This window comes from Bacillus sp. IS1 (assembly GCF_032461585.1).
GTDB classification, from domain to species: Bacteria; Bacillota; Bacilli; order Bacillales; family Bacillaceae; genus Bacillus; species Bacillus velezensis.
Genome location: NZ_JAWCWR010000001.1, coordinates 1,310,195 through 1,425,537, shown reverse-complemented (window position 1 = coordinate 1,425,537; position 115,343 = coordinate 1,310,195). Strand labels below are relative to the sequence as shown.

Sequence of the window (115,343 nt, the reverse complement as noted above, 5' to 3'; positions counted from 1 at the left end):
CATGACGGGAAAAGAAGCGGACGCCCTGACGAGGGATCACATCACCGCAAAAGGCTACGGACAGTATTTCGGCCATTCGACAGGACACGGGTTCGGAATGGAAGTCCATGAATCACCGGGGCTGTCTTTCAGGTCATCGGCCGTTCTTGAGCCGGGCATGGCGGTAACGGTTGAGCCGGGCATATACATACCGGATGTTGGGGGCGCAAGAATCGAAGATGATATCATCATCACTGAGGACGGCAACCGGACAATTACGCATTCCCCTAAAGAATTAATTATTTTGTGATCGGAATATAGGAGGACATCAAACATGATTTCAGTTAACGATTTTCGTACAGGACTAACGATTGAAGTAGACGGCGGCATTTGGCGCGTCGTTGACTTCCAGCACGTAAAGCCGGGAAAAGGAGCGGCATTTGTCCGTTCAAAATTGCGTAACCTGCGCACGGGCGCTATTCAGGAGAAAACATTCCGTGCAGGTGAAAAAGTCGCGAAAGCGCAAATCGAAACAAAAACGATGCAGTATCTTTATGCCAACGGCGATCAGCACGTGTTCATGGATACAAGCTCATATGAACAGCTTGAATTGAACGAAAACCAAATCGAAGAAGAATTGAAATACCTTCTGGAAAATATGTCTGTGCACATCATGATGTATCAGTCTGAAACGCTCGGTATTGAACTGCCGAACACAGTTGAACTGAAAGTTGTTGAAACAGAGCCGGGAATTAAAGGCGACACGGCGTCAGGCGGCACAAAACCTGCCAAAACGGAAACAGGTCTTGTCGTAAACGTACCGTTCTTCGTGAACGAAGGCGATACGCTTGTTGTAAATACATCAGACGGTTCTTACGTGTCAAGAGCGTAGTTAAAGAAATTCGGAGTCTGCTCCTTTTACGGGGCAGGCTTTTTTTGCGTTCTGCATCAAATCTTTCTTCTATATCAAAATAGTGAGACTACTTCCGTCAGCTAGAGCATATAGTGTAACAAAATGCTTGAAGTTGGGGGATTGCAATGAAATTTTTGTTTGGTTCAATCAATTCTACTGTTTTAACGATGGCCGGTTTACGAGTTTTGTCCTCGCTCATTGAATTATCGGCCGCTATTATCATGCTTTTGACAAACGACATCAGAAAAGCGGTTGTGGTGAATAGTATTTTGGCAATCGTCGGCCCGCTGATCTTTATCATCACAATGACGATCGGCATTTATCAGATTGCCGGACAGCTCTCATATGCAAAATTAATATTGATTTTTGCGGGAGTGGTGCTGATTTTGGCCGGTGTGCATAAATAGAGGGCCGGGGTGTCATAAAGTCTGTCCCGGATCATACATTTTAAAGAAGCCAATCGGTAAAAAAGGAGGAGACTCTATTGAATGAGATTACAGAGGTTCTCCCTGAATTATTGAGAGATGCCATCTCCGCCGTGCCCGAAGAAGCGAGGCGGGATACAGAAGAAATCAGAATCCGCGTCGACAGGCCGGTTGAACTGATCCAAAAAGGACAACCTTTGTATTTGTCATATGTGTGCACGGCCGGCGACGCACAGCTGATCCTCAGCCGGCTCAGCAATTACAGTATGTACACGCTGGAAGAAGAGCTGAAAAAAGGATACATCACAATCAGAGGAGGCCACCGTGTGGGGCTGGCCGGAAGAGTCATCGTCGAAAACGGAGCTGTCAAAGGACTCCGGGATATTACTTCTTTTAATATCCGAATCGCCCGGGAGAAGCTGGGGATCGCAGAACCGCTCATTCCTTTCTTATGGAAAGAAAACTGGCTGAACACGCTGATCATCGGTCCTCCGCAAACGGGGAAAACGACCTTGCTTCGTGATTTGGCCCGGCTTTCCAGCACCGGATCAAAACGCATTCCGGCGAAAAAGACAGGTATCGTAGATGAACGTTCGGAAATTGCCGGCTGCCTGCGGGGCATTCCCCAGCACAGTTTCGGCCGCAGAATCGATGTCCTTGATGCCTGTCCGAAGGCGGAAGGGCTGATGATGATGATTCGCTCTATGAGTCCTGATGTCATTATTGTTGATGAAATAGGGAGAATGGAAGACTCACAAGCGCTGCTGGAGGCGCTCCATGCGGGCGTATCCGTTATCGTATCTGCGCACGGGTGGAACATGAAAGACTTGGTCAAGAGGCCGTCGCTGAAAATGCTTTGGGAGGAAAACGTGTTTGACCGGTATGTTGAACTGTCAAGGCGCCGCGGTCCGGGAACGATCAGCAGGATGTACGGAAAGGACGGGGAACCTGTTCCGCATGCTGAAAGCGTGATGACATGCTGAAGCTTTTGGGTGCCGTGTTCATTCTGACAGCGACGACATGGACGGGATTTGAGATCGCCAAAATGTATATTGAAAGGCCGAGGCAGATCCGTCAGCTGCGCGCGGCGCTCCAATCGCTTGAAGCGGAAATCATGTTCGGGCATACACCGCTGCATACCGCCTCGGGACAAATTGCCGCACAGCTTTCCAAACCTGTATCGTTATTGTTTCAAGCTTTCAGCAGAAGGCTTGAGCAGGGAAGCGATTCCGCCAAAACGGCTTGGGAACAGAGCTTGAAACATAACTGGTCTTCCATGGCGATGAAAAAAAGCGAATATGATGTGCTGAAGCAATTCGGAGAGACGCTCGGGCTCCATGACCGTGTTTCTCAGCAGAAACATATCAAGCTTGCGCTTACACATTTGGAAGCGGCGGAAGCGGATGCCGGACGGGCGCAGACGAAAAATGAAAAAATGGTGAAAAGCTTAGGATTTTTAGCCGGACTGTTACTCATTCTTCTATTGATGTAAACATGAGGGGAGCAAACATAAAATGGGAGTCGACGTAAATGTCATTTTTCAAATCGCCGGAGTCGGTATCGTGGTTGCGTTTCTGCACACCATACTTGACCAAATGGGAAAAAAAGAATACGCCCAGTGGGTGACGCTGCTTGGCTTTATCTATATTTTATTTATGGTGGCGACGATTGTCGATGACCTGTTCAAAAAGATCAAAGCTGTGTTTCTATTCCAAGGATAGGGGGGCTTACAGATTGAGATTGTTCAAATTGTAGGTTTAGGCCTGATCGCCACATTTCTCTCCCTGATCGTAAAAGAACAGAAACCGACTTTCGCGTTTATGATTGTCGTCTTCAGCGGCTGCGTGATCTTTCTTTATCTCGTCGACCAGATTTACGACATTATCAGAATGATAGAAAAAATAGCCGTCAATGCAAATGTCAATATGGTCTATGTGGAAACCATTTTAAAAATTATCGGCATCGCCTACATCGCTGAATTCGGAGCGCAGCTTACAAAGGATGCGGGCCAGGGAGCGATTGCTTCGAAAATAGAGCTGGCCGGAAAAATTTTAATACTGGTAATGGCCGTGCCGATACTCACCGTCATTATTGAAACGATTCTAGGACTTATTCCTTCTTGATCATAAATAAAATGGAAAGGGGGGCACAAAAAATGAAGCGCTTTCGGTGGGCGGGAGCTTTTTTGTTCATCCTCTTATTTTTTCAGACTGAATGTGTACAAGCTGCCGGAACAGACGGTGCGTCGCAGGAAACCGCAGTTCACCAAGAATCCGCTGATGAAGTGGCGAAAAAGCAGGCCGAAGCGCTGAAAACAGAAGGCATCGGAAAGTTTTGGGACGACATCATGACAGAATACGGCGGTCTTCTGCCTGAAAGCCAAAAGGGAAGCATCATTGACTTTATTAACGGTGAAAAAACGTTCTCACCGGAGGCATGGCTGAAGGCTTTATTTTCATACTTGTTTCATGAAGTGCTCGCAAACGGAAAGCTTCTGGGAACTTTGATTCTTCTCACCATTTTTTGTGTCATTCTGCAGCTCTTGCAAAATGCGTTCCAGCAGAGCACCGTCAGCAAAGTGGCTTATGCAATCGTCTACATGGTGCTGATTATTCTCGCTTTAAACAGCTTTCATGTTGCCGTCAATTATGCCAGTGAAGCGATCCAGACGATGACAAGCTTCATTCTCGCGCTCATCCCGCTTTTACTTGCGCTTTTGGCGTCTTCCGGGGGAGCCGTCTCCGCAGCTTTTTTTCACCCCGTTATTTTATTTCTGATGAATACGAGCGGCCTTCTCATTCAAAACATCGTCATGCCGCTTATCTTCCTGTCAGCGATTTTAAGCATCGTCAGCACGATGACGGATCAATATAAAGTCACGCAGCTTGCCAATCTGCTCAGAAATATCGCGATCGGCGCGCTTGCCGTATTTCTCACCGTGTTTCTCGGCGTCATCTCCGTACAGGGGGCTTCGGCTGCCGTGACGGACGGGATTACGCTCAGGACTGCAAAATTTATAACAGGCAATTTTATTCCCGTACTCGGCCGGATGTTTACGGATGCGACGGATACGGTCATCAGCGCCTCGCTCCTATTAAAAAACACCGTGGGAATCCTCGGAGTCGGAATTTTGATCTGCATCTCCGCGTTTCCGGCGATCAAAGTGCTCTCGCTCGCTTTTATTTATAAGCTCGCGGCCGCTATTCTGCAGCCGCTCGGAGGCGGACCCGTCATTACGTGCCTCGGTGTCATCAGCAGAAGCGTACTGTATATTTTCGCGGCGCTCGCCATCGTCTCTCTCATGTTTTTCCTCAGCATCACAGTCATTATTACAGCAGGCAATCTCACCATGATGATGAAATAAAGGAGGCCCATTGGATATGAGCTTTTTAACAGAATGGCTGACAAGCATTATTTTATTTATCTTATTCGCCATCGTCATCGACATGCTGCTGCCCAGCTCCAGTATGCAAAAATACGCAAAGATGGTTGTCAGTCTGCTGTTAATCATTGTCATGCTCAACCCGATATTCAAACTTTTCAAAACAGACCCGGAAATCATCTTCGATTATTTGACAAAACAAGAGCAATCTCAATCCGCTGATATAAAAAATCAAATCAAATCAGAAAAAAAAGAAATACAAGCATCAAACCGCGCATATGTTTTAGAAGAAATGGCTGTCCAACTAAAAAAGAAAGCGGAGGAGATGTTCAGTCATGACGAATACAAAATAGACGACATCCGCCTTACAGCGGAAGAACAGGTTCGTTCAGAAGAAGATGTAAAAACGATCAGCGTGTATATGGCCCCATCTTCTGAAAAAACCGTGCAAACCGTCGCACCGATCGACATCCGCACAGACCGCAAATACGAACCGGAAGGCGCAGCCGACAAAAAAGAGGCCGCAGACATCAAAGAAAAACTTGCGGATATATGGGAAATCGGCAGTGAGAAAATTACGGTTTATATGGAAGGCGGGGAGAAAAACGGCCATGAATAAAAACGGACTATGGACCATACTCAAAAAACAGCTGATGATCGGACAGGCGAAAGACGGAGAAAAACCAAAACTGACAAAATATCATTACTTTCTGTTCGTGTTTGTGCTCGGGGTATCTTTTATGCTGGTCAGCCAGCTGTTCTCTTCACCGGAGAAAACCGGGAAGGACCAAACGGCGCAGACCGTCATGTCCGGCCGAACGGAAGACAAAAGCGGGCAAAAAAGCGCACCCGTTTTTAAGGCATCGAAAGACGGCAGCGCAAAAACCACAATCGATGATTACGAAAGAGACTATGAAAACCAGCTGAAAGAAATCCTTGAAACGATTATCGGCGTGGAGGATGTCTCAATTGTCGTAAACGTAGACGCAACATCTTTGAAAGTGTTTGAGAAAAATAAAACGAAAAAAGACACCACCACTGAAGAAACCGATAAAGAAGGCGGCAAAAGAAGCGTAACCGATCAAACCTCTGAAGAACAAATTGTCATGATTCGAAACGGGGACCAGGAAACCCCGGTCGTCGTCCAGACGAAAAAGCCCGATATCCGCGGTGTACTCGTTGTCGCTCAGGGAGTGGACAACGTTCAAATAAAAAAAACCATCATTGATGCCGTCACAAGGGTGCTTGATGTTCCGAGCTACCGTGTAGCGGTTGCCCCTAAAAAAATCAAGGAGGATTCATAAATCATGCTGAAAAAACAAACGGTTTGGCTTTTAACAATGCTCAGTCTCGTCGTGGTATTAAGTGTTTATTATATTATGTCGCCGGAAAGCAAAAATGCCGTGCAGATGAAAAGCGAAAAAAGCAGCGGAGAAGTCGCCACTGAAAAAACGCCGGCTCCTGAAACGAAAGATAAGAGCGGAAGCGGTACGGAAAAAGAAGACGGCACAAAAGGAACGAAAGATTCTAAAGGCACAAAAGAGGATAAAGAAACATCAGCCGAAGCATCGGACAAAGACGGATCGGTCGCCACAGAAACAGCTGATGAAAACTTATTTACCGCATACCGTATGGAACTTGAAGACGCGAGAAGCAAAGAAAGGGAACAGTTAAACAGCATTGTTTCAAGCGATGATGCGACCGCAAAGGAAAAAAGCGAAGCCTACGATAAAATGACGGCGCTGAGCAATGCTGAAGGGACGGAAAAACAGCTGGAAACGCTGATTAAAACACAAGGCTACAAAGATGCGCTCGTGGATGCTGAAGGAGACAAAATCAACATTACCGTCATGTCTGACAAACATTCAAACGCAAAAGCTTCCGCTATCATTGACCTGGTAAAAAAAGAAATCAAGACGATGAAAGACGTCGCCATTACGTTTGAACCGACAAAGTAAGAGACCTGAACCGCCCGCACCCGCTGCGGGCTTTTCTGATGTCATTTTAGATCAGTGTTGAATTTACACAAGCGCTCCTGTAAGATAAACATAGTATGTACTTTTAGTAGCAACCCATAAATTTCTATTTTTTATACATAGGAGTGGAAACTGATGTTAAAAATCAACGAAATTCATGAACTGATAAAAAGAATCGATGAATCTTCCATCGACGAATTTGTTTACGAAATTGAAGGCGTAAGCCTCAAACTGAAAAAAAATGAAGCGCCGGCAGTGAATGTAACGGGACAAGCCCAAGCCGTTCCCGCCGCTTACGCACCTGCTCCGCAGGCTGCAAAACCGGAAGCGCGTGAAGCCGCTCCTGCTCAGGAAGCGCCGAAACAAGACGAAAACCTGCACAAAATTACGTCTCCGATGGTCGGAACGTTTTATGCTTCTTCATCGCCGGAAGCCGGCCCTTACGTAAACCAAGGTTCAAAAGTGAGCGAAAATACAGTTGTTTGTATCGTAGAAGCAATGAAACTCTTTAACGAGATTGAAGCCGAAGTAAAAGGAGAAATCGTTGAAGTGTTAGTTGAAAACGGCCAGCTGGTCGAATACGGACAACCTCTATTTCTTGTAAAAGCTGAGTAAGGAGACCTGCTATTATGATTAAAAAGCTATTGATCGCCAACCGAGGAGAAATCGCCGTCAGAATCATCCGGGCCTGCAAAGAGCTGGGCATTGAAACTGTAGCCGTTTATTCTGAGGCAGATAAAGACGCCCTGCATGTCCAAATGGCCGATGAGGCTTTTTGTATCGGGCCGAAAACATCAAAAGAAAGCTATTTAAATGTAACGAACATCGTCAGCGTCGCAAAGCTGACCGGCACGGATGCGATTCATCCGGGATACGGGTTTTTAGCTGAAAACGCCGACTTTGCCGAGCTGTGCGAGGAATTAAACGTAACGTTTGTCGGCCCTACGGCTGACGCCATTTCAAAAATGGGAACAAAAGATATCGCGCGCGACACGATGCAGCTGGCGGGCGTGCCGATTGTGCCCGGTTCAAAAGGAATCATAAAAAATACGGAAGAAGCGGTTTCGCTTGCAGGTGAAATTGGGTATCCTGTCATTATAAAAGCCACTGCGGGCGGAGGCGGAAAAGGCATCCGGGTCGCACGCACAGAAGAAGAACTGATCAAAGGCATTGAGATTACCCAGCAGGAAGCCGCTACGGCATTCGGAAATCCGGGTGTGTACATCGAGAAGTACATAGAAGATTTCCGCCATGTTGAAATTCAGGTGCTTGCGGATAATTACGGAAACACGATCCATCTCGGAGAGCGTGACTGTTCTATCCAAAGACGTCTGCAAAAACTTCTTGAAGAGTCACCGTCACCTGCGCTTGATTCTGAAATCAGGGAGCAGATGGGCGAAGCAGCGGTAAAAGCAGCGAAGGCCGTCGGTTACACGGGAGCCGGCACAGTAGAATTCATTTATGACTACAGAGAACAGCGCTACTACTTCATGGAAATGAACACGCGTATTCAAGTAGAGCACCCTGTCACAGAAATGGTGACGGGAACGGATCTGATCAAAGAACAGATCAAAGTGGCATCCGGACAGGAGCTTTCGCTCAGACAGGAAGACGTTGAATTTAACGGCTGGGCGATTGAATGCCGCATCAACGCTGAAAATCCTGCGAAAAACTTCATGCCTTCACCCGGTAAAATTAACATGTATTTGCCGCCGGGCGGACTCGGTGTGCGCGTGGATTCAGCCGCATATCCCGGCTACTCGATCCCGCCGTACTATGACAGTATGATTGCTAAAGTCATCACATATGGAACAACGCGTGATGAGGCAGTCGCACGGATGAAACGCGCGCTGAGCGAATTCGTGATTGAAGGTATTGAAACGACGATTCCGTTCCATTTGAAACTGCTTGAACACGAAACATTTGTCAGCGGAGAGTTTAATACAAAGTTTTTAGAAACATATGATGTAATGGGCTCATAATTTTTGCGGGAGGTGAATTGAATGGAAGACAACAGTGTGCTTAAAATGGATCATGATGAGGCTCATTTAGGCAAGGTTGAAATTGCTCCTGAGGTCATTGAAGTCATTGCCGGCATCGCCGCTTCCGAAGTTGAAGGAGTTGCTGAAATGCGCGGCAATTTCGCCACGGGCGTCGTAGAACGCTTCGGCAAAATCAATCACGGCAAAGGCGTAAAGGTCGATTTAGCCGATGACGGGATTACCATCGACGTCTATTGCGTCGTTCAATTCGGGATCTCGATCCCGAAAGTGGCGGCAAGCGTTCAGGAGAATATCCGCCAAACCTTATTAAACATGACGTCTCTGACCATTAATGAAATCAATATTCATATCGTCGGCATTCAATTTGACACGAAAGCCCAAGAAGTCGAAATCGACGAAGAAATGTAATGAGCGTATAAAAACCAAGGGGATGGGCAGCCCTTTGGTTTTTTATACGTTTCCCGTCATTTCAGGCATGAAGAAAGCCGGCTTACAAACGGCAGCCGAGTTTCTTCATGCTGTGAAATCCGAATGAAATTAATACGGTTTGTGAAAATATTCGGCATTAGGGTGAAAAAACCTAAATTTCGACATGCGATTGAGAAAAAAATATGTTATGATCTCTTTAAGCTTAACGACAAGCGGATAAAGCGGATCTGAAGGAGAAAGAAAATGAAAAGAAGAACAGCTAGAGAAAAAGCTTTGCAGGCACTTTTTCAGATTGATGTCAGCGATATTGCACCGAACGATGCCATTGAGCACGCGCTTGATGGTGAAAAAACAGATGCCTTCTTTGAACAGCTGGTGTACGGAGTGATCGAACATCAGGTTCAGCTTGATGAAATGATTTCCGGCCATCTCGTCAATTGGAAGCTTGACCGGATTGCAAACGTAGACCGCGCGATCCTGCGTCTGGCGGTGTATGAAATGGTTTATTCTGACGACATTCCTGCTAACGTGTCATTAAACGAAGCAATCGAGCTGGCAAAACGGTTCGGCGACGATAAAGCTGCAAAATTCGTAAACGGGGTTCTTTCTAACATTAAAACTGATATCGAATCATAGGAGGAAAGAAAATGACTGCAACAATCATCGACGGAAAAGAAACGGCTAAAGAAAAACGCGAACAATTGGCAAAAGAAGTAGAAGAGCTGAAAGCACAAGGCGTAGTGCCTGGCTTGGCGGTCATTTTAATCGGAGACGATCCCGCTTCTGTTTCATATGTGACAGGCAAGAAAAAAGCCGCTGAAACAATGGGAATGAAATTTAAGCTTGACCGCTTTGACTCAAGCTTAACCGAGGCGGAGCTTTTAACAGTGATTGATCAGTATAATCAAAATCCGGAATTCCACGGCATTCTCGTCCAGCTGCCGCTCCCGGATCATATTTCTGAAAAAGCCGTAATCGAGCGGATCTCCCCTGATAAGGATGTTGACGGTTTCCACCCTCTCAACGTCGGGAAAATGCTGCTTGGCGAAGATACATTTCTTCCATGCACGCCGCACGGAATTGTCGAGTTACTGAAAAAGACGAACGTAGATCTTTCCGGCAAAGAAGTTGTTGTAGTCGGACGAAGCAATATTGTCGGTAAACCGGTCGGCCAGCTGCTGCTGAACGAAAACGCGACCGTCACATATTGCCATTCCCGCACGAAAAATATGTCTGAGCATACGAAAAAAGCAGATATTCTTGTGGTAGCGGTCGGTAAAGCGAACTTCATCAAAGCCGATCAAATCAAAGAGGGCGCCATTGTCATTGATGTCGGCGTCAACCGTCTCGAAAGCGGAAAACTCTGCGGAGACGTTCAGTTTGATGAAGCGAAAGAAAAAGCATCTTTCATTACGCCGGTGCCGGGCGGAGTAGGTCCGATGACCATCACAATGCTTGCGCATAATACTGTTAAATCTGCCAGACGTACGTTATCATAGATAACCGGAGACAGTCACAGAAAGTGTGACAATGAGCACGATACCCGCTTCTTAAGGCTCCTTTCAGCCAGAGCGGGTTTTCTTAGTTTAGGGCAAAAAGCCTTTATGAAAGGAGTGCAGGATGTGAGTGAAGCGGCATATGTCACGGTTTCCGCGCTGACCAAATACATTAAACGAAAATTCGATGTGGACCCTCATCTTGAGGACATTTGGATTAAGGGTGAGCTCTCCAATGTTAAAATCCATACGAGAGGCCACATTTATTTTACATTAAAAGATGAGCATGCCCGCATGCAGGCCGTCATGTTTCAGAGGCAAAGTTCGAGGCTTGCGTTTAAGCCCGAGGACGGAATGAAGGTCATCGTAAGAGGCGGTATCTCCGTCTATGAACCGAGCGGAAGCTATCAGCTGTACGCGAAAGAAATGCAGCCGGACGGTGTGGGGGCGCTCTACTTAGCATATGAAGAATTAAAGAAAAAACTTGCCGGCGAAGGGTTGTTTGATGACCGGCATAAGCAGGCCATCCCCGCTTTTCCGGCTACGATCGGGGTCGTCACGTCACCGACGGGAGCAGCCGTCAGAGACGTCATTACCACACTCAAAAGAAGATATCCCCTTGTGAAAGTCATTGTGCTTCCCGCGCTCGTTCAAGGTGAAAATGCCAGCAGATCGATTGTGAAGCGCATTGAAGAAGCCAATGCACAAAAAATGTGTGACGTCCTGATCGTCGGAAGGGGAGGGGGCTCGATCGAAGAATTGTGGGCATTTAACGAAGAAATCGTGGCCCGGGCGATTTTTGCTTCCGCCATTCCGATTATATCAGCCGTCGGACATGAAACAGATTTTACAATCAGTGATTTCGTCGCGGATATCCGGGCGGCAACGCCGACAGGAGCGGCAGAAATCGCCGTTCCCCACACGACGGACTTAATGGAACGGACAAAAACGGCGGAAGTCCGCCTGACAAGAGCGATGCAGCAGCATATCAGCAAGAAAAAAGAACGGGTTCAATCGCTCCAGTCATCCTACGCGTTCCGTTTTCCGAAACGATTGTATACCCAAAAAGAACAGCAGTTTGACCTTTTGTATCAGCAGTTCCAATCACAGCTCACAGGGCTTACGGACAGGAAACAAAGGCAGCTGGAGCGGAATACGTACAGATTAACGGCGCTCCACCCTGAAACCCAGCTGAAACAGGCGAAAAAACGGTACGAGGAGCGCTCAAATCAGCTCGCCCGAAGCATGAATGTCCAGCTGAAGCAGCTTCATTCGCAGTTTCAGACGGTTCTTGGTAAACTGAATGCATTAAGTCCCCTTCAGGTGATGGAGAGAGGATACAGTCTGGCCTATAAAGACAAAGAGCTGATCAAAAGCGTTGATCAAGTGGAACAAAATGATACGCTTGAAGTAAAGATGACAGACGGCGTTCTGACGTGTGAAGTATTGCAAAAGAGAGGCGAACGAAAATGACAGAAACCAAAAAAAGTGAAGAGCTGACATTTGAAGAGGCGATGAAAGGCCTTGAAGGCATTGTGGCAAAGCTTGAAGAAGGAGACGTGCCGCTGGAGCAGGCGATTAACTATTTTCAGGAAGGGATGGCTCTTTCAAAAATGTGCCATGAAAAGCTTCAGCATGTCGAAAAGCAAATGGACTTTATTTTAAAAGATAACGGAGAACTTGCACCTTTCAGCGTTCAGGAGGAAGACGAAGGTGACAAATAAACTGGACGCATTTTTAGCATCGCGCAAACAACTGATTGAACAGCAGCTTTCTTTATATACAGAACGGCTTGCGATGCCGGAAACCCTCAAAAAATCTATGCTGTATTCTTTGGAAGCGGGCGGAAAGAGGCTGCGCCCCCTCGTCGTCTTAGCCGTTCTGAATGCTTACGGAAAAGATGAAAAAGACGGGATTCCGGTCGGGTGCGCTGTCGAAATGATTCATACGTATTCTTTAATCCATGATGATCTTCCTTGCATGGACGATGATGATCTGCGCCGGGGAAAGCCCACAAACCATAAAGTCTTCGGAGAAGCGGCGGCCGTATTGGCCGGAGACGGGCTTCTGACAGAAAGCTTTAAATTGATCACATCCCACGTGTCTGAGGCGGTTTCAGCAGAAAAACGCCTCCGTCTCGTCGATGAGCTGATCAGTGCGGCAGGAACGGAAGGAATGGTCGGCGGGCAGGCTGCCGACATGGAAGCGGAACAAAAGCGGATAACGCTTGAGGAGCTGGAATCCATCCACGAGCGGAAAACGGCCAAGCTCCTCGGTTTTTCCGTGACGGCGGGCGCCATTTTGGCAGATGCACCGGAGGATGAAGTCGAAAAGCTCCGTTTGTTCAGCAGCCATATCGGCATCGGATTTCAAATCAGAGACGACATCCTTGATATTGAAGGGCATGAGGAGAGGATCGGCAAACCGGTCGGCTCAGACACGTCGAACGAAAAATCAACGTATCCGTCGCTTTTAACGCTTGAAGGCGCGAAAGAAAAGCTTGCGTATCATATCAGCGAGGCGAAACAGATCATCAGCGGCCTTTCTCTTCAGAAAGAACTGCTGCATGACCTCTGTGATTTAATCGCGGCGAGAGATCATTAAAAACGGTCCTGATTTGAAGGGGCTGCCGCTCCTATGGTAAAATGTAAGCAGTTTCGATGAAAATACAAAGGGAGTCTTTTTCTTTTTTCAAAAAGACACTGTTTAATTTGCAGAAATTCATGCTGAAAGTGAGTTGATCCGCTTTGGATCTTTTATCAATACAGGACCCGTCATTTCTTAAAAAGATGTCAATTGAAGAGCTGGAAGAGCTGAGTGAGGAGATCCGCAATTTCCTCATCACATCGCTGTCTGCCTCTGGCGGCCATATCGGGCCGAACCTCGGGGTTGTCGAGCTGACAATTGCGCTTCACAAAGAATTTGACAGTCCGAAAGATAAATTTTTATGGGATGTCGGACATCAGTCCTATGTTCATAAACTGTTAACCGGACGCGGTAAGGAGTTTGAAACCTTGCGCCAATATAAAGGGCTTTGCGGTTTCCCGAAACGCAGCGAAAGCGAACATGACGTATGGGAAACAGGCCACAGCTCAACCTCGCTCTCAGGCGCGATGGGAATGGCTGCCGCCCGTGATATTAAAGGATCGAAGGAATATATCATCCCGATTATCGGAGACGGCGCTTTAACCGGAGGAATGGCGCTTGAAGCGCTGAACCATATCGGTGATGAGAAAAAAGACATGATCGTCATCCTGAATGATAATGAGATGAGTATTGCGCCGAATGTCGGGGCGATTCATTCTATGCTGGGACGGCTTCGGACTGCCGGCAAATATCAATGGGTAAAAGACGAGCTTGAATATTTATTTAAGCGCATCCCGGCCGTCGGCGGAAAATTGGCCGCCACAGCGGAACGGATAAAAGACAGTTTGAAATATATGCTTGTGTCAGGCATGTTTTTTGAAGAGCTGGGCTTTACGTATTTAGGCCCGGTTGACGGTCATTCCTACCACGAACTGTTTGAAAACCTGCAATACGCCAAAAAAACGAAAGGCCCTGTCTTGTTACATGTCATCACGAAAAAGGGCAAAGGCTATAAACCAGCTGAGACCGACACAATCGGCACATGGCACGGAACGGGTCCGTATAAAATCAATACGGGTGATTTCGTCAAGCCGAAAGCCGCGGCGCCTTCATGGAGCGGACTTGTCAGCGGCACCGTGCAGGAGCTGGCGCGCGAGGATGACAGAATTGTCGCGATTACACCGGCCATGCCGGTCGGCTCTAAACTGGAAGGGTTTGCGAAAGAATTCCCAGAACGCATGTTTGATGTCGGAATCGCAGAACAGCATGCGGCGACGATGGCGGCTGGAATGGCGCTCCAAGGCATGAAGCCGTTTCTTGCGATTTATTCGACCTTTTTGCAGCGGGCGTATGATCAGGTCGTCCATGACATCTGCCGTCAAAACGCGAATGTATTTATCGGCATTGACCGCGCCGGTTTGGTCGGCGCTGACGGGGAGACGCATCAAGGCGTCTTTGACATCGCCTTTTTGCGGCATATACCAAACCTCGTTTTAATGATGCCGAAGGATGAAAATGAAGGCCGCCATATGGTCAATACAGCCCTTAATTATGAGGAAGGTCCGATCGCGATGCGCTTCCCGCGCGGAAACGGGCTCGGCGTAAAGATGGATAAAGAGCTGAAAACCATTCCGATCGGAACATGGGAAGTGCTCCGTCCCGGAAAAGACGCGGTCATTTTAACATTCGGTACGACCATTGAAATGGCGCTGGAAGCGGCTGAAGAACTGCAAAAAGAAGGCCTGTCCGTGCGTGTCGTGAATGCGCGGTTCATAAAACCGATTGATAAACAAATGATGAAGGCCATTCTTAATGAAGGTCTGCCGATTTTAACGATAGAAGAAGCCGTGCTTGAAGGCGGATTCGGCAGCACGATTCTTGAATTCGCTCATGACCTCGGCATGTATCATACACCGATTGACAGAATGGGCATCCCAGATCGGTTTATTGAACACGGCAGCGTAACCGCCCTGCTTGAAGAAATCGGTCTCACGAAGGCTGAGGTTATGAACCGGATAAAACTGCTGATGCCGCCGAAGACACATAAAGGAATTGGATCATGACAGCAAAAAAAGAACGATTAGATGTACTTCTTGTAGAAAAAGGCCTTGCGGAAACGCGGGAAAAAGCGAAACGCGCCATTATGGCGGGCATCGTGTACTCAAATGAAAACCGATTGGACAAACCGGGTGAAAAAATCGCCCGGGATCTTCCGTTAACGGTAAAAGGAAACCCTCTTAAATACGTCAGCAGAGGCGGATTAAAGCTTGAAAAAGCCCTGGAAGTGTTTCCCGTCTCGGTAAAAGGCAAAACGATGATTGACATCGGCTCGTCTACAGGGGGATTCACGGATTGCGCCCTTCAAAACGGAGCCGAGCGGTCCTACGCTGTGGATGTCGGCTATAATCAGCTTGCCTGGAAGCTCAGACAGGACGAGAGGGTCGTCGTCATGGAACGGACGAATTTCCGCTATTCCGAGCCTTCCGATTTCACAGAGGGTTTGCCGGAATTTGCGACAATCGATGTTTCTTTCATCTCACTCCGCCTCATTCTGCCGGTTTTAAAAACGCTGCTTGTACCGGGGAGCGATTGTATCGCACTGGTGAAGCCGCAATTTGAAGCCGGACGGGAATCCGTCGGAAAAAAAGGCATTGTCAGAGATCCAGACATTCATACTGACGTTCTCCGCCGCATGAATCAATTTGCCGCTTCTGAAGGATATACAGTGAAAGGACTGTCCTTCTCACCGATTACAGGGGGAGACGGCAATATTGAGTTTCTGCTTCATTTGGAATGGGGCGGAGAAGACGGAAACGGCGCTGAACTGCCGGAAGAAGACATTCTCCGTACAGTCCGCGAAGCACATGAAACATTAAAAGCCAAAAAGACAGATGTACCGGAATAATAGGGGGCTATTATTCCTTTTTTCTGCCATCATGTACTTTTTATCAAGAAGCGGTTAACATAATGACAAGAACAGCTTGAAAACAGAGGTGCTTACATGACAAAAGGCCAAAGGCATATAAAAATCAGAGAGCTTATTACAAGCCATGAGATTGAAACGCAGGATGACTTAGTTGACATGCTGAGAGAAGAAGGGTATAAGGTAACCCAGGCGACTGTCTCCAGAGACATTAAAGAGCTGCATCTCGTAAAGGTGCCGACGAACAACGGCTCCTACAAATACAGCCTGCCGGCGGATCAGCGGTTCAATCCGCTGTCAAAACTGAAGCGTTCATTAATGGATGCGTTCGTAAAAATTGACTCAGCAAGCCATATGATCGTATTAAAAACGATGCCGGGGAATGCTCAGGCAATCGGCGCTCTGATGGATAATCTCGAATGGGAAGAAATCATGGGAACGATCTGCGGAGATGACACGATCTTAATCATCTGCAGGACGCCTGAAGATACGGAAGGCGTACAAAGCCGTCTTTTGGAGCTGCTGTAGCGTAATTATCAGATAAAAGGTGGAATGCTGTTTGTTAGCTGAACTATCAATAAAAAACTTTGCCATTATAGAGGAACTGACGATTTCGTTTGAGCGGGGGCTCACCGTCCTGACGGGAGAAACAGGGGCCGGCAAGTCAATTATTATAGACGCCGTTTCCCTATTAGTCGGCGGCCGCGGCTCGTCTGAATTTGTCCGTTACGGTGAAACAAAGGCCGAGCTTGAAGGACTGTTTCTATTGGACAGCGGTCATCCCGTGTTTGAAGTATGCCGTGAGCAGGGAATAGACGCATCTGACGACATGATTGTCATGAGAAGGGACATCAATGCCGGAGGAAAAAGCGTCTGCCGTGTCAACGGAAAATTAGTGACGATTGCGGCTTTAAGGGAAATCGGCAGACTTTTATTAGATATTCACGGACAGCATGATAACCAGCTGTTAATGGAAGATGACAAACACTTGGAGCTTTTGGACAGGTTTGCGGGCGCTGAGGCCGAATCCGCGCTCCAGGCTTACCATGAAGGCTATGAGCGTTATATGAAGCTGCTCAAAAAAGTGAAGAAGCTGTCAGAAAGCGAGCAGGAAATGGCGCATCGGTTAGACCTGATTCAATTTCAGCTTGAAGAAATCGAGTCGGCGAAGCTTGAATTGAATGAAGACGAGCTTCTACAGGAAGAGCGGAAGCAGATATCCAACTTTGAAAAAATTTATGAATCATTGCAAAACGCCTATAATGCGCTCCGCAGCGAGCAGGGTGGGCTTGACTGGGTCGGAATGGCCTCTGCCCAGCTTGAAGATATTTCGGATATCAATGAACCGCTGCAAAAGCTGTCTGAAAGTGTGTCAAGTTCCTATTATCTGCTGGAGGATGCCACCTTTCAGATGCGCAATCTGTTAGATGATCTGGAATATGACCCGGAACGGCTGAATTTTATTGAAACCCGTTTAAACGAGATTAAACAGCTGAAGCGCAAATACGGAGCGACGGTAGAAGACATTTTGGAATACGGCTCCAAAATAGAAGAGGAAATCGATCAAATCGAGAACCGCGACAGCCACCTTGAAGCGCTGAAGAAGGAACTGGAGTCGGTCGGCAAAGATGTGGCCGTAGAAGCCGCCAATTTATCAAAAATCAGAAAAGCTTGGGCTAAGAAACTGGCGGAAGCGATTCATCAGGAATTAAAAAGTCTGTATATGGGCAAATCAACGTTTGATACGGAATTTCTCGTGAAAACCGATCCGTCAGCCAGTGAAGCACCGGTTGTCAACGGGCAGCCCGTGCAGCTTACCCAAAAGGGGATTGACCTTGTGAAGTTTTTAATTTCAACAAACACCGGTGAGCCTTTAAAACCGCTGTCAAAGGTCGCTTCCGGAGGCGAGCTTTCACGGGTGATGCTGGCGATGAAGAGTATTTTTTCTTCCCAGCAGGATGTCACCTCCATCATCTTTGACGAAGTGGACACCGGTGTAAGCGGGCGGGTTGCCCAAGCCATCGCGGAAAAAATCCATAAAGTATCGACCGGTTCACAGGTGCTCTGCATTACACACCTGCCGCAGGTTGCCGCCATGGCGGATACGCACCTTCTGATCGCAAAAGAATTCAAAGACGGCCGGACGACAACGCATGTCACGCCGCTTTCCAAACAGGACAAGGTAGCGGAAATCGGCCGCATGATTGCGGGCGTTGAAGTGACCGATCTGACAAAACGGCATGCACAAGAGCTTTTAAAACAGGCCGGACAGGTAAAAACGACAGGATAAGCTGCTGATACAGGCAGCTTATTTTTTTGTTCCATTTCTCTAACAGTGTATCCAATGTTTTTCTTCGTATGCCGGTTATAAATCAAGCGCAGGAAGGCAAAAGTATAGATGTAGCAGAAAAAGAAAGTGGTGTGGGATAGGAGCGAGGAGAGTGAAGGAATGAATGCACGATAACATGAGGAAAGCAATAGGTGTAATTCTCCTTGTTTCTTTACTAAGTGTAGGCTTTTTTAAGCCGTTTAAAGAATATTTACTGATACCGTCAGAAATGAGCGTCTTTGAAAACCAGACACAAGCCGTTCCGGTCAATGCATCAATAAGCGCTGAAAAGGGCGAATTATCAGAAGCCTTTACGCTGAAAGAAGAGCACGGCCATGCAAACATAACAGGGCAAACACAAGGCCGGTCAGAAGTAGTATATGATCTTGCCGGGTTTCCCATTAAAAAAACGAAAGTGCGTGTCCTTCCAGAATTGAAGGTCATTCCGGGCGGACAGTCCATCGGTGTAAAACTGCATTCAGTCGGTGTTTTGGTCGTCGGTTTTCACCAGGTGATGACAAAGGATGGGAAAAAGTCTCCGGGAGAACAAGCGGGAATTGAATCTGGCGACATCATTATTAAAATGAACGGACATAAAATTGAAAAAATGAGCGACATCGCCCCGTTTATTCAAAAAGCGGGCAAAACCGGTGAATCTTTGGATTTATTGGTGAAACGCGATAAGCAAAAAATCAAAACAAAGCTGATTCCGACAAAGGACGAAGCCGAGGGGAAATATCGAATCGGCCTTTATATCCGCGATTCGGCAGCCGGCATCGGCACCATGACATTTTTTGAACCGAAAACAAAAAAATACGGCGCATTGGGCCACGTCATCTCTGATATGGATACAAAAAAACCGATTGTTGTAGAAGACGGAGAAATCGTTCGTTCAACTGTAACATCGATTGAAAAAGGAAAAGGCGGCAATCCCGGCGAAAAACTGGCAAGGTTTTCGTCAGAACGGAAAACGATCGGCGATATTAACCGCAACAGCCCGTTCGGCATTTTCGGGACATTGCATCAGCCGATTAAAAACAACATTTCCGACAAAGCGCTTCCGATTGCTTTGTCAAATGAAGTGAAAAAAGGACCTGCGCAAATGCTGACGGTTATTGAAAACGATAAAGTAGAGAAATTTGATATTGAAATCGTCAGCACCACGCCGCAAAAATTCCCGGCGACAAAGGGAATGGTGTTGAAAGTGACAGATCCGAAACTGCTGAAAAGAACAGGCGGAATCGTTCAGGGGATGAGCGGAAGCCCGATCATCCAGAACGGAAAGGTCGTCGGAGCCGTAACCCACGTATTTGTCAATGATCCGACAAGCGGCTACGGCGTTCATATCGAATGGATGCTGTCTGAAGCGGGTGTTGATGTTTACGGGAAAGACAAAGCAAGCTGACTGCCGGATGATCCGGCAGTTTTTTTATGTGATGCGTTCTTCACTTCTTTCCTGGATTCATGTAAAATAAGACATGAAGATTTTTCGACAAATTCACGTTTCCTGATTTGTCAAACTTAATTTTTAGTCGAAAAACCTAGAAAATGCTAGAAAAACAAAGATATACCACTATTATTGGTAAATATGGATTTTTTAAAAGGGGAAGTAGTGGTTTTGTCGAATGTAACATGTAGCAGTCAAATGGGTTGCGTCCTGTTAATACATTGGGGGAGGAAGAAACGTGGAGAAAATTAAAGTTTGTGTTGCTGATGATAATCGAGAGCTTGTAAGCCTGTTGAGTGAATATATAGAGGGACAGGATGATATGGAAGTGATCGGCGTTGCTTATAACGGACAGGAATGTCTTTCTTTGTTTAAAGATAAGAATCCCGATGTGCTCGTTTTAGACATTATCATGCCGCATCTGGACGGACTTGCGGTTTTGGAGCGTCTGCGGGAATCAGAGCTCGAGAAGCAGCCGAACGTCATCATGCTGACGGCATTCGGTCAGGAAGACGTTACGAAAAAAGCCGTCGATTTAGGCGCGTCCTATTTCATCCTGAAGCCGTTTGATATGGAAAACCTTGTCGGCCATATCCGCCAGGTAAGCGGAAATGTCAGCAGTGTCACACACCGTGCGCCGTCCGCGCAAAGCAGCATTATCCGCAGCCAGCCGGAGCCGAAGCGGAAAAATCTCGATGCCAGCATTACAAGCATTATCCATGAGATCGGTGTACCTGCCCATATCAAAGGCTATCTTTATTTGCGTGAAGCCATTTCCATGGTGTATAACGATATTGAACTCCTCGGCAGCATCACAAAAGTCCTTTATCCCGACATCGCCAAAAAATTCAACACGACCGCAAGCCGTGTAGAACGGGCCATCCGCCACGCCATTGAAGTCGCATGGAGCAGGGGAAATATTGATTCCATTTCTTCACTGTTCGGATATACGGTAAGCATGACAAAAGCAAAACCAACCAATTCAGAATTCATCGCGATGGTTGCTGACAAGCTGAGATTGGAGCATAAAGCTTCGTAACAAAGCTTTTAGCTAAATGTCTTTTTCGCGCCTTCTTTTCCGTGCATGAACGCGGAAGAGAAGGCGTTTTGAAATTTTGCTGACGAAAACAATGGGAATCACCCACGCCGGTACTTGTTTTATACATAAATGCGGGGTCTATGACGTCTACACATATAATACCGGAGCTGATATTTTAATGATTTTGCCGTCTCTGAAATAAAAGCGGGGGACGCGGCGGCTTAACACAGATAGGACTTCGTAGCTGATCGTACCGAGCATTTCGGCAATTTCATCAACGGAAATCTCGGCTCCTTGTTGTTTACCGTAGATGACGACTTCTTCTCCTTGTTTGCCCTCATTCTCACCTAAACTGACCATGATCATATCCATTGTCACTCTCCCCGCCACCGGCACCCGTCTGCCGCGGTGCAGAATAAACCCGCGGTTGGACAGGGCGCGGGAGTAACCGTCACCATAGCCGATCGGAATCGTCGCGATGATTTCACCCGGTTCGGCAATATATGTGGCGCCATAACTGACGGTCCGGGGATCTGTCACCATGGCTTTCACATAAGCGATACGCGCCTTTAAACTCAGTGCGGGTGTGAGATCCACGAGGTTCAGTTCCTTTATCGAGGCGGACGGATATAAACCATATAACCCAATGCCTAAACGGATCATGTCGGCGCTGAATTCCGGGAAGGCGATAGCGGCGGCTGTATTGCACATATGCACGGTAGGCAGCGTAATGTCTTGATTTTTTAAAAAGCTGAGAAAGCTGATAAACTTTTCGTGCTGCAGCATCGTCAGCTCAGTGTCCGGTTCATCCGCTGTTGAAAAATGTGTAAAGATGCCATCCCATGATAGGTATGTACTCGACTTGAGCGCTTTCACCACTGCTAAAAGTTCTTCTTCCGTACGCACACCCAGCCGGCCCATTCCGGTATCCACATTGATATGAATGGACAGCCGTTTCGAATCTGCTTCTTTTTCCAATATCCGATTCGCTTTTTTGATCCAGCTGACCTGAAACGCTGATAATGTTATGTTCCAAACGGCAGATTTTTTCACACAGCTGAGAGCTGTGAAGCCGAGCACAAGAATAGGTGCCGTAATTCCCGCTCTCCGTAACACAATTCCCTCTTCGACGCTAGCGACAGCGAGCTCGCTCGCCCCGCTTTCCAGTGCCTGCCGCGCTACTTCCACAGACCCGTGGCCATAAGCGTTCGCTTTTACGACGGCCATAATTTTAGACGTATTCGGAATATGGCGGCGGATCGCCCGTACATTCTTTTTTATCGCATCAAGGTCAACTTCAATCCAAACTTCCCGGCAAAGTTTTTTCATCACGATTCCTTCTTTCCTTAATGAGATTCAGTACTCATGCTTTCAATCTGCATTCTATTCATCTTGAACTGAAATCATTCAAAACATGGAAAGGTGATCGCTGATGTTTAAAAATCTAGTTTTCGGGAAATCAGTGAGCCTGCTTTATTTATGCTGAAAGGGCTGCTTGTCAGCCCTTAAATTGACTTTACAATATTCTGATCTGAAAATTGATGTTCAAACATTTTGGTGTGGCTCACAGCATTGTTTTGAATGACAATGCCGATATTTCCCCCTCCGGCACCGAAAACGGTTTTTGATGCAGTCAGCGGACTGATGGATATGGCGCCGCCAACATTGACAACTCCGTTTCCTGATACGTTGTTTATCGTAATCGGGCAACCGCTCATTCTATTTTTTCTCCTTTCTCTCACAGTCTACTAACTATATGTACGCTGTGATATGGAATAAGATTAAACAAAACGGCAAAAAGAATCCGGCTGCTGCCAGCCGGAAAGGGAGGGAAATGGGGATGTCATAGTGTTTTCGTTACATTTTGATCAGAGTATTGAGAGCTTGAAGATTGAGATGTACTGGATTGATTCATTTGCAGGACCAACCCTGTATTTCCCCCTCCTGAGCCGTAGACGGTTTTTGATACGGTTAAAGGACTTATCGAAAACGCACCGCCGACATTGACAACCCCGTTTCCGGAAAGACTGTTAATCGTAATAGGAAAACCAGCCATCATATACGGTCTCCTTTCTATTAATCTATTTACTATATGTACGCTGTGTGTTAGAAATAGGAGTAAACAAAGCGGTAAAAACTTGTGAATCAAAAAAACTGCCGGACATCCGGCAGTTTTTTTAGTCTACTTTTCAAACGGCACCCAGCCGCCTGTATTCTGAATCATTTCCCATAACGGTTCAGGAAGTCGGTATTTCTCAATTTCAGATGCTTGAATGGCTTTTTCGATTTCCTGTTCGCGGCCTTCTTTGACCAGCACCGCCCATTCGGGGTTAATCAAAATGACACGTCCCAGAGCCACCAGCGGAATTCCGCTTTCTAATACGGCAAGCGCTTCGTCCGCGGTATAGATGGAACCGACGGCCATCAGCGGCACTTTATGGCCGACGCGTTCGTTTAATAAATCCATCCGGGTCCGTGAAGTATCCGCCCCGCGGCGGGCTTTGGAATTGACATCCATCAGTGAAATATGCAGATAATCCAAGTTCTCTTCCGCAAGCGCGTCGGCGAGCATGAATGTTTCTTTCATTGTAAGCCCCGGTGTTTCCGGCTCTTCCGGTGACAGGCGGTAGCCGAGAACGAATGGATTTTCAGCGTGTGTATCAATTGCCTGTTTGACAGCGTCAACGACTGCAAGCGGGAACGCAAGGCGCTTTTCATCGCTTCCGCCCCAGCGGTCTGTGCGCCGGTTTGTTTTCGGTGAATAAAATTGGTGAATCAGGTACCCGTTTGCCCCGTGAATTTCAACACCGTCAAAGCCGGCTTCAATCGCTCTGCGTGTCGCTTCGCCGAATGCTTTCACGATGTGCTCAATTTCTTGTTCGGTGAGAGCCCGGGACGTTTGTCTCCCGTCTTCTTCTGAGCCGCTCGGACTGACGACGTCGTTGTTTGGCACGAGTTCAGGAGGGCATTCCAATCCTCCGTGGTGAATCTGCACAACGGCTTTCGCTCCTTGAGACTGGATCGCCTGAGCGAGTTTTTTCAAGCCGGGAATGTGAGAATCATCATAGATGCCGGGCTGGCCTGGAAACGCTTTGCCGTCTGGCGTTACGTTTGCACATGCCGTAATGACCATGCCCATTTCTTTTGAACGGGGAGTAATGTAGCTTAATTCACGGTCGGAAATCGTTCCGTCATCATTTGATGAATAGTGTGTCATGGGTGCGACTGAAATACGGTTTGGTATGGTGACGCCGCTTTCGAACGTAAAAGGTTCAAACAGCGGTTTATAAGTTTGCTTCATCATTTCGCCTTCTTCCTTAGGAGTTTAACTCGTCCGTATTCTAGCTTATGTTTTAATTGTGTGCAATTATTTTGCTTGTTCTTCTTCCTGAGGTTATGACCGGCTGAACCATTTAAACGAATGAAACGGTTTTCTCCGTTCCTTTTCAGGATCTTTATATCCTCCTGAAATTTGATGGCCGATCGAGCTGAATATGACAGCGGCGGCGAAGAGGAGAATGATTTTTTTCATATGCATATCTTCTTTCTTATCTTTTACAAGGTTATTTATAAGCATACGCTTGTGCGAAAAAACCGTCAATTTGTTTTTATTTATTCTTTTTTCCACTTTCCTGCGGCGAATATCGTTCCGATCTGAATCACAACACTTAACAGAGCGCACACTGCCACAACTGTGTTGCTGTCCATAGAAGACACCCTCCTTTTTGTTAGGTTGATGTATCATATGACAGCTGTCTCTGTTTTGACAAAACCGTAATGCGGTGTTTCATATTTTTCAACACAAAAAGGGCGCTTTTTTAAGCGCCTTTACTTTTTTTTCAGCCGGTTCAAAGCGATTTGAACGGCGATGGCGTCATCCAGGTAGCCGATCGGAAACATGTAATCCGGAATGACGTCGGTCGCTAAAATATAATACAGCAGCGCGCTCCCGAGAATCGCGCGGTCTTCAGCCGGTGTTGATTCATCCATATACTGGTGATGCATGTTTTTTAAATGATCAATAAAAGGGCCGACGCTTTCTTCATTGTCCATTTTCTTTTGAAACTCATCGCAAATCAGGCGATGGCCCTGCTGGGTTTTGGCATATTGTTCATATCTGGTCAGTTCGCGCTCAATTTGCTCCCGGGAAAAAGGCTGATCAAACATCTCGGCCATATTCAGCATATCCTGAATCGCGTGCATCGGGTCTTGCGGCGCAGCTTCTTTTTCATGGCCGATGTCTATGCCTGACGCCTCAAGCAATTCCTCCAGCGGGGTGCGGAGATGTTTTGAAAATTCCTGAAGATGCTTTAAATTGGCCTTCTGCTTGCCGTTTATAATCCGGGAGATGGTGGCCGTATCAATGTTTGTTAAGGCGCCGAGTTTTCTCATGGAGAGCGAGTGCTTATCAAGCAGTGATTTTAAAAGGGGCCCCAGTGTCTTATTTTTATTTTCTGTCAAGGGTGTCACCTCGTTTCCGCCGGAATGATGATCATTAATCAATAATTTTTGCAGAAAAGGTACCTTTTCTGTGCTGCTGAATAGGATAGTGTAGATTCAACGGCACAACATGTTGAAAAGACATCAAAGAATGGAGAGAAACGAACATGGCTTGGTTATTGATTTTAGGTTTGGCAGTGTCCTCGAGCATTGATAATTTAGGAGTGGGGATGTCATACGGCATCAGAAAAATCAAAATATCGCATGCGTCGAATATGATGATCGCTTTTATCTGTTTTGTATTCAGTTATATCGGAATTTATTTCGGCAAATGGATTTCAGCCGTTTTACCGGGCTTTCTTCCTGTATTGCTGGCGGCGTTTATTTTATCTGTCATCGGTATCCGCATCATTCTGCTGGCTGTGCCGAGAAAAACAGCGCGTGTTGGCGCGTCAGGAAAAAAAGGCCGTTTTGCCGGTCTGCTGCAAAATCCGGAGGCAGCGGATGCCGACGGTTCGGGAGAAATCGGTATATTGGAATCCATGGTTCTCGGGGTGGCCGTATCCGCAAATGCGCTGACCAACGGATTAAGCGCGGGGTTGATCGGGCTTTCTCCCGCTGCCATTTCCATCACTGCGGCGGTCGGAAGCTTTTTGACCATATGGATCGGCTGCTCGCTTGGAAAAAAAGCCGCATCATTGCGCATCGGTTCTTTTCACGTCGGACAGTTCAGCACGGTGCTGAGCGGAGTGATTATTCTCATCATTGCCGCCAATACGCTGCTCTTTTAAGTTGTCCCGTTCATTTTATGAAAAGCTCAAAATAAATATGAATGTTTCTATTCGGGAGAGCGCATGACGCGGCTCTCTTTTTTTGCCGATCTGATATTTTTTCAAAATGAACAGAAAGTCGTCCGTTTCCGTTAAATTCTGCATATTCGGCCTTCAGACAGAACCTTTTTCATAGACTGATCAGCTTGTTTTCTTTCTAAGTTCAGGTAAACAGCAGGTCAGATAGCCTTCATTCCAAATATGGAAAAGCGCTGGAGGAATGAAGGCTCCCTTTACAAATCGGCCATTCTGTTCAAAGATAAAGCCGAATGAGAAAACGTGAGGTGATCTGTGTGAAGTCTGTCATACTTCTGATCTTCACCGCATGGCTGTTATCAGGCTGCGAGTATACCGCGGAGGCTGATGCGGCGCCGTCATTTACACAGGAAGGAACATTTATAAAAGCGGCCGGAAACGATACAATCGCGGTCGAAATTGACGGAGAAAGGCAAGAGGTGAAGGTGCCTTTCGCCAAGCGGTTTGAATGTCAGTCTCTGCCTGAACATACGGCGGTGCAAATCACCTATAAAAAAGAGAGCAACGGACAATTACGGCTTGAGGAACTGAAAAAAGAAACAGATATGTGAAAACGGGGAGGAAAAAAACGTGGGTTTACTGACAAAAAGCGCTGCTGCCTTCGGTGCCGCTCTGCTTCTGCTTGCGCCGTCTGCTTATGCAGCTGAACCTTTGCAAGGGAAAACCATTTATATCGATGCCGGACATGGCGGAGAAGACAGCGGGGCCGGCGGAAATGGACTGCTTGAGAAAAACATCAATTTAGCGGTGTCGAACAAGGTGATCGCCAAATTGGAGACAGAAGGCGCAAAACCTGTAGCTTCAAGGACTGACGATACTTTTTTACGATTGGACGAGCGGGTGGCGAAAGCAAGCGCCAGCCAATCCGATTTATTCGTCAGCCTCCATACGAATTCAGCCGCCTCAACGGCATCGGGCACGGAAACGTATTTTAATTCGACATATGAAGGCGCAGACAGCGAAAGGCTTGCTTCCGACATCCAGCAGCAGCTTGTCACGTCTTTAGGGATGAAGGACAGAGGCGTAAAAGAAGCTCCTTTTTATGTTATTACATATTCAAAGATGCCGAGTGTGCTGGCTGAATTAGGTTTTATCACAAATCCTCAAGATGCGGACAAGCTGAAAAGCGATAACGGACAAGAGCACGCCGCGGACGCCGTTGTAAACGGAATCGAAACCTATTACAGCGGCCGGTAGTTATAAAATATGTGTAAATAGCGCCCTCCTTATGTGCATAACGATTATAATAGAGAAAACCGATGACAAACACCTGAGGTGACACATATGACGAATATTTTTGCCCACCGGGGGGCGTCGGGCGACTGCCCGGAAAATACGATGCCCGCGTTCAAAAAAGCGATTGAGGACGGGGCTGACGGAATTGAACTTGATGTACAGATGACAAAAGACGGCCGCATCGTGGTCATTCACGATGAAACCCTCGACCGCACGACGTCTTTGAAAGGATTTGTGAAAGATACGGCGTATGACAAAATCAGAACCGCCGATGCCGCCGGAAAATGGAAAGATGCTTTTAAAGGTGTCAGAATTCCGCTTTTGTCAGATGTGCTGCGTTTTGCGGAACGTGCTGATTTTCTGATAAACATTGAGCTGAAAAACAGTGTATTCCGTTACGAAGGAATGGAAGAAGAAGTGATAAAAAAAGTCAGATATTACGGACTGGAAAAGCGCGTTATTTTTTCTTCATTTAATCATGAGAGTCTCGCGGTTTGCCACGCCTTGGCGCCGGAAATTGAACGGGCGGTGCTGACGATGGATGTGCTGTACCGGCCTGAACGGTATCTTGCCGCCATTCCCGCTTCGGGTTATCATCCGAAGCTCGGTACGCCGGCGGTGAGCGCTGAAGTGATCAAACATCTTGCAAAACACCAAGCGGCGCTCCGTCCGTTCACCGTCAATCGTCCTGAGGATATGAAGCAGCTGATGAAAGCGGGAGCAGACGCGATTTTTACCGATTATCCAAAGCTGGCTGTTTCTATAAAAGAAGAATGCCGCAGCTGAGAAGACTGTTCAGACAGTCTTCTTTTTTTATGGGCGGGAAAAAGGCGGTGCAATCATAACTCGGTCAGCCGGTTCATATATTGTAACAGGGCGTTTTGTGTAAGCGTTATCTTTTATCTTATTGAAAGTGAGGCAAAATTGTGGGAAAAACGGTTATCGTCAGTGCGGCAAGAACGCCGTTCGGAAAATTCGGCGGCGCATTAAAAGAAGTAAAGGCAGCCGAGCTTGGCGGCATTGTCATAAAAGAAGCAATCAAGCGCGCCGCTATCAGTGAAAGCGAAGCGGAAGGAGCGGTGATGGGAATGGTCGTCCAGGCGGGTGCCGGGCAGATTCCGGCACGACAGGCTGCAAGATATGCCGGGCTTCCATGGTCCGTTCCGGCTGAAACCATTAATAAGGTCTGTGCATCAGGGCTCAGGGCCGTTACCATCTGTGATCAAATGATCCGGGCGAAAGATGCGGACGTGCTGATTGCAGGCGGAATGGAAAGCATGAGCAACATTCCGTACGCCATTCCGGCCGGCCGCTGGGGTGTGAGGATGGGGGACGGGGTGTTTCAGGATTTAATGGTTCATGACGGGCTGACCTGTGCGTTCGACCAGGTGCATATGGCTGTCCACGGAAGCACTGCGGCCAAAAAGTACGGCATTTCCCGGGATGAACAGGATCATTACGCTCTTTTGAGCCAGAAACGTGCGGCAGAGGCGGCTGAAGCGGGCAAATTGCGTGAAGAAATCGTTCCCGTCACCTGGACCGGCAAAAAGGGCAAACAGCATACTGTTGAAGCGGATGAGGGGCTGCGTCCTGATACGAGCCTTGAGCAGCTTGCAGCGCTCAAGCCAATTTTTACAACCGACGGAACGGTTACAGCCGGAAACGCTCCCGGTGTAAATGACGGGGCCGGAGCATTTGTGCTGATGTCAGAGGAAAAAGCCGCAAAGCAGCATGTCAGGCCGCTCGCAGCGATACTTGGCTTTGCGTCAGTCGGACTGGAAGCGTCCGAGCTGGCAAGCGCGCCGGGAGAGGCCATCAGCCGGCTCTTGAAAAAAACCGGACTGTCCGTTGACGATATTGATTTGTTTGAAGTAAATGAAGCATTTGCGTCCGTCGTGCTCGTGAGTGAAAAAATAGCCGGGTTCAGCCGGGAGAAAGTGAATGTAAACGGAGGGGCAATCGCGTTCGGCCACCCGATCGGCGCAAGCGGAGCGAGAATCATCATGAGTTTAATATACGAATTAAAGCGTCGCGGAGGAGGTTTAGGCATAGCGGCTATATGCAGCGGAGCGGCTCAAGGAGATGCCGTCCTGCTGGAGGTGTACTGATCAAAGGAGGGAGCGCCGGATGAAGATGAAAACAATCATGGTCGCAGGTGCCGGTCAGATGGGAGCAGGCATCGCTCAGACGGCTGCAGAAGCCGGGTTTGCCGTCAAGTTATACGATTGGGAGCTGGAAACGGTAACAAAAGGTCTTCACCGCATAAAGGCAAACCTGGAGAAAGAGCAGGCAAAAGGACGGAAGTCACAGCAGGAGACAGATGCCGCTTTCAGCCGTATTTCCCCGGCAGAACTCAGAGAAGCGGGAGATGCTGATTTTGTAATTGAAGCCATTGCCGAAAACAAAAAAGCAAAAGCGGAATTGTTTGACACACTAGATAAAATCTGTCCCCCGCATGCCGTATTGGCAAGCAATACGTCTTCTCTTCCCATTACGGAGCTTGCCGCGGCCACAAAAAGGCCTGAAAAAGTAATCGGCATGCATTTTATGAATCCGGTTCCTGTCATGGAGCTTGTCGAAGTCATCAGAGGACTCGCCACATCGGAAGAAACAGCGGAAACAGTAAAGAAGCTTGCCGTCCGGATGAATAAAACCCCTGTCGAAGTCAATGACTTCCCGGGCTTTATATCTAATCGCATATTAATGCCGATGATTAACGAAGCCGTTTATTGCCTTTACGAAGGAGCAGCTTCAAAGGAAGCGATTGATGAGGTGATGAAGCTCGGCATGCGGCATCCGATGGGTCCTTTAACATTAGCTGACTTCATCGGGCTGGATACGTGCCTTTCCATTATGGAGGTTCTCTATGCGGGGCTCGGAGATCCGAAATACCGCCCATGCCCTCTGCTCAGAAAATATGTCAGCGCCGGCTGGCTCGGCAAAAAAAGCGGGCGCGGTTTTTATGAGTACGGCAGATGACGTAAAGATCATGAGGGGAGACGGCAGCCATGCATTTTACAGAAGAGCACATCATGATGAGAAAAATGGTGCGTGATTTTGCCCGAAAGGAAATCGCGCCGATGGTTGAGCTCATGGAATCAACAGATGAATTTCCGGAGCGACTGATTAAAAAAATGGGCGAAGCGGGATTGATGGGCATTCCCGTCCCGGAAGCTTACGGCGGGGCGGGTGCTGATACAACATCTTACATTTTAGCGATTCATGAAATATCAAAAGTCAGCGCGGCCGTCGGCGTCATTTTATCCGTCCACACATCGGTAGGGACAATCCCGATTTTGCATTTCGGGACAGAAGCCCAAAAACAAACGTATATTCCGAAGCTGGCAGCGGGCGAATATATTGGGGCATTTGCGCTTACTGAGCCTCAATCCGGATCTGATGCGGGAAGCCTGAAAACAACGGCCGTGCGAAAAGGCGGTTCATATATTCTGAACGGTTCAAAAATCTTTATTACAAACGGCGGAGCGGCAGATCTGTATCTGACATTCGCCATAACCGATCCGGGTAAAGGGAGAAAGGGAATTTCCGCGTTTATCGTTGAAAAAAACACACCCGGTTTTTCTGTCGGAAAAAAAGAAAAAAAGCTCGGATTGTTAGGTTCCAATACTGTCGAATTGCAGTTTGACCAAGCGGAAATTCCGATTGAAAACCGGCTCGGCGAAGAGGGCGAGGGCTTTTCAATCGCCATGAAAAACCTTGACGTCGGACGGATCGGCATAGCGGCTCAGGCGCTCGGGATTATCGAAGCGGCGCTCGGCTGCTCGGTGGAGTACGCCAAAACCCGCAGCCAGTTCGGCAGACCCATCGCTTCGAATCAGGCCGTTTCATTTAAATTATCTGACATGGCGACGAATGCGGAAGCTGCCAAATTATTGGTCTATCATGCTGCTGATCTGTATCAGCGAGGGCTTCCGTGCGGAAAAGAAGCATCTATGGCGAAGCAATTCGCGTCCGATGCGGCGATGAAAGCGGCGGTGGAGGCTGTGCAGATTCACGGCGGCTACGGCTATATGAAAGAATATCCCGCGGAGCGTTTATTTCGGGATGCGAAAGTCACGCAAATCTATGAAGGAACCAATGAGATTCAAAGGCTGATTATTTCTAAGTATCTTCTTCAATAAAAAGTGCGCAAAGGAGCGAAACCATGGAATCTTATTCTCCCGGTTTAGATGGCGTCATTGCGGTGGAAACGGGGATTTCTTTCCTGGATACACAGCAGGGCAGTATTTTAATCAAAGGCCACGATCTGATTGAGCTTTCTAAAACGGCCGGCTATATGGACATTGTTCATCTCTTATTGGAAGACAGACTTCCTGATGCGAAAGAGAAGGCGGCGCTTGAAGAAGACGTTCGGCGCGGCGGACATCTTCCCGAGGAAATCTTGCACATATGCCGTCTGCTGCCCGAACATACTCACCCGATGGACGGACTGAGGACGGGTTTGTCCGCCCTTGGAGGCTTTGACAAGGACATCGATGACCGTTCATCTTCCGTAAATCAGCACCGCGTACGCGGACTGATAGGCAAAATGCCGAATCTGACGGTCAACAGCTATCGAGTCATCAACGGGCTGGAGCCTTTGGCGCCGGTCGGAACCTTATCATACAGCGCAAACTTTTTATATATGATTACCGGAAAAACGCCGTCATCTTTGGAAGAAGAAATCTTCGACCGGTCGCTTCTTTTATACAGTGAGCATGAATTGCCGAACTCAACGTTTACGGCCCGTGTCATTGCTTCGACGCAATCGGATATTTACGGCGCGCTGACCGGAGCCGTCGCCTCGCTTAAAGGAAACCTTCACGGCGGCGCGAACGAAGCGGTTATGTACATGCTTGAAGAAGCGAAGGATACAGACGGGTTTACACAATTATTAACTCAAAAACTCGCAAACAAAGAAAAAATCATGGGCTTCGGCCACCGTGTCTACATGAAAAAAATGGACCCGAGGGCGCTCATGATGAAAGAAGCGTTAAAAAAGCTGTCTGATCTTTCTGGTGATTTCCGTCTTTATAATATGTGTGAAGCCGGCGAAACCGTCATGCGGGAGAAAAAAGGCCTTTATCCGAATTTAGATTACTACGCAGCGCCGGTCTATTACATGCTTGGCATCCCGATCCCGCTGTACACGCCTATATTCTTCAGTGCACGGACGGTCGGACTGTGCGCCCACGTTATTGAACAGCACAGCCGAAACCGGCTTTTCCGCCCGCGTGTCCGCTACACCGGAGCGCGCCTGTAAACAGATGAGAAAGGAAGATGAAAACATGACAGAACCCCGCCGAATGGACGCTGTAATCGAAGAGATTTCTGACTACGTGCTCCATCAGGAGATTGACAGTTCAGAAGCTTTCGCTACGGCAGGACATGTGCTTCTTGATACGATAGGCTGCGGAATTTTGGCGCTCAGCTATCCCGAATGTACAAAGCTGCTCGGCCCGATTGTCCCGGGAACCTCCGTGCCCAACGGCAGCAGAGTCCCGGGCACGCCTTTTGTTTTAGACCCGGTCACGGCTGCTTTTAATATCGGCTGTATCAACAGGTGGCTCGATTATAATGATACGTGGCTTGCTGCGGAATGGGGTCATCCGTCTGACAATCTCGGAGGCATATTGGCTTGTGCGGATTATATATCCAGAGTGCGGATTTCAGAAGGGAAAGAACCGCTTACCGTGCGCGATGTGCTTTGCGCAATGATCAAAGCGCACGAAATTCAAGGGATTCTCGCTTTGGAAAACAGCTTAAACAGAGTGGGGCTTGACCATGTGCTGTTTGTGAAAGTGGCGACTGCGGCTGTTTGCGCGCAAATGCTGGGCGGCTCAAGAGAGGAAATCAATAACGCCGTATCTCACGCTTGGATTGATAATTCAAGCCTCAGAACGTATCGTCATGCGCCGAACACCGGATCACGCAAATCATGGGCGGCCGGCGACGCGACGAGCAGAGGCGTATATTTGGCCCTTATGGCGCAAAAAGGTGAAATGGGGTACCCGACGGCTCTGACCGCATCTGGGTGGGGATTTCAAGACGTACTGTTTAACCGGCAGGAAATGAAGCTTGCCCGCCCGCTTGGGTCCTATGTGATGGAGAATGTTTTATTTAAAGTATCCTACCCGGCTGAATTTCACGCCCAGACAGCGGCGGAATGCGCGGTCCGGCTTCATCCGGAGGTGAAAGACCGCATTGAAGACATTGATAGGATCACGATTATGACCCATGAGTCGGCAATCCGGATTATCGATAAAAAAGGGCCGCTTCACAATCCGGCTGACCGGGATCACTGCCTCCAGTATATTACGGCAATCGGGCTGCTTTTCGGAGATATCACGGCGGATCATTATGAAGAGGAAACGGCGTCTGACCCGCGAATTGATACATTGCGGAGCAAAATGGAGGTGACGGAACACAAAGCGTACTCAAAAGATTACTTAGACCCGAATAAGCGATCCATATCAAATGCCGTACAGGTGCATTTTACAGACGGCACGGCTACGGGACGGATTGAATGTGAATACCCGCTCGGGCACCGGTTCCGCAGAAAAGAAGCCGTTCCGAAGATTCTTGCCAAGTTTTCAGCAAACATCAGCACTCATTTTTCATTGAAGCAGCAGCGAAAAATCGAAGAGGCCTGCGAACATAGCGGCCGAATGCAGAAGCTCAGCGTTAGTGAATTTATGGACTTATTTCTCGTATAAAATAGGAGGGTGACAAACATGACGTGGATCGTCAGCAAGCAGTCGTCTCAAGAGGAGCTTGCAGAGCGGTTCCGTACGCTGATGGCAGCGCCGGATCTATTGCAGATCCCCGGCGCTCACGATGCGATGGCCGCTCTTATCGCCAAGAAAACGGGGTTTTCGGCTCTTTATTTATCAGGCGCGGCTTACACGGCGAGCAGAGGGCTGCCCGATTTAGGGATCATCACGTCGGCGGAAATGGCTGAACGGGTTAAAGATCTGGTCCGCTCGTCTGATCTGCCCGTCCTTGTCGATATTGACACGGGTTTCGGAGGAGTGCTGAATGCCGCCCGGACGGCGAAAGAAATGTATGAAGCGCGCGCGGCCGCCGTCCAGATGGAGGATCAGCGCCTGCCGAAAAAATGCGGACATCTGAATGGGAAGCAGCTCGTGCCGATTGAAGAAATGGCGCAAAAAATCCAAGCGGTCAAGCGGGCCGCGCCGACCCTTCTTGTTGTTGCGAGAACAGACGCCAGACAGCAGGAAGGGCTGGAGGGGGCATTAACAAGGGCGTCCGCTTATATAAAAGCGGGTGCTGACGCTGTTTTTCCGGAAGCGCTCCAATCCGAAAGTGAATTCAGAGCGTTTTCCAAACAAATCAGTGTGCCGATTCTCGCAAACATGACTGAATTCGGAAAAACGCCGTATTACAGTGCTGATGAATTTTCCGATATGGGCTGTCAGATGGTCATTTACCCGGTCACGTCACTCAGAACGGCGGCCAAGGCTTTTGAGCGTATTTTCCGCCTTCTGAAAGAAGAAGGCTCGCAAAAAGAGGGGCTTTCAGATATGCAGACGAGAAAAGAATTATATGAAACGATCGCTTACGATGACTATGAAGAACTGGATCAATCCATTGCCAAAACGATACTGCCGGACGACTGAAAAAGCCCTTTTTTTTGCAAGGGCTTTTTTTACAGCTTTTTTTTCCTGAACCGCGGGCTGACTTGATTGCGTTTCCGATCTCTGTACAAAATAAACCCGGCCAGAACATAAAGGCCGAACAAAAAAAACGCCAATCCGGCCGCCCCCTGAAGAAAAAGGGACGGAAACGGGGAAAACACATGCCCGAATAATGCATCTCTCATCAGCTTAATGCCGAGCGCCGCGACAGCGCCGGGGAGGACCAGAATCAAAAGCGCAACAAGCCGGCTCATATTCAGAAAACCCCTTTACGATATGTTTTCCTTTATTGTCCAATCGAAAAAATATTTTGTCAAGAGATCAAAACGTGGTAACATAGGGGTTGTGCAAATTATTGCAACGGAAAATACAGGTGTGCAAATTTTTTCATATAAAGGGGTATCGGGATGCAGAAGGTGCTGATTATAGGTGCTGGTAAAGGAGGCACGGCGCTCCTACAGATTTTGATGAAAACAAAGCTGATCCGGATTATTGCGGTGGTTGATCAAGATCCGGAGGCGCAAGGGCTGCAAGAAGCCCGGAAATATGGAATTGCAACCTCATCAGATTGGAAACCTTACATAACCGAAGATATAGATATTATCATCCATACAACAGGCGATAAAGCGGTCATGGATGAGCTGCTCCATGAGAAAAAAGAACAAACCATCGTCATGCCGGGAAAATTGGCGTACATGGTGTTTCAGCTGATGGAGGAAAAACAGCAGCTTATCCAAATGCTCAAGTCGCAGACGTATAAGCATGACCGGATTTTTAATTCAACGCACGACGGCATGATTTTTATAGACGTCAACGAAACGATCATTTTATTTAATCAGATGGCAGAAAAAATGGTCGGCCAAAAACGGGAGGACGTCATCGGCCGCCAAATTAAAGACGTAGTGCCGAACACAAAGCTGCCGCGGATTCTGGAAACGAGAGAGCCGGAATATAACCAGAAGCAGCTTCTCGGAAAGCACCTGCAGATTGTCACGACAAGACTGCCGATCATTGATGAAGGCGGAAAACTTCTCGGCGCGTTATGCGTGTTTAAAGACATCACCGACGCAGTTGAACTGGCGGAAGAGGTCACGAACTTAAAACAAATCCGCACCATGCTTGAAGCGATTATTCAATCCTCAGACGAGGCCATTTCCGTCGTTGATGAAAACGGCATCGGAATGTTAATCAACAAAGCGTATACAAAAATGACCGGGCTGTCAGAAAGCGAAGTCATCGGAAAACCCGCTTCCACCGATATCTCAGAAGGGGAAAGCATGCACCTGAAAGTATTGGGGACAAGGCGGCCCGTGCGGGGTGTGAGAATGAAGGTCGGCCCCAATAAAAAGGATGTCATCGTAAATGTTGCCCCCGTTATTGTGGACGGTATTTTAAAAGGCAGCGTCGGCGTCATTCACGATGTGTCAGAAATTAAAACGCTGACTGCTGAGCTGAATCGGGCGCGCCAGATCATCCGCACGCTTGAAGCGAAATACACGTTTGACGACATTATCGGCACGAGTGAACAAATGCTGGTCGCCCTTGAACAGGCGAAGCTCGGGGCGAAAACGCCGGCGACGATTCTGCTGCGGGGAGAATCCGGCACAGGAAAAGAACTTTTCGCCCACGCCATCCATAATGAAAGCGACCGAAAATACAATAAATTCATCCGGGTCAATTGTGCGGCCCTGTCTGAATCCCTGCTAGAATCCGAGCTTTTCGGCTATGAGGAAGGCGCGTTTACGGGCGCGAGGCGCGGGGGCAAAAAAGGACTTTTTGAGGAAGCGAATAACGGCAGCATTTTCTTAGATGAAATCGGAGAGCTGACCCAAAGCACCCAGGCAAAGCTGCTCAGAGTTCTGCAGGAAAAAGAAATTATCAGAGTCGGCGGCGCTAAAGCGATTTCTGTCAATGTCAGAATTATCGCAGCGACAAACGTCAACATCGAAAAGGCCATGGCCGAAGGCGCGTTCCGTGAAGACCTGTATTACCGGATTAACCGCTATCCGATCTCAATCCCGCCGCTTCGGCAGCGCAAAGAAGATATTGAAGCGCTGAGCATTCGGCTCATTGAAAAAATCAATCAGGATTACGGCCGCAATGTAAAGGGGCTCGCGCCGAACGCGCTGCGTGCTTTATCAGCCTACAGCTGGCCGGGAAACGTCCGGGAGCTTGAAAATGTTCTCGGACGGGCAATGATATTTTTAGAGCCGCACATGGAACGGATCGAACAGCAGCATCTGCCTGTTTTTGAATCAGAGCTGAATGAAAAAAACGGCACCCAAAGTGATTTTCCGGATGTGGAAGGGGAAAAGCTGTCTCAGGCTGTTGAAAAATTTGAAGCACACGTCATTCAAAAAACGCTTGAAAAGCATAAATTCAACCGAACCAAAACGGCAAAAGCGCTTGGTGTCAGCATTCGGAATCTGTACTACAAAATGGACAAGTACGGCCTTGCAAATGACGGCATGCAATAAATTGCAGAGAAAGCGCAAACAGCTGCATGTTTTCTTGAAAAAAGCCGGAATAAACCCTCCCGTATATTTGGCACGGAACTTGCATTGTTAAAAGCGGATTCGCACAAGGAAGGTGGTACAAAATGAAGCTGAGAGACCTAGTTGAAAAAGCCGCGGCAAAAAACGCAAAAACCATTGCAGTGGCCCACGCAGCAGATAAAGAAGTGATCCAGGCCGTCAAAATGGCGGCAGAACACTTGTCGGCACGATTTTTACTGACGGGTGACAGCGGAAAGCTGAAAGAGCTTCTGGCAAATGAGCCGAAGTTCAATGCTGAAATCATCCACGCCGATTCACCCGAAGAATCTGCGGCAAAAGCAGTGCGCGCAGTGCGTGAACAAGAGGCGGACATTTTAATGAAAGGGAATCTCCCGAGCTCAACTCTTCTGAAATCGGTTTTAAACCGCCATGAAGGGCTTCGTTCAAAAAGGGTGTTATCACATGTAGCCGTTTTTGAGGTGCCGGACTATGACCGGCTGATGTATGTGACTGATTCAGCGCTGAACATTGCCCCGTCTCTTGAAGAGCTCGGGCATATTCTGCAAAATGCGGTTCATGTCGCACATTCAGTAGGGAACCCTATGCCGAAAGCCGCAGTCCTTGCCGCTATTGAAACGGTTAATCCGAAAATGGAGGCGACGCTGAACGCGGCTGCGATCGTCCAGATGTGCAACAGAGGACAGATTACCGGCTGCATTGCGGACGGACCGCTTGCTTTGGATAATGCCGTATCCCGAGCGGCTGCGCTGCAAAAAGGGATTTCCGGAAGCGTAGCGGGCCAGGCGGATATTCTCTTGGTTCCTTCAATCGAGGCCGGAAATATGCTTTATAAGTCAATGATTTATTTTGCGAAAGCAAATGTTGCTGCCGTCATCGCCGGTGCAAAAGCGCCGATCGCATTAACGAGCAGAGCGGATACCGCAGAAAATAAACTGTATTCAATTGCGCTTGCGATTTGCGCATCACAAGAACAGTAGGAGGAACGAACCTATGGAAATTTTTAAATATATGGAGACTTATGATTACGAACAATTGGTATTCTGCCAAGATGAACAATCCGGATTAAAAGCGATCATCGCGATTCATGATACGACGCTCGGCCCTGCACTCGGCGGAACAAGAATGTGGACATATGACAGTGAAGAAGCGGCGATTGAAGATGCACTAAGACTCGCAAAAGGCATGACTTATAAAAATGCGGCTGCCGGTTTAAACTTAGGCGGCGGGAAAACCGTTATTATCGGAGACCCGCGCAAAGATAAAAATGAAGAAATGTTCCGCGCGTTCGGCCGGTACATCCAAGGCTTAAACGGAAGGTATATTACGGCGGAAGACGTCGGCACAACCGTTGAAGATATGGACATCATTCATGATGAAACAGACTATGTAACCGGAATTTCTCCGGCATTCGGTTCATCAGGAAATCCGTCCCCGGTTACGGCATACGGCGTCTACAAAGGGATGAAAGCCGCAGCGAAAGCGGCGTTTGGCACTGATTCACTGGAAGGTAAAACAATTGCCGTGCAAGGCGTGGGAAATGTGGCTTACAATCTATGCCGCCACCTTCACGAAGAAGGCGCTTCTTTAATCGTAACGGATATCAATAAAGAATCTGTTAAACGTGCCGTTGAGGACTTCGGCGCCCGCGCAGTTGATCCCGACGACATTTACTCACAGGCGTGCGATATTTATGCCCCATGTGCTCTCGGCGCCGTCATTAACGATGACACGATTAAACAGCTGAAGGCGAAAGTCATTGCGGGAGCGGCCAATAACCAGCTGAAAGAAACACGTCACGGCGATACCATTCATGAAATGGGAATCGTATACGCTCCGGATTATGTCATCAATGCAGGCGGCGTCATCAATGTGGCCGATGAGCTTTACGGCTACAATGCTGAGCGGGCTTTGAAAAAGGTTGAAGGCATCTATGCAAACATTGAGCGGGTGCTCGATATTTCCGCGCGTGACGGCATTCCGACATACTTAGCGGCTGACCGTCTGGCTGAGGAACGAATTGAGCGCATGCGCCGTTCAAGAAGCCAGTTTCTGCAAAACGGCCAAAGTATATTAAGCAGACGATAGGAATTTGATCTGGAGGTATGAAAATGTTCGAAAAGGAAAAACGCATTCTCATTCTGAATCCAGGCTCAACATCAACGAAAATCGGTGTCTTTCACAATGAACGCTGTATCTTTGAAAAGACGCTGCGGCATCCCGAAGAAGAGCTGAAAACATTTAACAGCATTATCGACCAATACGAATTTCGAAAAATAAGCATTCTTGAGTCTTTGCACGAACAGGGCATCAACATTTCAAAGTTCGATGCCGTTTGTGCCAGGGGCGGCCTGCTCAGACCGATTGAGGGCGGCACATATGAAGTGAATGACGCCATGATCACTGATTTGAAAAACGGCTACAACGGCCAGCATGCTTCTAATCTGGGCGGAATTATTGCCAGGGAAATAGCTGACGGATTAAATATCCCCGCGTATATCGTCGATCCGGTCGTGGTGGATGAGATGACTCCGCTCGCTAAAGTATCAGGAATGCCTGAAATCAAGCGGAAAAGCATTTTCCATGCTTTGAACCAAAAAGCTGTTGCCCGTCAGGCGGCGGCATCCCTCGGCAAACGGTATGAACAGATGAAGATGATCGTCACTCATATGGGCGGCGGCACCACAGTCGGTGTCCATGATTGCGGACGGGTGACAGATGTCAACAACGGGCTTCACGGAGAAGGACCCTTCAGCCCGGAGCGCGCGGGAACCGTTCCGGCGGGTGATTTGGTGGAAATGTGTTTTTCCGGCAAGTATTCAAAAGCCGATATGATGAAAAAACTTGTCGGCACGGGCGGACTCTCCGGCTACCTGGGGACAATGGATGCGGTCAAAGTGGAAAAACGCATTCAGGCCGGAGATGAAAACGCGCGTCTCATTTATGACGCCATGGCTTATCAAGTAGCAAAAGAAATCGGGGCGGCAAGCGCCGTTTTAAAAGGAAAAGTAGACATTATCGTCCTGACGGGCGGATTGGCGTACGGGAAAAGTTTCGTATCCGCTATCAGATCGTACATAGATTGGATTTCGGATGTACTGGTGTACCCGGGAGAAAATGAACTGCAATCTCTCGCGCAAGGCGCGCTTCGGGTTTTAGCCGGTGAGGAGCAGTCAAAGCAATATCAGATCGGCGAAGGAGTGAAAACAAATGGCGACTGAGTATGATGTGGTCATTCTGGGCGGCGGCACAGGCGGTTATGTAGCCGCCATCAGAGCGGCCCAGCTCGGCTTAAAAACGGCCGTTGTAGAAAAAGAAAAGCTCGGCGGAACATGCCTGCATAAAGGATGTATTCCGAGTAAAGCGCTGTTAAGAAGCGCGGAAGTGTACCGAACCGCAAAGGAAGCGGCAGCATTCGGCATTGAAACGGAAGGTGTCTCCCTCCGCTTTGACAGCGTGCAAAAACGAAAGCAGGGAATCGTTGACCGGCTGGCCGGCGGTGTCGCCCACTTGATGAAAAAGGGGAAGATTGATGTATTCAACGGGTACGGACGTATGCTCGGCCCTTCCATCTTCTCACCTCTTCCCGGTACAGTTTCCGTCGAATACGCAAATGGTGAAGAAAACGACATGCTGATACCGAAACAATTGATTATCGCAACCGGTTCAAGGCCGAAAATGCTGCCGGGTTTGGAAGCAGACGGTACATATATTCTGACATCAGATGAAGCGTTAGAGCTTGAACGTCTGCCCCAATCCATGATGATCGTCGGCGGCGGTGTCATCGGAATTGAATGGGCATCCATGCTGAACGATTTCGGCGTCAATATCACTGTGATTGAATATGCGGACCGCATTTTGCCGACTGAAGACCGTGATATTTCAAGCGAGATGGAAAAACTGTTAACGAAAAAAGGAATTAAAATCGTGACGGGTGCGAAAGTGCTTCCGGATACACTGGAAAAAGCGGACGGCGTTTCAATTGCCGCTGAAAAGAATGGAAAAAAAGAAACGTATCACGCGGAACAAATGCTTGTTTCCATCGGCCGCCAGCCGAACATTGAAGGGATCGGCCTTGAAAACACGGACATTGAAGCGGAAAACGGTTCTATCATCGTGAACGAAGCCGGGCAGACGAAGGAATCGCACATTTATGCGATCGGTGATGTTGTCGGCGGGCTGCAGCTTGCGCATGTGGCCTCCCGTGAAGGCATCATTGCCGTTGAGCATATGGCGGGTCTTAATCCGGCTCCGCTTGATGCCGCTCTTGTGCCGAAATGCATTTATTCAAATCCGGAAGCGGCGAGCGTCGGTCTGACAGAAGAGGAAGCTCTTCGAAAAGGGCATGAACTGAAAATCGGGAAGTTTCCGTTCATGGCGATCGGAAAGGCTCTTGTATACGGAGAAAGCGACGGCTTTGTCAAAATCGTCGCCGATCGGAATACAGATGATATTCTCGGTGTTCATATGATCGGCCCGCACGTCACCGATATGATCTCTGAAGCGGGGCTTGCCAAGGTGCTCGATGCGACGCCTTGGGAAATCGGCCAGTCCATACATCCGCATCCGTCGCTGTCAGAAGCGATTGGAGAAGCTGCGTTAGCCGCAGACGGAAACGCGATTCATTTTTAAAAGGAAAGAAGGAGGGGTTTGAATGACTACAAACCGCCATCAAGCATTAGGGCTCTCTGACGAAGAAGCCGTTGAAATGTATAGAACCATGCTGTTAGCCAGAAAAATCGACGAAAGAATGTGGCTCTTAAACCGCTCGGGCAAAATTCCGTTCGTTGTTTCATGTCAAGGACAGGAAGCGGCACAAGTAGGCGCGGCCTATGCCTTAAACCGTGATACCGACTATGTACTTCCTTACTACAGAGATATAGGGGTTGTGCTTGCATTCGGTATGACTGCAAAGGATTTGATGATGTCCGGTTTTGCGAAAGCGGCTGACCCGAACTCAGGCGGAAGGCAGATGCCGGGCCACTTCGGGCAAAAGGAAAACAGAATCGTAACGGGCTCATCCCCTGTTACGACGCAGGTTCCTCATGCGGTCGGAATCGCGCTTGCGGGACGCATGGATAAAAAGGATATCGTCTCTTTTGTTACCTTTGGAGAAGGATCTTCCAACCAGGGGGATTTTCACGAAGGGGCAAACTTTGCCGCCGTGTATAAACTGCCGGTCATTTTCATGTGTGAAAACAATAAGTATGCCATTTCTGTCCCGTATGACAAACAGGTTGCGTGCGAGAAAATATCCGACCGGGCGGCAGGCTACGGCATGCCGGGAGTCACTGTTGACGGAAACGACCTGCTGGAAGTTTACCGGGTCGTAAAAGAAGCGCGCGAACGGGCATCTAAAGGCGAAGGCCCTACATTAATAGAAACGGTTTCCTACCGTTTGACGCCGCATTCCAGTGATGACGACGACAGCAGCTACAGAGAACGCGAAGAAGTAGAAGAAGCGAAGAAACAAGATCCGCTTCTTTTATACAAAGCATACTTGCAAGAAGCCGGGCTTCTAGGTGAAGAAGAAGAAAAGACCATGCTGGATGACATCATGGCTATCGTAAACGAAGCGACAGACGAAGCGGAGAAAGCGCCATACGCATCTCCTGAATCAACGCTTGATCACGTTTATGCGAAGTAGGGAGGAATACTTATGTCTGTAATGTCTTATATTGACAGTATTAATGCAGCAATGAAAGAAGAAATGGAAAGAGATCCGCGCGTGTTTGTTCTCGGGGAAGACGTCGGGAGAAAAGGCGGCGTGTTTAAAGCAACGGCGGGTCTCTATGAACAGTTCGGAGAAGAGCGCGTGATGGATACGCCGCTTGCTGAATCAGCGATTGCCGGTGTCGGGATCGGCGCCGCGATGTACGGCATGCGTCCGATTGCCGAGATGCAGTTTGCCGATTTCATTCTGCCTGCGGTCAACCAAATCATTTCAGAAGCGGCAAAAATACGCTACCGTTCAAACAATGATTGGAGCTGTCCGATGGTCATCAGAGCGCCTTACGGCGGCGGCGTGCACGGCGCGTTGTATCATTCCCAATCTGTGGAGGCCATTTTTGCCAACCAGCCGGGCCTTAAAATTGTCATGCCTTCAACTCCTTATGACGCAAAAGGGCTGTTGAAAGCTGCAGTCCGTGACGAAGATCCGGTGCTGTTTTTCGAACATAAGAGGGCGTACCGCCTGATTAAAGGCGAAGTCCCTGCGGATGATTACGTCCTTCCGATCGGAAAGGCGGATGTAAAACGCGAAGGCAGCGACATTACTGTTATTACGTACGGATTATGCGTCCATTTTGCTCTGCAGGCTGCCGAGCGTCTTGAAAAAGACGGAATTTCAGCGCACGTATTAGATTTGCGTACGGTTTATCCGTTAGATAAAGAAGCCATCATTGAAGCTGCTTCTAAAACGGGAAAAGTATTGCTGATCACGGAAGATACGAAAGAAGGCGGTATTATGAGCGAGGTCGCCGCCATTATTTCTGAAAACTGCTTATTTGATTTAGACGCGCCGATCAAGCGGCTTGCAGGTCCTGACGTTCCGGCAATGCCTTATGCGCCGACAATGGAAAAATACTTCATGATGAATCCTGACAAAGCAGAAGCCGCGATGAGAGAATTAGCGGAGTTTTAAAGACGTAAGGAGGTTTTTGACATGGCGATTGAACAAATGGCTATGCCTCAGCTCGGAGAGAGCGTGACGGAAGGGACGATCAGCAAGTGGCTGGTATCCCCCGGTGATCAAGTGAATAAATATGACCCCATCGCGGAGGTCATGACGGATAAAGTGAATGCGGAGGTGCCGTCTTCTTTTACCGGTACGATTACAGAACTTGTAGGAGAAGAAGGCCAGACTCTTGCAGTCGGCGAGATTATCTGCAAAATTGAAACAGAAGAAACGGAAACCGAAGAGGCGCCGAAGCGGGAAGAAGAGCAGAATACCCCTTCAGACACCGATGCAAACCGCCAAGGTAAAGATCAGTCAAATAAAGCGCGTTATTCGCCGGCCGTGCTCAGATTAGCGGGAGAACACGGCATTCAGCTTGAAGAAGTTGAAGGAACGGGTGCAGGCGGAAGAATTACGCGAAAAGACATTCAACAGATCATTGATTCGGGAATGAAGCAGAAATCGGAAGCACCGGCGCCGTCTGCTGTTCAAACAACGCAACAAGCGCCGAAACAACAGCAAAAACAAGCACCGGCACCCGCTCTGTCAGCCGGTGATATTGAAATTCCGGTTACAGGCGTCAGAAAAGCCATCGCCGCCAATATGCATAAAAGCAAAACAGAAATTCCGCATGCCTGGACGATGATGGAAGTCGACGTCACGAACATGACGGCGTACAGAAACAGCATTAAAGACTCATTTAAACAAAAAGAAGGCTTCAATTTAACGTTTTTCGCTTTCTTTGTAAAAGCGGCGGCGCAGGCTCTCAAAGAGTTCCCGCAGATGAACAGCATGTGGGCGGGAGACAAAATCGTCCAAAAGAAAGACATCAACATCTCCATTGCCGTTGCCACGGAAGATTCGCTGTTTGTTCCGGTTATTAAGCATGCTGATGAAAAAACGATTAAAGGCATAGCCAGAGAAATAACGGACCTTGCGAAAAAAGTGAGAAACGGAAAACTTACCGCGGAAGATATGCAGGGCGGCACATTTACCGTCAATAACACGGGATCTTTCGGCTCAGTTCAATCTATGGGCATTATCAACCATCCGCAGGCGGCGATTCTTCAGGTAGAATCTATCGTCAAACGTCCGGTTGTCATGAATAACGGGATGATCGCCGTTCGTGATATGGTTAATCTTTGCCTGTCTTTAGATCACAGAGTGCTCGACGGGCTCGTGTGCGGCCGATTCCTCGGACGCGTCAAAGAGATCTTAGAAAACATTGATGAACATACGTCCGTCTATTAAAAAAAAACTCCTTTTGCCCGGGCGGCAAAAGGAGTTTTTTTATTTTCATTGTGAATCCTCGGGAACAAGCATAGTGAGATGATGTTTTTTCACTTCGATCGTACAAGGTGTTGTTCCGTATACCTCGCCATCTGTATCCGCGTCCATTTCACGCCCGGTTTCGATTTCAATCCTGGAGGCCTGAATATAGGACAGCTCCCCTTTGAAATCATCAAATGAACCCTGCTCCATCGTCATCAGCTCCCGCAACGCGGCAAGGCTTGTGTTACGGCAGATTAACACATCGGCTAAGCCGTCCCGGAGGCTGGCATCAGGCAGGGGAACTCTGTTTGTCCCGATATAATGCCCGTTCATGACAAGCACCATTACGGCTTCGTCTTCTTTCACCTCGCCGTCAATCGTCAATTTGACAGGAAACGGGTTCGCGCTTGTCATCGTCCGCAAGGCGCTCGTGAAGTAGCTGATTTTACCAAGCCATGCTTTTTCAGTTTCATTGATATGGCTTGATGCTTCGGTGATCAATCCGATGCCCCAGAAGTTCAGAAAATAGCCGTCATCCGTTTTACAGACGTCAATCATCCGTTTATGTCCGGCCGCGAGCGCTTCAGCGGCCTTTTGAAGGTTTTGTGGGATGCCGAGCGCCCGGGAGAAATCGTTGCACGTTCCTCCCGGCAAAATGCCGACAGCGGGTCTGTGATCAAGCTTGCTGATGCTGTTGATGCATTGATGCACAGTGCCGTCCCCGCCTAAAATATATAAATGGTCAACTGAACTGTCGAGATTTTCACAATACTGACGGGCATCATCCTGATGTTTGGTCGGTTTAATCAAAAGTTCGTCAGCTGACTGGGCCAAAATGGGGACGACCGTGCCGAGCGTTTTATCAATCTGTTTTTGTCCGGCGTTTCCGTTATAAATTAATACTGCTTTCCGTTGGCTCATACGACTGCTCCTTTATTTCAGACAATCTCCTTAACAAGTTTCCCGTTTTTAAAAGGTCATAAACTTACATAGGGAACATAAAAGGGTCAAAAAACAATTGGTTATGAGCGGTGTCATTTGCCGATAGGGAGGTTCCTTGCTATCATAAGAAGAGATGATCAAAAAGGAGAGGTCCCAGTTGAATATGGATTTTAATTTATTTATGAATGATGTCGTGCGTCAAGCCCGCCAGGAAATCACGGCTGCCGGGTATACAGAGCTGAAAACCGCTGAGGAAGTGGACGAAGCGCTTTCGAAAAAAGGAACGACACTCGTTATGGTCAACTCTGTGTGCGGATGCGCAGGCGGTATTGCACGGCCTGCCGCGTACCATTCCGTACATTACGATAAACGCCCGGATCAGCTTGTGACGGTATTTGCCGGACAGGATAAAGAAGCGACAGCCAAAGCGAGAGAATACTTTGAAGGCTATCCGCCGTCCTCTCCGTCATTTGCCATTTTAAAAGACGGGAAAATCATGAAAATGGTGGAACGCCATGAAATTGAAGGCCATGAGCCGATGGCCGTCGTCACAAAACTGCAGGAAGCATTTGAAGAATATTGTGAAGAAGTATAAGTGAAAGAAAAACCCCGGAGCCGAGCGCTTGCGGGGTTTTTTTTATGGAATCTGTATAAATATAAATATTTATACATCGGCGTTCAGCTGTCACTAATCTGAAAAACAATGACTATAATAAACACAGAAAGGAAAATATATTTTTCAAAAATAGTATTGCATCACACTTAAAAAGTGTTTAAAATACAAGTTAACGAATAAATATTCAATTTTAAGAGATCAGTAGATATGGGGGAAATGAATCATGAAGAAATGGCTGTTGGTATTAGCTGCCGCATGTATCACCTTTGCGCTGTCCGCCTGCGGATCAGGCAATTCAGGCTCAGAGGGCGGAAAGAACAAGCTGATTATGGGTACATCGGCTGACTATAAACCATTTGAATATAAAGACGGCGATCAGATCACCGGGTTTGACGTTGATCTGGCAAAAGCTCTGGGCAAAAAGACCGGCTATGACGTTGAGGTGCAGGACATGGACTTCAACAGCCTGATTACAGCCTTGAAGTCCAAGCAGGTAGATATGATTTTATCTGGAATGACACCTACGCCGGAACGGAAAAAGCAAGTTGATTTTTCTGATATTTATTATACTGCTAACAATATGATTGTTACGAAAAAGGGAAGCAGCATTAAATCCCTGAATGATCTGAAAGGCAAAACCGTCGGTGTGCAGCTCGGCTCCATTCAAGAGGAAAAAGGCAAGAAGCTCGCTTCGAAATACGGTTTTCAGCTCGAAGACCGCAACCGGATCTCAGATTTAACCGAAGAGATCAAATCCGGGCGTTTTGATGCCGCGATTATCGAAGACATCGTAGCACAAGGCTATTTCAATTCAAATCAAGATCTGCAGGGCTTTGCGTCAGCAGATGCGAAATCAGACGAATCGGGCTCCGCGATTGCGTTCCGCAAAGACAGTGATCTGACAGCGAAGTTTAACAAAGCGCTGAAAGAAATGGAGAAAAACGGAGAAATCGAAAAACTGAAGAAAAAATGGTTCACCAACGAGAAATAAAAGAAAGCTCAACTTTTCGTTGAGCTTTTTATCTTGAATAAAGACAAAGGAGATCACACATATGAATTTGGATTTCTCAGCGACAATCCCCCAAATTCCTTTTATATTGGAAGGCCTTGCGGTCACATTGAAAATTGTGCTCGTTTCAGCGGTCATCGGTCTTGTATTAGGAATCGTGCTCAGCTTATTTAAAATCAGCACGATCAGTCCGCTGAAATGGATTGCGGATTTTTATACTTCGATATTCCGCGGCACGCCGCTCGTGCTGCAGCTGATGATCATCTATTTCGGTATGCCGCAGCTCCTCGGCTTTCAGATCGATCAATTTTGGGCGGCAGTCACCGCATTATCGCTCAATTCAGCCGCTTACGTCTCTGAAATTATCAGAGCGGGAATCAACGCAATTGACAAAGGACAAAAAGAGGCTGCCGTCGCTCTCGGCGTGCCGTACGGAAAAATGATGAAAGATCTGCTGCTGCCGCAGGCGTTTAAAAACATTTCTCCGGCTATTATTAACGAATTAATCACTTTAACAAAAGAATCGGCGATCGTCACAGTTATCGGTCTCGGCGACATTATGAGACGGGCCTACCAGTCCGGCGCCGCAACATACAACTATTTAGAACCTCTTATTGTGGCGGGCTTAATCTATTACGTGCTCGTTTTGATCTTAGCATTCATCGGAAAAGGCGTAGAAAGGAAGCTGAAAGCCAATGATTAAGGTCGACAACCTGTCAAAATCATTCGGGAAACATGAAGTACTGAAAAACATTTCAACACAGATCGAAGAAGGGGAAGTCGTCGCTGTCATCGGCCCTTCAGGTTCCGGCAAATCAACGTTTCTGCGCTGCTTAAATCTGCTGGAAACCCCGAGCGGCGGAACGATTGCCATTAAAGAAAACGAAATCACCGCAGCTAAAACGAATAAACTGAAAGTGCGGGAAAATATCGGCATGGTATTTCAGCATTTTCATTTGTTTCCTCATAAAACGGTGCTTGAAAATATCACATACGCGCCGGTCAGCGTAAAGAAAGAGTCTAAAAAGGAGGCGGAGGAAAAGGCGTGCGCTCTCCTTGAAAAAGTCGGACTGCTTGACAAACGGAACGACTATCCGAACCGTTTGTCAGGCGGACAGAAGCAGCGGGTCGCCATCGCGCGGGCGCTTGCCATGAATCCTGACATCATGCTGTTTGATGAACCGACCTCGGCTCTTGACCCGGAAATGGTCAAAGAAGTTCTTGAGGTGATGAAAGAGCTCGCGCAGACGGGTATGACAATGGTGATCGTAACGCACGAAATGGGATTTGCCAAAGAAGTCGCAGACCGCGTATTATTTATGGATGAAGGGACGATCGTGGAAGACGGGCAGCCGGAAGAATTTTTTCTTTCTCCGAAGTCAAAAAGAGCACAGGACTTTTTAGAAAAAATATTATAAAATATAACTGGAAGAAAAGAAGAAGAATGCTCTTCTTCTTTTTTTTGAGAAAGAAACAAACAGAATGGAGCAAGCAATGTTTAAAATCGGTTACCGCACACTAAAGACCGCACTTGGAACGGCGCTGGCCATTTATTTAGCCCAGCTGTTGCATCTGCAAAACTTCGCATCCGCAGGAATCATCACCATATTGTGCATCCAGATTACGCAAAAGCGGTCGCTTCAGGCCTCGTGGGCCCGATTTGCCGCCTGTTTATTGGCGATCGTCTTTTCATATGTCTTTTTCGGGCTGATCGGCTATTATCCGTTTGCGATCGGAATATTGCTGGTGCTGTTCATTCCGACTACAGTCGTTTTAAAAATAAACGAAGGGATCGTCACCAGCTCAGTAATCATTCTTCATTTATATATGTCCGGCGGCATTACGATGGCGTTTATCTGGAATGAGTTCCAGCTGATCACCGTAGGTATCGGCGTCGCACTGTTAATGAATCTGTATATGCCGAGCCTTGACAGAAAACTCGCGGCGTACCGGAAAAAAATCGAGGACAACTTTTCCGTCATTTTCGCCGAAATCGAACGGTATTTGTTAACTGGTGAGCAAGATTGGTCGGGGAAGGAAATACCGGAGACGCACCAGATGATTCAAGAGGCGAAAAACCTCGCCTATCGGGACGTGCAGAATCATATTTTGCGCCATGAAAATCTTTACTATCATTATTTTAAAATGAGACAGAAACAATTTGAAATCATTGAACGGCTGCTGCCGAAAATTACCTCTATTTCAATAACGGTGGAGCAGGGCAAAATAATCGCCCATTTCATCCGTGAATTAAGGGAAGCCATTCATCCCGGCAATACCGCTCATAAATTTTTAAAAAGACTTGCAGAAATGAGAACGGAATTTGAAGAAATGCCGCTCCCGGCAACGCGGGAGGAGTTTGAAGCGCGGGCGGCTTTGTTCCACCTCCTCGGTGAGATGGAACAATATCTCGTGATTAAAAGTTATTTCAAAGGCATCAAGCTGTAAAAAACATATGGATCAATCGCATGAGTCCTCCTTTCATTGGTCATTCTAATGAAAAAAGGAGGGGAGCCCATGCGATTTTTTTTATTGTCAGCCGCCCTGCTGCTGTCTCCGCTTTGGCCGCTTGGCGCAAACCCTTTGCCGGGTGACCCTTATATTATCGTCAATAAAGCCACAAATGCGCTTGCTGTTGTGAAGGATAACCGAATAGAAGGCATTTATCAGGTGGCGACGGGAAAAACGGATGATTTGACGCCTGAAGGAGAATTTACGGTAACGGTCAAAGCCGTCAATCCGTATTACCGGAAGAAAAATGTAAAGGGAGGCGCGCCGGAAAACCCGCTCGGCGTCCGCTGGATCGGTTTTGACGCGAAAGGCACCGACGGCAGGATATACGGCATTCACGGAACAAACAGAGAAGAGCTGATCGGGGGGTTTGTATCAAACGGCTGCATCCGTATGAAAAACCGGGATGTCATCCGTATTTTCCGGATTATCCCTCCCGGAACGAAAGTATTGATTACAAAAGAAAACCGCTCATTCGAGGACATTGCAATAGAGCGGAAAGCCCTCATAAAAAAGCAGGAAACCCCCTTGCAATGAGGCGCCTGCTTTTTTACCGCAAATACATCATAATGCCTGAGAGGAGGGTTGAAAGTATAAATACGCCTAAAATGACGATGACGGCGCTTTTCATAAATTTTTGAGACATTGTTTCACTCCTTAAGATTACTGTCTATCATTTTAACGTGTTTTGCTTGTATGAACAAGCCATATCCTATGGCGGAAAGCAGGTGGCCGCGCTATGAAAAAACTTGATCATGTCGGCATTGCTGTCAGCTCTATTGATGCCGCGAGAGGATTTTACGAACGGATGCTCGGGCTTACGTATATGGGAGACGAGCTGGTAAGCGGCCAAAATGTGAGAGTTGCTTTTTTAGAAGCGGGAGGCACAAAGCTTGAGCTGATTGAGCCGCTGTCGGACGCGTCTCCCGTCAGCTCTTTTTTACAGAAAAGAGGCGAAGGGCTGCATCATTTGGCATTCCGCTGCGCCGATATGAAGGAAACGATCAAGGAGCTTGAATCATGCCGCATGACTTTGATCCATCATGAACCGCAAAACGGCGCGGGCGGGAAGAAGTTCGCATTTCTCTCTCCAAAAGAGGCGAACGGGGTCCTGATTGAGCTTTGTGAAACAATAGAAAAAGGAGAAACTCAAGATGAGCATGAGTGATCATATCAGACACTTAAACGAAAGACGTTCCTTATTAACAAACGGCGGCGGAGCGGAAAAAAATAAAAAACAGCACAAAAAAGGCAAGCTGACGGCAAGAGAAAGAATTGACTATTTATTGGACGAAGACAGTTTTTCAGAGCTGCAGACGTTTGCCAAGAGCCGCATGCCCGGGTGCCGGAATGCTCCGGGAGACGGCGTCGTTACCGGATACGGCACAATTGACGGACGGCCCGTGTATTTGTTTGCCCATGACTTTACCGTACTCGGCGGGACGCTCGGCGAGACACATGCGGAAAAAATCGCGGCGGTGATGGATCTGGCGGCGAAAAACAAAACCCCGATCATCGGGCTGAACGACTCAGGTGGTGCGAGAATTCAAGAGGGTGTGGTATCATTAAATGGATACGGTCATATCTTTAGGCGCAACGTCCTTTACTCGGGAGTGATTCCGCAAATTTCTGTCATCCTCGGGCCGTGTGCCGGCGGTGCTGTTTATTCACCCGCATTGACGGATTTTGTGATTATGGCGGAACATACGTCGCACATGTTTATTACAGGCCCAAAAGTCATTGAACAGGTTACGGGTGAACAGATTGACGCGGAAAGTTTAGGCGGTGCGGGAATACATAATGTGATAAGCGGAAATGCCCACTATTCCGCACGAACGGAAAAAGAGGCTCTTTCCGCTGTGAAAACCCTGCTTTCTTATCTCCCGCACGGCGGACAGACGGCATCACCCGTTAAAAAGGAAGACGCCAGACCGTTATTAAACACCCTCGTTCCCGCGGACAGTTCGAAACCTTACGATGTGTTACAGGTAATAAAAGAGCTGGCGGATGACGGAACGTTTTTTGACATTCAGCCGTATTTTGCCAAAAACATTGTTGTCGGTTTTCTGAAACTCGGACGGCGTACAGTCGGTGTTGTCGCAAACCAGCCGAAACACTTGGCGGGGAGCCTCACGATTGATGCCGCTGACAAAGCGTCGAGATTCATCCGTTTTTGCAACGCGTTTCATATTCCGTTATTGACGATCGCTGATGTTCCGGGATTTCTCCCGGGCCTTCAGCAGGAACATGCGGGAATCATCCGTCACGGAGCAAAATTGCTGTATGCTTTTGCCGAAGCGACGGTGCCGAAAGTGACGCTCATCATCAGAAAAGCTTACGGAGGCGCCTATGTCGCCATGAATTCGAAAGGGCTCGGGGCAGATCTTGTATTCGCCTGGCCCAATGCGGAAATCGCCGTGATGGGAGCGGAAGGCGCGGCGTCGATTTTATACAGCAGAGACATACAGGCTTCTGACGACCCGGAGAAAACGAAGCGCGAAAAAAAAGCCATATACGAAAAGGAAAACGCCGGTCCGTATAAAGCGGCGGCCTGCGGAATGGTGGATGATATCATCCGGCCGGAAGACTCGAGGAAAAAATTGATTCAGGCATTTGACATGCTTGCGCATAAGGAAGAGGAAAGACCGAAAAAAAAGCACGGTAATATACCGCTTTAAACGGAGGGAACTGAAAATGGTAAACGAAAAACGTCTGCTTGAAGAATTTCTTGAACTCGTTCAAATTGATTCAGAGACAAAACATGAAGCGGAAATCAGCAAGGTGCTCAAACAAAAATTCACTGATTTAGGATTGAGTGTAAAAGAAGATGATACAAAAGAAGTGACGGGGCATGGAGCCGGCAACTTAATCTGTACGTTAAAGGGCACAAAAGATGCGGATACGATTTATTTCACATCGCACATGGACACGGTTGTCCCGGGCAAAGGCGTTAAGCCGATTGTGGAAGACGGCTATGTAAAATCCGACGGCACGACGATTCTAGGCGCTGATGATAAGACGGGTCTTGCCGCAATGTTTGAAGCCATTAAAGTGCTGAAAGAACAAAACATCGAGCACGGCACCATTGAATTCATTATCACGGCCGGAGAAGAATCGGGATTAGTCGGGGCAAAAGCAATGGATCGTTCAGACATTACCGCGAAATACGGTTTTGCGCTTGATTCAGACGGAAAAGTCGGCAACATTATTGTAGCCGCGCCGACACAAGCGAAAGTGAGAGCAACCATTTTCGGGAAAACGGCTCATGCGGGAGTAGAACCGGAAAAAGGCATCTCCGCGATTACAATCGCGTCAAAAGCGATCTCTAAAATGCCGCTCGGCCGTATTGATAAAGAAACAACGGCTAATATCGGACGTTTCGAAGGCGGCACGCAAACCAATATCGTCTGCGACCAGGTTGATATTCTGGCTGAAGCGCGTTCATTAGTGCCTGAAAAAATGGAAGCGCAAGTGCAGAAAATGAAAGAAGCTTTCGAATCTGCTGCAGCTGAGATGGGAGGCCGCGCGGAAGTGGACATCGCGGTCATGTATCCGGGTTTCAAATATCAGGACGGCGATCAGGTTGTGGAAGTCGCGAAAAAAGCGGCGGCAAAAATCGGCCGGCCGAGCGAACTTCAGACGAGCGGCGGCGGAAGTGACGCAAACGTCATTGCCGGCCACGGCATTCCGACAGTCAACCTGTCAGTAGGCTATGAACAAATCCATACGAAAAATGAAAAAATGCCGATTGAAGAGCTCGTCAAAACGGCGGAAATGGTCGTTGCCATTATCGAAACAGCGGCCAACTAAAAACGAAGCACCCAGTTGATTGGGTGCTTTTTTCATTCTTCATAATAATTGGCTTAAAGCCTTGCAGATACAAGAAAAAAACCCTGCCGGATAGGTTCCGGCAGGGTTTCAGTATTATGATTTGGCGGGCTCCGCCTGAGCCGCAGCTTGTTTCTTTTTATGATGCGTCTGCTGTAAAAGTACATTCTGCACTGTCAAAAACAGTCCGCTTGTAAACCAGTAAAGCGGCAGCGCAGCCGGTACGTTAAGTGAAAAAACGGTCATCATGACAGGGAAAATAAAGACCATGATTTTTGCTGACTGCATCGCGGCCGGATTTTGAGCAGCCGGTGAATATTTCTCGTTTAATTTTTGGGAAATATAAGCCTGTAAGAAATACATGGCTCCCGCGCACAGTGATACAAGAATATCAGAATGCCCTAAGCTGAACCACAGAAATGAGTGTGAAGCAATTTCCGGCGTTGAGCGGATGGCGTAATAAAAACCGATCAAAATCGGGAATTGCACCAGCATCGGAAGACATCCCATTGCCATCGGATTCAGATTGTGCTCACGGTAAAGCTTCATCATTTCCATTTGCAGTTCTTTTTGTTTTTCCGCATCTTTCGTTTGTTTCATTTTAGCCTGAATGCTGTCGACCTGCGGTTTGATCACAGCCATTTTTTCCTGGAACACCCGCTGTTTCTTAAATTGGTTCACAAACAAAGGCAATACAACGATCCGGACGATAATCGTCACCAGAATAATCGACAGTCCGTACTCACCGTGGAACAGGCCCGCCACACCTTTTAAAAGTGCCGAAAACGGCTCGATCAGGTAATCGTGGAAAAAACCGATATTCCCGAGGCCTCCCGTCTGAGTCTGAGATGTCGCAGCAAAAGCCGAGCGGCCTGTGCACAGTACGATAAAAAACAATCCGAATGCGATCCATTTTTGATATGTTTTAGACAATTATGTTTCCTCCTTTTTATCTTCACTTGCCGTTATAAAAGGAGGAAGCTGACATCTTCATCATCATTCGCCGGTGAATTCATGCGGATGACTTTACGTATCCAAGTTGTAATGCGATGATATATAATAATAAGAAAGTCTGTTCGGTTCAGCTGAACGACTGCTTGATGTTCATCTATTCGTTTCGTTCTCCAATGCTCGCCTGCGCGGCGCTCACGCAAAAGAAAAGCGATGCCGATCGCGGTCAGAGCGGGAAGAATAATTGTGAAAAAATCGACTAAAAATAAAAAGTCATTCATTGACTCAAGAATCATTTTATCACATCCATTCAGCTCTTATTTTACTACATATATATAAGGTTGTCTATGAAAGGAAAGGAGGCGCCGGGAGTGGCCGGAAAAGGGAGAATTATATTTCATATCGATATGAACAGTTTTTATGCCTCCGTAGAAATGGCGTATGATCCGTCTTTAAGAGGAAAACCTATCGCCGTTGCCGGAAACGTGAAGGAACGGAAAGGAATCATCGTCACCTGCAGCTACGAAGCGAGAGCGCGGGGCGTAAAGACCACCATGCCGGTGTGGCGGGCAAAACGCCTCTGTCCGGAACTCATCGTCGTGCCTCCGAATTTTGACCGCTACCGGAGTTCGTCAAAAGAAATGTTCAGCATTCTGAGGGAGTATACGGATTTAGTCGAGCCTGTTTCTATTGATGAAGGATACATGGATATTACGGACACACCGCACAGACACAGGGCGTATGAGACAGCCGAAGACATTCAGGCGAGACTGCAAAAAGAGCTTTTGCTTCCGTCAAGCATCGGCATCGCCCCGAATAAATTTCTCGCCAAAATGGCGTCTGACATGAAAAAACCGCTCGGCATCACCATTTTAAGAAAAAGAGAGCTGCCGGACGTCTTATGGCCTCTTCCGATTGAAGAGATGCACGGTATAGGAACGAAAACTGCGGAAAAAATAAAAACGCTCGGCATCAAAACGATCGGTGATTTGGCAAAAGGAGATGAACATGCGCTGAAAACGCTTCTCGGCATAAACGGCCCGAGGCTGAAGGATAAAGCGAACGGCATCCATCCTGCAGAAGTCAATCCCGAGCGGATTTATGAATTTAAAAGCGTCGGCAACTCATCCACCCTGTCGCATGATTCGGCTGACTGGGATGAATTAACGGGCGTGTTTGACCGGCTCGCGCTGTCTGTGAGCGAACGGCTCCAGCGTAAGGAGGTCATGGCCTGCCGGCTGTTCATCATGATTCGGTATGCGGATTGGAAAACGGTCACAAGAAGCATGACCCTCAGCAATCCGGCTGATCAGAAAAAAGACATCATGGAAGCGGCGATGGAACTGTTTGACAAGCACTGGAACCAAAATCCGGTAAGGCTTCTCGGCATCACCGGGACGGAACTGGTTGAAAAACAGCAGGCGTATAAACAGCTTGATCTGTTTTCATTCAAGGAGGACGCAAAGGATGAGCCGATTTTTCAGATGATGAACGAGCTGAATGAAAAATACGGCCAAAACCTGATCAGAAAAGGCGCCGTTATAAAAAAAGAAGAAAGCAAAACAAGGGGAACGAGCTTTAACAGAGACTTTTTTCAGGATGAAAAGAAAAGGTGAATAACTTGAAAAAAGGGGTTATGTATGATAATTTCTTTAGTATAAATATCATTTTATTTTAATTTAAATTTTAAAATGGTTAAACGTTTGAAGAAGGGACGTTAGAATATGTCAAAACAACAAATCGGAGTTATCGGTCTTGCGGTAATGGGTAAAAATCTGGCTCTTAACATCGAAAGCCGGGGATTTTCTGTGTCTGTATACAACAGATCAAGCAGCAAAACGGAAGAGTTTTTAGAAGAGGCAAAAGGCAAAAATGTTGTCGGTACATACAGCATTGAGGAGTTTGTCCAGTCTCTTGAAACACCCCGTAAAATTTTATTAATGGTTAAAGCGGGAACTGCAACGGATGCGACGATTCAATCTCTTCTTCCTCATCTGGAAAAAGACGATATTTTGATTGACGGCGGAAATACATACTATAAAGATACACAGCGCCGGAACAAAGAGCTTGCCGAAAGCGGCATTCACTTTATCGGAACGGGTGTATCAGGCGGTGAAGAGGGAGCGCTGAAAGGGCCTTCTATTATGCCGGGCGGCCAAAAGGAAGCGCACGAACTCGTGAAACCGATTCTAGAAGCCATTTCTGCTAAAGTGGACGGAGAAGCTTGTACGACATACATCGGCCCGGACGGAGCGGGGCACTATGTAAAAATGGTGCACAACGGTATCGAATACGGTGACATGCAGCTGATCTCTGAGTCATATTTCATTCTGAAACAGGTGCTCGGATTGTCTGCCGAAGAGCTTCACGAAGTATTCGCTGAGTGGAACAAAGGAGAGCTTGACAGCTATCTGATCGAAATCACGGCTGACATTTTCACTAAAAAAGATGAAGAAACGGGCAAACCGCTTGTTGACGTTATCCTTGATAAAGCAGGCCAAAAAGGAACGGGTAAATGGACAAGCCAAAGTGCTCTTGACTTAGGCGTTCCGCTTCCGATTATCACTGAATCTGTTTTTGCGCGTTTCATTTCCGCAATGAAAGAAGAACGTGTGAAAGCAAGCGGCCTTCTGTCCGGACCAGACGTTAAGCCGGTCACTGAAAATAAAGAAGAGCTGATTGAAGCGGTCAGAAAAGCGCTCTTCATGAGTAAAATCTGTTCTTACGCACAAGGCTTCGCCCAAATGAAAGCCGCGTCTGAAGAATATAACTGGGATCTGAAATACGGTGAAATCGCGATGATTTTCCGCGGCGGCTGTATCATCCGCGCGGCGTTCCTGCAAAAGATCAAAGACGCGTATGACCGTGAACCGGAGCTTGACAACCTGCTGTTAGACAGCTACTTCAAAAACATTGCAGAAAGCTACCAAGGCGCCCTTCGCCAAGTGATTTCACTTGCCGTAGCCCAAGGCGTGCCGGTACCTTCGTTCTCAAGCGCACTTGCGTATTACGACAGCTACCGTACGGCAGTGCTTCCTGCAAACTTGATTCAAGCGCAGCGTGATTACTTCGGCGCGCATACGTATGAACGCACAGATAAAGAAGGCATTTTCCATACTGAATGGATGAAGTAATGAAGAAGCCCCCGCAGTTATTGCGGGGGCTTTTCTGATATTAAAAACCGCGGGCCGTTATGAACGGCGCCGCGGTTTTTGATGTTTTCTTATATATTCCACCAGTGGAGACCGTCTTTTTCAAGAAGATCGTCCGAAGCTTTCGGTCCCATTGACCCGGCTTCATAATTCGGAGAAAGGGTTTTGTCGGCTGCCCACGTTTCGGAAATCGCATCGACGAAATTCCAAGAAAGCGCCACTTCGTCCCAATGGGCAAAGTTTGTCGCATCACCGAGCAGACAGTCATGGATTAATTTTTCATAGGCTTCCGGTGTGTTCATTTCATCACTGCAGTTGCTGCAGTAATCCAGCTTAATCGGCTGAGCATGAGCGGCTCCGCCTAATTTTTTAGCGTTCAGATATAGTGTGATGCCTTCATCCGGCTGAATATGGATGACAAGCAGGTTCGGATTTACATTCGTTTCATTGCCGTAATAAAGGTTCATCGGAATGTCTTTAAATTGAACGACGATTTTCGTTGATTTTTCTTTCATCCGTTTCCCTGTGCGGATATAAAACGGAACGCCGGCCCAGCGGAAGTTATCGATTAACAGCTTTCCGGACACGAATGTTTCCGTATTGGAATCCGGTGCTACATTTTGTTCATCTGTATAGCTCGGTACAGCGTTTCCGTCAATCGTTCCCGCTTGGTATTGTCCGCGGACGAAGAAGTCACTCACTTCGTTCGGAGCGACAGGGCGGAGAGCTCTCAGCACCTTCACTTTTTCGCTGCGGATTTCTTCCGTGTTCAGTTTAATCGGCGGTTCCATCGCCAAGAGAGCGACCATTTGTAAAATATGGTTTTGAACCATATCACGGAGTGCGCCTGATTTCTCGTAATATCTCGCACGATCCTCAACGCCGAGATCCTCACTTGACGTAATCTGGATGTTTGAGATGTAGCGGTTATTCCACAGCGGCTCAAACAGCGCATTCGCAAATCGGATGACTTCGATATTTTGAACCATTTGTTTGCCTAAGTAATGGTCGATCCGGTAAATTTGATCTTCCGTGAAAGCTTCGCGTATTTCTTTGTTAAGCTCTTTCGCACTCGGCAGGTCATGGCCGAACGGTTTTTCAATGACGAGACGGGACCAGCCATTTGTCGCTGTGACACCTTCGTTTTTAAGTGATTTTGCGATAGTGCCGAAAAACTCAGGAGCCATCGCCAAGTAAAACATTCTGTTGTTCGGGATTTCATATGTATGTTCAAGCTGATCAAGCAGGACATTCAGCTCCTGATAGGAACCCGGATTCGTTACATCAAACGGATGGTAATAAAAATGAGATGTGAAATCGTCTATGTCTTTTTGCCCGGCAGAAGAAACAGACGTTTTAACGGTTTCCCGGAGGTCCTCGTTTGACCAAGGTCTTCTTCCAACACCTACAACTGCAAACTCTTCACCAATTTGACCATTTTTATATAAACGGTGAATGGATGGGTAAAGTTTTCGTTTTGCCAAATCCCCTGTGGCACCAAATATTACAATTACTGCTTTTGGTTTGTCGTTTGTTTTCACTTAGAGTACCTCACTTTATCTGAAGCATGGTTTAAAACCCCGCATATTTCCTTCATTTTAAATCTAAAATTCGTTGAAAGCAAACATTTCAGCCTGTTTTTTGCGGTTTGCGGAAAAAAATTAATCAGGCCGGAGAAGGCCCGGGTGAATTCACATTTTCAGCCTGATCCTGTATCCTTAGTAGTACAAAGATCTAGGAGGAAGCATTGTGGAATTATTATTTTTAGGGACGGGGGCCGGCATGCCGGCAAAGACGAGAAACGTAACGTCCGTCGCGCTGAAGCTTCTTGAAGAAAGGCGTTCCGTATGGCTGTTTGATTGCGGAGAAGCCACTCAGCATCAGATATTACATACAACAATCAAACCGAGGAAAATTGAGAAGATTTTCATCACCCACCTTCACGGCGACCATGTTTACGGTCTTCCGGGTCTGTTGGGGAGCCGTTCATTTCAGGGCGGTGAAGAAGAGCTGACGATTTACGGGCCAAAAGGCATTAAAGCCTTTATCGAAACAAGCCTGCACGTGACGGCGACTCATCTGACGTATCCTCTTACCGTACATGAAATCGAAGAGGGGACGGTTTTTGAAGATGAGCAATTCATTGTTACCGCAGCATCCGTCATTCACGGCGTGGAAGCGTTCGGCTACCGGGTTCAGGAAAAGGATATTCCCGGCGCGTTGCAGGCCGGCAGATTGAAAGAAATGAATATCCCGCCCGGACCCGTCTATCAGAAAATCAAAAAAGGCGAAACGGTCACACTTGACGATGGCAGAATCATTAACGGGCGGGATTTTTTGGAACCGCCGAAAAAAGGGAGAATCGTCGCTTTTTCCGGGGATACGAGGGCATCAGAGCGGGTAACGGAGCTGGCGCGCAATGCGGATGTGCTTGTTCATGAAGCGACGTTTGCCAAGGAAGATGCAAAGCTCGCACATAATTATTATCACGCAACGACAGAACAGGCTGCGCAAACGGCAAAAAAAGCAGGCGCCAAACAGCTGATTTTAACTCATATCAGCGCAAGGTATCAGGGTGAATCGCCGATAGAGCGTCTCGAAAATGAGGCGAAAGCGGTATTTGAAAACAGTAAGATCGCATTTGACTTCATGGAGGTCACTGTGGAGCGGTCTTAAAAAATGGACGCTTGACATTTTTTTCTGATGAGATATAATAAAACGAAATAATTACGATTTGTATAAGGGGTGAAAATGATGCGTGTGAATGTTACATTGGCCTGTACAGAGACAGGGGACAGAAATTATATTACGACGAAGAACAAACGGACGAATCCGGACCGGTTAGAAATGAAAAAGTATTCACCCCGGTTGAAAAAGTATACGTTGCATCGTGAGACAAAATAGATCACGATAACAAAAGCCATTGTGCCGCTGCACAATGGCTTTTGTTTAATCAGTTTACCGCCTGATAGGCAGGAGCATTCATTTGCTGGCGCACCGCGCACCAAACATCATAAATGGCAAGGTGGACGATGTGCGGTTCATCGTGGTGAATGGCATGAGAACTGTTTTTGGCCTGAATCCATCCGCTTTGATAAGAGACATCAAGCATGCTTCTGTGCAGTTTCACCCATTGTTCATGAGCGTGCTTTAAGTGCTCATCCCGCTCTCCCGATGATAAAATCAACAGCGGCATATCGCCGAAATGAATCTGCTGATGCTTGATCTGACGAAGGCTCGTCAAAAATTCCGCGTGTGATCCTTCCAATATGAACTGTTTCAAATAGGCGGCTTTCATTTCTTCGGGAAGAAGCGGAAGCACTTTCGTCTCCTGATCCTCAGAAACCGGATCAAGCATCACCATCCCGAGAATATCCCGGCGGTTCCGGCTCGCCCAAAGTCTGCTGATAATCGCGCCGTATGAATGCGAGACGACAAGATAAGGAGGCTTGACGCCGGCCTTCAGAAGAAGAGCGTTTAATTCCTGTACCATGTGGTCCGCCGTTCTCTTGTTTCGGCTTTGTCCGCTTTTGCCGATTCCGGCTCTGTCATATGTGAAAACCCCAAATTCTTCATCTATGTCAGCGAGTAATGATGTCCATGTTTCAGAAGAAGTGCCGTAGCCGGCTTCAAAGACGATCGTCACTTCGCCGGCGCCTTTACGGTGTTTCGTATAAAACGGACACCCGTCAATCAGATATGTCCTTTCCATCCATGCTGCTTTCATTGGAGTCATCCCCTCTAATTGGTTCTATAGGGAAGACGGAGAAGCTTCGGCAATCGTTTCTCAAAAAATAAAAAAAGAGACAGCCGGATCGAAAAACTCCGGCTGTCACTTCATCACCATGCTCTGTCGTATTGAACCGGTGACGGTATTTCAGTATTCAGCTGCTTCGCTGCACTCCTTGCAAAATGCGGATCGCGCAGAAGTTCTCTTGCGACAAAAATAAGGTCAGCGCGGTTGTTTTGCAGAATTTCTTCCGCCATTGTTCCCGTCGTTATCAAACCGACGGCGCCTGTTGCGATTTCGGCCTGTTCACGGATTTTCTCCGCAAAGCTCACTTGGTAGCCTGGGAAGACGTTAATATCAGCTTGAACGAGTGCGCCTGAGCTGCAATCAATGAGGTCGACTCCCTGTTCTTTCATCCACTTCGCAAAACCGATATGATCCGCAATGTCCAGCCCTTTGTCTGTATAATCCGATGCAGAAATACGGACAAATAACGGGCCGTCCCAGACTTCCTTGACGGCTTCAATGGTCTCGCCTAAGAAGCGGTAGCGATTTTCATGTGAGCCTCCGTATTCGTCTGTACGGTGATTGGACAGAGGGGACAAAAATTCGTGCATTAAGTAGCCGTGTGCCGCATGAAGTTCAATAATGTCAAAGCCGGCTTCTTTCGCGCGCGCCGCTGCCTGTTTGAATTCCTGAATGGTTTCTTTAATTTGTTCTGTCGTCATTTCAGCCGGTGTTTTGGACTGCTCATCGAACGGAATGGCTGACGGAGCGTAAATGTCTCCCTCAAGCTCAGCTTTACGTCCGGCGTGCGCAAGCTGAATGCCGATTTTAGATCCTTGCGCTTTCACTTGTTCCGTCAGTTTGGCAAAACCTTCGATATGATCATCGCTCCAAATGCCTAAATCCTGATCGGAAATGCGCCCCTGCGGATTAACGGCTGTCGCTTCCACGATAATCAGGCCGACCTGGCCGATTGCACGCGATATATAGTGCGCCATATGAAAAGGCTGCAGTTTTCCGTCCTTCTCATGTGAGGAATACATGCACATCGGTGCCATAACAATACGGTTTTTGATCGTTACATCTTTAACGGTCCATGGTGTGAATAATTTTCTGGCCATTTATTTCGCCTCCCGGAATGTTTTAGACATTGATTATAACAATTCATGATCATTCAGTCATATAAACTGCTCACGACTGAGTGCATTGTTATTATTGTTCTGGAAGGGCATTTTTTTATACACATCGGTGTCGTATCTTCATAACAGGCATTTACAGCCGATCATATAGCAAATATAGATGAGAAACGCACCGATGACTGCGTGGCCTCCTTTGAACCAGTTTGTCAGGATGAAAATACTGCTGATGAAGATCACCGCGCCGAAGGCACCGAATATTCCGTTTTTTTGAGCGGCTCTGAAATCGTCGGGGCTCATATTTTTCAGCTGCAAGTGAATATTCAGTAACGTCATGATCGGCAGCAATGTGATAACGCCTGATAAAAATAAGTATTTCGATTTGCTTAAATACGCGGCGGCCGCCATAACGGTGCCGCCGATAAAAAATTGAATGAGAAAACTCATGCTGAAACGCTCACCTTCTGTTTGTTATCAAGTATAATGATGGAGACATTGCCATTTTATTTTTGATTGATGTATAAGTAAACTAAATATAACTAATGCATTGGATAATAAAGAATGATATCTGGGAGATGAAGCCGGTTGGATTTAAAGAAGCATTTAGCCTTTATTAAAACGGTTGAAAGCGGCAGCCTGACCCAAGCCGCTGCCATATTGAATTACACACAGCCGAACATCAGCCAAATGATCAGTAAATTAGAAGAAGAGTACGGTTTTCCGCTTTTGATCAGACAGCGGCATGGAGTGAGGCCGACCGCAAATGGCTTGAAAGTGTTACATATTATGAAGGAAATTCAAAAAAACTATGAAAAACTGTCTGAAACCGTTGATAATATTAATGGGTTAGAAAGAGGGGAAGTCCGGCTCGGCACTGTTACGAGCGTGGCGGTAAAATGGCTGCCGAAAATTTTGAGGGAATTTAATGAGCTGTATCCTTCCATTAAGGTGCATTTGTTTGAAGGAAATTCTACTGAACTGGAAGAATGGCTGAAAGATGACCGGATTGATGCGGCGATCGGGACATCCCACAGCGAGAAGTGGCATTTTTACCCGTTGGCAGAGGACCCGATTGTAGCGGTGATGAGCCCGCAGCATGAATTGGCGCAATGTGAAACGGTTCCGTTACATGTCATGGAGTCCGTCAAATGTATCGTGCCTTATCCGGAGACACATTTTGATGTGCTGAAAGTGCTGAAGGAAGAAAAGATCACGCCGCGGGTCGCCTATCAAATCAGAGGGGATGAAGCGATTATTGCAATGGTGCGGAACAATCTGGGGATCAGCATCTTGCCGCAGCTTTTGGTGAATGATTGTGATGTGCTCATCAAACGGTTCGACCGGTATGTCTCCAGGCAGCTCGGCATTTTGACAGCTCATGCAAAGGAGACGCAGACACCTTCTGTCCAGAAACTGATTCAATGCATACAAGAATGGGTTGCGGTCCATCAGGCTTCTGTCTGAAGAAGCCTGATATGCGTTTAAGCCGGTTCAGCATAATAGACCAGCATAAAATATGTCACCGGTTCATCCGAGGAATTAAAATAACTGCGGCGTCGCTCCGGCAAACTGAAGGGCATCGCCCGAAGTCAGCACATGCTTTTCGTCATAAAGCTCAACTGTCAATTCACCGCTTTTGATTAAAATGTATTCTTCCCCTAAATGTGATGTTGCCTCATGGGCGCAGCCCGGCTTCAGGTCAACTATGCCTTGAAAACAAAAAGTCTGACCGTGACGGTGGTGAGCGGGGTTATTTTGGTGTCGGGCTTTCGTCTGTTTATATAAAAAGGGCATCAACGGCACATGCTGTTGATGCTTTTTTTGACATGCTAGGGTTTGGAGAGCACTTCAATTCCGACGTTGACCATTTTGTCCAGTCCCATAAAAGACAGGCAGATTTTGGCGCGCCTTTTTCTTTTATCGATCTTTTTAATAATGCCTTCCATTCCTTTAAGAGGCCCTGAGGCAACGGTTACTTTTGAATTTTCAATATAGACTTTTGAATAATCTACAGTGTCTCCTTCTCCGATCAGCCTGATAATAGGGAGGATTTCTTCATCCGTAATTGTCGTGAAATAGGTTTTACGCTCTTTGGAATAATATGCGCCGTTATTCACGATTCTGCATGAAATGGGGAGTTCTTTGATTTTATGAAATGTCCGCTCTGTCATCTTCGTTTTAAACAGCACATATCCCGGAAACATCTTTTTGAGTGCCTCGTATTTGATTCCGGCTTTTCGTTCTGTGACTTTTTTCTTGGGTATGATTGAGTAGAGAGCCTGCTCATCAAACTGCAGACGCAGAAATTTTTGAACTGTTTCTTCTTTTCCGGACTCTACAAAAAGTGCGTACCATTTCATGACTGGATCCTCCTTAGAATAATAAGAAATTATTATACAAAGAAAGTATTTAATGGATAGTATTTAAAATGATTAAAAATTTTTCTAATTCGTCTTTTTTTTACATAATATATGAAAATGAAAAATAAGTATAGACCCAATTGACAGAGAAGCGATGAATTTTCTTTGACATGAAAAGGGTTCAGGGAATTATCTGACATTTATCCCGAAACAATTATGCCGACTGTCCACCGAATATAAAACTGTGGAATAAATGTCAGAAAATAACGAAATAAAGCCTTGACATTATTATCTATAAATTGATATTATTCTCTTTAAATAGCAACTATTTGTTAAATTTATTAAATTGATGTAAAGCACCTATTAAATTTCAATCGCTGTTTCGGCACGTTGAAGAGGAAATAGGGATTATAAAAATGATTGTAGTGTATATATCTACATATACATGATAAGGGAGAAGTGTGCCGTCATCGCTGTTTTCGGGCATATTGGCACTGCAGCTTGTCATGAGAAACATTCAGTAAACAAGCAATATGTTTTAATATAAATTATGTTAGAAAAGGAAAACACAATGCGTTTGCGATTTTTAAACCTGTGCTAAATCGCAAACGCGTTTGTGTTTTTATTTTTATGCCGGTGTTTACACCAGTCAATATATGAAAATAAGAGACGTTTTTGTATGGAGAACCACATGTGATGTGCAAAATTGGCGATGCGGAAAGGATGAGGATAAGATGCTTACGTTTGTGTTCCCGGGGCAGGGTTCTCAATTTAAAGGAATGGGAGCCGGACTGTTTGATGAATTTCAAGATCTGACACGTCAGGCTGATGACATATTAGGCTACTCTATAGAAGAATTGTGTCTGGAGGATCCGAATCACCAGCTGGGGAAAACGCAATTTACCCAGCCGGCGTTATATACGGTGAGTGCACTCAGTTATTTAAAGAAAATGAAAGAGTCCGGCAGAGAGCCTGATTACGCCGCAGGGCACAGTTTAGGAGAATATAATGCGTTATTTGCGGCCGGCTGCTTTGATTTTGAGACCGGTTTGCAGCTTGTTAAAAAAAGAGGGGAGCTCATGAGCAAGGCAGCTCCCGGAGGCATGGCGGCGGTTTTGGGGTTTACGGCTGAACAAGTAAAAGAGGTTCTATCCGATTATCATCTGACCGGCATTGATATCGCTAACCACAATTCACCTTCGCAAATTGTGATCGCCGGAACGAAACAAGACATTGAAAAAGCGGGCCCCGTCTTTGAAAAAGCCGGCGTGAGAATGTACCTTCCTTTAAATGTGAGCGGCGCCTTCCATTCCCGCTATATGAAAGATGCTGAAAAAGAGTTCGCGGATTATTTAGAAGAAACGGCGTTTTTGCCTCTTCGTTTTCCGGTGATCTCAAATCTTCATGCCGCACCTTATAAGAATGATGAAATCAAAACAAATCTGACTTTGCAAATGACCAATCAGGTAAAGTGGACGGACACGATACGCCGTCTGATGGGACTTGAAAATAATGAAATTGCAGAAGTCGGGCCCGGGGAAGTGCTGACAAAACTGACGCGTCAGATTAAAAAAGATGCCGTCCCATTACCTATGCCGAAAGAAGAGTCTGATACTGCTGATGTTAAAGCATCGGCAGCTGATTCGCAAAAAACGGCGGGAATGAGATTAGGGAACGAAGATTTTAAAAAAGATTATAACATCCAATATGCTTACATGACGGGCTCCATGTACAGGGGAATTGCTTCGGAACAGATGGTCATTAAAGCGGCAAAAGCGGGAATGCTGGGCTTTTTCGGAACGGGCGGATTGAGTATCGAACGGATCGGACAGGCCATCGGAACCATCCGGTCTGCACTGCGGCAAGGGGAAACATTCGGAATGAATCTTCTTCATCATATGATGTCACCTGACAAGGAAGTCAGAATGATAGATTTATATTTGAAAAACGGCATTCATCTTATTGAAGCATCGGCATTTATGGGCATAACCCCCGCTCTCGTGATATACAGGGCAAAGGGATTAAGCAGGAATCATGACGGGTCGGTGTCAGTTCAAAACAGAATCATCGCGAAAGTATCCCGGCCTGAAGTCGCTGAGGCCTTTCTAAGTCCGGCTCCGGCTCATGTGCTGGAAAGACTTGTGTCTGACAATCGGCTGACAGCCGGGGAAGCGGCGCTTGCAAAAGAAATTCCGATGGCTGATGACATTTGCGTTGAAGCGGATTCAGGAGGGCATACCGACCAAGGGATTCCGTATACATTAATGCCTGCCATGATCAGACTCAGAGACCGCATGATGGAGAAGCACGGTTATGCGAAAAAAGTAAGAATCGGCGCAGCCGGGGGCATCGGCACTCCGGAAGCGGCTGCTGCGGCGTTTCTGCTCGGCGCCGAATTTATCGGAACCGGTTCTATTAATCAATGCACGGTCGAAGCCGGGACAAGTGATTCAGTGAAAGATCTGCTTCAGGAAGCGAACGTGCAGGATACGTCATACGCTCCCGCGGGAGATATGTTTGAAGCGGGAGCAAGGGTGCAGGTGCTGAAAAAAGGCCTGTTTTTCCCGGCAAGAGCCAATAAACTCTTTGACTTGTACAGACAATACAATTCTTTAGATGAAATAGATGAAAAAACGAAAACATTAATTGAAGAAAAGTATTTCCAGCGCAGTTTTGAAGAAGTGTATGAGCAGTTGAAACGTGATAAATCTCCTGAACAGATCGCCAAAGCCGAACAGAATCCGAAACACAAAATGGCGATGGTATTTAAATGGTATTTTTCTCATACGACAAGGCTCGCTCTGGAAGGAAAAAGCGAAAGTAAAATAGATTACCAAATTCATTGCGGCCCTGCGCTCGGCGCGTTTAATCAATGGGTGAAAGGAACCCCGCTTGAAAATTGGAGAAACAGGCATGTCGATCTGATCGGCAAACAGCTCATGGAAGAAACAGCCGGCCTTCTTGCGCAAAGGCTGGAATCGATTACAGGCTGAGTATGACCAGCCATTACATTTTTTCTGCGGAGGACAGACCATGCTGATTGAAAATCATGAATTAACGATGAGCCATGTCGGGTTAGGGAATTTGAATGAGTACGCGCTGCTGCTGTTATTCGGCAACGCACACAGTCACCATTTAACGGACGGAACGGGATTCCGGCCTGATCAGATGGCCGATCACCAAGGGCTGATTTTGTATCCGGCTTATTTTATGACACATCTCAAAGTTCCTTCAGATAAGCCTCTTGATCAGTACCGATTATGGGACGAGGTTTCCGTCGGAGTCGATATCTCCCGGTTTGGAGAAACCATATTAGAATCTGATTATTTGTTCGGGCCGAAAGGAGCGGTCAGCTCTGATAAAAGCGAGTGGGACCGGGGACGGTTTCCTTCTATGAAAGCCAATAGTTTAATTGTCGTCGACGTCACACAAACAGAAGGTTCGACCCGAAAAGTCTCAGCGCCTAAGGCTGAATGCATTGCGGAACTTTCTAAGCTAGCCAAGCCGCCTTACGCGCTGATGCGGTCAAAGAAAATCAGAACGGACGCCTTCGGTATGAAGCCGGGCAATCTCAAAACAGCAGACCCCGTTTCATATCGGGTTCCTGTTGATCAGGATGCTGCGCCGGGGCATGCCATGGTGTTTGCGAAATTCAGCAAGATAATGGATGCGGCGGAATTTGAATGGATGACGCGCCGGTCGAAGCCGGGTTTTCCGGTTTCAATCGCGCGGCATTTATTTTTGCTTGAAAGAGAGACGTATTATTACGGAAATTGTTTTGCAGATGAAGAGCTTGATATTTATATGACGGGACACATTGAAGAATGCGATCCCGACTTTCACGGTGAGTCCCTCGGTATGATCTCAGTGGCGAAAATCAGCTATCAGATTGAAGTCTATATGAAAAGAAATCATACATTGCTGGCCATTTCCAAGGTGGATAAGCTGCTGGCGGTGCCGACCTCTTCACAAGATCATATTCCGGATTATAAACGGGTCATCAGGAGTTTATAAAATGAAGAATGGAGCTGAAAGCAAATGGAACAAACCAAGGAAATGAAGCAGATCATCGCTCAAATCATTCAGGACATTCAAGAACAGCAGTCATATCGGGCCGTCGAAGCGGGAGATGATGTGAGAGTCATAGAGGATCTGGGCTTCTCATCACTGGATATCGCTCAATTAGTCGCACAGATGGAGATGGAAACCGGAGTAGATCCTTTTTCCCAAGGAGAAACGATTTCCAGCATTACAACCGTCGGCAGCATTTGTGATATTTATCAAAAATATATGGACAGTGCTCAATCATGAAAACAGAAAGCGGGGGAGATATCAGCTGGGTGACTGATAAGCTTAGGGAAACGCAAGACAGTGAGTTTCTCATTTTTAAAGGGCAGACTTTTACGTATGATGATTTGCTGACACGAATCAGCTTTTTTCAGAAAGAGCTTGAACAAAACGGAATACGTGAAGGAGAATGTGTGGCGCTTATCGGGGATTATTCCCCGAACGCCATTTTTTTGCTGATGACGCTTTTGTTAAACCGAAATATCGTTGTCCCTCTCAGTAATGAGTCAAGGGAAAAGCATCTCGATATGTTTGAAGACGCGAAAGTGAATCAAATCATTGAAATAAATGAAAATGACAGCTGGACGCTTCGTGAAGGTTCTGAAAGCGCCGCTCACCCTCTGCTTGATGATCTGCGCGAGAGAGGGGAGTCAGGCATTATTATTTTCACATCGGGAACCTCCGGCAAAAGCAAAGCATCCGTGTTAAGCGCCGGCCGGCTGCTTGAAAAATATAAAACGGCGAAGAGAAAACCGCTGCGTACACTTATTTTTCTGAAATTGGATCATATAGGCGGCATTAATACGCTGTTTGCGATTCTGTTTAACGGGGGGACGATCGTCACATCAGACAGCAGAACGCCGGAGTCCGTTTATCAGGCGGTCGACAAACATGCTGTCCAAGTGCTCCCCGCCACCCCGACCTTTTTAAACATGCTGCTGATGTCCAAGGCGGATGCCGGATATAACCTCTCTTCACTCCGGCTGATCACTTACGGCACAGAGCCGATGCCCCAATCAACGCTGCGCGGCATCCACCGGCTGTTTCCGGATGTACGGCTGAAACAAACATACGGATTAACTGAACTGGGTATATTCTCAACGAAATCAAAAGACAGCCAATCCACTTGGATGAAAGTGGGCGGTGCCGGAACAGAGACCAAAATTACCGGAGGCACGCTTTGGGTCCGTTCTGAGTCGGCGATGCTCGGCTATTTAAACGCACCGTCACCTTTCGATGAAGACGGCTGGTACGACACCGGTGACCAGGTGGAAACAGACGGCGAATATATAAGAATTCTCGGAAGAAAGAGTGAAATCATTAATGTGGGCGGAGAGAAAGTGTTTCCGGCAGAGGTGGAAAGCGTCTTTCTGGAGATACCGAATGTCCGGGATGTTCTCATAACGGGCAGAAAAAATCCGATTACGGGCGAGATTGTCGCGGCAGAGGCCGTGCTTGAAAAAGAGGAAGATATCAAATCTTTCAGAAAGCGGGCCGTAGCTCATTGCAGACAGAAGCTGCAGCCATATCAGATACCGCAGATCATCTCTGTTACAGATCGGAAACTGTCTAATGATCGATTTAAAAAAATAAGAAACGTGTAAAACAGGAGGCAAATATGAATAACGGAAAAGTAGCGGTCGTCAGCGGAGGAAGCCGGGGGCTGGGAAAAGCGATTGTACAGACGCTTTTGGATGAGGATTACAAAGTAGCCGCTTTCAGCCGCAGTGAATCTGATTTTATTAACACATTGAGAGAGAGTGAAAAGTACCGCGGCCGCTTTTATTGGGAAGCGGCGGATGCGGCGGATGCCGCCGCCATGAAACAGTTTGTTCTTCAAGTATACCGCAAGTTTTCCAGAATAGACGGCTTGGTCAATAACGCCGGTTTGAACCTTGATCAGCTTCTGCCCCTGACCAATGATGAAGACATTGACCGCATCCTCAATCTGAATATCGGCTCAGTCATCAAGCTGACCCGAAACGTTTCCCGGGTCATGCTGAAACAAAATTCCGGATCAATCGTTAACATAAGCTCCATTATCGGCTCAAGAGGATTTAAAGGCACTTCAGTCTACAGCGCATCCAAAGCGGCTCTTGACGGCTTGACGCGAAGCCTGGCCAGGGAGCTCGGGTCTAAAGGAATCCGTGTCAATTCACTTGCGCCCGGTTTTGTGGACACCGATATGACGAAAAATATGCCGGAAAAACAAAAATCGCAGATTATCAGAAGGACGCCGATGGGACGTTTAGGCGAAACAGACGATATGACCGGACTCGTTCGTTTCCTGCTTTCTCCTGAATCGTCCTTTATGACCGGACAGACAATGGCGATAGACGGCGGATTAACTTGTTAAAGCACAGAAAAATTCTTTTGTACAAGGGATGGTATCCTCATGAAATGTATTAACGAATTTTTAAGAACGGTAATAGCGGAAAAGCTGGGTGCCGAGGTGACCGAAGCAGAAGATAAAACCGCTTTTTTTACTCTTGGCGTGACGTCTCTCATCAGTGAAGAAATCATGACCATATTGCATAAAGAATTTACCGGCCTTTCTGAAACGCTGCTGTTTGAATATCCGAACATTGAGAAATTGAGTGAGTTTTTAAGTGCGCAGAAACGAAATCCCGAAAGCGTTCTTGAATTCAAAGAAACGGAGCCTGATACGGGAAGCCGGCAGGAAGAAGTGCTTCCTGTACAGGCGGCTGAAAAGGTGCCCGAACCGGGAACGGACAGGAGTTCTGATATTGCGGTTATCGGAATGAGCGGGATGTTTCCGAAAGCGGAAAACCAGCATGATTTTTGGAACAATTTAATGGAAAATAAAGATTGTGTCTCCGAAATCCCTGAGGACAGATGGGACAGCTCTTATTACTCGGAAGAGAAAACGGCAGAATACGCGTCATACAGTAAATGGGGAGGTTTTATTGATCGTCCGGATCGATTTGACCCGCTGTTTTTTTCTGTTTCCCCGTGGGAAGCTGATTTAATGGACCCTCAGCAAAAATTGTATGTCACGTGCTGCTGGGAAGCGATGGAGGATGCCGGTTACGGGAACCCGGCGGCGAGGCCGACGGATCAAATCGGTGTATTCGCCGGAGTGACCTGGAATGAATATTCATTAATTGCACACGAAGAAGGTTTCCTCAAAGATCAGTATAAAGGCCCCGGCTCCTTATATTGGGGCATTCCGAACCGGGTTTCTTATTTCCTTGATCTCCATGGGCCGAGCATCGCTGTTGATACGGCGTGTTCTTCATCGCTTGTCGCCGTCCATCAGGCTTGTCAGGCCATTATGTCGGGCGACTGTGAAATGGCGCTGGCCGGAGGCGTCAACCTCAGCTTACATCCGCAAAAATACATGTTTTTAAGCCAATCGCATTTTCTGTCTTCTGAAGGAAAATGCCGCAGTTTCGGTGAAGGCGGAGACGGTTACGTGCCCGGCGAAGGCGCGGGAGCCGTTTTATTAAAACCATTGAAAAAAGCGATTGCGGACAAAGACCACATCTACGGTGTCATTAAGGGGTCCGCCACTAATCACGGCGGCAAAACGACCGGGTATACGGTGCCGAATCCGGAAGCGCACCGGGACCTGATTTTATCCGCTCTAAACAGAGCCGCGGTAAGTCCGGCGGATATCAGCTACATTGAAGCTCACGGAACCGGCACGGCGCTCGGCGATCCGATTGAGATACGCGGCCTGTCTATGGCATTTGATAAACAGACCGATGAGAAAAATGACTGCGGAATCGGCTCGGTGAAATCCAATATCGGACATTTGGAAGCGGCTGCAGGGATCGCCGGTTTAATCAAGGTGCTTTTAAGCATGAAACATGAAACGCTTCCCGCCAGTCTGCACTCCGCGGAACTGAACCGCAAGATTTCTTTTTCTGATTCGCCATTTTATGTCGTCCGAAACAACCGGCCGTGGCCGGCTGAAGGAGATAAACCGAGAATCGCCGCAATCAGTTCATTCGGCGCAGGAGGCTCTAATGCCCATCTGATCGTAGGTGCTTATCAGCCAAAACGGCAAGCGGACAAGAATACTGAGCAAAAACCGCATGCTGTCGTATTAAGCGCACATTCCGAACAGCAGCTGAAAGAATATGCCGGGAAATTAAGCTCCTTTCTTGCCCGATTGGAAAACCTGCCTTCTGCCGGCGGATACAGTCTGGAAAATATCGCTGCCACCCTATTGTCAGGCAGAGAGCCTTTCTCCTTCCGGCTTGCTGTCATTGCATCATCCCTTTCTGAGCTGAAACAGCGATTGGACGGATTTGTAAGCGGTCACAGAGACGAAAGGCATATTTACTTCGGAAAAGCGTCACCCGGGCGGCCGGACGTTTCAGGCCAATCCGTTTCAGATCCTGAGAAATTTGCCGCGCTGTGGGTGAAAGGTCTTCAAGGTTGCAAAAAGCCGGAAACGCCGTATCAGAAAGTTCCGCTTCCTACGTACCCGTTTTTAAAGGAAACGTCCTGGCTGACCGATCAAAAAAAGCGGTATACAAAAAAGCCCCAAAATACCAAAAGGCGTGAAGCGCTGCATCCTCTGCTTGATGAGAATATTTCATCCGCCCGGAAAGGGACGTTTCAAAAGATATTTTCCAAGGATGAATACTTCTTTAAAGATCATTTAGTGAACGAAAAATATGTGCTTCCCGGAGTCTGTCATCTGGAAATGGCGGCATACGGCGCGGGATTGTGGGGAGAACGCCCGGTCGTCTCTCTTCAAAGTGTGTGGTACATGGAGCCGATTGTGACAGGTACAGACCCAAGATCCGTCATGATAGAGTTTGAAGCGGAAAAAGAGCGTATAAGCTATGTCATTAAAGAAAAAGGAGCGGACGGCATCCTCTTTTCGCAAGGAGAAGTGATTTGTAAAGAAAAAGGAGCGTCTTTTGAGGCCCCGGCTTTTCAGCTCCCGGCGCCATTTGCGCAGAGAACGGAGCCGAAAGACATCTATCACTCGTTCTCTGAGGCGGGAATCGTGCAAAAGGACAGTTTTCAGGTCATCCGCGAATTCTCTTATACAGAAAGGAAAGCACTGGCCAAATTAACGCTCCCGTCACACTTGGAAGCCGATTTTAAACAGTACATCCTACATCCGTCCTTAATGGATGGCGCTGTTCAAACTGCAATGGCGCATGTGCTGCAATTTCAAAAAGAGCCTGCGCTTATCGTACCGTTTTCCTTCGGAGAAATACAGCTGCTTGAACCGTTAGCGAAAACCGTATTTGTGCATGCGGAGGTAAAAGCGGCCTCCGTTCACCAATTTGATCTGCATATTTGTGATGAGCGCGGCGTGCTGCTGGCGGCAGTGAAAGATTTTATCATAAAAGAGGTGCAGGAAAGCGCCGGGTTTAACCAAAAAGCCGGCGTCACGCCGAAGAAAAGCCGTGAAACGGAATTGCTTATGACACCGGTTTGGAACACCGTCACCATTCCGGAAACCGGCATGCCTTTCATGCGTGAAGAAAAAATAATCGTCATCGGGGCCGGGCCGGATTTTCAGCAGGCTTTGAAAGAGATGTATTCCGATGTCCGTTTTCCGGACATCACTTCTTTGGACAGCGCGGAACAAATGGCTGAAACACTGAAAGCGCAAGGCTCTTTTCAACACATGATATGGGCGGCGCCGGATCATCCCATTCCATCCGTTTATGATGCGGATACGGCCGAGGGACAGGAGCACGGGGTCATGCAGCTTTTCCGGCTGGTAAAAGCGCTTCTGCTTCTGAATTTTGACACGGAACAACTATCATTGACAATCTGCACGTTTCAAGCACAGCCGATTCATGAACATGATGAGGTCAATCCGAGTCATGCAAGCATACACGGATTAGCGGGGTCGCTCACAAAAGAATACACCAATTGGAGCATCCGGCTTCTTGATTTGGAATTTCAAAGGGGAGACCGGCATCTTCCTGATGTCTTCTCTTTACCGGCGGACCCCGAGGGAAATCCGTGGGTCTTTCGCGCAGGTCAGTGGCACCGGCAGCAATTGGCCGTCTGCCGGCCTCATGCAGATGAGCCTTCATTATACCGGCACGGCGGGGTTTATGTGATTATCGGCGGAGCAGGCGGAATAGGAGAAGTATGGACTGAATATATGATTCAGACCTATCAGGCGAAAATTGTCTGGATCGGGAGACGGAAAAAAGATACACAGATTGAAAGAAAGCTGAAAAGACTTGCGGCTTTAGGTCCCGCACCGCAATATTTCAGCGCGGATGCTGCGGATTATGACTCTCTCAAACGGGCGTATGACACCATTGTGAAGGAAAATGGAAAGGTCCGCGGAATCATTCATTCCGCCATCGTGTTATCAGACCGAAGTTTTGCCAATATGGAAGAGGATCAGTTCCGCGCTTCACTTTCTGCAAAAACTGATGTCAGCTTGCAGATTGCCCGGGTAGCTGAAGGGGAACCCCTGGATTTCTTGCTGTTTTTCTCTTCGATGATGTCGTTTCAAAAAGCGCCGGGACAGAGCAATTATGCCGCCGGGTGCACGTTTAAAGACGCTTTTGCTAAGCGGATCTCACAAAAAGCGCCGTATGCCGTAAAAGTTGTCAATTGGGGTTTTTGGGGAAGTGTCGGCGTCGTGGCTTCAGAACAATACCGGAAACGGATGGAGCGGGACGGAATCGCTTCTATTGAGGCGCCTGAAGCGATGAAAACGCTGGAAACCCTGCTTTCCGGACCTTATGACCAGCTGGCGCTGATTAAAACGACAGATCCGCTTTTTATGAAGGACGATCTGAAAGAACAAGTAACGGTTTATCCGGAAAAGATTCCTTCCGCACTCGGACAATTAGCGGTTAACATCACGCAGAATGACGAAGCTGAGCGGTTAAAAGCATCAAGTGTCATGAGCTGCATGAGAGATATGGAATCCCTTATTGAAAAAATGCTTGTATCAACCCTTTATGAGATGGGAGCCGGGCTTGATCAGGCTTTGCCGTTATTTCAATCGGCTGCCGGCATAACGGAACAATACAGCAGATGGCTGAAAGAGAGCTTTGTCCTCCTGAATACATTAGCGCTTGCTCCGGAAAAAACGGATTTAGGGCAGGTGTGGGAGGAATGGGAGCGGAAAAAAGAGACTTGGCTGCGCCAGAAAGACATGAGGGCGCATGTCAGATTGGCAGAAGAGACATTGCGTGTGCTTCCAGACATTTTAACCGGTAAGCTTCCGGCAACGGAAGTGATGTTCCCTGACTCCTCCTTCCGTCTTGTGGAAGGCATTTACCGCAATAATATCATTTCTGATTTTTTCAATGACAAGCTTGCTGACACATTGATTGCAGTTCTGCGGGAACGTCTGGAAAAAGACCCGCAGGCGAAAATCCGCATCTTAGAAATCGGAGCCGGAACGGGCGGGACGAGCGCCGCGGTCATGAGAAAATTGAAACCGTATGAAGCGCATATTGCCGAATATTGTTTCACGGATATTTCTAAAGCATTTCTTTTACATGCAGAAGACATATTCGGTCCGGAATATCCTTATGTCACTTATAAAATATTCAACGCTGAGCAGCCGGTATCAACAGAAGCGCCGGACATCGGCACGTATGACGCAGTGATCGCGACCAATGTGCTTCATGCGACAAAAAATATCCGCTCTGCGCTGCGCCATGCGAAAGCAATGCTGCAAAAAAACGGCCAGCTGTTTATAAATGAGATCAACAGCCGCACCATATTCAACCATGTGACGTTCGGCCTTCTTGAAGGCTGGTGGCTGTATGAGGATCATGATTTACGGATTCCGGGCTGTCCGGGGGTTGAGCCGGCCGGCTGGGCGGAAGCGCTTTCGCTTGAAGGATTCGTCCATCCTCTGTTTCCGGCTGAAGCCGCACACGACTTAGGCCAGCAGATTATAGCGGCTGAAAGTGACGGAACGGTCAGGCTTGCCCTCCCGCAGGCGTCAGAAGAAAAGCCGGAGTGCCGTCCGTATGACGCAGATGGTCTTTCGGATGATACCTTGCATTTCAGCCTGAGAGAAAAAAGCGTTGAACTGATGAAGAAGGTAATCGGTGAAGCGCTTAAAGTGCCGGCGCATCGTCTTTTATCCCATGAACCTTTAACCGCATACGGATTGGATTCCATACTGGTCGTCAGACTGACCAACGCGTTAAAAGACGTCTTCGGTTCTGTCAGCAGCACTTTGTTTTTTGAATATCAAACCATTGATGAGCTTGCTGATTACTTTCTGTCTTCCCGTAAAGAAGCGCTCGAGCGGCAATTCGAGAATGGACGGACTCATCCCGAAAACGCCGGACGGGTGCAGGCTCCCGCAGAAAGCGCCGCGCCGATTCCAAACGTAAGAGAACGGGGCATCACATATCTGACGGAATTAATAGGAAAAACGCTGAAGATTCCGAGCGGGAGAATGGATCCGTCGGTTTCCTTAACCGCATACGGTTTGGATTCTATTCTGGTCGTCAGGCTCACGAATGCTTTTCGTAACGTATTTGACCAAATGACCAGCACCCTCTTTTTTGAATATCAGACGATAGAAGAAATCGCGGATTACCTGCTTCTTTCTCAGCGGGGAGCATTTATGAAAGCGATGGGTGTGCGTGAGGAGCAGCTGTCTGATCACACAGATAACCTGAATGTAAAACAAAACAAGATTCCTCAAAACGAGGAAGGCAGCAGGACGAACGGAGATCCCTCTATCCAGGATATCGCTGTCATCGGTCTGTCAGGCCGGTATCCGGGCGCCGATCACGTTGATGAGCTGTGGGAAAATGTAAAAGCCGGCAGGCATTCTATTACTGAAGTGCCGAAAGATCGCTGGGACTGGAAAACGTTTTATAACGAGGAACGCGGAAAATGGGGGTCCATTTATTCAAAATGGGGCGGTTTTCTCGATGACATTGATACATTTGATCCGCTGTTTTTCCGTATATCTCCCGCGGAAGCTGAAAGGATGGATCCGCAGGAAAGGTTGTTTCTGCAGACTGCTTATTCAAGCATTGAAGATGCGGGGTACACCCCGGCTACGCTTTGTGACAGCCGGAAAATCGGAGTCTTTGCCGGTGTGATGAACAGCAATTACCCGACAGTTCCCAGCGACTGGTCTATCGCAAACAGAGTATCGTTTTTGTTCAATTTCCAAGGGCCGAGTATGGCTGTGGATACCGCATGCTCTTCTTCTTTAACAGCTGTCCATCTCGCTATAGAAAGCCTGCGGAGCGGAATGAGTGAAACAGCGATTGCCGGCGGAGTCAATCTTATCGTTGATCCGGCCCACTATGAGCGGCTGTCCGCTTTTTCAATGCTGTCTCCCGGTGATAAATGCAAATCTTTCGGAGACAGTGCGGACGGTTTTGTTGACGGTGAAGGAGTAGGGGCGATTGTGTTAAAGCCGCTTGCTCAAGCGGAGAAAGACGGCGATCATATTTACGGCGTTATCAAAGGAAGCATGCTGAACGCAGCAGGCAGGACAAACGCTTATATGGTGCCGAATCCGAAAGCGCAGTTTGATCTGATCGCAGAGACGTTGAAACGGACAGACATTCACCCGAGAACGGTCAGTTACTTGGAAGCGCACGGAACGGGCACTGCGCTCGGTGATCCGATTGAAATCGACGGGTTAACGAAAGCTTTTCGCCTGACAACAGAAGACCGGCAGTTTTGTTCCATCGGTTCAATTAAATCAAATATCGGACATTTAGAAAGCGCTGCCGGGATTGCGGGAATCACCAAACTGCTTCTCCAATTGAAACATAAGAGGATTGCCCCTTCATTGCATGCGGCGGAATTGAATCCGAATATTGAGTTTGAGCACACTCCGTTTTTCGTACAGCAAAAAGAAACGGAATGGAAACGACCTGTCTTGAATATCACGGGTGAAATGAAAGAATATCCGAGAATTGCCGGTATTTCCTCATTTGGAGCAGGAGGTTCAAACGCGCATGTCATCATTCAGGAATATGTGCCGTCTGACAGCCTGAAACCAATGGAAAACGCGTCTGTTTCTCCGCAAAAACCGGCTGTTATTATTTTATCAGCACGAAATGAGCAGCAATTGAAAGAGCGCGCCCGCCAGCTTCTGGATGATGTCATAAGAAAAAAACGTTCTGACGGGGATTTGGCCAAGATCGCTTACACGCTTCAGGCGGGAAGAGAACCGATGGCTGAGCGGCTTGCATTTACGGCCGAGTCGATAGAAGAACTGAAAATGAAGCTTATGAGCTCCTCAAACGATTATAATATCGACCATGCTCATATCTGGCGGGGCAGGACAGCCAAACATCATTCATTGGTGGCTTCGCTCACTTCTGATGAAGATATGGCGCTTACCATAAATGCCTGGCTGAAAAAAGGGAAATACGGAAAGCTGCTTGACCTTTGGGTTAAAGGACTTGACGTCGATTGGTCAGCTCTTTATCAGCGCAACCCGGGCCGCATCAGTCTCCCGGCTTACCCTTTTGCCAAAGACCGATATTGGGTCACAAAAGCTGATGTGTCACTTGACAAAACAGGCTCAGCGGAAAGTGAGAAAGCGGCCAGACTTCACCCGCTGCTCCACGCGAATACATCGACCTTTACCGCCCAGCGCTTTACTTCTGTTTTTTCAGGGCGTGAACCGTTTTTTGCCGATCACATCGTCAATGGAAAACCGGTGCTTCCGGGCGCGGCTGCTTTAGAAATGGCCCGGGCCGCCGTTACGCTTGCCGCTGAAGACTTGCCGGGCGGGAAAGCGGGTGTCCGGCTCAAACAGATCGTTTGGCTCCGTCCGGTGACGGCGCTTTCTGAAGGAGTGACCCTTCATGTAAAGCTTCAGCCGGAAGAAAACGGAGACATCGCTTTTGAAGCGTATGCCGAAGGGGAAGAGCCGCTTGTCTTTTTCCAGGGAAAGGCCGTGCTCGAAGAGACGGAGCGTGCTCCTGTACTCGATGTGGAAGCGGTTCAGGCGCGCTGCGGCGGCCGGCGTATGTCAAAGGCTGAGTGCTATGAAGCATTCGACAGTCTCGGCATCACCTACGGACCGTCTCATCAGGCGCTTGACGCCGTCTATGCCGGAAGCGGAGAAGTGCTCGCGAAGCTCACTCTTCCGCCGTCCGCCCGCGAAGAAAAGGAGCCGTTCATCCTGCATCCGAGCATGCTGGACGCCGCCCTTCAGGCTTCTATCGGTCTCGTGCTCTCAGACGGTTCCGCGTCCGGACGGCCGTTTCTGCCGTTTGCCCTCCGGGATATGCAGGTGTTTTCTGCATGCCGTGAGACGATGTGGGCGGTGCTTTCCTCAGCGGACGGCGCCTATCATATTGAGCTGTGTGATGAAAACGGCGAGGTATGCGTCCGATTGACGGGGCTCACCGCCCGTTTTCTGGAAGAGGAAACGGAGGAAAAACCGCTCTTGCTTCAGCCAAAGTGGCAGGAATCACCGCCGGATGAAGGCGGCGGACAAGAAGAGTCTTTCAGATACGTGACGCTGTATGGCGGAATGAACGCTGAAGACATAAGCGGCGCAGTATGTGCGGCTGACGGCGAAGGTCCGATTGAAGACCGTTATGACGCCTGCGCGGCGGAGCTGTCAGCGATCGTCAAGCGTCTTATCAAAGAAAAACAGAAGGGAAAAACGCTGATCCAGCTTCTTGTCCCCGACAGGGGGGAAGACAATGTATTGGCGGGGCTGGCCGCTTTTCTGAAAACGGCTCACCTTGAACATCCGAAGCTGTACGGCCAAGTCATCCAAGCCGATCCGGACGAGTCAGCATCATCGCTTCTTGCCAAGCTGAAAGAAAACCGGGCGCATCCTGAACAAGCGGAAATCCGTTATGAAGGCGGCAAACGTTTCGTCAGAAACTGGCGTCACCTGCCTGCGCTTCAAAGCGGCGCCGTTCCGTGGAAAGACGAAGGGGTTTACCTCCTTACCGGGGGAGCGGGCGGCATCGGGCTGATTTTCGCTGAAGAAATAGCCTCCCGCGTCAAAAATGCCGTCCTCGTATTAACGGGGAGGGCGGAAGCGCTAGATGAAGAGCGCTCCGCCCGCTTACGGCGCTTGGAAGCGACGGGTGCCCGCGTACTGTATCAACCGGTTGATGTGACAGACAGGGCGGCGGTCATCGCCCTCATCCGCGGCATACAGGAGGAGCACGGAACACTCGACGGGATCATTCACGGCGCAGGCGTGATCGCCGACAATTACATTCTGAACCAGACAGAAAACGAACGGAAGACCGTCATGGCGCCGAAAGTGAAAGGGCTTATCAATCTTGATGAAGCAGCGAAAGATGTGCGGCTGGACTTTTTCATTCTGTTTTCTTCCTTGGCGGGAGGCATGGGAAATCCGGGGCAGGCCGGTTATGCGGCAGCCAACGCATTTATGGATGTTTATGCAGCCCGTCGAAATCGTCTCGTGCGGGACAACAAGCGGAGCGGGCAGACCCTGTCCGTCAACTGGCCGCTTTGGGAAGAAGGCGGTATGCGCGTGGACAAAGAGACAGAAAGGCTGATGTATGAACAGACCGGAATGAAAGCCATGCGATCGGCTTCAGGCATCCAGGCGCTTTACGCCGCTTTTGCCTCCGGAGAACACCAGGTCATGGTGGCAGAAGGCGACGAGAAACGGATTCGAAAAAACCTGATGCCTGAAGCGTCAGAACCGTCCCATAGCATTCATGTGTCAAGGAAGACGCACGTCCATCTGCCAAATAAAGTACAAGCGGAACTCAAACATATGATATCAGGCATTCTGAAGGTGAAAGAAGAAGAAATAGATGCTGAATCAGAGATGAGAGATTATGGCTTTGATTCGGTTTCATTCACGCAGTTTGCAAATGAACTAAATAAAATGTATGGGCTTGAACTGACGCCGGCCGTGTTTTTTGAATACCCGACAGTCTTTAGTTTTGCCCAATACTTGCTGACGGAACATCCGGATACATTCGGCTCACAGGAAGAAACAGAAACGGAGAAACCGGTTGAGCATAAAAAAATGAAGACGGAGCCATTCTCGATTCCGTCCCGCCTTCCTAAAACAAAAACCGCAGCTGCACCTGAAGAGCCCGTGGCGATAATCGGAATCAGCTGTGCATTTCCAATGGCTGAAAATCCGGAAATGTTTTGGGAGAATTTAGCCGGAGAAAAAGACTGCATTTCTGAAATACCGCCGGAGCGCTGGGACTGGAGACAGTATTACGGAGATCCGCAGAAAGATAAAAATGCGAGCAATGTAAAGTGGGGCGGCTTCATTGATGAAACCGCTCAATTTGATCCTTTATTCTTCGGTATTTCTCCGCATGAAGCCGAAATGATGGATCCTCAGCAAAGACTTTTAATGATGCATGTATGGAAAGCGATTGAAGATGCCGGCTGCTCTGCCAAAAGCCTGTCAGGTACAAATACAGGCATTTTTGCAGGCACGGCAAACAGCGGTTACGCCCAGGAAGCTTCAAAGTTCCATATAGAGATTGAGGGTTCTTCCGCCGCCGGGACGGTTCCGTCAATCGGTCCGAACCGCATGAGCTATTTTCTGAATATACATGGGCCGAGCGAACCGATTGAAACCGCCTGTTCAAGCTCATTGGTCGCTGTCCACCGTGCGGTCAGGGCAATTCAGGCCGGAGACTGCGGCATCGCGATTGCAGGAGGCGTCAATGCTATTGTGTCGCCGGATATGCATATCAGCTTTAATAAAGCGGGAATGCTCAGTGAAGACGGGCGCTGCAAAACATTTTCCGATCAAGCGGACGGGTATGTCAGAGCTGAAGGTGCCGGCATGATTGTTTTGAAAACATTATCCGATGCGGAACGTGACGGCGACCGTATTTATGCCGTTATCCGCGGAACGGCGGAAAATCATGGCGGAAGGGCTGCTTCCCTTACATCGCCGAATCCGAAAGCACAGACAGAAGTCATGATAAAAGCGTATCAGCAAGCGAACATCGACCCCCGTACAGTGAGTTATATTGAAGCCCACGGCACGGGAACGGCGCTCGGAGATCCGATAGAAATCAACGGACTCAAAGCGGCTTTTGCAGCGCTTTATCAGAAAGCCGGAGTAACGGCACCCGAGCAGCCTCATTGCGGCCTCGGTTCCGTCAAAACGAATATCGGCCACACAGAGCTTGCCGCCGGCATGGCCGGGCTTTTAAAAATTATTTTGCAGATGCAGCACAAAACGCTCGTTAAAAGTCTGCATTGTGAAACCGTTAATCCGTATATCAGCCTAGACGGAAGCCCGTTTTATTTCGTCCGCGACACTCAGCCGTGGAAAGCGGCGACTGATGATAGCGGAAATGAACTGCCGCGGAGAGCGGGTGTCAGCTCGTTCGGATTTGGCGGTGTCAATGCTCATGTCGTGCTCGAAGAATATGTTTCTCCTGTTGAAGAGAAACAATGGACGGCCGGTGAACTTCAGCCGTCCTTATTCATTCTCTCGGCAAAGACGGCGGAACAGCTGAAGGAACGTGCGGAACAGCTGCGCAGATATTTGGAAAAGTCACATTCAGCTGACGGAGCTCTTGCGGATATCGCTTATACGCTTCAGCTTGGCCGGGATGAAATGGAAGAGCGCCTTGCCGTCATTGCTGAAACAAAAGAAGAGCTTACGAACGCGCTGAATGATTTCCTCAGCGGCAAGGAGACGGGGCAGAATTTCTTTACAGGCCGGAACAAAGCGATGAAACAGCTGTTTACAGAGATGACGGACAACGCAGAAATGAGCGGGGCCGTAGATCAATGGATTGAAGCAGGAAAGTATGCAAGGCTTGCAAAATTATGGGTGCAAGGCTTGCATATTGATTGGAGTAAATTATATCCGGACGAAAGACCGAAAAAAGTCAGCCTGCCCGTCTATCCTTTTGCGAAAACACATTGCTGGATACCGCACAGTGCGCAGCATATAAGGCACCGGGAGACTTATGAGACTGATACGTCCCCGCTTGAGACTTATGAGCGCCTGCTTGATGAATTGGAGAAAAACGAAATAAGCATAGAAGCCGCTGTAAAAAGAACGATCGGTTTTTACAGGGATTAGCGTAATGGAGGAAACCATATGAAAGAGTTTCTGCACCGGGTTTTTTCTGACGTCAAAAATAAAAAAATGACAAAACAGGATGCGATCGGCATTTTGCGCGATTATGATATGCGGATGGGACTTCGCCAAGCGGATTCCCTTCATCCGCTTGCTCAGCAGCATATTTCCGATGAAACGGGACAGGGATTCTCGGCAGCTTTCAGCGGCCGGGAATTTTTTCTCGCTGATGTTTCTTTACAGCATAAAAAGCTTATGCCCGGAGAACTTCTTTTGGAAATGGCGAGAGCTGCGGCTGTTTTGACAGTAAAGGAGACTGCGGCTGTCCGGCTGACGCATATCGTGTGGTCAAAGCCCATTTTGACTGAGGCTGAGCCGTTCCATATCGAGATCAGGCTGATACCCGCAGAGGGTGAAGCCAAAAGGTTTGAGATTTATAATCCATTTTCTGCTGATTCCAGTCATTATGATGTGTACAGCCAAGGGACGATTCAGCCAGTTGATGCTGCGCCCGGCATGCTGGATATCAGCCGCTTGAAGGAAAACAGCGGTTCCCTGATGGATAAGCAGCAAATTGAAGCCATCACTCAGAACGATACCGTTCAATACAGTGAGCACATGAAAGGAATTGAGCGTATTTACGCCTCAGCAGGACGGATGCTGGCAGACATAACAATTCCATTGACAGACCAAAAAGAATCCGCCCGATTCGGCCTCCCACCCTGTGTGATGCAAAGTGTGACAGAGGCATGCGCGCTGCTTGGCGGCAAAGAATATAAAACGCTCGCCCCGGTTTCATTGGACGAGCTTTTGTTTTATGAATCTTGTCCTGACAAGGTATGGGCCGAGATACAAGAGAAGGCGGGGAGCTTTTATATTGATTTATGTGACGAAGAAGGAAAAATATGGGCTTCTCTGTCGGGGTTGAAGCTGCAGCCTGTCATCAAGACGGGCGCTTCCGGAAAAACCAATGCCGAACACCGCAGTGAACGTTTGTATGAACAAACGCTTCTTCAGCTCAAAACGCTTTTTGGCCTGACTGCAAAAATTGCTGTTTCCAACATAGATACTGAAGAGCCGCTGGAAACCTACGGAATAAACTCAGTCACTGTGACGAAATTAAACCGCGAATTGTCTCTGCTTTTCGGTGACCTTTCCAAAACGGTTTTTTACGAATATAAGACACTGGGCTCCCTGGCAGCTCACTTTGTCACGGATTATCCGAATGAATGCCGAAAATGGACAAATGATGATGAGCACCGTTCAGGCATATCAGAACAGGTTTTGGCAAATGAAGATTTTCCGGTGCTTCCGTCGTTTATCAAGCGAAAGAAACGGTCTGCTTTTTCCAATGAGAAACAGACAAAAGAAGGGATTGCGATTATCGGAGTCAGCGGACGTTATCCGCAAGCTGAAACACTTGAAGAGTACTGGGATAACTTAGCGGCCGGAAAAGACTGTGTGACCGAAATTCCCGAAGAGCGCTGGGAAAAGGACAAGTACTACAACCCTGATCCCGAAGCGGCCGTGAAAGCAGGGAAAAGTTACAGTAAGCGGGGCGGGTTTCTGAAAGATGCCGCTTTCTTTGATCCGCTGTTTTTTCAAATTTCACCCCGTGATGCTTTGAATATGGACCCGCAGGAGCGTCTCTTTATTGAAATGTGCTGGCAGGTGCTGGAGGATGCCGGTTATACGAAGGAACAGCTTGAGAATCTGTATAACGGCCGGGTCGGCGTTTTTGCTGGCATTACGAAAAACGGGTACGGAATGTACTGGAAAAACGGCGGCACCCTGCAGCCAAAAACGTCGTTCAGTTCAGCGGCCAACAGAGTTTCCTATTTTCTTAATCTGAAAGGGCCGAGCATGCCGGTCGACACGATGTGCTCGTCTTCGCTGACTGCAATTCATGAAGCGTGTGAAAACATCCTTCGCGGCGAATGTGACATGGCGATTGCCGGCGGTGTGAATGTGTATACGCATCCTTCGGCTTATGCGGAGCTCAGCGCCTATCGAATGCTTTCAAAAGACGGAACGTGCAAAAGTTTCGGTGAAGGCGGGGACGGATTTGTTCCCGGGGAAGGCGTCGGGGCCGTGCTGTTAAAGCCGCTGTCAAAAGCGATGGCTGATAAGGACCATATTTACGGGGTGATTCGCGGCACTCATATCAATCACGGCGGCAGAACAAACGGGTATACAGTGCCGAGTCCGAGCGCCCAGGCTGACGTGATTTCCGGCGCGCTTGAAAAATCAGGAATACATCCGCGGATGATCAGCTGTATCGAAGCCCACGGCACGGGCACTGAACTCGGAGATCCGATCGAAATTGACGGTTTGACCCGCGCATTTCAAACGAAAACGTCAGATAAAGGCTTTTGCGCCATCAGCTCAGTTAAATCCAATATCGGGCATTTGGAAGCCGCGGCAGGCATCGCCGGTGTAACAAAACTGCTGCTCCAGTTTCAAAAACGAAAGCTGGCCCCTTCATTACATTGCCGAAAATTGAATCCGAATATTGCATTTGACCGGACGCCGTTTGCGGTGCAGCGTGAATTGGCAGACTGGAAACGGCCGGTCATTGAGGAAAACGGAGCGCAGAAAGAGATTCCGAGAATCGCGGGAATCTCTTCTTTTGGCGCGGGCGGGGCAAATGCCCACATATTGATAGAAGAATATATTGAACCTGATAGGGAGATTTCTGAGCCATTCACAGATGAAGATCCCGCAGTCATTTTATTATCCGCCAAACAGGAGGCCAGCCTGAAGCAGCGGGCGCAGCAGCTTCTTCAAGCGATCAGAAAAAATGACGTCACAGACCGCAGCCTCCGGGATGCGGCTTACACCCTTCAAACCGGAAGAGAAGCGATGGAAGAACGTGCGGCGTTTATCGTGACGTCGACAGAGCAGTTAGCGGAAAAACTGCAGCGTTTTATTGACGGCGGGACAGACGGCTGCTTCAGAGGGAAAAGCAAACAGTATAAAGACATTCTAGCCGTTTTTAAGGATGAAGATATGCAGGAAGCCGTCCGTAAATGGATGAAAAGAAAAAAATTCGCGAAGCTTCTGGAACTTTGGGTAAAAGGGCTGAAGATTGATTGGTCAGAGCTTTATAACGGCAGCCTGCCGCACCGCATCAGCCTTCCCGGTTATCCATTTATAAAGGATCGGTATTGGCCGGACGATGCAGCGCCGGGCAATGTTCGCGGTGCTGAAACACATTCTGAAACATTGCGTGAAACCCGCTTTTTACAGAAAAGCTGGGCAGAAAGCAGCAGTGTTCCGGTTAAGGAAGTGCGGGGCGTCATCGGAATAGCCGCCGATCACCAGACAGGAAACTTGGCCGTTGAGCTGTCCCGTTATTTCCCCGAGTCTGAAATTATTGACGCTGCATCACCGGAAATATCCGGGGACGCGGCCCGGTTTGGCGGCCTGATTGATGTGACCGGATGCGGGACGGAAATCAATCATGATGACGGCTGGATTCATCGTCTGCAGTCTCTCATTGACAACAGAAACCGCGGCCGAAAGCTTCAGCTGCTTTGTGTGACAAAGGGGCTTGAACCTTTTGCAAATGAAACGATAAATCTCTCAGGTGCAAAAAAGGCCGGATTGTACCGGATGTTCCAAAGTGAGTATAAGGATATTCGCTCGCGGCATATGGATGCAGAACGGACTGACGAAGATCCTGAGCTGGCAAACCAGATCGCAGAGGAGTTTTTTCGCGATTCTGAAGACATCGAAGTGTGTTACCGAAACGGTGTACGCTATCACGCGCGGTTAAAGGAAACAAACAGCTTAGCTGAAAAAGAATTTTCATTTCCGAAAGACCATGTGCTCTGGATCACCGGAGGGACCCGGGGACTCGGATATTTATTCGCCCGGCATTTTGCCGAACGATACGGAGTCACGAAACTCGTGCTTACCGGAAAAGAAACAATGCCTCCGAAAGCGGAGTGGGATGATCATGTCAAACGGAATTCCCCGTTTTCCGATAAAGTGAGAAGAATCAGAGAGCTCGAACAAAAAGGTGTCCGAACGGAAGTGCTGTCTGTATCTTCCGGCCCTGAATATGAGCAGGCCGTCAGCCGGGTGAAAGAGAAGATGGGGCCGATAGGAGGCGTGATACACGCGGCGGGAGCCGTAGATCTCGATCATCCGGCCTTTATCCGCAAAACAAGAGAACAGATGATGACCGTGCTTGAGCCTAAAACAGACGGACTGGACCTTTTGTATCAAGCACTGCACAAGGAGCCTCTCCGGTTTTTTGCGCTGTTTTCTTCAGTGTCCGGCGTGATGCCGGAATTAGGAGCGGGACAAAGCGATTATGCCATGGCTAACGCCTATATGGATTATTTTGCGGCCGCAAAAGGTTTTCCGGTGCTGAGCATCCAATGGCCGAGCTGGAAAGAAACGGGTATGGGCGAATCAAAAAGCCAGGCCTATCTGAAAAGCGGTTTAAAGAGCATCACTGACAGAGAAGGGCTGAGCCTGTTTGATGCCATTATGGCAGGCGATTGCGGGTCTGTTATTATGCCGGCCGTCATTCACCCGGAAAAATGGGAGCCTGGCCGTCTGCTGCTTTCATCCGGCCTTACCGAAACAAAGCAGCAGGAACAGGCCGATACAGAAAGCGTTGAGGAGTGGCTGACGGGCATTTGCTGCCGGGAATTAAGACTGGAGCCGTCAAGATTTGAATCTGATACGCCGTTTCAAGATTACGGAGCCGATTCCATCATGCTTGCCCAAGTGTCCAGAGCGATCGGAAAGAGGATCAAAGCTGACCTTGACCCGGCGGTGCTGTATGAATACCCTACGGTTGCTGCGCTGGCGGAATGGCTTGAAACAGCATATCCGGAAATCAAAGCTGCCGTTTCAAATCCGGTTCAGCCTGTAATCCCGGACGTTCCCAAACAAACGGCAGCCGCTGTCATTCAGCCTTCTGGCGGTGCAGCGGCGCAAGATATCGCTGTTGTCGGAATGTCCTGCCGTTTTCCGGGAGCTGAATCAATTGAAGCTTATTGGAAGCTGCTGTCTGAAGGAACGTCAGCCATTCAAAGGGTGCCGAAAGAGCGCTGGAAAACGGAGAAGGCGGATTATGCGGGCCTTTTAAAAAATGTAACGCATTTTGACCCGGAGTTTTTCCTTATTCCCGAAGAAGACATCAAGGCAATGGATATCCAGTCCTTTCTTTTATTAGAAGAGGCGCTTCATCTGTTCAGAGACAGCGGTTACTCGTTACAAGAAATGAAAGGCAGGTCAGCCGGTGTCTATTTAGGAGGACGCGGCGGCAGTATGCCTGACGAAAACCGTCTGAAGCATGCAAAAAATCCGATAGTCGCCGCCGGCCCGAATTACTTAGCGGCCAATCTTTCTCAATTCTTTGATTTGAAGGGGCCGAGTCTCGTTTTGGATACGGCCTGTTCTTCAGCGCTTGTCGGTATGAATATGGCGATACAGGCGCTTTCTTGCGGTGAAATCGACTCAGCGGTGGTCGGGGGAGTCAGTCTGCTGGAATCCGGTCAAACCCACCGGATGTTCGAACTCCGCAATTTGTTAAGTGAAGAGCCTGCGTTTCATATTTTTGACCGCCGCACCGGAGGCATCGTATTGGGAGAAGGCGTCGGAATGGTGTATTTAAAAACAGCGGCCCAGGCTGTAAAAGACGGGGACCGGATTCATGCGGTCATTAAAGGCATTTCCGTAAACAATGACGGCAGAACCGCGGGGCCTGCCACACCGAATATACAGGCGCAGAAAGAAGTGATGGCCAAGGCGCTTGCCAAAAGCGGCAGAAAAGCGGAGGATATCAGCTACATTGAAGCAAACGGTTCTGGCTCTGAAGTAACGGATCTCTTGGAGCTGAGGGCGATTGAAGCGGTATACCGTATGCAAAACAGCGCGCCTTGCGAATTGGGTTCGATGAAGCCGAATATCGGACACCCGTTATGTGCTGAAGGGATTGCCGGTTTCATTAAAACAGTGCTTATGCTCTCGCGCCGAAAACGTGTGCCTTTCCTTTCCGGCAAAGAGCCGATGACGCATTACGATCTGTCCGCCTCGCCGTTTTATTTTTCGCACGCGCTGCGTGAATGGACGGATTCACCGCGGATTGCCGCCGTCAGCAGCTTCGCTGACGGAGGGACGAATGCCCATGTCATAGTGGAAGCCTGGGAGCAAGAGGCGTATACCCCGGTCAGAAAGCCTTTGCCGAGACAGGAATTAAAACGCCGGCCCATTCGTCCGGACAAAGCCGAAAGCCTGCATGAAAAAGCACATAAGTCCCGCCCGAATACGTTTTGGAAACAAATGAAGACTTACTGATTGCGCTGAAAATTGAACGTCGATATGGAGGAAGTTCATATGCAAGAGCAGCTTCTTATTAACAATCAGCATCCCGTTCTGAAACATCATAAAGCCTATGGAAAGGAACTGCTGCCGGGTCTGGCTTATATTGACCTGATCTATCAGACTTTCAGAGAAAACGGTTTTTTTCATGCTGGCCTTGAACTCAGGCACTTATCGATTTTTCACCCTTTAGCTCCTGAACAGGGAGAATCAATCCTGCTTTCCGTTGACTGTACAGAGAACGGCGAAGAGCAGTGGAAGGTAGAGGTGAAAGGGCAAAAACAAGGTGACGAAGCAGCAGAGACAAAGGTATATGCCGCGGCGCAAATGCATTCCGTCAAGCCCGCCGGCTTCCAAGAGAGCGTCCGGATGGATGCCGTAAAACAAACGGCGGCAGAAATACCGCTTGAGGACATTTACGCGGAATGCAGGGATCAAGAACTGGTTCATTCAGGAATGATGAAAGGCTGCGGAAGCGTCTACCAAACTGAAAAAGAGATTTATATTGATCTGTCGGTGCAAAAGGATCAGCTGGAACATGCAGAAGAGGCGATGTTTCATCCCGCATTGATAGATGCGAGCAGTATCGGCTCCAATGTATATCTCGCTCCTTTGACGAGGGAGGAGGGGCAATTATTTCTGCCGCTGTTTTATGAATCGTTTTATTGCGCCGAATTGCTGCAGACGACATGTATCACCAAGATAAAAAAAGAATCCGTCACCCGTAAGAAAGATCTCGTTTACGTGACAATGGAGTTTTTCAATGAGGAAGGCAGAAAAGTCGGCGAACTGAAAAACTTCGCCAATAAACTGGTGAGGGACCCGGAACTGATCAATCAGAAACGGCAAAAGAAAGAACCTGACGGGCGGAATGCCGTCCCGGCTCCGCAAGCGGAACCGGCGCCTTCTGAGCCCCGCCGTGCGGAGGCTTCCGCCGGCCTTACTGAACAGTGCATCCTTTATTTAAAAGAATTGCTTGCCGCCCGATTGAACAAACCTGTGAAAGAGATTGACCCGGATATCGGCTACTATGAAATGGGGCTGGATTCTCCGGGGCTGTTGGACATGGTGAAGGAAATTGAACAAAAAATCGGAACGCAGCTACTGCCGACGCTGTTATTTGAATACACGACAATCGCGGAATTGGCGGGATATTTGTGCGAACATTACGGAGCCGGTTTCGGCCATGCTCAAAGCGGACATTCAAGTGCTGAGCCTTTGCCCCGGGAAAAAAAGAGGACGACCCAAATCCGCGTGAAAAAGTCGGCATCAGCCGGAACGCAGAATGGAGATATTGCGATCGTCGGGATGGCGGGACGGTACCCCGGCGCCAAAAATCTTCGTGAATTTTGGACAAATTTAAAAAATGGAGAAAACAGCGTAACGGAAGTGCCTCGTTCCCGCTGGGATACGAGGAAATATGAGCATTTGCGATCGCCGTCCGGCAAGCCGATTTCCAAATGGGGCGGTTTTATAGACGATCCGGATTGTTTTGATGCGAAATTTTTCCGGATTTCTCCGCGGGAGGCAGAAGCTAAAGATCCGCAAGAACGATTGTTTTTGGAAACATGCTGGGAAACGATTGAGGATGCGGGCTACACCCCGGAAACAATCGTTCAGCCGAAAGGGCCGAATAAGAGAATGAACGTCGGTGTGTTTGCCGGGGTGATGCATATGGATTATTCTCTCGCCGGCGCTGAAGCTGCGGCGAAAGGGCTGGTCTTTCCTTATCCCTTGAACTATGCGCCGATCGCAAACCGTGTTTCATATTTTTGCAATTTTCACGGGCCGAGCATGGCGGTTGACACGGTGTGTTCGTCATCTTTGACGGCCGTCCATATGGCGGCGGAAAGTCTGAGACGCGGTGAATGTGAAGCAGCTCTTGCCGGAGGCGTCAATTTATCATTGCACCCGACAAAATATATCACATACGGCTTGATGGATATGCATTCGAGTGACGGGCTGTGCCGCACGTTCGGCGAAGGCGGCACAGGCTATGTCTCAGCTGACGGCATCGGGGCCGTGCTGCTGAAGCCGCTCCACAAAGCCGAAGAAGATAAGGATCATATTTATGCGGTGATAAAAGGCAGCGCCGTCAATCACGTGGGAACCGTCAGCGGGATTACCGTGCCGAGCCCCGTGGCGCAGGGGGATATGATAGCTGAATGTCTTGAAAAGACGGGGATCGATCCCCGGACGATTTCTTATGTGGAAGCGCACGGAACCGGAACTTCTTTAGGGGATCCGATTGAAATACAAGGCCTTGTTAAAGCTTACCGCACGTTTACGGAGGATCGGCAATTTTGTGCGATCGGTTCCGTTAAATCGAATATCGGACATGCGGAATCAGCCGCCGGGATCAGCGGGCTTCATAAAACGGTTTTGCAGCTGTTTCACAAAACGCTTGTCCCTTCTTTGCACTCAGAGACGATTAATCCGTATCTCCGTTTAGAGGACTCGCCATTTTACGTACAGCAAAAAACCGAGTCATGGAAAAAGCCGGTGTATACAGAGAACGGCCGTGAACATTCCTGTCCGAGACGCGCAGGCATCAGTTCATTCGGGGCGACGGGTTCAAACGTTCATCTCATTTTAGAAGAGTACAGGCCTAAAAACCCCGGTATTACGGAGAATCAAGAGAGACCGTATATCGTGCCTCTGTCAGCGAAAAATCCGGAGCGGCTGAAAGAATACGCTGCCCGGCTGCTGATGTTTCTCAAAGATAAAGCGCTTGAAGGAAGCGGGCCGCTTCATGACAAAAGAGTTACAATGCAAAATCAGCTGGAGAATGCGTTGCGCAGTGTTCTGGCGGATGTTCTGCATGTAGAGGCCGGCTCGGTAGATGGTGAACAGGATTGGAAGGAATTCGGCTTGGATGTCATGCAGCTGACACAGTTTTCTGAGCTGATGACGGATCAATACGGGCTGGCAATAGACATGACTGATCTCATACAGCATACTTCCGTCCGGACTTTAGCAGAATGTCTTACAAACGATGAGAAACATAAGGATATTCTTTTCGGTCTTTTCGGCCAGTCCGGCTTAGATAAGCAGCCTGATGAATCTTTTTCCCTGCGGTCACTGGCGTATACGCTGCAAACGGGACGGCTGGCAATGGAAGAACGGCTTGTTTTTTTAGTGAACGATCAAGCGGACCTGATCAGGAAATTAACTGAATTTACAGAACGAAAACGGCAGATTGACGAATGCTTTCAAGGGCGGTCTGATAGCGGAACGGAAATCAGGGGTTTCCTGAACGATGATCAGGATACGGAGGAGCTGATCCGAAAATGGATGGACAGCGGCACTTACAAAAAACTTGCGGAGCTGTGGTCAAAAGGATTTGAGGTAGACTGGACGCGGCTGTATCGGGAGGAGAAACCGCGCAGGATGAGTCTGCCGACGTATCCGTTTGCAAAGGAACGATATTGGATACCGGAGCCCGATCATCCCGTCACTTCCGTAAATACAGAAAGCAGGCTTCACCCGCTGCTTCACCGCAATACATCAGATTTGTTAGAACAAAAATTCAGTACGATACTGAACGGAGATGAATTCTTCTTAGCCGATCATATCGTCCGAAACAAGCGTGTTCTCCCCGGGGCGGCTTATCTTGAAATGGCGAGAGCCGCGGCTGAACTGGCTGCCGCGCCGTTAGCCGCTGAATACACGGCTAAAACCGGCATTTCGCTGCGGTATATCAGCTGGATACGCCAGGCCGTTCACAAAAAAGAGCCGCTGCGTATGACGACAGGGCTTTCCTTGGAGGACAACGGCAATGTTTCATTTCAAGTGTACAGCAATGAAAACGATTCAGACATTTATTGTGAAGGCAGTGCTGTGATTGAGCCGCTGTCTGAGGCGCCGGTTTTGCATATTGAACAGCTGAAAGCGCGCTGCCGCAAAAAAGTGCTGTCAAAAGAAGACTGCTATGCGGCGTTTGCAAAGGCGGAAATTGTATACGGACCTTCACATCAAGGAATTGATCACATTTATTGCGGGGAAAAAGAAGCCTTGGCTAAATTGGTGCTCCCTGCTTCCGTTTCTGATGAAGCCGAACAGTTTGTGCTCCATCCGAGTCTGATTGATTCCGCTTTTCAGGCGGCCATCGGCGTTATGAATGAAGATCAAGCGGGTTATCCGGAGCAGCCCTTAATGCCTTTTGAATTACATGAACTGACCGTTTTTCATCCGTGCAGTCCAAACATGTGGGCGGCCGTGTTTGTGACGCATGAAACACCGGCCGTGCGAAGAATGGACATTGATATATGTGATGAACGCGGCAATGTGTGTGTAAGGATAAAAGGATTTTCTGCCCGGATGGCCGAAAGTGCGCCGGCCGTAACCGATAATAAGCAATACGATCTGCCGGGTAACCTTACCGGAGCCGTCAAACTGATGCAGGTATGGGACGCGGAACCGATAGACAACCAAACCGGCTTCCCCATTTCTGAAGCAAAAGCTGTCATCATAGGCGGTACAGACGGGCAGGCGGACGCGGTTTTACGATTGTTTCCTAAAGCTGTGCGATTTGATATCGGCCAAAGTGCTTCCGTTGAAGTGATATCTGATCGGCTCCGCCGTCTCGGTGAGATTCAGCATATGATCTGGTTTGCCCCTCAGCCGGCTGATTCTGACAGCCATGATCAAAAAAGCGGGGTGCTGCAAATTTTCAGAGCGGCCAAAGCTCTTATCGGTCTCGGATATGGAAAAGAGCAGCTCGGGATGACGGTGATTACGCACCAAGCACAGCCTATCACCCAATATGATGAGGTGCGTCCCGCTCATTCCAGTGTGCACGGTTTCGTCGGGTCTCTCGCTAAAGAGCATCCGAGCTGGCACATCCGTCTGGCCGATCTTGAAGACGGGGGGGATTTCCCCGCAGAAGACATATTCAGCCTGCCCCGCGACCGTACGGGTAAAGCATGGGTGCACAGACATCAGGAATGGTACAGGCCTCAATTGCTTCCGGTCCAAAGCGGGCCGTCTGAAAGTGTTCCTTACCGCTATGGAGGCGTATATGTCATCATCGGCGGTGCGGGAGGCATCGGTGAGGTTTGGACAGATTATATAGTGACGACATATAAAGCCCGAGTCGTCTGGATCGGGAGGCGGCCGCTGGACAGCCGGATACGCCAAAAAATAGACCGGTACCGGTCATCAGGCCCGGCTCCCGAATATATAGCCGCAGATGCTTCTGATCTTCCATCGCTTCAGCGCGCCTATGAACAGATTAAAAACACATACGGCACCATCAGCGGCGTCGTTCATTCAGCGATGGTATTTGCGAATGAAAGCGTAAAAGATATGGAAGAATCACAGTTTCACGCCGGTCTTGCGGCGAAAGTGGATATTTCCGTCAACATTGCCGAAGTATTTGCGAAAGAGTCTTTGGACTTTATTCTCTTTTTCTCTTCGGTTATTTCATATATTAAGAATCCGAATCAAAGTCATTATGCGGCGGGGTGCGCATTTAAAGACGCATTTGCCCATGAGCTTTCCGGACGGCTGTCATGCCCGGTCAAAGTGATGAACTGGGGTTATTGGGAGCGGGCTGACAATCACATTTCTGAAGAGTTTGACAGACTGAGTGCAATCGGTCTCGGGCTGATCAGCCGGGCGGAAGGGATGCAGGCGCTGGAAACTCTGCTGACGCAGCCGATCTCCCGCATGGGGCTGATGAAGCTGACCAAGCCGATTCCGATCGAGGGAATGAACCCTCATGAATTTGTGACTATCTGATTGCCTGTCAAAATGACGGAGCAAATTTAATTTTCTTAGGAGGATAAGGTTTTGGGTAAGGGAGACAAACAAAAAGACCGTACACAGTTATCCTTAAGAACAGAAATAAGCAATCAAATGAAAGAATTGAATCGGCTTTTGCTGCAAGTGCTGCGGGTGACGCTGCGTTCAATGAGTCTGACCGGCGAAGCGCCGGCGGCTTCCTGTCTGCCTTTATATGAGCGCTGGCTGGAAGAAAGTATCCGTCTTTTAGACAGCGATTTTAAAAGCGGTGAAACGGCCGCGGTTTGGGAAGAGTGGCATAAGAAGAAAAACGAATGGCTGAAAGATCCGGATATGAAAGCGCAGGCACTGCTGGCGGATACCGTCATTCAAGCTTTGCCTGACATTTTAACAGGCAAAATAAAAGCCACTGACGTGATGTTTCCCGATTCCTCAATGGAGCTTGTTGAAGGAATCTATAAGCATAATATTCTCGCTGATTATTACAACGATGTGCTGGCAAATGAAGCGTGTATTTATGTGGAAAATGTAATTAAAAACAATCCTGAGGCAAACATCCGTCTGCTGGAGATCGGAGCGGGCACCGGCGGAACGAGCAGCACACTGTTTAAAAAGCTCCGCCCCTATCAAAACCATATTCAGGAATACTGTTATACCGACTTGTCAAAAGCTTTTTTAATGCATGCCGAAAAGGAATACGGCGCGGACAATCCGTATTTGACGTATCAGCTGTTTAATGTGGAGCAGCCTGCGGCGGGCCAGGGATTACATCTGAGAACCTACGATATCGCTATTGCCGCAAACGTGCTGCATGCCACCAAAAATATCCGGAAAACATTACGGACGGCAAAAGCCGTATTGAAAAAGGACGGTTTGCTGCTCGTTAATGAACTGGGCGGGCATACGCCGTTTACACATGTTACATTCGGCTTATTAGAGGGCTGGTGGCTGTACGAAGACGAGGCGCTGCGGATTCCGGGGTGCCCCGGTCTTTATCCGGAAACATGGAAATCCGTTTTAATGGCTGAAGGCTTTCATTCCGTTCAATTTCCGGCTGAAAACGAACGTCTGCACACCCAGCAGATTATCACGGCGAAAAGCAACGGAGTCATCAGGCAGAGCAGGGAAGCTTACACCGCGCAAAAGCGCCAATCAAACGTACCGCAAACATCCTCTGATCGTCAGCTCCCCATCAAACAAGCGGGAGAGGGGCTTTCGGAAAAGACAGCGGCTTTTCTGATAAAGGCTGCGGCAAACGTATTAAAAATGCCGGCAGAAGAGATAAATCCGCTGGCTCCTCTGGATGAATACGGCATTGACTCTATTCTGATCGTTCAGCTGACGAATGAGCTGCGGGATCTCGTCCCTGATATCAGCAGCACGCTGTTTTTTGAATACCGGACGATAGAAGAGCTTGCCGCATACTTGGCTGAAACGAAGGAGCGCGAACTGCATGCGCAATTTTCTGAAGAAGTCCCTCATACTGAAGCGGTATCATCCGGCTCTTTGCTTGAAAAAAGCACAGAGTATCTGAAACAGATCGTCAGCGCCATCTTAAAGATGCCGATTGAGGACGTTCAAGCCCATACGCCCCTTGAAGAATACGGAATCGATTCCATCTTAATCGTACAGCTGACCAACCGCGTGCGGGAAGACGTCCCTGATATCAGCAGCACTTTGTTCTTCGAGTATCCGACAATCGGCGGATTAGCGGAATATCTCGTCAGCTCAAGACAGGATGATATGGCTGGGATTTTCAAGACAAATAAAGAAGCCGAAAAGGCGCCGCACACATTACAGAAAAAGCAAAGCCGCAAAAAAAGCGCCGGATTGACGAAGCGCCAAGCGGCATCTTTTTCTGAAAAAGCGCCGCCCGCTTCCGAACCGCCGTCAAAACACCTTGAAGTGGCCATTGTCGGTCTTGCCGGGAGGTATCCCGGAGCTGAAAATGTTAATGAGTTCTGGGAACGGTTAAAGACCGGTGAACACGGAATCACCGAAATTCCGAAAGACCGCTGGGATTGGCGGGACTACTATGATGAGACAAAAGGTAAGGAAGGCCGGATGTATACAAAGTGGGGCGGCTTTTTAACAGATATTGATAAATTTGATCCGCTGTTTTTTAAAATCTCCCCGAAAGAAGCGGAGCGCATGGACCCGCAGGAGAGACTGTTTCTGGAAACCGCTTATGCAGCCCTTGAGGATGCCGGATATACCCCTGATTCACTATGCGCCGGTAAAAAGGTTGGTGTCTTTGCGGGTGTCATGAACGGCAACTATCCGACAGGGGCCCACTACCACTTTATCCCGAACCGCGTATCCTATGTGTTTGATTTTCACGGTCCGAGCATCGCGGTCGATACCGCATGCTCCTCATCCTTAACCGCCATTCATCTCGCCGCAGAAAGCATCAGAACAGGTGCATCTGAATGCGCGATTGCCGGCGGCGTAAACCTGATTACAGATCCGGTTCATTATATCGGACTTTCTTCTATGAGAATGCTGTCACCGTCAAACGCGTGCAAAGCGTTCGGTGATAAGGCTGACGGGTTTGTTGACGGAGAGGGCGTCGGCTGTATCGTGTTAAAGCCGTTGAAAAAGGCTGTTGAAGATCATGATCATATATACGGTGTCATTAAAGGAAGCGCTCTGAACGCCGGCGGCAAAACGAACGGGTTCACCGTTCCGAATCCGAATGCCCAAGGAGAAGTGATCGCAGAGGCGATGGAGCGGGCAGGGATTGATCCGAGAGCGATCAGCTATCTGGAAGCCCACGGCACCGGCACTTCCTTGGGAGATCCGATTGAAATCGCAGGGTTAACCAAGGCTTTCCGACGCTATACGGATGCAAAGCAATTTTGTTCCATCGGTTCTGTTAAATCCAATATCGGACACCTGGAAAGTGCGGCGGGCATTGCTGCTGTCACCAAAATTCTTCTTCAGATGAAACACGGATATCTGGTGCCGTCGCTGCATTCAAAGCAGCTGAACCCGGAAATTGATTTTGAAACTTCTCCTTTTATCGTGCAGCAGGAAACGGCGGAATGGAGACGGCCGGTCATAGAATCTGAAGGAGTAACACGGGAATATCCGAGAATCGCGGGTACATCTTCTTTCGGAGCGGGCGGAGCAAATGCCCACCTGCTGATAGAAGAGTATGAACCGGCTGAAATGACTTCGGCAGACACCGGCCGTCCGGCGCTTTTTGTTTTATCGGCAAAAGATAAAGACCGCTTGCGCGAGCGGGCTCTGTTGCTGTCGGATGCCGCCGGAAACGGAACAATTACAGATGCGAACCTGCTTGACGCGGCATTTACCCTTCAAGTCGGCAGGGTTCCGATGGAAGAACGGCTGGCGATGACAGCGGGCTCTGTTTCTGAATTGGAACAGAAGCTGACTGCTTTTCTGAATAATGCTGGTTCTGTAAGCGGGGTGTTTACAGGTCGGGGTGATGATGCTGGCACAGAAACGGAAGGCACAGTCAGTGATTGGATGGAAAAACGTCAATTTGACAGTCTTTTGAATGCCTGGGTTCACGGGACGCCCGTCGATTGGGCATCTTTATATAAAGGCGCGCTGCCGCATCGTATCAGTCTGCCGTCTTATCCATTTGCAAAAGAAAGCTACTGGATGAAGCGGGCAGAACAAAAAACAGGAACAACTGAATATGTGCATCCTTTCCTGCATGAAAATACGTCAACCTTGGCGGAGCAAAGCTATCATACATCTTTTACAGGCCGGGAACACGTTTTCCACGATGTGAGAGGGGAGCGGGTTCTGTCGGCAGCCGTTTATTTAGAAATGGCGCTTGCAGCTTATCATCATGCGGCAGACAGCTCTGAAGAAAAAGAGATATGGATCCGAACAGCGGCATGGACTGACCCGATTACCAGCGGACATCACGGTGCGGGCGTCAATCTCTCCCTTCTGTCCGAAGACGAGGAAGGCATCCGTTATGAAATATACAGTGACGAAGAGAAGCTGCATCATTATGGAATCATCGGGCAAGGGAACATACAGCCATCCCGCGTGCTTGATATTGCCTCCTTACAAAAAGACTGCCGCCCGCTGTCATTCGATTATGAAACACCAGGCACATCAGGTGTAACGATCAGTAAGGAGTTCCGCACCGTTGAAAAGCTTTATGCGGGAGAAAATGCGGTTTGGGCGAAGCTTGCTCTCACAGATGAAAGCGGCCGTAATCCGGGATATCATCTGCCGCCGGAATTTCTGGACGCAGCTTTTCAAGTCCTGGCAAAAACGGAGCCGTCAGTCCATATCGTGCCTGAAGCGGTTGAAGAACTGCGCGTCATGCGTCCGTGCTCATCCGGCATGTGGATGTATATTAATAAAAAGAATCAAACCGGCTGTAACATTCAATTTTGTGACGAAACCGGCACTGTCTGCGCAGAAATCAAAGGGGTGAGCATGAGACAGCCGTCTCAGCAGGATCACGGGCAAGAGGAACAATCCGAGATGATGATATTTGAAGAAATATGGACGCAGCAGCCTCTAAAGAAATCCATTCATGAAGAGCTGAAAACGGTCATCTGTTTTCTTACGGGAGAAGCTGCCAGAAAGCATGCTTATCAGTCTTTACAATCCCTTTATCCGGGAGCCGGCGTGTTTTTTATTTCACAGGGTGAGGAAACTCAAAAGCTTTCAAACACGCATTATCAAATTAAAATCACTGACGGACAAGCATATCAAGAAACGTTTCGGCATATTGAAACGGCTGCAGGCAAAGCGGATGCCGTTTTATATGGATGGCCGCTTGAAGATGCAAAGGCCGTGAAAGACTATTTCATTCTGTATCATGTGATCCGCGCAGCTGCTTCTTTGCGTTCTAAACCGAGGCGAATCCTTCTTTCCGCTCAGTGCGGGACCGATACCGATATCAGTTACGCCGAGTCATGGATCGGGCTGGAACGGTCGCTGAAACTGATCTTGCCGGAGACGGATACGGCCGCGGTTTATTTTGGACAAAAAGGACCGTTAGAAAAACTGATCCATAACGTATGTGAAGAACTTCACAGCGAGTCGTTCCGCAGTGTCATGTACAGTGGGGAAATCCGTCACGTCATGGAAATGAAGCAGACGGATATTGCCCCTGTTGAGAAGCGTGTGATAAAAAGCGGGAAAACGTACTTGATTACCGGCGGATGCGGGGGATTAGGCTTGTTATTTGCCGGATATTTTGCTGAAAAAGGACCGGTTACGCTCATTTTGACGGGGAGATCAGCGGCAGGCGGCCCGGTGCTGAACAAGATAAAGAGATTGGAAGAATCAGGCGCAAAGGTGTTTTACGTGCAGGCGGATGCCGCAGATCAGGCTCAGATGGAGAAAGGTTTACAAGAAGCGAAAGAGAAAGGATGCGGGCCGATTCACGGTGTCATTCACGCTGCAGGTCTTCAAGGCACTGAAAGCATTCTGGAGAAAGATCTGCAAACCTTTCAGCAAGTCTTATCGCCAAAAGCGGACGGCACCGCGGTGTTAGATCAGGTTCTGTCACGGGAGCCGCTTGACTTCTTCTGTTGTTTCTCTTCTTCTTCAGCGATTTTAGGAGACTTCGGTTCTTGTGACTACGCGATGGGGAACCGCTTCCAAATGGCTTTTGTCCGTCATCGGGATAAACTTGTGAGCCTCGGACTCAGAAGCGGCAAGTCACTTGCAATCAATTGGCCGCTTTGGAAAGAAGGGGGAATGCATGTCGGCACGGCGGAAAGCACCGATATGTATTTAAAATCAAGCGGACAGCGTTATTTATACACAGAGGAAGGACTCGAAGCTTTTGAAACATTGTTGGTCCAGCCGTCCAGCCAGTATCTCGTCCTGGCCGGTTTTCCGTCGAGGGCCAAACGCTTCCTGCAGATAGATCAAGGCGAACGGCCGATTTCGGGTTCTGTAAACAGGAATGTCCCGTTTTCAGGAAGGCGGAGTGAAATGAAAGGCTTCACGCTGGAAGAATGCGTAAGCTGGGATGTGAAAGAACTGGCGGCGGGGCTTTTGAAAATAGACAAGAACAGACTGACGGACGCTGACAATCTGGCTGATTTCGGCTTTGATTCTATCAGTTTGGCGGAATTCGCCTCTTCTTTGTCCGCTCACTACGGAATTGAAGTGACACCGGCCCTGTTTTTCGGACATTCCACACTGGAGAAGGTCGTCCGCTATTTTCTGACGGAACACAAGTCCGTCATGGAGCATGTCTATGAAGAAAAGAAACCTGAATCCGCAGATCAATCTGTCTTTGAAAAGGCAGGAACGGAAAAGCGAAAGAAGCAGAGGGGAAGAAATAAGCTGAATGCCGGAACCGAGGGCAGTCAGGCAGCTGATTCCATTGCCATTATCGGCATGAGCGGCCGATTTCCTCAGGCGCGCACGGCGGACGAGCTGTGGGACATTCTGTTTCAGGAAAAGGACGTTGTCGCACCGGTCGCAAAAAAAGGCTTCACAAGTTCAAAATGGAAACTCGGCGCTGTCCCGGGGGCGGACGAATTCGACCCTTTATTTTTTGAAATATCGCCGAGGGAAGCTGAAACGATGGATCCGAAACAGCGGCTGCTTCTTCAGGAAGCGTGGAGGGCCCTTGAGGACGCCGGCTACGGCGCCAGTCACATCAGGCAGCAGACGATCGGTATGTTTGTGGGGGCGGAAGAAGGAGATTATCACCTTTTAACACGGGACAAAGGCAATGTCACGTCTCATCATAACGGTATTTTGGCGGCGCGGCTGGCTTATCACTTGAATTTATCCGGTCCTGTGATGGCGATAAATACAGCATGTTCTTCGGGGCTCGTTTCTGTCCATCAGGCGGTATTAAGCCTGCAGAATAAAGAGTGCACAACAGCTGTTGCGGCCGGGGTGAATATCATGAATACCCCGGACTTTTTTGAAACGATAGATAAAGCCGGAATGCTGTCGGAAAACGGGAAATGCTTCGCGTTTGATAAAAGGGCTGACGGCATGGTACCGGGGGAAGCGGCCGCGGCGGTTGTTCTGAAGCCGCTGAGAGAGGCGGAAAAAGATGGTGATCCGATTTACGGGGTGATTCGGGCGAGCGGCATCAATTATGATGGGAAAACAAACGGAATTACCGCTCCGAGCGGCGTTGCGCAGACCCGGCTGCTTACTTCCGTTTATGACCGGGGCCGTATCAACCCTGAAGATATCGAATATATCGTCACACACGGCACAGGTACAAAACTCGGTGATCCGGTGGAAATTAACGCGCTTTATGACGCATTTTCTGCCTATACAAACGAAGAAGCTTTTTGCGCGCTCACATCAATTAAAACCAATATCGGCCACACGTTTGCCGCATCAGGCATTGTCAGTTTGATCAGTCTTTTACAGGCGTTTTCCCGTGAAATGATTCCCGCCAGTCTGCATTGCAGCGGGGAAAACCGCTATATCAACTGGGAGAAGAGTCCTTTTTATGTGAATAAAACGGGTAAACCGTGGCCTTCTCTGCCGGGTAAAAACCGAATGGGGGCAGTCAGCGCATTCGGGATGAGCGGAACAAATGCCCATATCGTTATGGAAAGCTATAAGCGCAGCGCTTCACCTCATCGTGATGCCCCTGCATATTTACTGACTTTGTCTGCAAAAACAGAGGAGGCCCTTCAGGAAAAAATCGAAGATATGATCACTTGGGCGGAAAATGGCGGACTGAAAGAAAATGATCTGGCCCAGCTCAGCTATACGTTGTTAAAAGGACGGCATCACTTTAACCATCGCGCCGCCATCGTAGTGCAAGATGCTGATGACGCAGTGTATGTATGGAAGCAGGCAAAGCTTAATGAACATCATCCTTATGTATTTTCGGGAAAAGTACCGCAGCACTTTGCAGGCCGTCAGCATATTCAGGAGCACATAATAGAAGTGCTCGGCAAGTGCAGCGCCTCATATTCTGACCATAGAAAATATCAGGAGCTGTTATGCGTGCTGGCAGATTTTTATTGTCAAGGTTATGAAATCGAAGGGGACTTGCTTTATGGCGGACCTTTGCCGCGAATCGGCAATCTGCCGGGCTACCCGTTTGCCAGGCAGACGTATTGGGCGTCCGATCGTCTTCAGAGAGAGCTTGAAAGCCGGAATTCAGCTGAACGTGAAAAGCTCCACCCGCTGCTCCATGCGAATACATCGACCTTTACCGCCCAGCGTTTTACTTCTGTTTTTTCAGGGCATGAACCGTTTTTTGCCGATCATATCGTCAATGGAAAACCGGTGCTTCCGGGCGCAGCTGCTTTAGAAATGGCCCGGGCCGCCGTTACACTTGCCGCTGAAGACTTGCCCGGCGGGAAAACGGGTGTCCGGCTCAAACAGATTGTTTGGCTCCGGCCGGTGACGGCGCTTTCTGAAGGAGTGACGCTTCATGTAAAGCTTCAGCCGGAAGAAAACGGAGACATCGCTTTTGAAGCGTATGCCGAAGGGGAAGAGCCGCTTGTCTTTTTCCAGGGAAAGGCCGTGCTCGAAGAGACGGAACGTGCTCCTGTTCTCGATGTGGAAGCGGTTCAGGCGTGCTGCGGCGGCCGGCGCATGTCAAAGGCTGAGTGCTATGAAGCGTTCGACAGCCTCGGCATCACCTACGGACCGTCTCATCAGGCGCTTGACGCCGTCTATGCCGGAAACGGAGAAGTGCTCGCGAAGCTCACTCTTCCGCCGTCCGCCCGCGAAGAAAAGGAGCCGTTCATCCTGCATCCGAGCATGCTGGACGCCGCCCTTCAGGCTTCTATCGGTCTCGTGCTCTCAGACGGTTCCGCGTCCGGACGGCCGTTTCTGCCGTTTGCCCTGCAGGATATGCAGGTGTTTTCTGCGTGCCGTGAGACGATGTGGGCGGTGCTTTCCTCAGCGGACGGCGCCTATCATATTGAGCTGTGTGATGAAAACGGCGCGGTATGTGTCCGATTGACGGGGCTCACCGCCCGTTTTCTGGAAGAGGACACGGAGGAAAAACTGCTCTTGCTTCAGCCGGAGTGGCAGGAATCACCGCCGAGTGAAGGCGGCGGACAAGAAGAGTCTTTCAGATACGTGACGCTGTATGGCGGAATGAACGCTGAGGACATAAGCGGCGCCGTATGTGCGGCTGACGGCGAAGGTCCGATTGAAGACCGTTATGACGCCTGCGCGGCGGAGCTGTCAGCGATCGTCACGCGTCTTATCAAAGAAAAACAGAAGGAAAAAACGCTGATCCAGCTTCTTGTCCCCGACAGGGGGGAAGACAATGTATTGGCAGGGCTGGCCGCTTTCCTGAAAACGGCTCACCTTGAACATCCGAAGCTGTACGGCCAAGTCATCCAAGCCGATCCGGACGAGTCAGCATCATCGCTTTTTGCCAAGCTGAAAGAAAACCGGGCGCACCCTGAACAAGCGGAAATCCGTTATGAAGACGGCAAACGTCTCGTCAGAAACTGGCGTCATCTGCCGGCCCCTCAAAGCGGCGCCGTTCCGTGGAAAGACGAAGGGGTTTACCTCCTCACCGGGGGAGCGGGCGGCATCGGACTGATTTTCGCTGAAGAAATAGCCTCCCGCGTCAAAAACGCCGTCCTCGTATTAACGGGGAGGGCGGAAGCGCTTGATGAAGACCGCTCCGCCCGCTTACGGCGCTTGGAAGCGTCGGGTGCCCGTGTATTTTATCAACCGGTTGACGTGACAGACAGGGCGGCGGTCATCGCCCTCGTCCGCGGCATACAGGAGGAGCACGGAACACTCGACGGGATCATTCACGGCGCAGGCGTGATCGCTGACAACTACATTCTGAACCAGACAGAAAACGAACGGAAGGCCGTCATGGCGCCGAAGGTGAAAGGGCTTATCAATCTTGATGAAGCAGCGAAAGATGTGCGGCTGGACTTTTTCATTCTGTTTTCTTCCTTGGCGGGAGGCATGGGAAATCCGGGGCAGGCCGGTTATGCGGCAGCCAACGCATTTATGGATGTTTATGCAGCCCGCCGGAACCGTCTCGTGCGGGGCAACAAGCGGAGCGGGCAGACTCTGTCCGTCAACTGGCCGCTTTGGGAAGAAGGCGGTATGCGCGTGGACAAAGAGACCGAACGGCTGATGTACGAACAGACCGGAATGAAAGCCATGCGATCGGCCTCAGGCATCCAAGCGCTTTACGCCGCTTTTGCCTCCGGAGAACACCAGGTCATGGTGGCAGAAGGCGACGAAAAACGGATTCGCAGCCATATTTTCGATCTGGGCGAAGAACAAAGCGCCGCCGGAAAAGCTCCGGCAGTGGCAGATGCAAGAGATCTGAAAGATCAGGTGCAAGAGAAACTAAAGCGGCATGTATCAGATCTTTTAAAGGTAAGCATGAAAGATATTGAGGCTGACAGCGAACTGACGGAATACGGATTTGATTCGATCATTTTCACTGAATTTACAAATCTATTAAATCGGTCTTATCAGCTTGAGCTCAGCCCGACTATCTTCTTTGAATTTCCGACATTGCGCAAACTGAGCGGCCATTTGATATCTGAATGGAAAGAAGCATTCAGCGGCTTAGAAAGAGAGAGTTTAAAAACCGCTCCAAAAGCCGGAATAAGAAAAGCTGAAGCTCCGGCGGCCGTTCATGTCAAGCGGGAAACGCCCGTATCCGTAAAAGGAAAATCAGAAGAAAAAACCGAACCGATAGCCATTATCGGAATCAGCGGTATTTTTCCGCAGGCGAAAGACATAGATGAATTCTGGACTCGTTTACAAAAAGGGGAGCATTGCATTACAGAAATTCCACGAGATCGCTGGGATTGGCGCGAATATTACGGCGATCCGGCAGCGGATGCAAATAAAACGTCAATAAAATGGGGCGGTTTTATAGATGGAATCGCCGGGTTTGACCCGCTGTTTTTCGGGATATCTCCGAAAGAAGCTGAAATGATGGATCCTCAGCAGCGTCTATTAATGATGTATGTGTGGAAAGCCATTGAAGATGCGGGGTACTCAGCAAAACGGATTGCCGGAACAAAAACCGGCATTTTCACCGGCACATTGGGAAGCGGATATCAAACCTTAATCAATAAGGCGGGTCTTCCTGTCGAGGGGTATACGATGACCGGAATCGTGCCGTCCGTCGGGCCGAACCGGATGAGTTATTTTCTTGATATCCACGGGCCGAGCGAGCCGGTAGAAACCGCTTGTTCAAGCTCTTTAGTCGCCATTCACCGCGCGGTAAAAGCCATTGAAACGGGAGATTGTGATATGGCGGTCGCAGGGGGCGTCAACACGATCGTCACGCCTGAAGGGCATATCGGCTTTCAAAAAGCAGGCATGCTCAGTGAAGACGGGCGCTGCAAAACATTTTCTGATCAGGCTGACGGTTATGTCAGAGGAGAAGGTGCCGGCATGATTGTCTTGAAAAAGCTTTCAGAGGCTGAGCGTGACAGGGACCACATCTACGGCCTCATCCGCGGTACAGCGGAAAATCACGGCGGACGCTCAGCGTCGCTTACCGCGCCGAATCCGCAGGCTCAGACGGATGTGCTGAAAAGCGCTTATCAAAAAGCCGGTATTCACCCGTCAACCATCACTTATATAGAAGCGCACGGAACAGGAACGGCACTCGGAGATCCGATTGAGATCAATGCATTGAAAAAAGCTTTCCAAACAGACGGGGCTCCGGGCGGATATTGCGGGATAGGCTCAGTGAAGACAAATATCGGACATTTGGAGCTCGCGGCAGGTATTGCGGGCGTTATCAAAGTATTGATGCAGCTGAAACATCGGACGCTCGCCAAAAGTCTGCATTGCGAGAACATCAATCCCCATATCAAATTGAAGGACAGCCCGTTTTACATTGTGACAGAAACAAAGGAGTGGGAAGCGCTGCGTGATGAAAACGGCCGGGTCCTGCCCCGCCGGGCGGGTGTAAGCTCATTCGGTTTCGGAGGCGTCAATGCGCATATCGTTATTGAAGAATACATGGGCAGAAGTGAGACGGAACAGCAGGAAACCCGTGAGAAAGCGTCATCTCTTTTTGTTTTGTCGGCTAAAAATGAAGAGCGGCTGAAAGAAAGAGCGCGTCTCCTTCGCGACTTTATCAAAAACGGATCATCCCGCCATATCGATCTTGCAGATGCCGCATACACACTGCAGACCGGACGGGATGCGATGGAAGCGAGGCTGGGAATCATTGCAGGCTCCGCAGAGGAACTGACTGAAAAACTGAACGCGTTTCTGATGGAAAAAAACAGCGAAGATATCATCAGCGGCCGTAAAAAACGCGAGAATAACACGATTTCCATGTTCTCAGACGATGAAGACGCCGCTGACCTCGTCAGCGCCTGGCTTGAGAAAAAGAAATACAAGAAAGTGCTGCGGCTCTGGGCAAACGGATTTGACACAGATTGGGAGCAGCTGTATACGGACAGTAAGCCGCGCCGCATCAGCCTGCCCTCCTATCCGTTCAGAGCAGACCGCTATTGGGTGCCGAAACGGGAGCAGCTGCCGCTTTCGAATCAAAAAACAGTAGTATTGCAGAAAACATGGGAGCCTTGCGAGGCAGTGTCTTCATCCGAGCCATTCAGCAAAATAGCGCTCATCGTTTCCGAGGATACAAAAGACCTTGCCGCCGAGGTGAAAAAACAGCTGAATGATGCTGACATTGTGCAGGAAAATCAGCTCATCTCTTTCTTACAGGATGCGAATGCGGCCGTCTATTCCGGGTTTATTGACTTCACCGGCTGCGGCTCTCGACAAAAGCGGCAGGACATCAGCTGGGTGGCATCGCTGCAGCAGCTCATTGAATACGGCCGCGGACAAGAAAACATGAAAATGCTTTATCTTACAAAAGGGCTTGAATCCTTCAAAAATAAGGCTGCCGTTATGCATGGTATTGAAAAAGCGGGGCTTTATCGCATGCTGCGGCATGAATACAGCCATATTCTCACCTGTCACGCCGATATTGATCCTGAAGAGCCGCTGGAGCAGACAGCCGCTTTTATTAGACAAGAAATTGAATCAGACTTAACGGAGTCTGCTGTTTGCTATAGGGAGGGCATGCGCTTCAGCTATGTTCTTCGGCAGACTGATCAGGTTGAACCTGAAGCCGTGCAAACAGACCGGACTGTGTTTCCAAAAGACGCCGTCCTGATGATAACCGGAGGAACGCGCGGTCTCGGCGCTTTATGCGCCAAGCATTTCGTTTCAGTGTACGGTGTGAAGAAACTGCTTTTGACAGGCAGAAAGGAGCTGCCGTCGAAAACCGAGTGGGATCTTGAGCAAACAGACCCTGTCGTTTCGGAAAAAATACAGCTTATCCGGCAGCTGGAATCACAAGGCGTAAAAGTGTGCGTCTCAGCAGTTGATCTGACGGATAAGCAGGCCGTCGGACGGCTTATAAAAGAGGTAACCTCAACGCTCGGACCTGTCGGAGGCATTCTGCATTGCGCGGGAATTGCAGACCGTGAAAACCCTGCTTTTCTCCGCAAATCCAAAGACAGTATTGCGCGGGTGCTCGCCCCGAAAGCAGACGGCCTTCACAGTCTGTATGAGAGTGTAAAGGATGGTGCGCCGGCATTTTTCGTCCTGTTTTCATCTGTCTCGGCAGCCGTCCCGATTCTTGCGGCGGGTCAGAGCGATTATGCGATGGCTAATTCTTACATGGACTATTTTGCAGAAAACAATAAGAGCGGCATCATCAGCATACAATGGCCGGCATGGGATGAGACGGGCATGAGCAGGGATATAAAAAGCGGGATGTATCAGCAAACGGGATTGCTGCGGCACTCTGACGCAGAAGGTCTCAAGATGCTTGATTACATTTTAAGAGAAAAACCCGGAGCTGTCGTGCTGCCGGCACAAGTGAAACATGATTGGGACATCAAAGCGTTGGAAAACGCTAAGCCAGCCGCCCATAAAGGAATGAAAGCAGCTTCCAAACCTCCTGAAACAAAAAAGCGGGGACATAACCGGACTGATATTCAATCTTGGCTGAGGTCGCTTTTGGCAAAAGAGCTGAGTATCGATGAAACGCATATGGATATCGATGTGCCTTTTCAGGAATACGGAATGGATTCTATCTTTCTGGCGCAAGTGCTGACAAAGATTGATCAAAAACTGCCGTCCGTTTCAATTGATCCGACTGTCCTTCTGGAGCATCCTACCATTGAACAGCTCGCGGATTATTTAGCCGCACATTGTCCGGAAGCTTTTTCGGCAGATGCAGCAGTTTCCGCGGAGAAGGTCCCTTTGCAGAAGACGCCGAAACGGAGCAAAAAAACGGCAGATAAGCCCGGGAAACGGGGAAAGGTTGCGATCATCGGCATGGCCTGCCATTTTCCGAAAGCGGGGGATATAAAAGAATTTTGGAAGAATCTCCGCAGCGGAACGGATGCCGTCACTGAAGTTCCGCCGGACAGATGGGACACCGGGGAACACTATCAGCCGGGTGAATATCAAGAAGGAAAAAGCATCAGTAAATGGGGCGGTTTTATTCACGATATTGATCAATTTGACCCGGAGTATTTTAATATTTCAGAAACGCTGGCACCGATGATAGACCCGCTGCAAAGGCAGTGGCTCGAGGTGAGCGCGGAAGCTTTAGCCGATGCCGGTTATCAAAAAGAGGATCTCTGGGGCCGCCGTATCGGCGTTTTTGCCGGTGCAAGGGCAGGTGCGTTTCATCAGAAATTTCAATATTTGCAAAAAGACGCGATTATTGGCGCGGGGCAAAACTTTATTACCGCACACATGGCGCACATTTATAACTTTACAGGACCCAACCTGGTCGTGGATACGGCCTGTTCCAGTTCGCTTACGGCAATTCATTTGGCCGTACAGGCTATTCAAAATGGAGAAGCGGAAGCGGCCTTTGCGGGCGGGGTTGACATTTTGCTTGATGAAAAACCTTTTCTCACAATGAGTGCAGCGAGAATCTTATCGCCAAATGGCCGTTCAAAATCTTTCGATGCCGATGCGGACGGAACAGGAATCGGAGAGGGCTGCGGTGTGCTGATGCTCAAGCCGCTCGAAAAAGCGATAGAAGACGAAGATAAAATATACGGCGTTATTGACGGCTCTGCGATAAATAATGACGGCAGCACAATGGGCGTGACGACGCCGAATCCCCGGGCGCAGCAGGACTTGATTGAGCAGGCGGTTCAATCAGCGGAAATCGAGCCGGACACCATGACATACGTAGAGATGCACGGAACCGGTACATTGATCGGCGACCCGATTGAATTAAAAGGATTAACCAATGTCTTGTCTGCTTATTCCGATGAAAAACAATTTTGCGGTGTAGGAAGCGTCAAAAGCAATATCGGCCACTTGCTGAGTGCGGCGGGCGCGGCGGGAATCATCAAAGTATTGCTGGCGATTGCCAATGAAGAACTGCCGCCGACTTTGCATTGCCATAAACCGAACCCCCGCTTTCAATTTAATGATTCTCCGCTTTATCCTGTGCTTGAGCTGAAGCGGTGGAACGGAAAAAAAGAGATACTCAGGGCCGGGGTCAGCGCGTTCGGTTTGGGCGGGAATAACGCCCATATCATTGTCAGCAACGAAGGAATTCCGAAAGAGCGAAAAGCGGCCATGGAACCGAAAGGCGGCCAGACAGTATACCGGAAACAGCGGTATTGGCCTGAAAAAGCACAGTTGTCCGAAGCGGAAGAAAATGAGGCGGGCACAGAAGCAATGTTTGAAATAAGCGAGGTGTGATAGATTGGCAGTTGCCACCGATCAAGTCAAAACGTTCCTGCAGAAAATCAGTCATACGAATTATATCGTCCGGGATCATCGCGTTCATCAAATCCGCGTCCTCCCGGGCGTGACTTTAATAGATATGCTGTATCGGCTCGCCGCCGGGTATCTCGGTGAAAGGCCTATAGAATTAAGACAGATTATTTTTAAGCAGCCTGTTGTAACATCTGAAGAGTTTGATAAACACCTGTATGTCACCTTTACGCCGGCGCATGACAGCTGGAAAGTTGAGATCACAAGCGAAAAAGCAAAAAACGGCACACCGCTTGGCGGAAACCGGGATGAGAATATGGAATGCCAGCTTTATTTGCAAGAAGACACGCCCTGGGCAAAAGAACTGAATATTGAAGCGTTCATGAAAAACGCAAGCCGAAAATGGGACATGCATGACATTTACGGAATTGCAAGAAGAAGCCATATTGAGCATGGCGAGTTTATGAAAAATGAAGGGGCCGTTTATCAGCTTCAGGATAAAGAAGAATTAATGGAGCTCACTCTGAGTGATTTGGCTGAAGGATTCCGGGAGAAATTTAAGGCGCATCCGGCTTTTTTAGATGCGTCCACCCTTGCCGGCTCTTCCTTTGCATTGTCGGCCCAAAAGCAAAATGACACACCTTATATTCCTTTTATGATCAATCGTTTTTGCATGTATCAGCCGTTTCCGAAAACGATTTACACTTATTCTGCGAAAAACAGCCGCACTGAAAGCGGCGTATCAGACAGCGAACCTGATGTTTATTCGGCCGACTTCACGATTTACGACAGGGCAGGGAACGTATTGGCCGAATGTGAGAAACTGACAGTGAAAAGGGTCAGACAAGCGAATATGATTACCCATCTGATAGACAAAGAGAAGCCGCCTCAGCAGAACAGAAGCGGCCGTGGAGAGCCCGAAAGTCCTGTGGCCGCAGAAGACGTGTCTGAACAGCAAACGCCGGAACAAAACATGGTGACTTACATAAAGTCGGAAATCGCCAGGCTGATCAATCGTCCGGCACAGGATATTGATGTGCGGAAAGGCTTTTATGATATGGGGCTTGACTCGGCGCATTTGCTGAAGCTTGTAAAGATATTAGAGCAGACTTTTCAGCAGCAGTTTTATCCGACACTGCTTTTTGAATATTCATCTGTCCGCCGCCTTGCGGATTACCTTATCAATGAAGCGGGCTGTGTGCTGAAAGATTCGGCCGAAGAACGGCATACATCAGACGCTGACATTGCTGATGAGGTTCTGTTTTTTGAACCCGCCTGGAAAGATCAGCCGCTGGAAACGGCGGTGCAGAACGGGCAAAAACACACCCGTCATCTCATTATCGCTGCCGATGCAGGACCCCGTCTCACCGGTGAACTCGGCATACTTTGCCCGGAAGCGGAAGTGATAGAACTGAAAAGGGAGCATGAGGCTGCAGATGAGCAGTTTGGAGCAGATGCCGAGCGCATATTTCTTATGCTCAAACGGGAACTGACAGACTATCCGAAAGAACATACATTGATTCAGCTTGTATGCGCCGTTGAGAATGGAGCGGCATTGTCTTCCGCTCTCGGGGCTATGCTGAAAACGGCACATCTGGAAAATCCGGCTCTTCGCACTCAGGTGATCACCTTCTGTGACAAGAATGAGAGATTGCCAAGTGAGACGGCCGCAATCATTAGAACAGAAGCAAACTCCTCTCATGCAGGCTGCACAGACATTCGGTATAAAGACAATATGCGGCAGATCAGATTGTTCGAACGTATTGAGAAACTGGACGGGCAGACACAGTCTCCTTGGAAACAAAACGGCGTGTATGTCATTACAGGAGGCCTCGGCGGTCTTGGATTTCTGCTTGCCCGTCACCTTGCAGAAAAAGAAAAGGTGAAGCTCGCACTCATCGGCCGTTCGCCGGAACAGTCTGAGAAGATCAGCAGACTGAAAGCATTGGGCGCAGAAGTTCTTTACGTTCAAGCGGACATCGGCAATAAAGCCGAAACAGAGCGGGCATTTGCTCAGATTACAGAAACTTTCGGCCGGCTGACGGGCATTTTTCATTGCGCCGGTGTTTTAAAAGATCAATTTATCATCCAAAAAGACAGTTCTGACTTGAAGCAGGTGTTCCTGCCGAAAATCAGCGGCCTGATTCATGCGGACGAAGCTTCACGGCATGAACCGCTTGAATTTTTCGCCGTTTTTTCCTCATTCTCGGCGTTGGCCGGAAATGCGGGCCAGACAGATTATGCCGCAGCGAACGCTTTTATGGATGAATATATGAAATATCGCGATTGCAAAGCGGAAAAAGGCGAACGGAACGGGGCTTCTATGACGATCAACTGGCCGCTTTGGGAAGATGGCGGCATGCAGGTTGACAGCCTGATGAAAGAGATCATGAATGATGCAACAGGCACCAGCCCGCTACCGGCCGGGGAAGGGATGGCTGCACTTGAATATATGCTGCGACTCGGCAAGCTGCAATCCGTTATTTTATACGGGAAAGAGCCGGCTGTAACTGAAAGCATGAGCCGATTGGGTCCAAAGGGAGACAAGAACGGATCTTCATTATCCAACGCAGCTGTCAAGAGAAGAAGCCGAAAACAAGAGAGACATACAGAAGAGCACGATATTGCGGTAATCGGATTGGCGGGAAGATACCCGCAGGCGGGAAGCATTGATGAATTTTACCAAAATCTGCGCTCA

Annotated in this window: 84 protein-coding genes (2 of these 84 running past the window's edge); 67 read left to right on the top strand and 17 right to left on the bottom strand. The window is 48.5% G+C overall.

Translation table 11 applies throughout. The annotated features are described in order from the left end of the window. The 25 genes from RUW00_RS06770 to spo0A form a co-directional block, all read left to right on the top strand. On the top strand, positions 1–289 hold the end of the coding sequence (locus RUW00_RS06770) for a M24 family metallopeptidase (protein WP_007612522.1). The gene continues 773 nt to the left of window position 1, outside the view; 289 of the gene's 1,062 nt are visible here — the last part of the coding sequence; its start codon lies off the left edge, out of view; its stop codon occupies positions 287–289. 24 nt (positions 290–313) lie between these two features. Further along, entirely contained in the window at positions 314–871 is a 558-nt protein-coding gene (gene efp / locus RUW00_RS06765; RefSeq protein WP_003153123.1) for an elongation factor P, read from the top strand. Between the two features lie 146 nt (positions 872–1,017). Next, positions 1,018–1,299, top strand: a complete 282-nt coding sequence (locus RUW00_RS06760; protein WP_003153124.1) for a YqhV family protein — start codon at positions 1,018–1,020, stop codon at positions 1,297–1,299. Positions 1,300–1,376: 77 nt separating this feature from the next. Continuing rightward, positions 1,377–2,300, top strand: a complete 924-nt coding sequence (gene spoIIIAA, locus RUW00_RS06755) for a stage III sporulation protein AA (RefSeq protein WP_007408342.1) — start codon at positions 1,377–1,379, stop codon at positions 2,298–2,300. Next, positions 2,294–2,809 (top strand): stage III sporulation protein SpoIIIAB, encoded by a 516-nt coding sequence (gene spoIIIAB, locus RUW00_RS06750; RefSeq protein WP_095272366.1) that lies wholly within the window; start codon positions 2,294–2,296, stop codon positions 2,807–2,809. The genes spoIIIAA and spoIIIAB overlap by 7 nt, the downstream gene beginning before the upstream one ends. A 22-nt stretch (positions 2,810–2,831) precedes the next feature. Next, positions 2,832–3,038 carry a stage III sporulation protein AC gene (spoIIIAC, locus tag RUW00_RS06745; RefSeq protein WP_003153142.1) on the top strand — a complete coding sequence of 69 codons (207 nt, stop codon included), beginning with the start codon at positions 2,832–2,834 and terminating at the stop codon, positions 3,036–3,038. Positions 3,039–3,050: 12 nt separating this feature from the next. After that, positions 3,051–3,440, top strand: coding sequence for a stage III sporulation protein AD (gene spoIIIAD / locus RUW00_RS06740; RefSeq protein WP_076982559.1), 390 nt, complete (start codon positions 3,051–3,053; stop codon positions 3,438–3,440). Positions 3,441–3,472: 32 nt separating this feature from the next. Beyond that, positions 3,473–4,681 carry a stage III sporulation protein AE gene (spoIIIAE, locus tag RUW00_RS06735; RefSeq protein WP_003153145.1) on the top strand — a complete coding sequence of 403 codons (1,209 nt, stop codon included), beginning with the start codon at positions 3,473–3,475 and terminating at the stop codon, positions 4,679–4,681. A gap of 16 nt (positions 4,682–4,697) precedes the next feature. Beyond that, on the top strand, positions 4,698–5,318 hold the full coding sequence (spoIIIAF, locus tag RUW00_RS06730) for a stage III sporulation protein AF (protein WP_003153146.1): 621 nt from the start codon (positions 4,698–4,700) through the stop codon (positions 5,316–5,318). Continuing rightward, positions 5,311–6,003, top strand: coding sequence for a stage III sporulation protein AG (gene spoIIIAG / locus RUW00_RS06725; RefSeq protein ID WP_014418358.1), 693 nt, complete (start codon positions 5,311–5,313; stop codon positions 6,001–6,003). The genes spoIIIAF and spoIIIAG overlap by 8 nt, the downstream gene beginning before the upstream one ends. A gap of 3 nt (positions 6,004–6,006) precedes the next feature. Beyond that, the gene (locus tag RUW00_RS06720; RefSeq protein ID WP_095272363.1) at positions 6,007–6,657 is read left to right on the top strand and encodes a SpoIIIAH-like family protein; all 651 of its coding nucleotides are present in this window, start codon (positions 6,007–6,009) and stop codon (positions 6,655–6,657) included. Between the two features lie 153 nt (positions 6,658–6,810). Then, on the top strand, positions 6,811–7,290 hold the full coding sequence (gene accB / locus RUW00_RS06715) for an acetyl-CoA carboxylase biotin carboxyl carrier protein (RefSeq protein WP_007612510.1): 480 nt from the start codon (positions 6,811–6,813) through the stop codon (positions 7,288–7,290). 14 nt (positions 7,291–7,304) lie between these two features. Continuing rightward, positions 7,305–8,657, top strand: coding sequence for an acetyl-CoA carboxylase biotin carboxylase subunit (accC, locus tag RUW00_RS06710; protein WP_007408348.1), 1,353 nt, complete (start codon positions 7,305–7,307; stop codon positions 8,655–8,657). Positions 8,658–8,678: 21 nt separating this feature from the next. Beyond that, positions 8,679–9,086, top strand: coding sequence for an Asp23/Gls24 family envelope stress response protein (locus RUW00_RS06705; RefSeq protein WP_003153156.1), 408 nt, complete (start codon positions 8,679–8,681; stop codon positions 9,084–9,086). Positions 9,087–9,350: 264 nt separating this feature from the next. Beyond that, a complete protein-coding gene (gene nusB / locus RUW00_RS06700) occupies positions 9,351–9,743 on the top strand; it encodes a transcription antitermination factor NusB (protein ID WP_007408349.1) in 393 nt (130 codons plus the stop codon). 11 nt (positions 9,744–9,754) lie between these two features. Then, on the top strand, positions 9,755–10,606 hold the full coding sequence (gene folD / locus RUW00_RS06695; RefSeq protein WP_007408350.1) for a bifunctional methylenetetrahydrofolate dehydrogenase/methenyltetrahydrofolate cyclohydrolase FolD: 852 nt from the start codon (positions 9,755–9,757) through the stop codon (positions 10,604–10,606). Positions 10,607–10,729: 123 nt separating this feature from the next. Then, positions 10,730–12,076 (top strand): exodeoxyribonuclease VII large subunit, encoded by a 1,347-nt coding sequence (gene xseA / locus RUW00_RS06690; RefSeq protein ID WP_003153166.1) that lies wholly within the window; start codon positions 10,730–10,732, stop codon positions 12,074–12,076. Next, positions 12,073–12,327, top strand: coding sequence for an exodeoxyribonuclease VII small subunit (locus tag RUW00_RS06685; RefSeq protein WP_007408352.1), 255 nt, complete (start codon positions 12,073–12,075; stop codon positions 12,325–12,327). Before xseA ends, RUW00_RS06685 begins: the two co-directional genes overlap by 4 nt. Then, entirely contained in the window at positions 12,317–13,207 is an 891-nt protein-coding gene (locus tag RUW00_RS06680; protein ID WP_007408353.1) for a polyprenyl synthetase family protein, read from the top strand. Before RUW00_RS06685 ends, RUW00_RS06680 begins: the two co-directional genes overlap by 11 nt. A 143-nt stretch (positions 13,208–13,350) precedes the next feature. Then, positions 13,351–15,252 carry a 1-deoxy-D-xylulose-5-phosphate synthase gene (gene dxs, locus RUW00_RS06675; RefSeq protein ID WP_022552977.1) on the top strand — a complete coding sequence of 634 codons (1,902 nt, stop codon included), beginning with the start codon at positions 13,351–13,353 and terminating at the stop codon, positions 15,250–15,252. Then, a complete protein-coding gene (locus RUW00_RS06670) occupies positions 15,249–16,094 on the top strand; it encodes a TlyA family RNA methyltransferase (protein WP_280145311.1) in 846 nt (281 codons plus the stop codon). The genes dxs and RUW00_RS06670 overlap by 4 nt, the downstream gene beginning before the upstream one ends. Positions 16,095–16,190: 96 nt before the next feature. Further along, positions 16,191–16,640 carry a transcriptional regulator AhrC/ArgR gene (gene ahrC / locus RUW00_RS06665; protein WP_003153173.1) on the top strand — a complete coding sequence of 150 codons (450 nt, stop codon included), beginning with the start codon at positions 16,191–16,193 and terminating at the stop codon, positions 16,638–16,640. 31 nt (positions 16,641–16,671) lie between these two features. Next, a complete protein-coding gene (gene recN / locus RUW00_RS06660; protein ID WP_007408359.1) occupies positions 16,672–18,402 on the top strand; it encodes a DNA repair protein RecN in 1,731 nt (576 codons plus the stop codon). Between the two features lie 163 nt (positions 18,403–18,565). Beyond that, positions 18,566–19,846: a SpoIVB peptidase gene (spoIVB, locus tag RUW00_RS06655; RefSeq protein WP_007408360.1), complete on the top strand. Its 1,281-nt coding sequence runs from the start codon at positions 18,566–18,568 to the stop codon at positions 19,844–19,846. A gap of 280 nt (positions 19,847–20,126) precedes the next feature. Next, complete coding sequence (gene spo0A / locus RUW00_RS06650) at positions 20,127–20,927, top strand: sporulation transcription factor Spo0A (protein WP_003153177.1); 801 nt, start codon at positions 20,127–20,129, stop codon at positions 20,925–20,927. A 147-nt stretch (positions 20,928–21,074) separates the two neighbouring features. On the opposite strand, the gene alr is transcribed toward spo0A, so the two are convergent. The 6 genes from alr to RUW00_RS06620 all read right to left on the bottom strand — a co-directional run bounded on the left by alr (position 21,075) and on the right by RUW00_RS06620 (position 25,388). Beyond that, the gene (alr, locus tag RUW00_RS06645; protein WP_280145310.1) at positions 21,075–22,256 is read right to left on the bottom strand and encodes an alanine racemase; all 1,182 of its coding nucleotides are present in this window, start codon (positions 22,254–22,256) and stop codon (positions 21,075–21,077) included. Positions 22,257–22,432: 176 nt separating this feature from the next. After that, positions 22,433–22,645 (bottom strand): spore germination protein, encoded by a 213-nt coding sequence (locus RUW00_RS06640; RefSeq protein WP_014418351.1) that lies wholly within the window; start codon positions 22,643–22,645, stop codon positions 22,433–22,435. A gap of 125 nt (positions 22,646–22,770) precedes the next feature. Next, positions 22,771–22,983, bottom strand: a complete 213-nt coding sequence (locus RUW00_RS06635) for a spore germination protein (protein ID WP_029973891.1) — start codon at positions 22,981–22,983, stop codon at positions 22,771–22,773. A 126-nt stretch (positions 22,984–23,109) separates the two neighbouring features. Next, positions 23,110–24,228 (bottom strand): NADH-dependent flavin oxidoreductase, encoded by a 1,119-nt coding sequence (locus tag RUW00_RS06630; protein ID WP_032863662.1) that lies wholly within the window; start codon positions 24,226–24,228, stop codon positions 23,110–23,112. A 93-nt stretch (positions 24,229–24,321) separates the two neighbouring features. Further along, positions 24,322–24,459 (bottom strand): hypothetical protein, encoded by a 138-nt coding sequence (locus RUW00_RS06625; protein WP_014470646.1) that lies wholly within the window; start codon positions 24,457–24,459, stop codon positions 24,322–24,324. A gap of 296 nt (positions 24,460–24,755) precedes the next feature. Next, complete coding sequence (locus tag RUW00_RS06620; protein ID WP_014418348.1) at positions 24,756–25,388, bottom strand: helix-turn-helix domain-containing protein; 633 nt, start codon at positions 25,386–25,388, stop codon at positions 24,756–24,758. A 146-nt stretch (positions 25,389–25,534) separates the two neighbouring features. On the opposite strand from RUW00_RS06620, the gene ytaF reads away from it, so the two are divergent. From ytaF to prpB, 10 genes are all read left to right on the top strand, one after another. Beyond that, on the top strand, positions 25,535–26,158 hold the full coding sequence (gene ytaF, locus RUW00_RS06615; RefSeq protein ID WP_007408366.1) for a sporulation membrane protein YtaF: 624 nt from the start codon (positions 25,535–25,537) through the stop codon (positions 26,156–26,158). A gap of 308 nt (positions 26,159–26,466) precedes the next feature. Then, on the top strand, positions 26,467–26,784 hold the full coding sequence (locus RUW00_RS06610; RefSeq protein WP_014721488.1) for a hypothetical protein: 318 nt from the start codon (positions 26,467–26,469) through the stop codon (positions 26,782–26,784). A 19-nt stretch (positions 26,785–26,803) separates the two neighbouring features. Further along, a complete protein-coding gene (locus RUW00_RS06605) occupies positions 26,804–27,430 on the top strand; it encodes an N-acetylmuramoyl-L-alanine amidase family protein (protein WP_280145309.1) in 627 nt (208 codons plus the stop codon). A gap of 87 nt (positions 27,431–27,517) precedes the next feature. Then, a complete protein-coding gene (locus tag RUW00_RS06600) occupies positions 27,518–28,255 on the top strand; it encodes a glycerophosphodiester phosphodiesterase (RefSeq protein WP_015240188.1) in 738 nt (245 codons plus the stop codon). 140 nt (positions 28,256–28,395) lie between these two features. Continuing rightward, a complete protein-coding gene (locus tag RUW00_RS06595; protein WP_280145308.1) occupies positions 28,396–29,577 on the top strand; it encodes an acetyl-CoA C-acetyltransferase in 1,182 nt (393 codons plus the stop codon). Positions 29,578–29,596: 19 nt separating this feature from the next. Then, entirely contained in the window at positions 29,597–30,448 is an 852-nt protein-coding gene (locus RUW00_RS06590) for a 3-hydroxybutyryl-CoA dehydrogenase (protein WP_280145307.1), read from the top strand. A gap of 29 nt (positions 30,449–30,477) precedes the next feature. Continuing rightward, positions 30,478–31,611, top strand: a complete 1,134-nt coding sequence (locus RUW00_RS06585) for an acyl-CoA dehydrogenase (RefSeq protein WP_154817558.1) — start codon at positions 30,478–30,480, stop codon at positions 31,609–31,611. Positions 31,612–31,634: 23 nt separating this feature from the next. After that, positions 31,635–32,732, top strand: a complete 1,098-nt coding sequence (gene mmgD, locus RUW00_RS06580) for a citrate synthase (protein ID WP_007612474.1) — start codon at positions 31,635–31,637, stop codon at positions 32,730–32,732. Positions 32,733–32,757: 25 nt separating this feature from the next. Further along, a complete protein-coding gene (locus tag RUW00_RS06575) occupies positions 32,758–34,185 on the top strand; it encodes a bifunctional 2-methylcitrate dehydratase/aconitate hydratase (RefSeq protein ID WP_172870048.1) in 1,428 nt (475 codons plus the stop codon). 18 nt (positions 34,186–34,203) lie between these two features. Next, a complete protein-coding gene (gene prpB / locus RUW00_RS06570; RefSeq protein ID WP_061862378.1) occupies positions 34,204–35,109 on the top strand; it encodes a methylisocitrate lyase in 906 nt (301 codons plus the stop codon). Positions 35,110–35,138: 29 nt separating this feature from the next. Here the strand turns inward: prpB and RUW00_RS06565 are convergent, their stop codons facing one another. After that, positions 35,139–35,381, bottom strand: coding sequence for a DUF2627 domain-containing protein (locus RUW00_RS06565; protein WP_014418340.1), 243 nt, complete (start codon positions 35,379–35,381; stop codon positions 35,139–35,141). Positions 35,382–35,534: 153 nt separating this feature from the next. Here RUW00_RS06565 and RUW00_RS06560 point away from each other — a divergent pair, with 153 nt between their 5' ends. The 8 genes from RUW00_RS06560 (at position 35,535) to RUW00_RS06525 (ending at position 45,567) form a co-directional block, all read left to right on the top strand. Beyond that, positions 35,535–37,604 (top strand): sigma-54 interaction domain-containing protein, encoded by a 2,070-nt coding sequence (locus RUW00_RS06560; protein WP_021494294.1) that lies wholly within the window; start codon positions 35,535–35,537, stop codon positions 37,602–37,604. Positions 37,605–37,726: 122 nt separating this feature from the next. After that, on the top strand, positions 37,727–38,620 hold the full coding sequence (gene yqiS / locus RUW00_RS06555; protein ID WP_095272334.1) for a phosphate butyryltransferase: 894 nt from the start codon (positions 37,727–37,729) through the stop codon (positions 38,618–38,620). Between the two features lie 13 nt (positions 38,621–38,633). Beyond that, the gene (gene bcd / locus RUW00_RS06550; RefSeq protein ID WP_007612452.1) at positions 38,634–39,728 is read left to right on the top strand and encodes a branched-chain amino acid dehydrogenase; all 1,095 of its coding nucleotides are present in this window, start codon (positions 38,634–38,636) and stop codon (positions 39,726–39,728) included. 17 nt (positions 39,729–39,745) lie between these two features. After that, positions 39,746–40,861 carry a butyrate kinase gene (gene buk, locus RUW00_RS06545; protein WP_095272330.1) on the top strand — a complete coding sequence of 372 codons (1,116 nt, stop codon included), beginning with the start codon at positions 39,746–39,748 and terminating at the stop codon, positions 40,859–40,861. Further along, positions 40,851–42,272, top strand: coding sequence for a dihydrolipoyl dehydrogenase (gene lpdA, locus RUW00_RS06540; protein ID WP_014418337.1), 1,422 nt, complete (start codon positions 40,851–40,853; stop codon positions 42,270–42,272). The genes buk and lpdA overlap by 11 nt, the downstream gene beginning before the upstream one ends. Before the next feature lie 22 nt (positions 42,273–42,294). Further along, on the top strand, positions 42,295–43,287 hold the full coding sequence (locus RUW00_RS06535) for a thiamine pyrophosphate-dependent dehydrogenase E1 component subunit alpha (RefSeq protein WP_032874085.1): 993 nt from the start codon (positions 42,295–42,297) through the stop codon (positions 43,285–43,287). 12 nt (positions 43,288–43,299) lie between these two features. After that, entirely contained in the window at positions 43,300–44,283 is a 984-nt protein-coding gene (gene bfmBAB, locus RUW00_RS06530; protein ID WP_003153216.1) for a 3-methyl-2-oxobutanoate dehydrogenase subunit beta, read from the top strand. A gap of 21 nt (positions 44,284–44,304) precedes the next feature. Continuing rightward, a complete protein-coding gene (locus RUW00_RS06525) occupies positions 44,305–45,567 on the top strand; it encodes a dihydrolipoamide acetyltransferase family protein (RefSeq protein ID WP_280145306.1) in 1,263 nt (420 codons plus the stop codon). 45 nt (positions 45,568–45,612) lie between these two features. Here RUW00_RS06525 and RUW00_RS06520 read toward each other — a convergent pair whose 3' ends face one another. After that, on the bottom strand, positions 45,613–46,509 hold the full coding sequence (locus RUW00_RS06520) for a YegS/Rv2252/BmrU family lipid kinase (protein WP_014418333.1): 897 nt from the start codon (positions 46,507–46,509) through the stop codon (positions 45,613–45,615). 178 nt (positions 46,510–46,687) lie between these two features. Here RUW00_RS06520 and brxB point away from each other — a divergent pair, with 178 nt between their 5' ends. The 6 genes from brxB (at position 46,688) to RUW00_RS06490 (ending at position 51,203) form a co-directional block, all read left to right on the top strand. Further along, on the top strand, positions 46,688–47,125 hold the full coding sequence (brxB, locus tag RUW00_RS06515) for a bacilliredoxin BrxB (RefSeq protein ID WP_003153223.1): 438 nt from the start codon (positions 46,688–46,690) through the stop codon (positions 47,123–47,125). Positions 47,126–47,369: 244 nt separating this feature from the next. Continuing rightward, positions 47,370–48,137: an arginine ABC transporter substrate-binding protein ArtP gene (gene artP, locus RUW00_RS06510; protein ID WP_014418331.1), complete on the top strand. Its 768-nt coding sequence runs from the start codon at positions 47,370–47,372 to the stop codon at positions 48,135–48,137. Between the two features lie 61 nt (positions 48,138–48,198). Further along, positions 48,199–48,858, top strand: a complete 660-nt coding sequence (artQ, locus tag RUW00_RS06505) for an arginine ABC transporter permease ArtQ (RefSeq protein WP_003153227.1) — start codon at positions 48,199–48,201, stop codon at positions 48,856–48,858. Continuing rightward, positions 48,851–49,573, top strand: coding sequence for an arginine ABC transporter ATP-binding protein ArtM (artM, locus tag RUW00_RS06500; RefSeq protein ID WP_003153229.1), 723 nt, complete (start codon positions 48,851–48,853; stop codon positions 49,571–49,573). Before artQ ends, artM begins: the two co-directional genes overlap by 8 nt. A gap of 76 nt (positions 49,574–49,649) precedes the next feature. Continuing rightward, entirely contained in the window at positions 49,650–50,603 is a 954-nt protein-coding gene (locus tag RUW00_RS06495; RefSeq protein ID WP_029326084.1) for an aromatic acid exporter family protein, read from the top strand. Positions 50,604–50,672: 69 nt separating this feature from the next. Beyond that, positions 50,673–51,203, top strand: coding sequence for a L,D-transpeptidase (locus tag RUW00_RS06490; RefSeq protein WP_014418329.1), 531 nt, complete (start codon positions 50,673–50,675; stop codon positions 51,201–51,203). 13 nt (positions 51,204–51,216) lie between these two features. Here RUW00_RS06490 and prli42 read toward each other — a convergent pair whose 3' ends face one another. Further along, the gene (prli42, locus tag RUW00_RS06485) at positions 51,217–51,312 is read right to left on the bottom strand and encodes a stressosome-associated protein Prli42 (RefSeq protein ID WP_007408390.1); all 96 of its coding nucleotides are present in this window, start codon (positions 51,310–51,312) and stop codon (positions 51,217–51,219) included. Between the two features lie 93 nt (positions 51,313–51,405). Here prli42 and mce point away from each other — a divergent pair, with 93 nt between their 5' ends. The 3 genes from mce to RUW00_RS06470 are packed head-to-tail and all read left to right on the top strand — an operon-like array spanning position 51,406 to position 54,476. Then, positions 51,406–51,834: a methylmalonyl-CoA epimerase gene (gene mce / locus RUW00_RS06480; protein WP_280145305.1), complete on the top strand. Its 429-nt coding sequence runs from the start codon at positions 51,406–51,408 to the stop codon at positions 51,832–51,834. After that, entirely contained in the window at positions 51,821–53,344 is a 1,524-nt protein-coding gene (locus RUW00_RS06475) for an acyl-CoA carboxylase subunit beta (protein ID WP_396334716.1), read from the top strand. The genes mce and RUW00_RS06475 overlap by 14 nt, the downstream gene beginning before the upstream one ends. A 16-nt stretch (positions 53,345–53,360) precedes the next feature. Then, positions 53,361–54,476: a tripeptidase T gene (locus tag RUW00_RS06470; protein WP_003153237.1), complete on the top strand. Its 1,116-nt coding sequence runs from the start codon at positions 53,361–53,363 to the stop codon at positions 54,474–54,476. Between the two features lie 114 nt (positions 54,477–54,590). Here RUW00_RS06470 and RUW00_RS06465 read toward each other — a convergent pair whose 3' ends face one another. After that, the gene (locus RUW00_RS06465) at positions 54,591–55,427 is read right to left on the bottom strand and encodes a membrane protein insertase YidC (RefSeq protein WP_007408393.1); all 837 of its coding nucleotides are present in this window, start codon (positions 55,425–55,427) and stop codon (positions 54,591–54,593) included. 32 nt (positions 55,428–55,459) lie between these two features. Continuing rightward, the gene (locus RUW00_RS06460; protein ID WP_003153239.1) at positions 55,460–55,741 is read right to left on the bottom strand and encodes a hypothetical protein; all 282 of its coding nucleotides are present in this window, start codon (positions 55,739–55,741) and stop codon (positions 55,460–55,462) included. Positions 55,742–55,816: 75 nt separating this feature from the next. Here RUW00_RS06460 and RUW00_RS06455 point away from each other — a divergent pair, with 75 nt between their 5' ends. Next, positions 55,817–57,061, top strand: coding sequence for a DNA polymerase IV (locus tag RUW00_RS06455; protein ID WP_029973901.1), 1,245 nt, complete (start codon positions 55,817–55,819; stop codon positions 57,059–57,061). A gap of 108 nt (positions 57,062–57,169) precedes the next feature. Next, positions 57,170–58,579 carry an NADP-dependent phosphogluconate dehydrogenase gene (gndA, locus tag RUW00_RS06450; RefSeq protein WP_003153241.1) on the top strand — a complete coding sequence of 470 codons (1,410 nt, stop codon included), beginning with the start codon at positions 57,170–57,172 and terminating at the stop codon, positions 58,577–58,579. An 89-nt stretch (positions 58,580–58,668) separates the two neighbouring features. Here the strand turns inward: gndA and zwf are convergent, their stop codons facing one another. Then, on the bottom strand, positions 58,669–60,138 hold the full coding sequence (zwf, locus tag RUW00_RS06445; RefSeq protein WP_012117935.1) for a glucose-6-phosphate dehydrogenase: 1,470 nt from the start codon (positions 60,136–60,138) through the stop codon (positions 58,669–58,671). A gap of 208 nt (positions 60,139–60,346) precedes the next feature. Between zwf and rnz the strand changes: the two genes are divergently transcribed. Next, positions 60,347–61,273 (top strand): ribonuclease Z, encoded by a 927-nt coding sequence (rnz, locus tag RUW00_RS06440; RefSeq protein ID WP_014418324.1) that lies wholly within the window; start codon positions 60,347–60,349, stop codon positions 61,271–61,273. Positions 61,274–61,351: 78 nt separating this feature from the next. After that, positions 61,352–61,501: a 50S ribosomal protein L33 gene (gene rpmG / locus RUW00_RS06435; RefSeq protein ID WP_003153246.1), complete on the top strand. Its 150-nt coding sequence runs from the start codon at positions 61,352–61,354 to the stop codon at positions 61,499–61,501. Positions 61,502–61,550: 49 nt separating this feature from the next. On the opposite strand, the gene RUW00_RS06430 is transcribed toward rpmG, so the two are convergent. The 3 genes from RUW00_RS06430 to RUW00_RS06420 all read right to left on the bottom strand — a co-directional run bounded on the left by RUW00_RS06430 (position 61,551) and on the right by RUW00_RS06420 (position 63,916). Next, positions 61,551–62,324, bottom strand: a complete 774-nt coding sequence (locus RUW00_RS06430) for an alpha/beta fold hydrolase (protein WP_014418323.1) — start codon at positions 62,322–62,324, stop codon at positions 61,551–61,553. Positions 62,325–62,437: 113 nt separating this feature from the next. Continuing rightward, a complete protein-coding gene (gene namA / locus RUW00_RS06425; protein WP_003153250.1) occupies positions 62,438–63,454 on the bottom strand; it encodes an NADPH dehydrogenase NamA in 1,017 nt (338 codons plus the stop codon). A gap of 138 nt (positions 63,455–63,592) precedes the next feature. After that, complete coding sequence (locus RUW00_RS06420; RefSeq protein WP_021494284.1) at positions 63,593–63,916, bottom strand: GlpM family protein; 324 nt, start codon at positions 63,914–63,916, stop codon at positions 63,593–63,595. 138 nt (positions 63,917–64,054) lie between these two features. On the opposite strand from RUW00_RS06420, the gene RUW00_RS06415 reads away from it, so the two are divergent. Next, positions 64,055–64,933 carry a LysR family transcriptional regulator gene (locus tag RUW00_RS06415; RefSeq protein ID WP_012117931.1) on the top strand — a complete coding sequence of 293 codons (879 nt, stop codon included), beginning with the start codon at positions 64,055–64,057 and terminating at the stop codon, positions 64,931–64,933. A gap of 75 nt (positions 64,934–65,008) precedes the next feature. Here the strand turns inward: RUW00_RS06415 and RUW00_RS06410 are convergent, their stop codons facing one another. Next, complete coding sequence (locus RUW00_RS06410; protein WP_072177854.1) at positions 65,009–65,263, bottom strand: cupin domain-containing protein; 255 nt, start codon at positions 65,261–65,263, stop codon at positions 65,009–65,011. Positions 65,264–65,298: 35 nt separating this feature from the next. Continuing rightward, a complete protein-coding gene (loaP, locus tag RUW00_RS06405) occupies positions 65,299–65,829 on the bottom strand; it encodes an antiterminator LoaP (RefSeq protein ID WP_022552995.1) in 531 nt (176 codons plus the stop codon). A 734-nt stretch (positions 65,830–66,563) separates the two neighbouring features. On the opposite strand from loaP, the gene fabD reads away from it, so the two are divergent. The 10 genes in view from fabD to RUW00_RS06355 are tightly spaced (at most 51 nt apart) and all read left to right on the top strand, a layout consistent with a single transcriptional unit that may run on beyond the window. Then, positions 66,564–68,822, top strand: coding sequence for an ACP S-malonyltransferase (gene fabD / locus RUW00_RS06400; RefSeq protein ID WP_029973904.1), 2,259 nt, complete (start codon positions 66,564–66,566; stop codon positions 68,820–68,822). A gap of 40 nt (positions 68,823–68,862) precedes the next feature. Then, complete coding sequence (locus RUW00_RS06395; protein WP_014418317.1) at positions 68,863–69,843, top strand: LnmK family bifunctional acyltransferase/decarboxylase; 981 nt, start codon at positions 68,863–68,865, stop codon at positions 69,841–69,843. 24 nt (positions 69,844–69,867) lie between these two features. Beyond that, positions 69,868–70,140: an acyl carrier protein gene (locus RUW00_RS06390; RefSeq protein ID WP_003153264.1), complete on the top strand. Its 273-nt coding sequence runs from the start codon at positions 69,868–69,870 to the stop codon at positions 70,138–70,140. Further along, complete coding sequence (locus RUW00_RS06385; RefSeq protein WP_121984400.1) at positions 70,137–71,501, top strand: ANL family adenylate-forming protein; 1,365 nt, start codon at positions 70,137–70,139, stop codon at positions 71,499–71,501. Before RUW00_RS06390 ends, RUW00_RS06385 begins: the two co-directional genes overlap by 4 nt. Positions 71,502–71,515: 14 nt before the next feature. Continuing rightward, positions 71,516–72,253: an SDR family oxidoreductase gene (locus tag RUW00_RS06380; RefSeq protein WP_029973905.1), complete on the top strand. Its 738-nt coding sequence runs from the start codon at positions 71,516–71,518 to the stop codon at positions 72,251–72,253. A gap of 39 nt (positions 72,254–72,292) precedes the next feature. After that, positions 72,293–84,886, top strand: a complete 12,594-nt coding sequence (locus tag RUW00_RS06375; RefSeq protein WP_280145304.1) for a type I polyketide synthase — start codon at positions 72,293–72,295, stop codon at positions 84,884–84,886. Between the two features lie 18 nt (positions 84,887–84,904). Further along, complete coding sequence (locus RUW00_RS06370; protein ID WP_315956556.1) at positions 84,905–91,201, top strand: beta-ketoacyl synthase N-terminal-like domain-containing protein; 6,297 nt, start codon at positions 84,905–84,907, stop codon at positions 91,199–91,201. Positions 91,202–91,240: 39 nt separating this feature from the next. Continuing rightward, complete coding sequence (locus RUW00_RS06365; RefSeq protein WP_315956555.1) at positions 91,241–96,967, top strand: type I polyketide synthase; 5,727 nt, start codon at positions 91,241–91,243, stop codon at positions 96,965–96,967. A gap of 51 nt (positions 96,968–97,018) precedes the next feature. Then, on the top strand, positions 97,019–112,630 hold the full coding sequence (locus tag RUW00_RS06360) for an SDR family NAD(P)-dependent oxidoreductase (protein ID WP_280145299.1): 15,612 nt from the start codon (positions 97,019–97,021) through the stop codon (positions 112,628–112,630). Between the two features lie 4 nt (positions 112,631–112,634). After that, on the top strand, positions 112,635–115,343 hold the 5' end (the start) of the coding sequence (locus RUW00_RS06355) for a type I polyketide synthase (protein WP_315956554.1). 5,010 nt of this gene lie beyond the right edge of the window; only the first 2,709 of its 7,719 coding nucleotides appear in the window; it begins with the start codon at positions 112,635–112,637; its stop codon lies beyond the right edge, outside the window.

What these genes read in the sequence shown, in the direction of transcription:
- spoIIIAC (WP_003153142.1), top strand. Translation starts at nt 2,832, where the DNA reads ATGGGAGTCGACGTAAATGTCATTTTTCAAATCGCCGGAGTCGGTATC.
- RUW00_RS06430 (WP_014418323.1), bottom strand. Translation starts at nt 62,324, where the DNA reads ATGAAAGCAGCATGGATGGAAAGGACATATCTGATTGACGGGTGTCCG.
- gndA (WP_003153241.1), top strand. Translation starts at nt 57,170, where the DNA reads ATGTCAAAACAACAAATCGGAGTTATCGGTCTTGCGGTAATGGGTAAA.
- namA (WP_003153250.1), bottom strand. Translation starts at nt 63,454, where the DNA reads ATGGCCAGAAAATTATTCACACCATGGACCGTTAAAGATGTAACGATC.
- RUW00_RS06395 (WP_014418317.1), top strand. Translation starts at nt 68,863, where the DNA reads ATGCTGATTGAAAATCATGAATTAACGATGAGCCATGTCGGGTTAGGG.
- prpB (WP_061862378.1), top strand. Translation starts at nt 34,204, where the DNA reads ATGACGTGGATCGTCAGCAAGCAGTCGTCTCAAGAGGAGCTTGCAGAG.
- artM (WP_003153229.1), top strand. Translation starts at nt 48,851, where the DNA reads ATGATTAAGGTCGACAACCTGTCAAAATCATTCGGGAAACATGAAGTA.
- RUW00_RS06520 (WP_014418333.1), bottom strand. Translation starts at nt 46,509, where the DNA reads ATGAGCCAACGGAAAGCAGTATTAATTTATAACGGAAACGCCGGACAA.
- bcd (WP_007612452.1), top strand. Translation starts at nt 38,634, where the DNA reads ATGGAAATTTTTAAATATATGGAGACTTATGATTACGAACAATTGGTA.
- RUW00_RS06375 (WP_280145304.1), top strand. Translation starts at nt 72,293, where the DNA reads ATGAAATGTATTAACGAATTTTTAAGAACGGTAATAGCGGAAAAGCTG.
- buk (WP_095272330.1), top strand. Translation starts at nt 39,746, where the DNA reads ATGAAAATGTTCGAAAAGGAAAAACGCATTCTCATTCTGAATCCAGGC.
- RUW00_RS06630 (WP_032863662.1), bottom strand. Translation starts at nt 24,228, where the DNA reads ATGAAGCAAACTTATAAACCGCTGTTTGAACCTTTTACGTTCGAAAGC.
- RUW00_RS06640 (WP_014418351.1), bottom strand. Translation starts at nt 22,645, where the DNA reads ATGAGCGGTTGCCCGATTACGATAAACAACGTATCAGGAAACGGAGTT.
- accB (WP_007612510.1), top strand. Translation starts at nt 6,811, where the DNA reads ATGTTAAAAATCAACGAAATTCATGAACTGATAAAAAGAATCGATGAA.
- RUW00_RS06760 (WP_003153124.1), top strand. Translation starts at nt 1,018, where the DNA reads ATGAAATTTTTGTTTGGTTCAATCAATTCTACTGTTTTAACGATGGCC.
- RUW00_RS06635 (WP_029973891.1), bottom strand. Translation starts at nt 22,983, where the DNA reads ATGGCTGGTTTTCCTATTACGATTAACAGTCTTTCCGGAAACGGGGTT.
- folD (WP_007408350.1), top strand. Translation starts at nt 9,755, where the DNA reads ATGACTGCAACAATCATCGACGGAAAAGAAACGGCTAAAGAAAAACGC.
- RUW00_RS06685 (WP_007408352.1), top strand. Translation starts at nt 12,073, where the DNA reads ATGACAGAAACCAAAAAAAGTGAAGAGCTGACATTTGAAGAGGCGATG.
- RUW00_RS06380 (WP_029973905.1), top strand. Translation starts at nt 71,516, where the DNA reads ATGAATAACGGAAAAGTAGCGGTCGTCAGCGGAGGAAGCCGGGGGCTG.
- RUW00_RS06535 (WP_032874085.1), top strand. Translation starts at nt 42,295, where the DNA reads ATGACTACAAACCGCCATCAAGCATTAGGGCTCTCTGACGAAGAAGCC.
- loaP (WP_022552995.1), bottom strand. Translation starts at nt 65,829, where the DNA reads ATGAAATGGTACGCACTTTTTGTAGAGTCCGGAAAAGAAGAAACAGTT.
- RUW00_RS06585 (WP_154817558.1), top strand. Translation starts at nt 30,478, where the DNA reads ATGCATTTTACAGAAGAGCACATCATGATGAGAAAAATGGTGCGTGAT.
- spoIIIAE (WP_003153145.1), top strand. Translation starts at nt 3,473, where the DNA reads ATGAAGCGCTTTCGGTGGGCGGGAGCTTTTTTGTTCATCCTCTTATTT.
- RUW00_RS06460 (WP_003153239.1), bottom strand. Translation starts at nt 55,741, where the DNA reads ATGATTCTTGAGTCAATGAATGACTTTTTATTTTTAGTCGATTTTTTC.
- accC (WP_007408348.1), top strand. Translation starts at nt 7,305, where the DNA reads ATGATTAAAAAGCTATTGATCGCCAACCGAGGAGAAATCGCCGTCAGA.
- RUW00_RS06560 (WP_021494294.1), top strand. Translation starts at nt 35,535, where the DNA reads ATGCAGAAGGTGCTGATTATAGGTGCTGGTAAAGGAGGCACGGCGCTC.
- ytaF (WP_007408366.1), top strand. Translation starts at nt 25,535, where the DNA reads ATGGCTTGGTTATTGATTTTAGGTTTGGCAGTGTCCTCGAGCATTGAT.
- spoIIIAB (WP_095272366.1), top strand. Translation starts at nt 2,294, where the DNA reads ATGCTGAAGCTTTTGGGTGCCGTGTTCATTCTGACAGCGACGACATGG.
- mmgD (WP_007612474.1), top strand. Translation starts at nt 31,635, where the DNA reads ATGGAATCTTATTCTCCCGGTTTAGATGGCGTCATTGCGGTGGAAACG.
- rpmG (WP_003153246.1), top strand. Translation starts at nt 61,352, where the DNA reads ATGCGTGTGAATGTTACATTGGCCTGTACAGAGACAGGGGACAGAAAT.
- RUW00_RS06410 (WP_072177854.1), bottom strand. Translation starts at nt 65,263, where the DNA reads ATGCCCTTTTTATATAAACAGACGAAAGCCCGACACCAAAATAACCCC.
- artQ (WP_003153227.1), top strand. Translation starts at nt 48,199, where the DNA reads ATGAATTTGGATTTCTCAGCGACAATCCCCCAAATTCCTTTTATATTG.
- RUW00_RS06475 (WP_396334716.1), top strand. Translation starts at nt 51,821, where the DNA reads ATGAGCATGAGTGATCATATCAGACACTTAAACGAAAGACGTTCCTTA.
- spoIIIAF (WP_003153146.1), top strand. Translation starts at nt 4,698, where the DNA reads ATGAGCTTTTTAACAGAATGGCTGACAAGCATTATTTTATTTATCTTA.
- RUW00_RS06720 (WP_095272363.1), top strand. Translation starts at nt 6,007, where the DNA reads ATGCTGAAAAAACAAACGGTTTGGCTTTTAACAATGCTCAGTCTCGTC.
- RUW00_RS06610 (WP_014721488.1), top strand. Translation starts at nt 26,467, where the DNA reads ATGAGAAAACGTGAGGTGATCTGTGTGAAGTCTGTCATACTTCTGATC.
- fabD (WP_029973904.1), top strand. Translation starts at nt 66,564, where the DNA reads ATGCTTACGTTTGTGTTCCCGGGGCAGGGTTCTCAATTTAAAGGAATG.
- RUW00_RS06470 (WP_003153237.1), top strand. Translation starts at nt 53,361, where the DNA reads ATGGTAAACGAAAAACGTCTGCTTGAAGAATTTCTTGAACTCGTTCAA.
- RUW00_RS06495 (WP_029326084.1), top strand. Translation starts at nt 49,650, where the DNA reads ATGTTTAAAATCGGTTACCGCACACTAAAGACCGCACTTGGAACGGCG.
- RUW00_RS06490 (WP_014418329.1), top strand. Translation starts at nt 50,673, where the DNA reads ATGCGATTTTTTTTATTGTCAGCCGCCCTGCTGCTGTCTCCGCTTTGG.
- spoIVB (WP_007408360.1), top strand. Translation starts at nt 18,566, where the DNA reads ATGCACGATAACATGAGGAAAGCAATAGGTGTAATTCTCCTTGTTTCT.
- ahrC (WP_003153173.1), top strand. Translation starts at nt 16,191, where the DNA reads ATGACAAAAGGCCAAAGGCATATAAAAATCAGAGAGCTTATTACAAGC.
- efp (WP_003153123.1), top strand. Translation starts at nt 314, where the DNA reads ATGATTTCAGTTAACGATTTTCGTACAGGACTAACGATTGAAGTAGAC.
- RUW00_RS06625 (WP_014470646.1), bottom strand. Translation starts at nt 24,459, where the DNA reads ATGAAAAAAATCATTCTCCTCTTCGCCGCCGCTGTCATATTCAGCTCG.
- RUW00_RS06365 (WP_315956555.1), top strand. Translation starts at nt 91,241, where the DNA reads ATGCAAGAGCAGCTTCTTATTAACAATCAGCATCCCGTTCTGAAACAT.
- RUW00_RS06565 (WP_014418340.1), bottom strand. Translation starts at nt 35,381, where the DNA reads ATGAGCCGGCTTGTTGCGCTTTTGATTCTGGTCCTCCCCGGCGCTGTC.
- RUW00_RS06590 (WP_280145307.1), top strand. Translation starts at nt 29,597, where the DNA reads ATGAAGATGAAAACAATCATGGTCGCAGGTGCCGGTCAGATGGGAGCA.
- prli42 (WP_007408390.1), bottom strand. Translation starts at nt 51,312, where the DNA reads ATGTCTCAAAAATTTATGAAAAGCGCCGTCATCGTCATTTTAGGCGTA.
- bfmBAB (WP_003153216.1), top strand. Translation starts at nt 43,300, where the DNA reads ATGTCTGTAATGTCTTATATTGACAGTATTAATGCAGCAATGAAAGAA.
- RUW00_RS06420 (WP_021494284.1), bottom strand. Translation starts at nt 63,916, where the DNA reads ATGAGTTTTCTCATTCAATTTTTTATCGGCGGCACCGTTATGGCGGCC.
- lpdA (WP_014418337.1), top strand. Translation starts at nt 40,851, where the DNA reads ATGGCGACTGAGTATGATGTGGTCATTCTGGGCGGCGGCACAGGCGGT.
- RUW00_RS06525 (WP_280145306.1), top strand. Translation starts at nt 44,305, where the DNA reads ATGGCGATTGAACAAATGGCTATGCCTCAGCTCGGAGAGAGCGTGACG.
- RUW00_RS06575 (WP_172870048.1), top strand. Translation starts at nt 32,758, where the DNA reads ATGACAGAACCCCGCCGAATGGACGCTGTAATCGAAGAGATTTCTGAC.
- RUW00_RS06705 (WP_003153156.1), top strand. Translation starts at nt 8,679, where the DNA reads ATGGAAGACAACAGTGTGCTTAAAATGGATCATGATGAGGCTCATTTA.
- spoIIIAG (WP_014418358.1), top strand. Translation starts at nt 5,311, where the DNA reads ATGAATAAAAACGGACTATGGACCATACTCAAAAAACAGCTGATGATC.
- RUW00_RS06390 (WP_003153264.1), top strand. Translation starts at nt 69,868, where the DNA reads ATGGAACAAACCAAGGAAATGAAGCAGATCATCGCTCAAATCATTCAG.
- RUW00_RS06670 (WP_280145311.1), top strand. Translation starts at nt 15,249, where the DNA reads ATGACAGCAAAAAAAGAACGATTAGATGTACTTCTTGTAGAAAAAGGC.
- artP (WP_014418331.1), top strand. Translation starts at nt 47,370, where the DNA reads ATGAAGAAATGGCTGTTGGTATTAGCTGCCGCATGTATCACCTTTGCG.
- nusB (WP_007408349.1), top strand. Translation starts at nt 9,351, where the DNA reads ATGAAAAGAAGAACAGCTAGAGAAAAAGCTTTGCAGGCACTTTTTCAG.
- yqiS (WP_095272334.1), top strand. Translation starts at nt 37,727, where the DNA reads ATGAAGCTGAGAGACCTAGTTGAAAAAGCCGCGGCAAAAAACGCAAAA.
- RUW00_RS06600 (WP_015240188.1), top strand. Translation starts at nt 27,518, where the DNA reads ATGACGAATATTTTTGCCCACCGGGGGGCGTCGGGCGACTGCCCGGAA.
- alr (WP_280145310.1), bottom strand. Translation starts at nt 22,256, where the DNA reads ATGAAAAAACTTTGCCGGGAAGTTTGGATTGAAGTTGACCTTGATGCG.
- mce (WP_280145305.1), top strand. Translation starts at nt 51,406, where the DNA reads ATGAAAAAACTTGATCATGTCGGCATTGCTGTCAGCTCTATTGATGCC.
- RUW00_RS06385 (WP_121984400.1), top strand. Translation starts at nt 70,137, where the DNA reads ATGAAAACAGAAAGCGGGGGAGATATCAGCTGGGTGACTGATAAGCTT.
- RUW00_RS06370 (WP_315956556.1), top strand. Translation starts at nt 84,905, where the DNA reads ATGAAAGAGTTTCTGCACCGGGTTTTTTCTGACGTCAAAAATAAAAAA.